The organism is Streptomyces netropsis, assembly GCF_014203545.1.
Lineage (GTDB): Bacteria > Actinomycetota > Actinomycetes > Streptomycetales > Streptomycetaceae > Streptomyces > Streptomyces netropsis.
In genome coordinates this window covers 1-114,275 of the sequence record NZ_JACHJG010000004.1, presented here as the reverse complement: position 1 = coordinate 114,275, position 114,275 = coordinate 1, and the positions used below count along the sequence as shown (strand labels likewise).

Genomic DNA, 114,275 nt, shown 5'->3' with positions numbered 1-114,275 from the left:
CAACGGGAGCAGCCGGGGCAGGCCGGTCTTCTGGTTCCACGGCGGCCTCGGCGGCGTCGAGGCGTACGGCGCTGTCGCCGACAGTGTCGAGCGCCCCTTCTACGGCATCCAGGCCCGGGGCTGGATGACCGACAGCGAACCGTTGACGGGCATCCGCGCGATGGCGGCCCACTACGCCGCCATCATCCGGACCGTCCAGCCGGAGGGCCCGTACGACCTGGGCGGGTACTCGCTCGGCGGCATGCTGGCCTACGAGGTCGCGCGGCAGTTGCAGGAAGCGGATTGCGACGTCGAGACGATCACCATGCTGGACACGATGTACGGCGACGAGGTCAAGGCCAGGACCATGTCGCGCAAGGACATGGTCCTGCAGCAGGTGAACGCGCTGCTGCAGGCCGGGGCCAGGCCCGCGGACGCGGACGCGCCCGCGCCGTTCATCGCGGGCTACGAGGTGGACCTGAGCCGCGACGCCGACGACCTGCTGGACGAGCTGCTCCCGCTCGCCCGGCAGCGGGGGCTGATCGGGCCGGCGGAGGCGGTGCGCGAACGCATCGAGCAGAACATCCGCGTCCTGGAGGCGTACCAGGTGCTGGACTACGAGGTGCAGCCGCTGCCCCGCCCCGAGTCGGTGACATGCTTCTACTTCCGCAACAGCAGTGGTCTCTTCTACGGTGAGCTCGAGCCGGTGCTGTCGACCCAGGACGACGGCAAGGCGTTGGACCACGTCGACTACTGGGGGGAATGGGAGAGGCGGATCCCCGAGTTCCACCGGACCGATGTCGACTCGTCCAACCACTTCCTGATGCTCAGCGACGAGCCTTCGCTGTCAGCCATCCGCGCCTTCTGCAAGGTGTTCTACTCCAGCGGCCGGGAGAAGAACCGGATCACGAACGCCAAGAAGTGGGTGGGTCGTCGCCGCGCCAAGCGGCCGAACCCGACCCGGTGAAACACGCACACACACCGCGATGGTGGCAAGAACAGAGAGGGCTTGTCGTGAAGACGTATGTATTCCCCGGTCAGGGGTCACAGAAGAAGACGATGGGAGGCAGCCTGTTCGACGAGTTCGAGTCGCTCACCCGGGCGGCCGACTCGATCCTGGGCTACTCCGTCAAGGAACTGTGCCTCGAGGACCCGGACAACCGGCTGAACCGGACCGAGTTCACCCAGCCCGCCCTCTATGTCGTCAACGCGCTGTCCTACTACAAGAAGTTGCAGGAATCGGAGCGGGCGCCGGACTTCCTCGCCGGGCACAGCCTCGGCGAGTTCAACGCCCTGCTGGCGGCCGAGTGCTTCAGCTTCGAGACCGGGCTGCGGCTGGTGCGCAAGCGCGGCGAGCTGATGGCCCAGGCGCCCGAGGGCGCGATGGCGGCCGTGCTCAACGCGTCGGCGCAGGAGATCCGGACCATCCTCGACGACAACGGCCTCACGTCGATCGACCTGGCGAACTTCAACTCCGCGTCACAGATCGTGATATCGGGACCGCCCGACGACATCAAGGCGGCCCGGCCGCTCTTCCAGACCGGCAAGCACCTGTTCGCCCCGCTGAACACGAGCGGAGCCTTCCATTCCCGTTATATGGAGCCGGCGCGCCAGGAGTTCACACGGTTCCTGGAGACCGTGACGTTCTCCCCGCAGAAGGTCCCGGTCATCTCGAACGTGACCGCCCGCCCCTACGAGGACCACCGGGTCAAGGAGCTCCTGGCCGAACAACTGACCAGCGCGGTGCGCTGGTCGGAAAGTGTGGAGCACCTGCTCGGCCTCGGCGAGATGGAGTTCGAGGAGTTGGGGCACGGCAACGTCCTGACCAAGCTGGTCAACAAGATCCGCCGGGAGTCGCCGCAACCGCCGCGGCAGCAGCCCGTCGTGGCGCAGCCGCGGCTGTCCGCGCAGGAGTTGGTGCGGCAGTGGAACGAGCGTCATCCGGTCGGTACCCGGGTCCGGTCGAAGATCGGCGAGTACCAGGACCTGGAGACCGCCACACCGGCTACGGTGCTGTTCGGACACCGTGCGGCGGTGTACATGATCGGCTATCGCGGCTACTTTGACCTTACTGAGATCGAGTCCGTCAACTAGGGTGGCGTGCCGAAAGGGTTGCCGGGCGGCTTCTGTGCCGACGGCAGCAGGGGGAGGAATCTCATGATGCCCGTGGGCATTGAGGCGATGAACGTCTTCGCAGGTACGAGCTACGTGGACGTCAGTAAGCTGGCGGTCCACCGCGGACTCGAAACCGCCCGGTTCGAGAACCTCCTGATGAAGGAGAAGACGGTCGCGCTGCCGGATGAGGATCCGGTGACCTTCGGGGTCAACGCCGCGAAGCCGATCATCGACGCGCTCAGCGAGGAGGAGCGCGACCGCATCGAGATGGTGATCACTGCCACGGAGTCGGCCTTCGACTTCGGCAAGTCGATGAGCACGTACTTCCACAGCCTGCTCGGGCTGGGGCGCAACTGCCGCCTCTTCGAGATCAAGGTCGCGTGCTATTCGGGCGTGGCCGCCCTGCAGACAGCGGCGAACTTCGTGCTGTCGCAGACATCACCGGGCGCCAAGGCGCTGGTGATCGCCACGGACCTCACACGGTTCATGGTGGCCGAAGGCGGCGACGCCCTGTCCGAGGACTGGTCCTTCGCCGAGCCCAGCGGCGGGGCGGGCGCGGTCGCCATGCTCGTCAGTGACAACCCGAAGGTCTTCCAGATCGACGTCGGCGCGAGCGGCTACTACGGCCATGAGGTGATGGACACGTGCAGGCCGCTGCCCGACAGTGAGGCGGGCAACGCCGAGCTGTCGCTGCTGTCCTACCTCGACTGCTGCGAGAACGCCTTCCTGGAGTACCAACGGCGCGTAGGCGACGTGGACTTCGTCGACACCTTCGGCTACCTGGCGTTCCACACGCCCTTCGGCGGCATGGTCAAGGGCGCGCACCGCAACTTGATGCGCAAGATGGCGAAGGCACGCCCGGCGGCCATCGAGGAGGACTTCCAGCGTCGCATGGGGCCCGGTCTGACGTACTGCCGGCGGGTCGGCAACGTCATGGGGGCCACCACCATGCTGTCGCTGGCCAGCACCATCGACAACGCGGATCTGTCCGGCGGTGCCCAGCGCGTGGGGTGTTTCTCCTACGGTTCCGGGTGCTGCTCGGAGTTCTTCAGCGGGGTCGTGCAGCCGGAGAGCCAGACGCACCTGCGCCGGATGGGCATAGCGGCGTCGCTGGACGACCGGTACGAGCTGGACATGGCGCAGTACGACCTGCTGCTCAAGTCCAACGACGCGGTCAGGTTCGGCACGCGCAACCTCGAACTCGCCGGCACCACCGTCCCCGAGGCCAGGGCCTCGCTCGGCCGTGAGCGGCTGTTCCTGAAGCGCATAGACGAGTTCCACCGGGAGTACGAGTGGATCTCCTGACCGGCGTCGCATTCGAGACCGTCGAGGTCCGTTTCGACAACGAGATCTGTTTCCTGCGGATCCACCGGCCCGACGCCGAGAACCGGATCAGCAGCCGTCTGGTCGAGGAGTGCGCGAGGGTCGTCGAGTTCTGCGAGGAGCACGCGAAGGTGCTCGTGCTCGAAGGCCTGCCCGAGGTCTTCTGCACGGGTGCCGACTTCCAGGAGATCAGCTCCGCGACGGAAGGCGACGGCTATCAGCGGTCGCACGCCGAGGCGCTGTACGACCTCTGGCTGTCGATCGCCCTGGGCTCGTTCGTCTCCGTCGCGCACGTGCGCGGCAGGGTCAACGCCGGGGGAGTGGGCTTCGTGGCCGCGTGCGACGTCGTCCTGTGCGAGGAGAAGACGGTCTTCAGCCTGTCGGAGCTGCTGTTCGGCCTGATGCCCGCGTGCGTGATGCCCTTCCTCATCAGGAAGGTCGGCGTCGCGAAGGCCAACTACCTGACCCTGATGACCCAACCGGTCACCGCCCGGCAGGCACTGGACTGGCACCTGGTGGACGCCTGCGAGGACAACAGCGCCAACCTGCTCCGCAAACACCTCCTGCGGCTGCGCTACCTGCCGAAGACCGGCATCGCGCGCTACAAGAAGTACCTCGGAGCGCTCGACGACACACTGGTCGCGTCCCGCGAGAAGGCGATCGAGGCGAACCGGGAGGTGTTCTCCGACCAGGAGAACCTGGCCAAGATCTCGCGTTACGTGCGGACGGGGCAGTTCCCCTGGGAGGAGGAGTAGCGCATGCAGGACGATCCGGTGGGCTACAGCAACATCCGGGACTGCGTGGTCCAGATCACCATGCAGGACAGGGAACACAAGAACACGTTCTCCGGCCGGCTCATCACCGGCCTGAGCGAGGCGTTCGAGCGGGTGCGGGCCGACGAGCGGTGCAAGGCCGTCGTCCTCACCGGCTACGACAGCTACTTCGCCAGCGGCGGCACCAAGGAGAGCCTGCTCCAGATCCAGGACCGCAAGATCAGCTTCACCGACTCCAACATCTACGGGCTGGCCCTGGACTGCCCCGTCCCGGTCATCTCCGCGATGCAGGGACACGGCATCGGCGGCGGGTTCGCCATGGGGCTGTTCTCCGACTTCGTCGTCCTCAGCCAGGAGAGCGTCTACACGACGAACTTCATGCAGTACGGGTTCACCCCCGGCATGGGGGCGACGCTGGTCCTGCCCAAGAAGCTCGGCTTCAGCCTGGGGCAGGAGATGCTGATGTCGGCGAAGACCTACTACGGGCGCGACCTGAAGGACCGGGGGGTCCCGTTCCCCGTCCTGCGGCGCGCCGAGGTCCTGCCCTACGCGGTGGAGCTGGCGGAGAACCTCGCCGAGAAGCCCCGGATCTCCCTCATCACCCTCAAGGACCACCTCGTGTCGGACCTACGGGCCGAACTCCCCTCGTACATCGAGCGCGAGGTGGCGATGCACGACAAGACCTTCCATCAGCCCGAGGTCCGAGACCTCATCCAATCCCGGTACGCAGGCGGTTGACGAAATGCCCATTCAAGAAGTGTTCGACCTGGTCGTGAAGCACACGTGCGAGGTCATGCCCGAACTCGACGGCCACACCTTCGTGGCCACCGACTCGCTGCGGGACCTGGGGGCCAACTCCATGGACCGGGCGGAGATCATCATGATGACGCTGGAGTCGTTGTCGGTGACGATCCCGCTGGTCGAGCTGGCCGGCGCGAACAACATAGGCGAACTGGCGAAGCTCATCCATGACAAGTCGACTTCCTGACCAGCCCGATGTCGTGATCACCGGCCTCGGGGTCACCACCGCGGTGGGCCAGGGCAAGGACGCCTTCACCGCCGCGCTCTTCGAAGGCCGCCACGCCTTCGCCCCGTTGCGCAGGCCCGGCCGGTCGATGCCGGCCGACGGGTCCGCGACGGCTTTCCTGGGGGCCGAGATCGCGGAGTTGGCCGTACCCGAGGCGTTCCCCGCCCGGGTGCTGCGCACGGCGTCCTTGTCGGCCCGCACCGCCCTGGTGACCATCGCCGAGGCGTGGCACGAGGCGGGGCTGGACGACGTCGACCCGACCCGCATCGGCCTGGTCGTCGGCGGGTCCAACGTCCAGCAGCGGGAGTTGACGCAAGCGCACGCCCGGCACGCCGACCACCCCGAGTTCGTGCGCCCCACGTACGGACTGACCTTCATGGACACCGACCTGTGCGGGCTGTGCACCGAGCTGTTCCCCATCCGCGGCTTCGCCCACACGCTGGGCGGTGCCTCGGCCAGCGGCCTGCTCGCCGTCCAGCAGGCCGTGTGGGCCGTGCGGTCGGGCCAGGTCGACGTGTGCATCGCCCTGGGGGCGCTGATGGACCTCTCGTACTGGGAGTTCCTGGCGTTCCGGGCCATGGGTGCCATGGGGTCGCACCGCTTCGCCGACGACCCGGGCTCGGCGTGCAGGCCGTTCGACCGGCAGCGGGACGGGTTCCTCTTCGGTGAGGCCTGCGGCGCGGTCGTCGTGGAGCGGGAGGGCGTCCGTCGGCACCCCGAGCCGTACGCCCGGGTGCTCGGTATGGCCACCGCGGTGGACGGCAACCGGAACCCCGATCCCTCGCTGGCGGGGGAGATCAGCGTCATCGAGGGAGCGCTGGCGGAGGCGGGGCTGTCGGCGAGCGACATCGAGTACGTCAACCCGCACGGGACCGGCTCGCTGATCGGTGACGACACCGAACTCCGCGCCCTCGCCGAGTGCGGTCTGCGCGACGCGCGGATCAACGCCACCAAGTCGATCACCGGGCACGGTCTGAGCGCGGCGGGCGCGGTAGAGGTCGTGGCGACGCTGCTGCAGATGCGGGAGCAACGGCTGCACCCCACCCGCAACCTGGTGGACCCGGTGGACGACTCGTTCGGGTGGGTGCGGCAGGAGTCGGTGCCGTTCGCGTTCGACACCGCCGTCAGCCTCAGCATGGGGTTCGGCGGCCTGAGTTCGGCGATCTGCCTGCGGAAGTGGCAATGACCAAACCTGTTGTCTTCATGTACTCGGGCCAGGGGTCCCAGTACTTCCACATGACGCGTGAGCTGTACGAGCACAACGCGCGCTACCGACTCTGGCTGGAGCACTGCGACGAGATCGCCTCGCCCGTCATCGGGAAGTCCCTGCTGGACACGATCTTCGATCCCCGGCGGGACAAGAGCGCCCCGTTCGACTCCCTGCCGGATTCCAGCGCGGCGCTGGTGTGCGTCGAATACAGCCTGACGCGAGTCGTCCAGGAACTCGGCCACCAGTGCGACTTCCTCCTCGGCTACAGCCTGGGGGAGATCACCGCGGCCGTGGTCGCGGAGGCACTGCCCCTGGAGGACGGCATCTCCTTCGCGGTGGAGTTCGCGCGTCTGCTCGAGCAACGGACCCCGCGCGCCGGCATGCTGGCGGTCGTCGGCTCCTCGGAACTCCTGCGGACGCACGAGTCCCTGTTCGCGGGCTGCTGGGTGACGGGGCGCAACTTCGAAGGCAACTTCGTCGTGAGCGGGCGCGTCGCCGACATCGACGCACTCGAGCGCGCACTGGAGTCGAAGGGCGTCCTCTGCCAGCGGCTGCCCGTCGACTACGGCGTGCACACCGAGCTGATCGATCCCGTCGAGGAGCAGGCCCGACGCCTCATGGACTCCCTGAGCCTCGCACCGCCGCAGATCCCGATCCTCTCGTCCGCCACGGCGGACAGGGTCGACGCGGTGTCCGCCGACGGCATCTGGGCGGCCGTGCGACAGCCCGTGGAGTTCTCCCGCACCATCGAGAAGGTGACCGCCGCAGGTGGCGCGACGTTCGTCGACCTCGGCCCCAGCGCCACGCTTGCCACCTTCGTGAAGTACATCGCCGGACCGGGCGACGGCTCCTCCTCCCAGGTGAGCGCCGTCAACCGGTTCGGCAACGACGTGAAGTCGATGAACGACTTCCAAGAGTTCATGGCGGCGCTATGACGCCCCACACCACCGATTCGGCATGGTTTTCCGATGTCGACAGAGGATGATCGAGGAGTTGTGCCGATGAGTGAGGGAAGCCCGATGCCGAGTGAGGCCGAGCAAGAGGCGTTCGAGCAGAACCCACACCTGCTGTACAGCGCCCTGCGGGCGGAGGCCCCGGTCAGCAAGGTGACCGCGCCGGGGGGCCTGGGCGTGTGGATGGTGACCCGCTACGAGGACGCCCGTCCCGCCTTGAGCAGCGCCAAGCTGTCCAAGAACGTCGAGATCGGGCAGAAGGTGATCGAGCAGAACACCGACAACGAGGAAATGCGGCTGATGTTCGCCACCGAGCTGTCGGCGCACATGCTCAACTCCGACCCGCCGGTCCACACCCGCCTGCGCAAGCTGGTCAACAAGGTGTTCACCCCCCGGGCCGTGGAACGGCTCCGTCCGAGGATCGAGGAGGTCACGACGGAGCTGCTCGACGCGATGGAGCGGGCCGGCCGGGTGGACCTGATGAGCGCCTTCGCCGCCCCGCTGCCGATCGCGGTGATCTGCGAGCTCCTCGGTGTCCCGCTGATCGACCAGGACCGGTTCCGCGGCTGGGTCGACGCGCAGCTGTCCGGCGACCCGGAGCGGCTCGCCGAAGCCGCACCCGCCCTGCTGGGGTACCTCGACGAGCTGGTCGCGAGCAAGCGCGCCAACCCCTCCGAGGACCTGCTCACCGACCTGGTGCACGCCAGCGACGGGGACGACAAGCTCAGCGCCCAGGAACTGGTCTCGATGGCGTTCCTGCTGCTGGTCGCGGGCCACGAGACGACGGTGAACCTCATCGGCAACGGCGTGCTCGCTCTGCTGCGCCACCCGGACCAGCTCGCCGCGCTGCGCGCCGACCGCTCGCTGCTGCCCGGCGCCATCGAGGAGTTCCTGCGCTACGAGGGCCCGGTCAACACCGCGTCGCTGCGGTTCACCACCGAACCGGTCGAGCTGGGCGGGGTCGTCATACCGGCGAACCAGCTCGTGGTGGTCGCCGTCGCCTCGGCCAACCGCGACGAGTCCCAGTTCCCCGACGGCGACAAGCTGGACATCACCAGGGAGACCGGCGGTCACCTGGCGTTCGGGCACGGCATCCACTACTGCGTCGGCGCCCCGCTGGCCCGGTTGGAGGCCGAGATCGCGTTCGGCCGCCTGCTCGACCGGTTCCCCGACATCCGGCTGGACGTCGACGATGCGGACGTGCGCTGGAAGCCCGGAACGGTGCTGCGGGCGCTGAAGACCCTGCCGGTGCGCGTCAGCGCGGAGTAGCCCGACACGGTGCCGCCGGGTCCGCGCTCCAGCGCGGACCCGGCGGCACCGGATCGATCAGCCGGCGCGGTGCTTGGCCACGACCTCTTCCAGCTGCGGAACCAGCTCGTTGAGCGAGGGGGCGGCCAGGATCTCGTCGCGCAGGGCGGTCGCGCGCTCGGCGAACCGGGGTTCGGTCAGCAGGCGGTTGACGCTCTCCTTGATGTTCTGCCCGGTGGCCTGCGTGGTGTGGATCTCCAGCCCGGCACCCTGCTCGGCCAGCTTGCGGGCCAGGATCGGCTGGTCGAAGTGGAAGTGCAGGGACAGCTGCGGCACCGGGTGGCGCGCGGTGGTCGCGAGGGTCGCGGCACCCGCGTGGTGGATGACCGCGTCGCACGTGGGAACGATGGCGTGCCACGGCACGAAGGGGACGAGGCGGACGTTGTCCGGGACCTTCCCCAGCTTCTGCTGCTCGCTCTCGGCGATGGTCGCGACCAGTTCGATGTCCAACTCCGACACCGATTCGAGGATCTCGGTGACCGGGATGTTGTAGCCGTTGAAGACCTCTGTGGCGGTCAGCCCCAGGGTCATCCCGACCCGCGGACGCTCCGGAGCCGTCTTCAGCCAGTCGGGTACGACGGCCGGGCCGCCGTACCCGATGAACTGCGTCTGCAGGACATCCAGGCTGGTGTCGAGTTGCAGGCTGCGCGGGAACTGATCGATCGTCACATGGCCGGTCGTCATGTCCTCGCTGAAGTCCCCGCCGAACGCGCGCGCGTGACCGCCCAGCCAGTCGGCCAGCGGGTCCATCTGCTCCGACACGGGCTGCTGCGCCTTCAACCGCAGGTAGATGTCGCGGGTCGCGCCGAACACGTCGGCGCCGAAGACCACTCGCGCGTGCGCCGCACCGCACGCCTTCGCCGTGATCGAGCCGATGTAGCTGAAGGAGTCCCACACCACCAGGTCCGGCTTCCAGTGGCGGGCGAACGCCACCAGGTCGTCGATCACCGCGGCGGCCTCCCCGCCGTGCGCGCCTTCCACCGCGGCCTTGTGGCTCTGCGAGATGTACTCCCAGGTCGTGCCCTCCGGGTCCTCGGCCACGTCCCACGGCGGGGTCAGCCCGGACCGGATCGACTCCATGATTTCCGGGTACTCGCGGCCGAACTGCCACTTGTCGAAGTCGTTTCCGACGGGCACGGCGGTGAGCCCCGCCTGGGTGATCGTGGGGGCGAAGCGCGGTTGGCTGGCGACGAGCACCTCGTGGCCGGCCGTGCGCAGCGCCCACGCCATCGGCACGAGGTACATGAATATGTTTTTTTCGGGGTTGACGGTGAACAGCACGCGCATGAGAGGACTTCCTCGGGTCGGTTCGGCGGAAGCGATGGTTACGCGGCCTGGTGGGACCCGTGTCCGGCGCTCAGGCTCCGGTACCCCGGTGGTGCGACGAGACCGTCCCCCCAGACTCGTGAGCCACACACTACGTGTGATGCCTCCGATCATGGCAAGATCGCGACGGTTCCCGTTCCCCCGGCTAGGGTGTGTTCCGGATCATGAACCACTGCCCAACGGGTAGGCCTGCTGGTAGCGTTCGACTGGTTTCGACAGGTAGAGCCGTGTCTGCTGAGGAGTTCAGATGAGCACTGGTATATCGCTTCCCAAGCCCGAGGAAGTCGGTGCGTTCTACGATGCGGCCAACGGTCTGATCGCTCAATTCCAGGGCGGCAGCATGCATTACGGCTACTGGAACGGCCCCGAGGACGACAGCACGTTCGAGCAGGCATCGGACCGGCTGTCCGACATCCTGATCGACAAGCTGGCGCCGGGCCCCGGTGACCGGGTGCTCGATGTCGGGTGCGGTGTCGGCACGCCGGGCGTGCGACTGGCCACCAGGACCGGTGCGGAACTGGTCGGGATCTCGATCAGCGCGCGGGATGTGGAACTGGCCAACGCCCGTGCGGAGCGCGAGGGATGCGCCGACCGGGCGCGCTTCGAGCACGCCAACGCGTTGGAGATGCCCTTCGAGGACAACTCCTTCGACCACGTCCTCGCGCTCGAGTCCATCGTGCACATGCCGGACCGCGTCCAGGCGCTCAAGCAGATCGCGCGAGTGCTGCGGCCGGGGGGTTCGTTGGCGCTCACCGACTTCGTCGAGCGGCCCCCCGCCTCCGCCGACCTGCCCAAGCCCTCGCTGCTGAAGAGGATCCAGAACAGCGTGGTCGACAAGGTGCAGCAGGCGGCGCTTGCCAAGCTCATCGAGTCGTGGCACACGGCCCCGCTGGTCCGGGCGGCCGACTACGCGTCGTTCGCCTCCGCCGCCGGCCTGGACGTCGTCGAGGTCACCGACATCAGCCAGCACACCAAGTACACCGCGCACCGGTTCTACGGGGCGGTCTACGAGTACGCCAAGCACAACGAAGTTCCGCCGGAGATCAAGAGGATCCTGCAGGCGGGCCCCGGGGAGAAGCGGTTGCACTGGCTGATCGAGGACGACCCGGCGGTCGGTGTGATCGTCGCTGTGCTGCGCCGCCCCTCCCAGGGCTGACGCCGGGCTACCGGCCGTCGGGTCGGTGCGCCGGGCGGGCAGGCTCCCGCGACGTGCTCAGTTGGTACTTCCAGGTGTCGGCGAGCCCTTCGGCGAGGCCGATCTCCGGCCGCCAGCCGAGCACGTCCGCCGCGCGCCGGATGTCCAACCACACGTCCCTGCGGTCGAACGGGCGAGCCGGTTCGCGTTCCACCGGAACCGGCCGCCCGACCGTGGCCTCCAGATGCCGGTGCAGGTCGTCCAGCGAAGTCGGGGACCCGGCGCCGATGTTCAACACGGTCGGCCGGTCCGCCGCACGCAGGGCGGGAGCCCTCCCCAGCACCGCGAGCATCGCGTTCGCCACATCGTCGACGTGGACGTAATCCCTGCTCGACCCGCCGTGGCCGAGTATGCGGAGCTGCTCGCCCGCCAGCAGTGCCTGCATCCAGTGCCCGATCACCCCGTAGCCCGCGGCGGTGCGCTGTCCCGGGCCGTACACGTTGGACAGCCGCAGCACCACAGGAGCGAGCCAGTCGGACGCGCCTGCCAGCGCTTCCTCCTGCTCGAGTTTGGCCTTGCCGTAGACGTTGCTCGGACGGGCGGGTGACTGCTCGTCATACGGCGGCTCGCACCGCGGGTCGTACACGGTGCCACCCGACGCCGCGAGCGTCACGACCGGTCGTCGCGGGTTCTCCCGCAGTGCGTCGAGGAACGCCCGGAAGTCGGTGATCTCCTGGGCGGCGCGCTCCGGTTCCCGTTCGGCGATCGCCGGACTGATCCGGCTCGCCAGGTAGAAGACCACATCACAGTGGCGGAGCGCGGGGTCCTGCCACGTGCCGTGCACGGCCGGTTCCGCGCTGGTGAACCCGCGTGCCTCGACTCCGGCCCCGGACAGGGCGCGCATGACGCTTCTGCCGAGGAATCCGTTGGCGCCGACGACGGCCACGACGGGCTCGGGTCGACGAGGACCGCCATTTGGGACGAGTGCTGCGGGCATCCCTTTTTCCCCCATGTGAAAAGAACCGGCGACCTGTCGCCGGTCAGGAACCTGGAACCAGGCCGCCCGCGCGCTCGGACTCCTCCGGATCGGGAGACCGAACGGATGGCGCTGGAATGGACAACTCCGGTCACGGGCGATGCTGTTCGGGATGAGCGGTCGCGCGTCGTACGGTTCAGCGACCCGCTCTTCGTCGAGGCGGCACAGTGGGGCATGAGGTCCTTGCCCGCCGGTGGCCGTGATCACCGTCAACGCACCGTACCAGCCAGCGGGTTTCCCTACTACACCGGCACAATCAGCCGTCACAGCAGGGGCGGTGTCGGCGTGGAGGAACTCCCGACTTGTCGATCACTGTGTAAATTCGGTCAAGATCGTGCTGAGTTGCACCGCGAACGATTAGCATCGCGCGCATGACCACGAGAAGCGATGCGGTCGCCGAACGCCGACCGGCCTACCTGTCAGACCTCGCTGCCGGAACCGACCGGTTCTTCGACGAGCGCAGGGAATCCTGCCCGTGGTGTGATTCCAAGCGGATCGGCCTCCTCCTGCGGACGACGGACGTGATGCAGCACAAGCCGGGCGTCTTCGTCCTGGATTCCTGCAAGGACTGCGGGCACGTCTTCCAGAACCCCCGGCTGAACGACGAGGGACTCGAGTTCTACTACCGGGACTTCTACGACGGTCTCGGCGAAGAGAACATGAACAAGATCTTCGGGACCAAGCGCGCCGGGCACGACGGGCGGACCCACATGGTCGCCGCGCAGGGCAGGCCCAAGCAGTGGCTCGACGTCGGCACGGGGCACGGGCACTTCCTGGCCGACGCGAAGAGGGTGCTGCCGGACACCGAGTTCGACGGACTCGACCGGACCGACGGAGTGGTGATCGCCCAGCAGAAGGGGCGGATCCGCAAGGCCTACCAGGGCAGCTTCATCGACCTCGCCCCCGAGTTCGCCGGTCAGTACGACGTGATCAGCATGTATCACTATCTGGAACACACCGCGGACCCCAAGGCGGAGATGGCCGCCGCGGCGGCGGCCCTGCCGGTGGGCGGGCACCTGGCCATCGAACTGCCCGACCCGGAGTGCGCCTGGGCCCGGCTCCTCGGCAAGTGGTGGATCTCCTGGCTGCAGCCCCAGCACCTGCACATGATTCCGATCGCGAACCTGCGCGCCGAGCTGAGCGCCCTGGGACTGACCGTCGTCTCCGAGCAGCGGGCCGAACCGCACAACGGGCAGGACGCCGTCAGCGCGGCGGTCCTGGCGATCAACGCGGCGCTGATCGGCGGGGAGGATCTGGCGTGGCGACCGGCCCCGCCGTCACGTGCCCGCGCGCTGCTGCGCAAGATCGCTTTCAACGCGAGCGTCCCGGCGCTCGTGCTGGCCTACCTGGTGGACCGGGTCTCCGCGTCGATCGGTGGCGGTCGCGGCCTGTCCAACACGTACCGGGTGCTCGCGCGCCGGACGTCCTGACCGGTACGAGGCAGCCGGGCGTCCGGTGCCCGCCCGGTCTCCCACGCACGCACCCACGGTGCCCGGTACGGTCACCCACCGTCCTTGGCGCGCCCCCGGGCAGAGCCCGTGACCAGCGGATTTCCCGATTCACCGGTCACGGGCTTGACCTTGACACGGTGATAACGTTTCCACTTGGGCGCAGGAGGTGGTCCCGATCAACACGACCAACGTAACCCCGCAGAACACCCGCGTGGCCAACGCCCTGGGAGCCGAGGACTCGTCCGTCCGGCTCAAGGCGGCCCTGGCGGTCGGCTCGAACCCCGACCCCGAGTTCCTGGAGGCGCTCGTCGAGCGGTGCGCGGTCGAGCCGGACTTCTTCGTACGGGACATGCTGTCCTGGGCGCTGACCCGCCTCTCGCCGGAGGTCACCCTGCCCCGGATCCGCCAGGAGCTCGACTCCGAGCGCACCCAGGCCCGCAGCCAGGCGCTGCACACGCTCTCCAAGATCGGCGACAAGAGCACGTGGGCCTGGATCACCCGCGACATGCTGCGCGACGCCGACGACGAGCTCGCGCGGACCGCGTGGCGCGTCGCGGTCTCCCTCGTGCCCGAGGACGAGGAGAAGGACCTGGTCGACGAACTGGTTCTGCAGCTCGGCCGCGGCGACCGCAACGTGCAGCTGAGCCTGAGCCGGGCCTTCGTCGACCTCGGCGACGTGATCAAGCCCGCCCTGGAGAAGGCCGCGGAGCACCCCGACCCGGCGGTGGCCGCGCACGCCCGTGCCACCGAGCTGCTCCGGCAGGACCCGGAGACCGGTTTCGACGCGGCCATCGAAGAGGCGAAGCGCGTGGTCACACTCGGCCCGGAAGCGGCTGCTGCCGTCGCCGCGGCGGCGTCGGCAGGCACCGGGACCCCGGAGACCGCCGAGACCGCCGAGACCTCGGAGACGACCGGGTCGACGGAGACCGCGCATTGCTGATCGGTGATGTGGCCCGCCGTTCCGGGGTGAGCAGCCGGATGCTCCGGCACTACGACGCCCTGGGGTTGGTGCGGCCGACGGGCCGCACCGTCGGCGGCTACCGCGAGTACTCCGCCGAGGACGTCCGCAGGATCTTCCACGTGGAGAGCCTGCGGTCCCTCGGGCTCTCGCTCAAGCAGATCGGGCGCGCGCTGGAGGACCCGGCCTTCACGCCGTCCGCCTTGGTCAGCGACCTCATCCGGTGGACGGAGGACCGCCTGGCGCGGGAACAGGAGCTGCTCGAGCGACTCCGTGCGATCGACGCGTCGGCGCCCACCGGTTGGCAGGGCGTCCTGCGCATCGTCGAACTCATGCGGGAACTCAACTCGACCAGCGCCGCGCGCAGGCAGCAGGCCGTCCTGGCCCGGCCGGAGGGTGTGTCGGTTCCCGCCGAGCTGCTGGCCGGAGCGGTCCTGACCGAATCCGACCCCCACGTCGCAGGCGCCCTGCGCTGGGCGCTCGCCCGATCGGGCGGCGACGGCGTGGCGGCGCTGGACGCCGGCGCGCACTCGGAGGACGTCGACATCCGGCGGCGCGCGGTGCAGGCGATCGCCGAGATGCCCGAGGCCCCGGGTGCGATCGCGGTGCTCGCGGACGCCCTCGGGGACCCGGACCCGACGGTGCGCAGACACGCCGCTCTGGCCCTGGGCAGGCACGGCGTGGCCGCGGCCGTGCCCACACTCGTCCGCATGGTGGTCGAGGGCTCCCATGACGTGGACGCGGCGGAGGTTCTGGGAACGCTGTCCCAGGACCCCGGGTGCGCGGACCGGATCACGACCGCCCTGGTCGACGAACTCGCCGCGCCCACCGCGGACTCCGCGACGCGGATCCGCCTCACCCAGGCACTGGTCGAGCTCGCGGGAACCACCGCGCAGGAGGTCCTGCGCCAACTGGCCCACGACGACGACCACGCCGTCGCCCTCGTCGCCTCGGCCCTCGCCGGAGTCCTCGAAGAGCGGTCCCCGGAAGACCGGGCCGACCAGGATTCCTGACAGCGCACCACCGAGGCGCGGCGGCACCCGGCGCCGGCGACGAGTGGATCGACGCGGTCGACGCCGCGCAGTCGCGCTCGCGCGCGTGCTCTGCGGTCAGCCAGAAGAACCCCAGCTTCTTCGGGAGTAGCTCACCAGCAGGTTCTTCGTCTCCTGGTGGTACAGCAGTTGCACGGCGGCGACCACTGCGAAGCCGAGTGTGTAGCCGATGAAGGCGCTGCTCCTCGTACAGCAGGGTCGCTCTGGAGCGCGTGGGTGCGGACCCCACAGCCAAGCTACGGAGTGCGCTCGGCGAACTGCTCCAGACGCTGGGTGATGATGTGAATCGAGGGTCTGGCCGCAACTGTTCCGACAGCAATCCACCGCCCTGACGCCCGACGGGGTGGACGCCGTCCGGGCGGCTGGCCTGCATGTTCGGATCGTCGTCTTCGTCGACACCGTGGCGGACGTTCCCCCGTACGGGCGGCTCGACGGGCGCCCGCCGCCGGACGGCCGGAGGATCAGTGCGGGAACACGCGATGGGAGCCGATCAAGGATGCCGAACACCGCCGGTCGCCCGAAGCGGGCGCGCATCGTCCTGTCAGGTGTGCTGGTCCTCGCCGGGGTCGTCGTGACCGGGTGCGGCGAGGCCCGCGACGCCGGGCAGGCGCTCGGAGCAGGGCCTCGCCCCCAGGCGGCGCGCTCCGGCAGGGTCACCGTCGTCTACGAGGCCCGAACGGTCAAACCGGAGGACCGGCAGGCCGTGGCGCTGATCCGGAGGTCCCGTGTGCTGGAGCGGTCGGCCGAATGGGTGAACAGAGCTCTGACCCTCCCGCACGATATGGTCGTGAAGGTCACCGCCGACGTGCCGCCCGGCGTCACCGACGCCGTCACCCAACCCGACGGCAGGACGATCTTCATCCCGCCGTCGTTCCTGACGACCATCGAGAAGGCCTTCGCCGATGTCGTGAAGACCGTCGAACGGCCTGCCCCGTTCCCCGCGTCCGAGTACAACACCGACGATCTGACCGTGCTGTCGACCGAGTTCATCTTCGGCCACGAGATGGGCCACGCCCTGCAACGCCAGCTCCTCCTGGCCAACCTCGGCCTCGAAGAGGACGCGGCTGACGGCTTCGCGTCCTTCTACACCGTCAACGAGGTCGGGCCGGGCCCGTCGCTGGCCGCCGCGGTCCTCTTCGACGAGCTCGCCCGCAAGGAAGGCCAGCCGACCCTGGAAGGCCTGGCGAGCGACCATCCCGTCACCCAGCAACGGGCCTTCAACTTCCTGTGCTACCTGGAGGGAAGCGACCCGAAAAAGTACCAGAAGTCCCTGGTCGACAGCGGCTATCTCCCCAAAACCCGCGCCCCCCTCTGCCCACAGGCGTGGGCGATGCTGGACTACGGCTGGTGGACCCAGCTCCAACCCCACTTCAGCGTGGCGTTCAGGGCCCAGGGCGATGAGGAGCAGAAGAAGGCGCATGCGCGGCTGATCGCGGAGACGGAGGCCCTGGCGCGGCGCATCGACGAGATCCGCAACAGTCAATGAGCCTGTGCGTGAAGGCGCCTGACGGGCGAAAACCCAGGGCAGGCGCCTTTTTTCGTGCCTTTAGAAGAAGCCGAGACGCTTCGGCGAGTACGGCACGAGGAGATTCTTCGTCTCCTTGTGGTACAGGAAGCGTGACCTGTTTGACCTGGGGAAACGACCGTTGTGGGGCTCTTGGTTGGCATCGTGGTCCGGGAATGGTCCGGATCTTGGTCGACCTGCACACCAGGCATAGGCGAGGGGAGCGGCGCTCAACGACGTTGCGCCACCGGTAGGCGGTCTTGTAGAAGCCGCAGGGGCGTTCACGGGCCCTGCAGGCGAGCTGGTCAGCGCGCCCAGGGATGGTGGCCTTGATGGCGCGTCTACGGAGGTAGGAGCGGAAGGTACGGGTGGAGGAGCCCTCGTCGGCCACAACATGATGGGGCTGTATCCGTGGCCGGCCCGGTCCGCTGCCGGGCACGTGGATACGGGTGATGACAGCTTCGGCCTGGGGGCAGTCGTTGCGGCTCGAGGCAGGGTGGTCGCCTGCCTGGCAGGAGGTGCGTGTTGTCGTACCTTCCTGCCCGCGCCCGGAGGGGTGAACGGCCCCAGCGGTCTGTTTGGCGTCGTACCGCACCACTGGGGCCGTCCGGGTCAGTCCACGACGATGCCCGGATAGCAGTGCTGGTGATGCCAGCCCGGGGCCACCGGGTACCCGCAGTGGCAGAATTCGGGCCGGGCTGACTCGCCCCTGGCGCGCCGGGTCAGGGCGACGATCAGGGGCTGGCGGTCCAGCCAGGACGCCGCGTCGTCGCGGTCGGTCAGGCCGAGGGCCTCCGGCGTCACGTCGAGCCCGTCGGCGAGCAACTCGATGAGCTGGTCCGTCTGTTTACGGATGAAGTGCAGGACGTTGCCGCAGTAGGAAGGGGGCATCTCGTCCAGCCGGTGGCGGCGGTCCTGAACGTCCTGCCAGACCTCGTCCTGGTTCAGGAGGTTCACCCAGTGCTCCTCCGAGGTCCAGCGTGCCGTCGGCGCGATGGGTCCGCTGCTGCCCGCGAGCCGCAACAACTCCTGGGTCTCCAGGGCCTCTTCCAGGGCCCGGCGGTACTCCGCGTGGTCCTCGGCCGCCAAGCGCCGGTAGATCGCTACGGACATGTCGGCGTCCCGGCGCGCGGCGGCGAGGTTACCCTCGGCGCCGCGCCGGGCCTGGGCCGACTGGTGCAGGACCTTCGCGTGGTCGCTCTCGTACCGGACCGGGTCGGCCGCTGCGAGCCGTGCAGTGATCCCAGCCGCCTCGTCGGCCAGGGTGAGGGCCTCCCGCCACCGTTGCAGCCTCCCCAGATAGGTGACGAGCCGCGACGCGACGTCGGCCAGGACGGGCTCCTGCACGGCGGGTGCGACCGAGGCCAGTCGTCGGGTGGTCGCGACCGCCTCCTCCAGCGCGGTGACTGCCTCCTCCCTGCGCCGCGACGCCCACAGCAGGACGGACAGGTTGCCCAGGCACTGCGCCAGCTCGGACTCGTCGAGTACGAACGCGCGGGCGAGTAGCGACCCGGCGGGCGGGCCGGCCGCCAGGCCGCGCCGGGCGAACTCGATGGCCCGCGCCTGCGCGGCCACGGCGTCCGAGAGGCGGCGCAGCTGCCAGGAGAAGATGCCGAGGTTGTTCAGGGCGAGCGCGAGGCCGCTCTCGTACTGGTCCGGTTGGGTCGCCGTCAGACGCCAGAAGATCCCGACCGCTTGCTCCGTGGGGGGGGCCATGGCCCGGTCCGGGTATCCGGCCGCAGCCAGCCCCCGGCCCACCTGTGCGAGGGCCAGGGCAAGGCCGGGCTCGTGGGCTGCTGGGTCCGCCACGGCCAGGTCCTGGAAGAGCGTGACCGCCTCCTCGGCCGCGTGCAGGGCGCGATCGGGGGCGTCGGCGTCGAAGGCGTGCTGGGTCAGGTGCAGCAGCGCGGTCGCCAGGGTCGCGGTCGGGGACATGTACGGCGATGTGGACGAGAATGCGGCAATGGAAGAGGACGGAGACTGAGAACCAGCCGGGTGTGTGCCCACAGTAGCCGCCTTCCGGAAGCAGCGCACTGCCTCCTCGTCCGCGGCCAGCGCCTCCTGTGCCCGCCCCGCCCGGCCGAGCCGGAAGCCGAGGCCCTGGTGCAGGCGGCCGCGCTCGGCAGGGTCGGCGGTGTGGGGGAGGCGTTCGGCGACCAGTCGGGCAGTGAACGTCGCGATGCCCGCGTCCAGGTCGAGCTGCCCGAACTCCGGGAAGCAGGTCTCCACGGAGGCGAGTACGGAGGCTGGAAGGGTGGTCTCGGCGAGCGCCGTGAGGGCCGCGCTGCCCGCGGCGACGGCCACCGACGGGTCCTGCCGCAGGATCTGCTCCAGGTGCCCGGCGATGTGCGGCCAGCGCCCCGGTGCCGCCGCGGCGGCCAGGAACGTCAGGCCGCGCGTGACCGACGGCGGAACCGCACCGTCCGGGTCGCGGGCACTGAGCGTGCGCGCTGTCGGTGCGGCCCAGGGGGCGGCTGGATAGCCGGTCACGCGGTGCCCGTCGAGGCTGAGGGCGAGGAAGTCCTCGGCGAGCCGGTCCGGGTAGAGCGGCTCGAGGACGGCGCCCGGCTCCGCCGCCGGGTAGCAAGTGCCGTGGTCGGTGAGCAACTGCAGGGGCCGCTCCAGGCCGATCGCCGCGAGCAGGGAGCCGCCCTCCCCCGGTGACACGGCCCCGGTGAGAGCGGCCGTGAACACGACGCGGTTCATGTCGCTCGGCGCGGTGCTGAAGTCCAGTCCCTCCAGGCGGTTCTCCCACAGCCGGGTCCAGTGTCGTCGCTCCCGGTTCAGGAGGTACGCGGAGAGGCCGGCCAGGTCGTTCGGGGCCTGTTCGCCGCGGACGTGGGCGTCGACGGCAACCAGGGCGGCCATGTGCACCGCGAGGACGAGCCCGAACTCCGGGCGCCCCAGATCCTGCGGTTGTGCGATCACGGCCGGGTCGGGCACACCGTACCGGGCGGCGAAGCAGTCCCTGGCCGCGGCGAACATGGCCGACCGGGCCCGCGGGTCGCTGCCGGGGGCGCCCAGCGGGCTCAGCTCCTGGTCCTGCGTGCCGGCCATGATGTCTTCCAGGGCGGAGCGCACGGCGGGCCAGGCAGTGGCCGAGCGGGCGAGCAACAGCAGCCGGGTCGGCAGGGGGCTGGTGAGCAGCCGGTTGCTGAACAGCCAGGTGAGGTGCGAGACAGGCCAGCGGTCGGCGTAGTCGACCACGAGGAGCATGCCGCGAGCCCCGTCGGGCCGCAGGTCTGCGCTGTTCCCCTGGCCCGCGTCCAGAATGGCGCCCGGGCCGTGCGTGGCCGTGACGACCTTCCAGCCTGCAGCGGCGCTCTCGGCGGCGAACTCGTCGGCGAGGCGGCTCTTTCCGTGCCCGCCGGGGCCGTGCAGCCAGGTCGCCGAGAGCCGCGGCCCGGGGTCGTCCCGCCATGCGGTGAGCTCGGCGCGCTCCCGCTTCCGGCCGGTGAAGTCGACCAGCCGGTAGCGGGCGTTGAGCATCCGGCTGGGCTGGTCAAGCAGCCAGGTGTCGTCCGGCGCGGGGGCCGCACTCTGGTGCTCGCCGAGCAGGTACACGGGCCCACGATCCGGGAAGACGTGCAGGTCGGCGCCCACAACGCCGTACCCGAAGCCGCTCTCCACACGGATCGACTGCTGGACGGTCGCCTCTGTGGCGGGGCCGGACGGCGGTGCGCCACCGCCGCCAGTGGCGACCCGACGGCTCTGCCGGGTGCCCTCGTCAGCCCCTGTCACCGAGCGGTCCCGGGGGCCCCTTCGGCGGTGCGACCGGGCGCTGACTCGGTGCTGTAGTGGTGGTTGACGATGCTTCCGCCCTGCACCAGGAACGCCTTCGCGTTGTCCCGTACGACGACGTCCTGCACCCACTTCGGCTCGCTGTTCCCGGCGGGCCGGACCTCCTCGATCAGGGCCCGCAACTCCTCGGCCGCCGCCGGGTCGCGCTGCAGCAGCGAGCGCAGCTCGAGCTGCCACAGTGGAAGGAGCGTCTGCCGCACCCGGTCGCTGTCGTCGGCCTCCGCCACGAGTTGTGCGTTGCTGTCGAGTTGGCCCTCGATCGCTTGCTGCCGTTCCTCGCCGCCACGGCGCCGGAACAGCTCCGCCACGCGGGCGCGGGCCAGCATCCAGGAGTCGGTGGCCATGGCTCCGACCACTGCCGTACCGCCGGCCACCACGAGTTCGTCGAGCACAATTCCTCCCTCAGCGGGCCCCTATGACGTCGCGCACTCCGTGCGCCGCTGCCCCGCACCGACGACCGTAGAATATCCAGCCGGAATGCGGGGGGTTGTGCTGGCCGTTCTCACGACGTGTGAGCGATCACTCGCTCCACGGTGGCCCCTGTGTCAGAGTTGGTTCATGCGCACGGCTGATGGGGGAAAGCAGGATGGAGCGGCCGCGTCGGGGGAATCCGTACCGGACCTGGTCCGCAGGCGGTGGAGGGCCCGTCTGACCGACCCGCTGCCGGCCCGATTTGAGGAGCCGGGCTGGAGCTACGAGGAAAGGGTCCCGCGCCGCTGCCCCGCCTGCGGCGGCGAACTGCACTCACTGCGCAGGCCGTACGAGTCCCAGGGGCGCGTCTACCGCTACGTCGCCGTCGTCTGCCCGCGTTGCCCCGCTGCCTACGCCCTCGCGGATCTCGGCGTGAAGACGTACGACAAACTCATGGGCCACAGCGGCTGGGCAAAGGCGCCCACGCCCGCTCCCGCCGCGAAGCCAAATCCCGGCCCCGATGCCGACGATGCCTGGGACATGCTGCTCGGCCCGTGCCCCACGGGTGATGAGCCGGGCGGCCTGACTATCAGACCGATCTATGCCTCCCCCGGCGCGGCACTCCGGCCTACGCCCGGCCCCGCACGCATCATTGCCTCCAACCTGACGTCACCCGGACCCAGTTGGCCCGCCGACCTGCCGCTGCCGGCCGACCCTGAACTGCGGCTCCTGTACTGGTGCAAGGTGACCGACCCGCATTGGCGGCCATCCTTCGAGGCTATCGATGCGGCCGAGGACATCCGCGTCATCATGCCGGACGGTCCGGAATTCGACGCCCTGCGCGTGTACCTGACCGACGAGGACATTCCGTACCGCTGTGCACGGCACTGGCAGGAGTCAGAAGTCGTCGGCACCGTCAGCGACCTGGGGCAACGAACCGACCTCGTCGCTTGGCCCGTCCGCTCCGGCCCGCTGCCAGCGGCCCCGGTCGCGGGTCCCGGCGCCCATGCCGCCCGTGACGCGTTCGCGCTGCAGTGGGACGCCCTGGAGGAACTGCCCGAGGACGCCGACGACGCCTACGTCCCGGTGGCCGACCTGGTACCGCCGAGCTGGTCGCGGTTCCTGAAGTACCCGACGTTCAATCCGGCGCAGGCCGACGCTGTCCCGGCGATCCTCGAGAACGACGGGAACGTCCTGGTTGTCGCCCCGACCGGCGCGGGCAAGACCCCAATCGGCATGGTCGCCGCCCTCAAGGCCAACGTACAGGGCCGCAAGGCTGCCTGGCTCGTGCCGCAGCGCTCCCTGACCGACGAACTTGACCACGAACTCGACCTGTGGCGCAGCAACGGACTGAGCGTGGTGCGCCTCACCGGCGAGTACGCCGTCGACGCCGAGCTGATCCGAAAGGCCGATATATGGGTCGCGACCACCGAGAAGTTCGAGGCCATCTGTCGCACTGGCTCACTGCGCGACGCCCTCGCCGACGTCGGCTGCCTCGTCGTCGACGAGATCCACCTGCTCGGCGACCCTGGCCGTGGCCCCATCCTGGAGGCCCTGCTTGCTCGAGTCGGCGAGGACACCGGGCAGGTGCGTGTCGTCGGCCTGTCCGCGACGGTCGCCAATGCCGACGAGGTCGCCGACTGGCTCGGCGCCCGCCTTGTGAGCACCACGTGGCGGCCCACCCGGCTGATCTGGCAGATACCCGTCCCCGCCGCGTCCACCAACAGCGACCGGGGCGCCCGCGCTGCGGCCCGCACCCGCGCCGCCGTGCAACAGGTCCGTACCATCGCCGAGGAGGGCGGCAGCGCCCTGGTGTTCTGCGGCAGCAAGCGCGGCGTGCGCATGACCGCGCTCGCCCTCGCCGAGGAGCGCGGGGCCTGTACCAAGGGCGTCGACAAGGACGACCCGGAGGCCGTCGAGCGGCTCTGCTCGCTGACGGGCGTGCGCATCCACTACCGGGATTGGCCCTACAAACGCGAGGCCGAACAGGCGTTCCGGAACCGCGAGGCAAACGCCCTGGTGGCGACGTCCACTGTGGCGGCCGGGGTCAACCTGCCCGCCCGCGCCGTCGTCGTACGTGACACCGAGATCGGCCTGGACCGAGTCGAAGTCTCCATGGTCCAGCAGATGTTCGGGCGCGCCGGGCGCGTCGGCGCCGGGGAGCGCGAGGGCTGGGCCTTCCTCCTCACCGACGGCACCGACCGGCCCGAGTGGCAGGCCCGTCTGGCCGCCGGCTACACCGTGCGCTCCCGCATCCGCGAACGCCTGCCCGACCACCTGCTGGCCGAGGCGGTGCAGGGCCGCGTGCGCACGCTCCGGGAGGCCGAGAACTGGTGGACCCGCACCCTCTCCTACCACCAGGGCAACGAGAGCTTCGACCCGCTGTACGACGCCGTCGAGTTCCTCACCGAGGCCTGCTACCTGCGCCGTAGCCCCGGCCTCGAGCACGACGACACCCTCGTGGCCACCGAGCTCGGCGCCCTCACCAGCCGTTTCATGCTCGCCACCGACCTCGCCGATGAGATGTCCGACGCGCTGCGCGCCGCCCCCGTGCCCCAGGACCCGGACGGGGCCGAGCAGTTGCTCACCGCACTGCTCGCCACGCACCTGCCGAACCTGGAACAGGCCCATTTCACCGACCGGGCCCGCGCCGTGCTGCTGCGGGTGCTGCGCAACGGCGGCCACCTGGACCTCCCGGACCCGGAGGCGGGCGGCGCGCTGGCGCGGCCGGTGGACGAACCGGTGGTCGCTGGGGACCTGGCGCGGGCAGCACTGCTCCTGGTCGCGCACAGCCCCAAGGTGTTCCGCACCCGTTCCCCGTACGTCCTCGGCATTCCCTCCGAGAGCCTCACCGGCATCTACGAGGAGTCCCAGCGCTACCTGGCCTGGCTCGGCGCGCAGGGCCCGCTCGGCACCGTGCACCCCTGGGCCGCCGTCGTCGCCGCCGACCTGGCCGCCCGGATCCGCTGGCGGGAACTCGGCCCGCGCCGCGGCGCCGGTCGCCTGTTGTGGATCTGCGAGCAGATGGCCACCGCGCCGCTCGCCAACCGGCTCGTGCCGCAGATGTGGCGTGCCGCCCGCAAACGAGGCATAGGCGCCCCCGACTGGCCGGGCACCACGTCACCCAACGGTTGCGTCCTGCCCTCCCAGCGCTACCGGCAACTCCTCGCAGAGCGTACGACGGGCGCGCTCGTCACCCCGGGTCCGGACGGTGTCCTGGTCCGGGACTGCCCGCGTGGCGCGACCGTATGGCTGTGGGACGGCACGTCGGTGGAGTTTCACCCGGTCGAGCGCGCCCCGGTCGAACTCCCCTACCCGCGCCCGGCACCGGACGACCCGGTGGGCGGCCACCGTGGCGCGGCCGTCTTCACTCGGAACGACCACTTGGCCACGGGCTGGTTGGCTGCGTACAGCGGCTTGGTCTGAGAGCCGTCCCGGTGGGGGTAGCCCTTCGCGATTGGTTGGTTGGTGAGGTCAGGTGCTGGCGAGGTGGAGAGCGTCGAGCGTCACCGGCAGCGCCGTGTGGAGTCCGACCACTTCGCGTAGCATGGGATGGACGACGGATGTCCAATCCCCCTGCAGGTGCGTCCAGGTGACGAGGGTGACCTCCAACCTGGCCAGGCTGAGACGGATAGGGGGGGGCGGAGCTGGCCCAGTCGCTTCGCGTCGTGGATACGCCTGGGGCCGCCGATGCGGCGTAGCGCTCCAATTGGTCCGTGGCTGGTCCGGGAGCCGCGCAGATTTGTGGAGAATGCCGCAGGAGTGCCTGAGTGATCGCGGATTGTGACTGCGAGTGTCTGGGTTGCCTGGGGGGTGAAGCCCCCTCCAGGCAACCGACTTGAAGCTCTAGAAGAACCCCAGCTTCTTCGGCGAGTAGCTCACCAGCAGGTTCTTCGTCTGCTGATAGTGATCCAGCATCATCCGGTGGGTCTCCCGCCCGATGCCCGACTGCTTGTAGCCGCCGAAGGCGGCGTGGGCCGGGTAGGCGTGGTAGCAGTTGGTCCAGACGCGGCCCGCCTGGATGGCTCGGCCCGCGCGGTAGGCCGTGGTGCCGTTGCGGGTCCAGACGCCGGCGCCCAGGCCGTAGAGGGTGTCGTTGGCCGTGTGGATCGCGTCGTCGAAGTCGGTGAAGGGGGCCACCGCCACGACCGGGCCGAAGATCTCTTCCTGGAAGACCCGCATGCGGTTGTCGCCCTCGAAGATGGTGGGCTGGACGTAGTAGCCGCCCGCGAGTTCGCCGCCGAGGTCGGCGCGGGCGCCGCCGGTGCGGACGCGGGCGCCTTCCTGCCTGCCGATGTCGAGGTAGGAGAGGATCTTCTCCAACTGGTCGTTGGAGGCCTGGGCGCCGATCATCGTGTCGGTGTCCAGCGGGTGGCCCGGGAGGATCTGTTCCGTGCGGGCGGTGGCCGCTTCCAGGAAGGCGGCGTAGTGGCCTCGCTGGATCAGGGCGCGGGAGGGGCAGGTGCAGACCTCGCCCTGGTTGAGGGCGAACATCGTGAAGCCCTCGAGGGCCTTGTCGAGGAAGTCGTCGTCGGCGGCCGAGACGTCGTCGAAGAAGATGTTCGGGCTCTTGCCGCCCAGTTCGAGGGTCACCGGGATGATGTTCTCCGACGCGTACTGCATGATCAGGCGGCCCGTCGTGGTCTCGCCGGTGAAGGAGATCTTCGCGACGCGGGGGCTGGAGGCGAGCGGCTTGCCGGCCTCGACGCCGAAGCCGTTGACGATGTTCACCACGCCCGGCGGCAGCAGGTCGGCCACCAGGTCCAGCCAGACGTGGATCGACGCCGGGGTCTGCTCCGCGGGCTTCAGGACGACGGCGTTGCCCGTGGCCAGGGCCGGGGCCAGCTTCCACGCGGCCATCAGGACGGGGAAGTTCCAGGGGATGATCTGGGCGACCACGCCGAGCGGCTCGTGGAAGTGGTAGGCGACCGTGTCCTCGTCGATCTCGGAGAGGCCGCCCTCCTGGGCGCGGATCGCGCCCGCGAAGTAGCGGAAGTGGTCGATGGCGAGCGGGATGTCGGCGGCGAGGGTCTCGCGGACCGGCTTGCCGTTCTCCCAGGATTCCGCGACCGCGAGGAGTTCGAGGTTGCTCTCCATGCGGTCGGCTATGCGGTTCAGCACGAGGGCGCGTTCGGCGGGGGAGGTGCGGCCCCAGGCGGGGGCGGCCGCGTGGGCCGCGTCCAGTGCCCGTTCGACGTCCTCCGCCGTGCCGCGCGCGATCTCGGTGAACGGCTGTCCGTTCACCGGGGTCGGGTTCTCGAAGTACCGGCCCTGCTTGGGCGGTACGTACTCGCCGCCGATCCAGTGGTCGTACCGGGGGCGGTAGGAGACGATCGCCTCGGGGGATCCGGGGTTGGCGTAGCGGGTCATGGGGGCGGCCTTCCGGTTCGCTGCCGCCCGCTCCCGACGCGGGCGGCGATCGGCAGGAAGCTAGTGGCGGGGAGGTTGCCCGAACGTTGCCCCGGCGCCGGGGGCGTACGCCTCGCGCAGGCGGCGTGCCCGCGTCGCCACCGCACCCCGCTGCGGCGCGCTCATCGGCAGTGCGGCCAACAGCCGCTCCCACACTTCCAGATCCTCCTCGCCCCACGCGCTGTCGGCCCACAGCTGGAGCGCGGCCGCGTCCCCGCCGCCCAGGACCGCGCGCCGCAGCCGGTCCTCCAACAGTCGTCGCATCCGGCGGATCCCCGGCGCCTCCGACGCCGGCAGCAGGGGACCGTCGTACGCGCGCACGGCCGCGCGGAGGTCACCCGCCGTCAGCTCCCGCTCCACCTGTGCGGCATCCGTCTCCACCCGCCCGTACAGGCGGTACGGGCGGGAAGCGAGCAGCGGGCCCACCAGCCGCCGCAGCCGCGACAGCTCCGCCCGCAGGGTCACCGCCGGTACCGGGCGCTCGCCGTACAGCGCGACCGACAGCTGGTCGCCCGTCAGGCCGTCGGGGTGGCCGGCCAGCAGGACCAGGATCTCGCTGTGCCGCCGGCCCAGCCGTGATCGGCGGCCGTCCGCCACCAGCAGCGCCTCGTCCCGGCCCAGTGCCGACAGGGCGAGCCCGGGGGCGGGGGCCGGCGTCGTCAGCTGCGCCTCGGCGGCCCGTGCCGTCGCCTGGACCAGCGCCAGGCTGTGCGGGGCCGCCAGGTGGTCGCCGCCGGTGATGTCGATCGCCCCGAGCAGCCGGCCGGTGCGCGGGTCGTGCACGGGGGCGGCGGCGCAGGTCCACGGCTGGACGAGACGGTTGTAGTGCTCGGTGGCGAAGATCTGCACCGCGTGGTCCAGGGCGAGGGCCGTGCCCGGCGCGTTCGTGCCCGCGTGCCGCTCGTCCCAGCGGGCGCCGGGGACGAAGTTCATGGCCTCGGCCCGGTCCCGGACGCCCCGGTGACCCTCCACCCACAGCATCCGGCCCGACGCGTCGCAGACCGCGAGCAGGTGCCGCCCGTCGTCGGCGATCGAGCCGAGCAGCTCGCGGACGAGCGGCATGGCGAGCGCCAGCGGATGCGCCCCGCGGTAGCCCGCCAGCTCGGCGTCCGCCATCTCGACCGGCGCGACGAACTCCGGCCCGGGCAGCGCCGCGGCGGAGCGCCGCCAGGAGTCGGCGACCACCCGGCGGACCCGGTCGTTCAGCGTGCCCCCGGCCGTGAAGTCCTCGTGAGCGCTCCTGACCTGGGCGCACCGCTCGGCGGGATCCGCACCCGACGCCAACGCCAGCCATGGGTTGACCACGTGGACCCTCCTGCCCCGGCTTCCCACCCGGAGGTCGGCGCCGACCATACCGCCGCAAGACGCCTTTCCCGGTTTCCCGGCGGCCCGGAACGGCGAGAACAAGCCCAGGAGGTGTTTCACACCTCACCCCCCGAAGAACCCCGGACACCGAAGAACCCCGGACACCGAAGAACTTCCGGACCCCCGGGGCCTCCGGACTCTCCGGACCCCTCCAGAACCCCCACCAGAAGCGGGAGCACGCCCATGCGCAAATTAATCGCCGACATCGCCGAACGCACCCTCGCCGCCTACGTGACCACCTTCCTCGGCCTCCTCCTGGCCGACGGGTTCGACCTCACGGACATATCGGCGCTCAAGGCCGCCGCCATCGCCTCGATACCCGCCGCCCTCTCCGTGATCAAGGGGGCCATCGGGGTCCGCCTCGGTGACAAGTCCAGCGCCGCCTGGCTGCCGGCCGGCGGCGGGGCACCTCGCAGACGCTGACGCCCGGCAGCCGAGCGGAACGCGGCCGTTCACACGGGGTGTGCGTGACGCACCCACGCCCACCCCCTCACACACGCTCCCGCGCCCGGCCCGCACACGGTTGACTCATCGATGCGAGTCCCAATGGAGCGACGGGACGGGGCTGCCGGTCATTCCCCCCGAGCCGGCGGCCCACCGCCCCGTACCGCCGGGCGGACGGTACGGGGCGGAGCCATGCGCCCGAGCGGGCGGCTCTCCGGGGCGTCATGACGCCCCCCGCCGTCGCGCCGCGCGCGACGGGTGCAACGATGTGCACGTCATGAGAGCAGGGCAGTCCGGTCAGGTACCGCGGACGCTGCGAGCCGCCGTGTTCGCAGCGGTCTGTGTGCTGCTCGCTGCCCTGGGGCACGCGGTCATGTCCGGGACGAACGTCCCCTGGTGGGCCGTGGCCGTCGCGCTGTGCGGTACGGGCAGCGGGGCGTGGTTCCTGGCGGGGCGCGAGCGGGGGCCGGTGCTGATCACCCTCGCCACCGTGGGCGCGCAGACGGGTCTGCACTCGTTCTTCACGCTCGCCCAGGACGTCGCACGGAACGTCGCCCTCGAGGCGGCGGCCCGCGCGGGCGACGGCATGAGCGGGATGACCGGCATGTCGGGGCCCGGCGCGTCGATGTCCCTGGGCGGTCATGCGATGCCCATGCCCGGGGGCCACTCCATGGGCGGTCCCATGGACGGGATGTCGATGGACGGGATGGCCATGCACGCCGGCCACGGCGCCCTCGGCATGTGGTCCGCGCACGTCCTCGTCGCCCTCATCTGCGGCATCTGGCTGTCCGGCGGTGAGCAGGCCGCCTTCCGGCTCGGCCGCACCCTCGGCGCCCGGCTCTTCGCGCCGCTCCTCGTCCTCTTCCGTGACGTACCGCCGTGCTCCCGGCCGCCGCGCATCCGCGCCGACCGTACGCGCGCCGCGCAGCGCCTGCGGCAGCTGCTGTACGCCCATGTCCTGGCCACACGTGGTCCACCGGCCGGTGTCGCCGTCAGCTGACGGCGACACCCCAGGCCGAACCCACGTCACCGGGCCCGCCGACGCGTAGCCGTCGGGTGCCCGGATTCCCAGGAAGGACCCAGGGCGATGACCCCTGCCCGCACACGGGACGTGCCACGGCACATCCCTCCCGCGTTTTCCCCGGCGCACGCCGTTTCCTCAGCCGAGGTCGAAAGCCGCCGTCAGCAGCTTGAGCCGGCGCGCCCGCTCGTCCCAGTGGCAGCACTCGGCACACCCCCGCAGATGCGAGTCGAGCGTGGCGTCGGAGATGCCCGGAGGCAGCTCCTCGCCGTCCACCCGGGCGGATACAGCGGTACGAAACTCGACGCAATGCACCCCGCCATCGTCCCCGCCGCCGCCGGAGCCCGGCGCACCACCCCCCGTACGGGGGGCCGCTGTGCGTGACGACGAGACGGTGACCGCGTGGGCGCTGGCCGCGCGCGGTGGTGACGCGGACGCCGTGGAGCGCTTCATCCGCGCCACCCAGAGCGACGTCCGGCGGTACGTCGCCCGGCTGAGCAACGACCCGCAGGGCGCGGACGACCTCGTCCAGGAGACGTATCTGCGCGCCCTGCGCGGGCTGCCGCGCTTCGAGGGCCGCTCGTCGGCCCGCACCTGGCTGCTGTCCATCGCCCGCCGCACGGTCGTGGACCGGCTCCGCTTCAACGCGGCCCGCCCCCGGCTGTCGGACACCGACGACTGGCAGAGCGCCGCCGAGCGCACCCAGTCCGCGGAGCTGCCCGGCTTCGACGAGGGGGTGGCGCTCTCGCAGCTCCTCGACCGGCTGCCGTACGAGCGTCGTGAGGCGTTCGTCCTGACCCAGCTGCTGGGGCTGCCGTACGCCGAGGCCGCGGCCGTGGCCGGCTGCCCGGTCGGTACGGTGCGCTCCCGCGTGGCGCGGGCCCGCGAGGCGCTGATCGGCCAGTTGGAGACGGCCGAGCGGGACGCGGCGCGCATACCGATGGCGCGCGTCCCGGCACTGGCCGGGTAGCGGCACCCGGCGGCCACCGCGCCGCACCACCGACACCGCGCGGGCCGCGGGCCGCCCGGGCATTGCCCCAGCGACCCACGGCCCGCGCGGTCCGTCCGGCTCAGTTCCCCGTCCCCGGGCGGACGACCACGGCCTCCGTCCGCACGGTGCCGCTCTCGCGGAACCGCAGGACGAACGGGACGCGGTCGCCGACGCGCAACCCCAGTGGCGGGGCGCTCACCATGACGTCCAGGTCGTGCGGGGACATCTCCAGCGTGCCCCGCGCGGGCACGGTCGCGAACTCGACCATCCCCATCGAGCCCGCGCCGCTCCTGACCACGGTCCGGCTCAGCATCGCGCGACCGCTCGCCGTCGGGGCCTCCACGCCGATCAGCTGGTCGTCCTTGTCACCGTCGTTGCGCACCCGGAAGAACGCCGCGGTGTCGTCCGTGCCGAAGGGGAGCAGCATGCGCCCTTCCGCGACGGTCACGCCCGCCGGCCGCCCCGCCTCGCCCGACGCGGTCCACGCGACCAGCCCCCCGAGGGTCACCGCGCAGGCGACCACGGGCACGAGCGCGGTGAACGCGGTCTCGACGAGGCGGGGGAGGAGGGGGGAAGGAGCCTTCATCACATGTCACCTCGTGAGCTCGTAGCGGTGGCGGATCCGTCCGTACGGTCCGAGCCGTCGGACGGCAGGTCCGCGCCCGTACGGCGGGCGTCGTCGGCGGTGGTGGCACGGCTCGCGCCGTCCGGGTGGGCGACGCCGGTGTCATGACGGCCACCGTCCTCCGCGCGACCCGGGCCGCCCGAAGCGTTCCCGCCGCCGCTGTCGTCCGCCTCGCCGGTCGGGCGTCCCGCACCGTCCGGCCCGACGCGTCGCTGCGCCGGCGCACCCGCCCGTCCCCCCGGTCGTCCGCCCGCCCGTGCCGGTCCTCGCCCCCGGCCCGCCGACGTCCGGGTGGGCGTCGGCTGCCAGCCGCGCAGCCGCAGGCTGTTGCCCACGACCAGGAGCGAACTGACGGACATCGCCGCCGCCGCGACCATGGGGCTCAACAGCCCGACGACGGCGAGCGGCACGGTGACGAGGTTGTAGCCGAAGGCCCAGACGAGATTGGCCCGCACGGTCACCGAGGTACGCCGGGCCAGCCGGACCGCGTCCGCCAGCGCGCCCATGTCCTCCCGCACCAGCGTCACATCGGCCGCGCCGATGGCCGCGTCCGTGCCACTGCCCATCGCGATGCCCAGGTCCGCGCCGGCCAGCGCGGCGGTGTCGTTGACACCGTCCCCGATGACCGCGACGCGGTGACCCCGGGCGCGCAGCGTCCGGACGAGCTCGGCCTTGTCCTCGGGGGTGGCCCGGGCGTGGACCTCGGTGATGCCGAGCTCGCCCGCGACGGCGTGCGCGGCGGCCGCGCTGTCGCCCGTGGCCAGCACGGGCCGAAGCCCCAGCCGCTTGAGGTGGTCGACCGCGCGATAGCTGCCGGGCCGCACGGTATCGCCGAGGGCGATCACCGCTTCGGCCGTGCCGTCCACCCGCACCAGCACCACGGTCCGGCCGTCCTTCTCCGCGGCGCGCACGGCCGAGCCGAGAGCGGCCGGCAAGCCGGCTTCCGACGGACGCGCGGACCGCTTCGCCGCACCCCGCTTCCTCGGCTTCGCCGCACCTTCACTCGGCTGCGCCGCACCCTCTCCCGGCTTCGCTGCACCTTCTCTCGGCTTCGCTGCACCTTCTCCCGGCTTCGCCGAGTCCGGCCGGACCACCTCCACCCGGTGACCCTCGACGCGACCCGCCACGCCCACCCCCGTCGTGGCGCTGAACTCCTCCACCGGCGGCAGCGGCACGGCCCGCTCCCCGGCCGGAGTCCGCAGCGCGTACGCGTGGATCGCGCGGCCCACCGGATGCTCCGAGCCGCTCTCGGCCGCCGCCGCGAGCCGGACGGCCGCCTCGGCACCGAGGCCCCCGGCGCGGGCCGTCACCTCGGTCACCGCCATCGAACCCGTCGTGAGCGTGCCCGTCTTGTCCAGGACGACCGTGTCCACGCGGCGCAACCCCTCCAGCGCCTGCGGTCCGCTGACGAGAATGCCCAGGCCGGCGCCCCGGCCCGTGGCGGCGAGGAGGGCGGTCGGGGTCGCGAGACCCAGCGCGCAGGGGCAGGCCACCACGAGCACCGCCACCGCGGACGTGATCGCCGCCTGCGGGTCCGCGCCCGCGCCGAGCCAGAAGCCGAGGACGGTGACGGCGACGGCCAGCACCGCCGGGACGAACACGCCCGCGACCGCGTCGGCGAGCCGCTGCACCCGTGCCTTGCCCGCCTGGGCGTCCTCCACCAGCCGGGCGATCCGGGCGAGCTGGGTGTCCGCGCCGACAGCAGTGGCCCGCACCTCCAGCAGACCGCCGGAGTTGACGGCACCGCCCACCACGGCAGCGCCGGGACCCGCCTCGACCGGCGCGCTCTCGCCCGTGACCAGCGACAGATCGAGCGCGGAGCTGCCCGCCACGACGACGCCGTCGGTCGCGACACGCTCACCGGGCCGGACGACGAAGCGGTCGCCGACCCGCAACTCCGCGATCGGCACCCGCCGCTCGGCGCCGTCGGTCCCCCGGACGACGACGTCCTTCGCCGCGAGCGACGCGAGCGCCCGCAACGCGGACCCCGTCCCGCGCCGCGCCCGTGCCTCCAGCATGCGGCCGGCCAGGACGAACAGCGGTACGGCTACCACCGCCTCCAGATACACGTCCGCCGTACCGCCCATCCCCGAGCCCGAGGGCAGCAGGGTGAACGGCATCCGCATCCCCGGCTCCCCGGCACCGCCGAAGAACAGGGCGTACGTCGACCAGGAGTACGAGGCGAGCACGCCGAGGGAGACCAGCGTGTCCATCGTGGCGGCGGCGTGCCGCAACCCGCGCAGCGCCTTGTCGTGGAACGGCCACGCGCCCCACACCGCGACCGGGGTGGCCAGGGCGAAACACAGCCACTGCCAGTTGCGGAACTGCAACGCCGGTGCCATGGACAGCACCAGCACCGGCACGGACAGCAGCGCCGTGACCAGCAGCCGGGTCCGGGCGGACGCCTCCGCCCGATCCGAGGCATCCGCCTCCGGGGCCGCTCCCTCCGAGGCGTCCTCCCGCGGCGCGGGCGGCTGCGGCAACCGGGCGGTGAAGCCCAGCCCTTCCACCACCGCCACGAGTTCCGCGGGTGTCACCGCCGCCGGGTGGCTGACCCGGGCCTTGCCCGTGGCGAGGTTGACGCTCGCGCTCACCCCGTCCAGCCGGCCGAGTTTCTTCTCCACCCGGCCCACGCACGCCGCGCAGGTCATCCCGCCGACGATCAACTCGGTGCTCTCGCAGGCGACCGGGGCGGGCTCGAGCGGCTCCGTGGCGGCCCCGGCCTCCCGGGCCCCGCTCATCGGGTCACCCGCACGGCCGGAGCGCCCATGTCGTGCATGCCGCCCATGCCGCCGGAGTGGCCCGAGCCGCCGCCCGAACCACCTCCGGAGCCACCGGAATCGCCGGAGCCGCCCGGATCGCCGCCGGTTCGGTGCATGCCGGGGGCCACGGGCCCGGCGGCCGCCCCGGTCGCGTACGCGACACCGAAGAGGGCGGCCAGCAGCAGGACGAAGCCGATCAGGGTTCCGTACGGACTGAGGAGGTGACGTGCTGTCATCGCGGCATCGTGACACGTCGCGCGCCGCGTTCGACCCCGCGCGGGCCGCCCCCGGCGCGTGAGGATTATCCCTTTCGCACCCGGGAACCAGCGGCCCCCGGCAACCGACTACCCAAGGATCGCGCGCCCTTCTCCCACCCGACGGGGAACCTGTTCCCGCACCGGTGCGAAGACGCGGGAACTCACCCCCTCCGCCGTACGACTTCTCAGGGGTCCACGACTTCGCGAGGAGACTCCCCGTGCCGCTGCCCGACCCGTTCCCCCTCTACGGACCCGCGTACAAGCGTGATCCCTACCCGCTCTACGAGCGGATGCGGGCCGCCGGGCCCATCCACCGGGTGCTCTTCCCGAGCGGGGTCACCGCCTGGCTCGTCACCGGCCACGCCGCCGCGCAGCGGACCCTCGCCGACCCCCGGCTCGGCAAGAACCACGCCCTCGGCAACGATCGCTGGCGCGAACACGCCTCGATCATGCCCGAGCCGCAGCACTCCGAACTCCAGGTCCACCTGCTGCACCAGGACCCGCCGAAGCACACCGCCATGCGCCGCTACGTGACCGACGCCTTCGCGCCGCGCCGCGTCGAGGAACTGCGCCCCCGCTTCCAGGAAATGGCGGACGCGCTCGTCGACGCGATGCCCGCCGACACCGACACCGTCGACCTCGTCCGCTGCTTCGCCGCCCGGTTCCCCTTCCAGGTCCTCGCCGAGGTCATCGGGCTGCCCCCGCACCTCGCCGCCCGTTTCCGGCGCGAATGGGGCAAGGTCGTGGCACCCGTCGGGCCCCAGGACCCCGGCCGCCCCGCGTACGAGGCGCTGCTGCGCGGCCTGCAGGGCTACATCGCCGAGGTCGTCGCCCACCATCGCGCCGAGCCCGGGGACGACCTCCTCAGCCGGCTGGTCGCCGCCCGCGACGAGGGCGAGCTGACGGGTGAGGAGCTGGACTCCATGGTCTTCCAACTGCTGGTCGCCGGACAGGAGCCGGTCACCAACCAGATCACCACCGCCCTGGTGGCCCTGACCCGCCGTCCCGAAGCGCTGGAGCGGCTGCGCGCCGAGCCGGAGCTGATGCCGAACGCCGTCGAGGAACTGCTGCGCCTCGACAGCGCCTTCGAGCTGACCACCTGGCGGTTCCTGGCCGAGGACGCCGATCTGCACGGCACCCGGGTCCCCGCGGGCGACTCCGTGATCGTCTCCCTCTGCGCCGCCAATCGCGATCCCGAGCGGTTCCCCGACCCCGACACCCTCGACCTCGACCGCGCCCAGGGCCCGCACCTGGCCTTCGGCCACGGCATCCACTTCTGCCCCGGCGCGGCCCTCGCCCGCATCGAACTCCAGGTCGCCCTCGCCACCCTGACAGCCCGGCTGCCGGGCCTGCGCCTCGCCGTCCCCGACGAGGACCTCGCCTGGATCCCCGCCGTCCTCGGCCGGGGCGTGGGAGAACTGCCCGTCGCCTTCGACCGGCCCGTGTGCCCGCGCTCCCGGGGATGACGCGCCACATGCCGAACAGCACCCTCACCCGGACCCCGGTCGAGACCCGCATCCTCGATCTCCTCCTGCCGTACCACCGCACGACGGAGCCGGGCCCCCCGGACCCGGCCGCCCACCCCGAACAGCTCGACCAGATACGCCGGTTCACCGAGGCGGACGAGCCGGTCCTCTTCACCCTTCCCGGCTTCCCCTGCAAGTCCCCGAACCCCGCCAAGGTCCTCGGCCACCTCCCCGACGAGGGCGAACGGCTCTCGCTCGGCTTCCTGGACCGGCTGTGCGCCCGGATCGGCGAGATATACGAGCCGGGCGCCCGCATGCTCATCTGCTCCGACGGCCACATCTTCGGCGACCTCATCAACGTCCCCGACGCACACATCGACGCCTACGGGGACGAGCTGCGCGCCCTCATCCGCCGGGAGCGGCTGAGCCACCTCGACACCTTCGACCTGCGCCATGTGCACGGGGAGCTGGACTACGACACCAAGCGCGCCCTCGTCACCGACGCCTACGCGCCCGATCTGGAGACGCTGCGCGCCCAGACCCGTACCGACGAGGAGACCGCCCGGCTCTACCGCGGCATCACCCGCTTCCTCGTCGAGGACACCGCGGGCTTCACCGGCACCCGTTCCGCGCTGCAACGCGAGTGCCGGGCCCGCGCGTACGGCGTCATCGCCCGCAGCCGCGCCTGGGGCGACCTCATCGCGGACTGCCACCCCAGCTCCGTCCGGCTGTCCATCCACCCGCAGCGGCCGGGCGCCGCGAAGTTCGGGATCCGGCTGCTCGACGCCGCCGACGCGTGGGCCACGCCGTGGCACACCACCGTGCTGCGGGAGACCGGGGGAACGGCGCGGCTGCTGCACCGCGCGGATGCCGAAAGGCTGGGCCGCCTCGTTCTGCGCGACGGGCGGCCCAGCCATTATGCAGCGGTCGCCTGAGGACGTTCCGGGGCTCCGCCCCGGACCCCGGTCCTCAATCGCCGGACGGGCTTGATGTGGCTGAGCTCAGCCACATCAAGCCCGTCCGGCGATTCGCGCCCGCAGGGCGCTCGCCGCCGCAGGCGGCAGGGCGGCAGACCACCGGTCCCCAGGTGTTCACACGCCGGCAGGCGCCCGGTGATCGAAGGCGATCAGCGGGTCGCCGGTCAGCGGGTGCTCCACCACGGCCGCCCGGACGCCGAACACCTCCGCCAGCAGCTCCGGCGTCAGCACCTCGCGCGGCGTGCCCGAGGCCACCACGGACCCGTCGTGCAGGACGTGCAGCCGGTCGCACACCGACGCCGCCGCGTTCAGATCGTGCAGCGCCAGCAGCGTCGTACGGCGCTGGGCGCGCAACAGGGTCAGCAGCTCCACCTGGTGGCGCACGTCCAGATGGTTCGTCGGCTCGTCCAGGACCAGCACCTTCGGGTCCTGCGCGAGCGCCCGCGCCAGCAGCACCCGCTGGCGCTCGCCGCCGGACAGCGCGGAGAACCGCCGCCGCCCGGCCCCGGCCATGCCGACCTGCGCCAGCGCCGCCGTCACCCTCTCGGTGTCGGTGCGGTCCTCGCCCGCGAACGCCCGCTTGTAGGGCGTGCGGCCCATCGCGACGATCTCCCGGACCGACAGCTCGAAGTCGCTGCCCCGCTCCTGCGGCAGCGCCGCCACCTGCCGGGCCGACTGCACGGCCGTCAGCGACCGGATGTCGGCCCCGCCCAGCAGCACCCGCCCGGCGTGCGGCCGAAGATGCCGGTAGACGGTGCGCAGCACGGTCGACTTGCCGCTGCCGTTCGGCCCGACGAGCCCCGCGATCTCACCGTCCTCGGCGACGAGCCCCACCCCGGAGACCACGGTCCGCCCGGACAGGGCCACGTCCAGATCCTCGATGGCGATCCTCATGGTTTCCCGTCCCCTCATGCCTTCTCGAGGCGCTGGTCCAGCAGATACAGCAGGGTGGGCGCCCCGATCAGCGCGGTGACCACACCCACCGGCAGCTCCTGGTCGGGCAGGGCGGTACGGGCCACCAGGTCGACGACGACCAGGAGTACGGCACCGAACAGCGCGGCCACCGGCAGCAGCCGGCGGTGGTCGCCGCCCACCACCATCCGGCACGCGTGCGGCACCATCAACCCGACGAAGCCGATCGCCCCGGACACCGACACCAGCACACCCGTGAGCACGCTCGTGACCACGAACAGCTCACGCCGCAGCCGGGTCACCTCCACCCCCAGGCTGGCGGCGGTCTCGTCACCCATCAGCAGCGCGTTGAGCGCCCGGGCCCGCGCCAGCAGCGCCGCCAGACCGAGCAGCACCGCCGCCGCGGGCAGCGCGAGCCCGCTCCACTGCGCGCCGCCCAGGGAGCCCATCAGCCAGAACAGCACACCGTGCGTCTGCTGATCGTCCCCGGCCTGCAACACCAGATAGTGGGTGAAGCCGGACAGGAACTGCCCGATCCCCACCCCGGCCAGCACCAGCCGCAGCGGCGAGAACCCGCCCCCGCGCCGGGCCATCGCCCACACCAGTGCGAACGACGCGAGCGCCCCGGCGAACGCCGCCGAGGACAGCCCCAGCCCGAGCAGCCCGCCCGCGCCGGCCCCCAGCACGATCGCCGCGACCGCGCCCAGCGAGGCCCCGCTGGAGATGCCCAGCAGATACGGGTCCGCGAGCGGATTGCGGACGAGGGCCTGGACGGCCGTGCCGACCAGGCCCAGGCCCGCGCCCACCACCGCGGCCAGCAGGGCGCGCGGCACCCGCAGCTGCCACACGATCAGGTCCTGGGTGCCCGGCACCGGGTCCCCGCCGCTCACCCCACGGGCCACCGCGGACCACACCTCGCCGAGCGGCACCTGCGACGAGCCCAGGCACACGGACGCGGTCAGGGCGAGCAGCAGGGCGGGGGCCAGCACCGCGCAGGCCCACCGGGCCGCCGCCGCGCCGTGCTCCCGCTCCCGTACGGGCCCCTCCGACTCCTGTCCGACCGCGGCGGTCGCCGTCATCTACTTCACCCGGTCCGGGTGGACCGTGTGCGCGATCTCCCGCACGGTGTCCGCGCTGCGCACCCCGGCGATCGTGGTCCGCTCGGAACCGATGCGCAGGAAGTGCCCCTCCTTTACGGCCTTCAGGTCCTTGGTCGCCGGGAAGGTGCGCAGGAAGTCCGCGGCCTCGTCGAAGGCCTTGCGGTTCGCCTCCTCGCTGCCGCGGTTGCGGACGCCGAGCTGGATCCAGTCGGGGTTCTTGGCGACGACGCTCTCCCAGTCCACCGGCTTGAAGTCACCGGCGCAGTCCGCGAAGACGTTCCGCGCCCCGGCCTGGGTGATCACCGCGTTGGCGACCTGCCGGTTGCACACCGCCATCGGCTGCTTGGTGCCGGCGTCGTAGTCGAAGAAGAAGTACGACGGCCGCTTCGCGTCGGGCACGTCCTTCAGCGCGTCACGCACCGCGTCCGTCTTCTTCCGCATGCCGGCGACCAGCTCGGTGGCGCGCGCCGAGGTGCCGGTCACCTTGCCCAGCTCCTCGATGTCGGCCTCCACCCCCGACAGGTCCGTCCGCGCGGCCTTGCTCATCGACGCGCACGCCGTCGACTTCAGATAGACGTGGCTGATCCCGGCGGCCTTGAACTCCTCGGCGGTCGGGGCCATGCCCATCCCACCCATGTTCTTCATCGAGGAGAAGGAGTCGACGTACAGATCGGCGCCCGACCCCAGCAGCTTCTCCTTCGGGATCACCTTCTTGCCCAGTACCGGCACCTTCGCCGCCTGGTCGGCGAACTGCTGCGGCACCGTGCCCTTGCCGGGCGGGAAGCCCGTCCCGGCCACCTTGTCGCCCGCGCCCAGCCACATCAGGAGCTCCAGGGCGGCGGCGTTGCTGGTGACGATCCGCTTGGGGGCCGCGTCGAAGGTCGTCTTCGCCCCGGCGCAGTCGGAGACGCTCACGGGGAAGCCGGCCTTGGCGGCACCCGCGGCACCCGCGTCGTCGGACTTCTTCGACTCACCGCCACCGCAAGCTGTCGCCGACAGGGCCACCACGGCCAGCACACCGCACCACGCACGAGGGCGCATCAGGAAACTCCAGGAACTCGACGTACAGACATACACGCGAACGCTCGCGCGGGGCCACGCCGGTGCGGGCCCGGTTCAGGTAGTCGGCCCACATGCCCGCCCGGTTCCCGCGTGTCGCGAAGAAGCCCGTCGCGCGCCGCGCGCCCGTCATACGCTGCGCGGGAAACCACCGCGGACCGCGGCGCGCGACGCGGTCCCGGGAGCCGCCGCAGCACGCCGACTTCAGGAGACCGGGATGACGAACCAATTCGCCGAGATGCCCACCGACTGGCGCCGCGCCCTCGCCATCGTCGCCCACCCCGACGACCTCGAATACGGGGCCTCCGCCGCCGTCGCCACCTGGATCGACGGCGGCCGCGCTTGCGTCTATCTGCTGGCCAGCGTCGGCGAGGCGGGCATCGACACCATGCCGCCCGCCGAGGCCGGGCCGCTGCGCGAGCGCGAGCAGTGGGCCAGCGCCGCGGCCGTCGGCGTGACGACGGTGGAGTTCCTCGGCCACCGCGACGGCGTCATCGAATACGGGACCGGGCTGCGCCGCGACTTCGCCGCAGCCATCCGCCGCCACCGCCCCGAACTCGTCCTCACCCTGAACCACCACGACACCTGGGCCGGCGGCGCCTTCTGGAACACCCCCGACCACCGGGCCGTCGGCCGGGCCGCCCTCGACGCCGTCGCCGACGCCGGCAACCGCTGGATCTTCCCCGAACTCGTCGAGGACGGCCTGCTGCCCTGGGACGGCGTGCGCTACGTCGCGGTCGCCGGCTCCCCGCACGCCACCCACGCCGTCGACGCGAGCGACGGCCTCGACCGGGCCGTGAAGTCGTTGCTCGCCCACCGCACGTACATCGAGGCGCTGACCAAGGAGGATCCGGAGGCCTACTGCCGCAATTTCCTCGAGGGCAACATGGCGGCCGTCGCCGAGCGGTTCGGGGGACGCCCGGGGGTGTCGTTCGAACTCTTCAGGCGGTGAGCCCCGGGGTCAGAGCTTGCGGTACGTGCGGGCGTCGTCCGTCGCCGCGAGGACCGCGGCCATGTCGCCGCCCGCCGACGCCGTCACCAGGGCGGTCACCGCGCCCTCGACGAAGGGCGCGTCCGCGATCCGCACATCGGCCCCGGCGGGGAAGCCGCCCTCCCGGTCGCCGAGGAGTGCCTTGACGGTGAGGACCGCGCTGCCCATGTCGCACAGCACCACCACCCCACTGCCCCGGTCCACGTCCTTCACCGCCCGGCGGACCAGCTCCGCACTGGTGCCCACGCCCCCGTCGGGCAGCCCGCCGGCGGCCGCGACCGGCGCCGGGTCGCCCGTACCCACCAGGGCCTCGGCGAGCGCCGCCGTGGCGGCGGCCACCTCGCGGCTGTGCGAGACCAGCACCACGCCGACACGGCCCGCCGGCTGCGGCTCCGCCTCCGGTGCGGTGTCCTCTCCGGTCTCCCCCTCCGGCGCCACCTCGCACAAAGCGGGGTCCGTCGCCTCGTACAGCGCGGTGATCAGCATCGCGGAGGACGTGGCGCCCGGGTCCTGGTGCCCGACGCTGCGCTCGCCCAGATAGCTGGCGCGCCCCCGCCGGGCCCGCATCGGCACGGTCGCCGCCGCCCCCTCCCGGGCGGCCCGCGCCGCCGCGTCCAGGGCGGCCACCACGTCACCGCCGCCCGCCAGGGCCTCGGCGTAGGCGTCGGCGGCCGGTTGCAGGGCGTCGACCATGGTCTTGTCGCCCGGGGCGGAGTCACCGAGCCGTCGTACGCTCGCGACGGCCGCGGCCAGCGCCCGCCCCAGCGTCTCCGGCTCGACCACCGGTCCGTCCCCCAGCAGCTTGCCCATGCGCCGCAGCACCGTGCCGAACAACGGCCCGGACGCGCCGCCGACGGTGTTGGTCAGATGCACGCCCACGGCGGTGAGCAGCGCCCCGGGCGTGGCCGGCGCCTCGGCGGCCGTGACCTCGGCGGCCGAGGTGAAGCCGCGCTTGAGGTTGGCACCGTGGTCGGCGTCGCCGATGGCGGCGTCGAGGTCGGTCAGATACGCCGCCCGCGCCACGACGACCCGTGTGGTGCGGTCCAGGAAGCGGCGGAAGAAGTCCGTGTCGAGCGTGACGGTCATGGGCGGGCGGCTCCTCGTCGCTATGCCCGGCGGCGCGCTTGGCGGCTCGCGCCCACCGGTACGGTCTCGGCCCGGCTCAGCCTAGTCAGGGCGGTGCGGGGGCGCCTGACGGGGTGTCGTCCGAGTGCCGTGACATGTGGGTGTCCGCGTCACAGTGCTTTGCCGGTCCTGTAACGGACAGCTTCGTCATCCCTGCCATCGCGTTGAGCCGCCAACAGCCTTCAGGCGTCACATCAGGGAGAGCAGATGACAGATCAGCTCACATCAGACCAGCCGAAGCGAAGCTGGTTCGCCCGACACAAGATCCTCACCGCGCTCGGTGCTCTCGTGGTGTTCCTCATCGCCGTCAGCGCCGCGTCGGGGGGCGAGGGAAGCGATGGCACCCGCTCCGGAGCAGTCACCGCACCTGAGTCGGGTCGGCCGAAGAAGGGTGCCTCCAAGCCGTCTGCGGACAGTGGGCCGGCAGATGACACCGCTGCTCGGGCAGCCGGGAAAGAGGTCAGCAACGGCAGCTATATCGTCGGCGAGGACATGCCGCCGGGTGTGTATGTCAGCAAGGGGGCCAGCGACGACGTGCTGGGGCTGTGCAGTGTGACCACGGAGCCGAAGTCCGGCAAGCTGCCGCAGATCAAAGCTGCCAAGAAGGGTGAGCAGGTCATCGTCACTCTTGACGAAGGCGACGGCACGGTGACACTCCAGGGGTGTGAGCCGTTCAGGAAGCGCCGATAACCGTGGCAGTCCCCTCCCGTCCTGGCGCCGACCGCCGGTAGGTCAGGGGCAGCACCGGGCCCGGATCGCCGACTCGCTGGGCGAGGAGGCGATCCGGGCCCGGCGCCTTGACGCCGACCGGACCGGCTACTTGATGGCCTTGATCAGCTCACCGTTGGACGTGTCGCCGCTCAGCTCCCAGAAGAACGTGCCGCCGAGGCCCTGCTGTTGCTTGTAGCCCATCTTCCCGGCGATCGTCGAGGGAGTGTCGTAGCTCCACCATTCGTTGCCGCACTTGGCGTAGGCCGTGCCGGCGACCGTGCCGTTCGCGGGGCACTTGGACTTGAGGACCTTGTAGTCGTCGATGCCCTGCTCGTACGTCCCGGCGGCCGGTCCGGTGGCGGTGCCGCCCGGGGCGGACTGGGTGACGCCGGTCCAGCCGCGGCCGTAGAAGCCGATGCCCAGCAGGAGCTTCGAGGACGGGACGCCGAGGCTCTTGAGCTTCCGGATCGCGGCGTCGGTGTGGAACCCGGCCTTGGGGATGCCGTTGTACGAGGTCAGCGGCGAGTGCGGGGCGGTCGGGCCCTTGGCGTCCCAGGCGCCGAAGAAGTCGTACGTCATCGGGTTGTACCAGTCGACGTATTGCGCCGCGCCCGCGTAGTTCGCGGCGTCCATCTTGCCGCCGTCGGTGCCGTCGGCCGTGATGGCGGCGGTGAGCAGGTTCTTCTGGCCGAATTTCGCGCGCAGCGCGGCCATCAGGTTCCGGAAGGCGTCCCGGCCGCTGGTGTCGCAGGTCAGGCCGCAGGCGTTCGGGTACTCCCAGTCGATGTCGATGCCGTCGAAGACATCGGCCCAGCGCGGGTCCTCCACGAGCTGGTAACAGGACTCGGCGAACGCGGCGGGGTTCTTCGCGGCCTCGCCGAAGCCGCCCGACCAGGTCCAACCGCCGAAGGACCAGATGACCTTGAGGTTCGGGTGCAGCTTCTTGAGCTTCCGCAGCTGGTTGAAGTTGCCGCGCAGGGCGCCGTTGTCCCAGGTGTCGGCCTTGCCGTCGACGCTGCCGGCCGCGTCGTAGGCCTTGTCGTAGTCGGCGTAGGCGTCGCCGATGGTGCACTTGCCGCCGGTGACGTTGCCGAAGGCGTAGTTGATGTGGGTGAGCTTGGCGGCGGAGCCGGAGGTCTCGATGTTCTTGACGTGGTAATTGCGGCCGTAGACGCCCCAGTTGGTGAAGTATCCGACGACCTTGGAGCCGGCCGTGGTGTCGTCGTCGGCGGGTCCGGCGGCGGTCTTCGCCGGCGGTGCCGCGGTGGCTGTGCCCGCTGTGCCGGCCGTGGCGGTGCCCGCGAAGAGGGTCGTGGCGAGCATCGCGGTGCCCGCGGCGAAGGCCGCGAGGAGCGTGCGGGGCCGGCGGAGGGGGTGATGTCCGTGTGGTCTGGGCATGGTTCTCCTCGGTGGGGTGGGGAGAGCGGGGGGTGCGTGACCTGCGGCCATGTTTGACATGGACGCGTTGAACAGTGGGGAAACGGTAGAAGGACTAGACCAGTGCGGTCAATGGTTCGGACCAATCCGGGTCGCAGTCCTCATGATCAGCAGACCCGTGACGGGAGGCAGCCGATCGGGCATACTCCAAACCGCCACAGCCGCAGGTCATCCCGTACCGAGACCCGGCAGGGGACCATCGACTGAGGCGTCCCCGGCGGCGGCGCCACACCCTTGCGCGCTCGCCGCCGCAGCGCCCGACAGGGAGGAGAGCCGCGCCATGACCGACCACGGCCCGCAGCCGGTGGATCGTCAGCTGCCCACCGAGGAGGCCCGCGACCTGATCTCGCTTGTACGCGAGATGGTCCAGCGGGAGATCGAGCCGAACGCGTCGAGCGAGGAGGACGCCGGGCACTTCCCCCGCGAGGTCTTCGCTCTGCTCTCCGCCTCCGGACTGCTCGCCCTGCCCTACGCCGAGGAGTTCGGCGGCGGCGACCAGCCGTACGAGGTCTACCTCCAGGTCCTGGAGGAACTCGCCGCGGCCCGCCTGACGGTGGGGCTCGGCGTCAGCGTCCACACCCTCGCCTGCCACGCGCTCGCCGGCTACGGAACCAAGGAGCAGCGGGCCGAGCACCTGCCCGCCATGCTCGGCGGCGGCCTGCTCGGCGCGTACTGCCTCTCCGAGCCCGCCTCGGGCTCCGACGCGGCTTCCCTGCGCACCCGCGCCACGCGCCAGGGCGACACCTGGACCCTCGAGGGCACCAAGGCGTGGATCACCCACGGCGGCGTCGCGGACTTCTACACCGTCCTGGCGCGGACCGGCGGCGAGGGCGCCCACGGGATCACGGCCTTCCTCGTCCCCGGCGACGCCCCCGGCCTCTCCGCGGCCGCCCCCGAGCGCAAGATGGGGATGAAGGGCTCGCCGACCGCCCAGATCCACTTCGACGGGGTCCAGGTCCCCGACGCCCGCCGCATCGGCGAGGAGGGCCAGGGCTTCGCCATCGCCCTCTCCGCCCTCGACTCCGGCCGCCTCGGCATCGCGGCCTGCGCGATCGGCGTCGCCCAGGCCGCGCTCGACGAGTCCCTGTCCTACGTCGCCGAGCGGCGCCAGTTCGGCCGCCCGCTCGCCGACTTCCAGGGGCTGCGCTTCATGCTCGCGGACATGGCCACCCAGATCGAGGCGGGCCGCGCCCTCTACCTCACCGCGGCCCGGCTGCGGGACGCCGGTCTGCCGTTCTCCAAGCAGGCCGCCATGGCCAAGCTCTTCTGCACCGACGCCGCGATGAAGGTCACCACCGACGCCGTGCAGCTGCTCGGCGGCTACGGCTACACCGTGGACTTCCCCGTCGAGCGCTACATGCGCGAGGCGAAGGTCCTGCAGATCGTCGAGGGCACCAACCAGATCCAGCGCATGGTCGTCGCCCGTCACCTCGCGGGCCCCGAGTCCCGCTGAGCGTCGCGCCCGGAGGGGTCAGAGCGTCAGCTGTGACAGCTCCGGGACCGTCGTCGGCGACGGGCGGCGGATGCCGGCGGTGGCCTTCAGGCCCGTCGCGGTGCCGACCGCGATCACCAGCCCGCCGTGCTCACGGACCAGGCGGCGGGCGGCGGCGACGCCCACCGCCGAGGACGGCTCCAGGAACAGCCCCTGGGCACCCAACGCCCGGTGCTCGGCCATGAACACCTCGGTCGGTACGGCGACCGCCGAGCCGTCCGACCGGCGGAGCGCGTCGAGCCCCTGCCAGGTCGGGCGCTCCTCGCCGAGGGAGAAGGCGGGGGAGGGGCGGTAGACCACTGACGTACGCTCCTGCTCCGCCGGCGCGCTACGGGCCAGCGCCGCGGTGAAGGGTGCCGCCGCTTCGGGCTCGGCCGCCACCAGGCGGGGGACACGGGCCAGCAGCCCGGCGGTGCGCAGCTCACGGAAGCCGCGCTCGATGCCGGACAGCAGATCCGCCCGGCTGGTGGGGACCACCACCGTCGCGACCCGGTCCCCGAAGTCCCGGGCGATCTCGTACGCGACGGATTTGTAGCCCTCGTTGGCATAGGCGTTGCCGCCGGGGGAGGGTGACGCGAAGCTTGTCAGCGGATACCAGCCGAACCGCTCCACGGCCTCCCCCATTGCCGCGTTCCGCGCGGAGCTGTCCTCGCGCACCACCCGGAACGCGCCCAGCGCGTCGATCTGCGCCCGCAGCGGTTCGGGCACCCCGCCCGTGGTGAAGACCACGCACCGCAGCCCGGCGCGCCCCGCGTACGCCGCGGCGGCCGCGCCCGCGTTGCCGGAGGAGGCCGCGACCACGGTGTCCGCACCGGCGGCGACGGCGGCCGCGACGCCCACGGCCATCGCCCGGTCCTTGTGCGAGCCGGTCGGATTGGCGCCCTCGTACTTCACCCACAGCTCGCCGTCGGCCGGATCGCGGAAGTGGATCCGCACATTGGGCGTGCCGCCCTCGCCGAGCGTCACCGGCGGTCCGGTCACCGGCAGGGCGGAGGGCCACCCCCACGGTCCGCCCCGGTAGCTCCGGAGCGACAGGCCGGACAGATCGGCGAGCGGCGGCACCGGGTTGGCGCCGATGCCCTCCGCGCGGCACGCGCCGCACCCCGAGAAGTCCTTGGCCCCGGTTCCGCAGCGGGGGCAGAGCAGGGGTGTCGAAGGCATGCGAACTCCTCACGAGGGGAGGGCGGATGACCCTTCGACGGTAACAGTCCCGGCACCTCCGGGACCCGTACAGCTCCGCTTTCCGTCGCTGCCCGGGACGCTGCCGATCAGCGGTGCCGACGCATCTCCGGGATCCGCACCGGGCGGGAGCCGGGGCCGCCGATGTGGGAGAACGGCTGGCGCCGCCAGTCCAGGCTCTCCGGCAGATTGAGCAGCAGGGCCGCGTCGCACTCCTGGGTTTCCAGCGACTCGTCCGCCGGCACGGCCTCCTCGACGCCGCGGCCGGTGCCCGGGCAGACCGTGAGCCCGAAGGGGTTCCACGGCGACGGGCACAGCGCGTGCTCGGGGAGCACGTCCTCGTCGGCGAGCAGCGCGATCGGCCGCGCGCAGTCCGGGCACGTCACCCGGAACATCTCGTAGATCTCGTACAGGCTGCCGTCGCCGTCATTGAGGCGTTCCAGGCTGGGCATAGTGCTTCTCCCCCTCGGATGGGCCGGCCAGGCACCTCGGCCTCGGCCACAGCAAGCACTTCCCTGGTGGAGGGTCAGATAACCGCCCGTTCCGGCACAGGACACGGGCGCATGGGTGTGTCGTTCATCACATGCCTTGTATGGCTATGGGCCCGTTCGGCTGTCCCGGGCGGCCCGGGACCCAGTAGGTTGACCCGTTGTGGAGGAGTTGGACAGAGAAATCGTGGAACTGCTCGTCAAGGACGGGCGGATGAGCTACACCGACCTGGGGAAGGCCACGGGCCTGTCCACCTCGGCGGTGCACCAGCGCGTGCGCCGGCTCGAACAGCGCGGCGTCATCCGGGGCTACGCGGCGGTGGTCGACCCGGAGGCCGTCGGGCTGCCGCTCACCGCGTTCATCTCGGTGAAGCCCTTCGACCCGAGCGCCCCCGACGACATCGCCGACCGGCTCGCCGAGATCCCCGAGATCGAGGCCTGCCACAGCGTCGCCGGCGACGAGAACTACATCCTCAAGGTCCGTGTCGCCACGCCCTTGGAGCTGGAGCACCTGCTGGCCCGGATCCGCTCGTTGGCGGGGGTCTCGACGCGCACGACGATCGTGCTGTCGACCCCGTACGAGGCCAGACCACCACGGGTGGGGTAGGAAACCGGCCCGTCCAGCCTGTCCGGTGCCCCCGGACCGGGGTCCGGGGCGGAGCCCCGGTTACGGGAAGGGGCGGGGCTGGGGGAAGATTCCCTGCATGAGCGACCGCCCCACCCCTCAGGACGAGCCCCGTACCGTGCTGCTGCGCGGCGGCGAGGTGCACAGCCCCGCCGACCCCTTCGCCACGGCCATGGTGGTCGAGCGCGGCCACGTCGCCTGGGTCGGCTCCGAAGGCGCGGCGGACTCCTTCGCCGACGGCGTGGACGAGGTCGTCGACCTCGAAGGCGCGCTCGTCACCCCCGCGTTCACCGACGCCCACGTGCACACCACCTCCACCGGCCTCGCGCTCACCGGCCTCGACCTCACCGACGCCCGCACCCTCACCGAGGCCCTCGACCGGGTCCGCGCCCACGCCGTCGCGCGGCCCGCCGACCGGGTGCTGCTCGGCCACGGCTGGGACGCCAGCCGCTGGCCCGAGCGGCGGCCCCCGTCCCGCCGGGAACTCGACGAGGCCACCGGCGGCCGCCCCCTCTACCTCACCCGGGCCGACGTCCACTCCGCGGTCGTCACCACGGCCCTGCTCGACCTCGTCCCGCACGCCGCCGGGCTGCCCGGCGGCAGCCCGGACGCGCCGCTGACCGGCGACGCCCACCACGCCGTGCGCGCCGCCGCGTACGGGAGCATCGCCCCCGCCCAGCGCGCCGACGCGCAGGCCGCGGCGCTGGAGCGGGCCGCCTCGCTCGGCATCGGCTCCCTCCACGAGTGCGCCGGGCCGCGGATCTCCAGCGCCGACGACCTCACCGGCCTGCTGAGCCTGGCCGCCGAGCGCCCCGGCCCACGCGTCGTCGGCTACTGGGCCGAGGCGCTCACCACCGCCGCCGACGCGAGCCGCGTCGTCGAACTCGGCGCGCTCGGCGCGGCCGGCGACCTCTTCGTCGACGGCTCCCTCGGCTCGCACACCGCGTGCCTCCACGAGCCCTACGCCGACGGCCCGCACACGGGCCACACCGGTGCCGCGCACATGGACGCCGCCGCCATCGCCGCCCACGTCACCGCCTGCACCGAGGCGGGCATCCAGGCCGGTTTCCACGCCATCGGCGACGCCGCGCTCACCGCCGTCGTGGAGGGCGTGCGCGCCGCCGCCGACAGGCTCGGCCTCGCCCGCGTCCGCGCCGCCCGGCACCGCGTCGAGCACGCCGAGATGCTCACCCCCGACCACATCGCCGCCTTCGCCGAACTCGCCCTCACCGCCTCCGTCCAGCCGGCCTTCGACGCCGCCTGGGGCGGCGACGAGGCCATGTACGCCGAACGGCTGGGCGTGGAACGGGCCCGCACCCTGAACCCGTACGCGGCCCTGCTGCGGGCCGGTGTCCCGCTCGCCCTCGGTTCGGACAGCCCCGTCACCCCCCTCGACCCGTGGGGCACCGTCCGCGCCGCCGCCTTCCACCGCACCCCCGCGCACCGCGTCTCCGTCCGGGCCGCCTTCACCGCGCACACCCGGGGCGGCTGGCGGGCCGTCGGCCGCGACGACGCCGGTGTGCTGGTGCCGGGCGCGCCCGCCGACTACGCCGTCTGGAGGACGGGTGAACTCGTCGTGCAGGTGCCCGACGACCGGGTCGCCAGCTGGTCCACCGACCCCCGCTCGGGCACGCCCGGCCTGCCCGATCTCACCCCCGGCGCCCCCCTCCCGGTCTGTCTGCGCACGGTGGTCGGCGGGCACACCGTCTTCACGCGTCCGAACGAGTGACGCGTGAGCCCGTCCGTACCGCCGAACGACGTGCCGTGAGCCGGCCCCTCCGGCGCTCCACTCGCCGTACTGACCTGCTGATTTGAGGCAGCCACGCAGGTCATGAGGGTGTTGACAGGGTGCGGGCGGCGGCGGGTAGGTTCGGCGGAGTCCACCACAGGACGTCCGACCGGTGAATCTCCACACAGTCGTCGAGCGCCGCTGGGCCATGGGCGGTGAGCCGGAGCGCTCATCGCCACTGGGAGCCAGGTCCAGCGCACGGGGGCGAGGGACGGTTCCGCCGGGCCGGCAGGTGCGACCCGGGTGGGGCCCGGACGTTCAGTAGACAACGGCATTCGGTCGACTCGCAGCCAGCGGATCCCAGGCCGGCCCGAAGGACGCCGGGCCCCCATTCGCCCAGGGCGGCAGGCCCCGCTGCCCGCACCCGGGAACCGGTGGACCCCCTGGGCGTTGTACGGTCGGGCTTCACCACCGCACAGCAGCAGGAAGGCGCGACCGTGCCCCCGGGTCCCGAAACCACCGCCGACGCCGCCGACGGCGACACCGTCGGCCGGCCGGGCGGGCCGACTTCCCGCTCCCCGCGCCCGCCGGCGCGGTCCGACGCCGCCGAGGCGTCCGTGCCCGCCGACGGCACGGACCACGCGGGCGCCGCCGAGAACGCCGCCGACCGGCCGGAGCCCGACGCCGCCGACGCGGCGAAGGCGCCCGTACCGCCCCCGGCGGCCGCCCCCGACGGCGAGGCGGACCCGGACGCGGTCACCGCCGCCGGTGACCCGGCGCCCCGGCCCGGCGGCCCCACCCGGCTCACCCGCCTCGTCCGGCTGGCCCGCCGTGAGGCGCGGCGCAGCGCCCTCGCCGCCGTCGCCGGACTGGCCCTCACCGCGTCCTTCCCGCCGTACGACCTGTGGCCGCTGTCCTTCGTGGCCGTCGCCGCCCTGGCGCTGCTGACCCGGGGCCGCACCGCCCGGCAGGGCGCGTGGACGGGCTTCGCCTTCGCGCTGCCGTTCTTCTTCTTCCTGCTCCGCTGGCTGCACGTGGTCGGCTACGACGCCGTGTTCGGCCTCTCCGTCATCGAGGCGCTCTTCATCGCCCTGCTCGGCGCGGGCCTGGCCGTGACCTCCCGGCTGCCCGCCTGGCCGCTGTGGGGCGCCTGTCTGTGGGTCGCGCAGGAGTGGGCCCGGGACCGGGCGCCGTTCGGCGGTTTCCCGTGGGGGCGGCTCGCGTTCGCCAACACCGGCTCCCCGTTCACGCCGCTCGCCGCGCTCGGCGGCGCCCCGCTGGTCACCTTCGCCGTGGCGCTCACCGGCGGGCTGCTGGCCTACGCGCTGCTCGCCGCCTGGCGCCTGCGGGCCGCCGCGGGTGACCGCGTACGGGCCGTGCGCGCCGCCCTGCCCGCCGTCGAGGCCGCCGCGCTGGCCGCCGCCGTCGTCCTCGCCGGGTACGCCGTGCCGGTGCCCACCAAGGCGGTCGACACGGTCGACATCGCCATCGTCCAGGGCAACGTCCAGAACCCGGGGATGAACTTCCTCGGCCGCCCGATGATGATCCTCAACAACCACGTCGACGCCACCCTCGCCCTGGCGAAGGACATCAAGGCCGGCCGCGTGAAGAAGCCCGACCTGGTCATCTGGCCGGAGAACTCCTCCGACCTCGACCCCTTCCAGTACGCGGAGGCCTACGACCGGATCGAGGAGGCCGTGCGGGCGGTCGGCGTCCCCGTCCTCGTCGGCGCCCTCGTCGACCACCCGGGCAAGCCCGGCTACGTCGACAACCAGGGCATCGTCTGGGACCCCGTGAAGGGCCCCGGCGCCTCGTACACCAAGCAGCACCCGGTGCCGTTCGGCGAGTACGTGCCCTTCCGGCAGCAGCTGAGCAAGGTCATCACCCGCCTCCAGCGCGTGCCCCGCGACTTCTACCCCGGCGACCACACCGGGGTGCTCCAGATCGGCCCGGCGCGGCTCGGCGACGTCATCTGCTTCGAGGTGGCCTACGACGAGATCGTCCACGACACCGTCATGGCCGGCGCCCGCGCCCTGGTCGTACAGACCAACAACGCCACCTACGGCCGCACCGGGCAGCCCGAGCAGCAGCTGGCCATGTCCCGGCTGCGGGCGGTCGAGCACGGCCGGGCCGTGGTGACCGCCGCGACGAGCGGCATCAGCGCGGTCGTCGCCCCCGACGGCAAGGTGCTCCACCGCAGCGCGGAGTTCACCCGTGACGTCATCAGCACCTCCATCCCGCTGCGGGACGAGATCACCGTGGCCGACCGCGCCGGTGCAGCGCCCGAATGGGCGCTCGCTATGGTGGGCCTTCTGTCCTGCGCGGCCGCGATCATGATCGGCCGTCGAGGACGTCCGGACGAGAAGGGGCAGCAGTGAACGACGGTGGTCAGCGGAGATACGGTCCGCTCGGCACGACCTTGGTGATCATCCCGACCTACAACGAGGCGGAGAACATCAAGCTCATCGTCGGCCGGGTGCGGTCGGCCGTGCCGGAGGCGCACGTCCTCGTCGCCGACGACAACAGCCCCGACGGCACCGGCAAGCTCGCCGACGAGCTGGCGGCCGACGACGACCACGTCCACGTGCTGCACCGCAAGGGCAAGGAGGGCCTGGGCGCCGCCTATCTGGCCGGCTTCCACTGGGGCCTGGACAACGGCTACGGCGTCCTGGTGGAGATGGACGCCGACGGCTCCCACCAGCCCGAGGAACTGCCCCGGCTGCTCACCGCCCTCAAGGGCGCCGACCTGGTGCTCGGCTCCCGCTGGGTCCCCGGCGGCCGGGTCGTGAACTGGCCGAAGTCCCGCGAGATCCTCTCCCGCGGCGGCTCCACCTACTCCCGCCTCCTCCTCGACGTCCCGATCCGCGACGTCACCGGCGGTTTCCGGGCCTTCCGCCGGGAGACCCTGGAGGGGCTGGGCATGGACGAGGTCGCCTCGCAGGGCTACTGCTTCCAGGTCGACCTGGCCTGGCGGGCCGTCAAGGCCGGCTTCCACGTCGTCGAGGTCCCCATCACCTTCGTCGAGCGCGAGCTGGGCGACAGCAAGATGAGCCGCGACATCGTCGCGGAGGCCCTGTGGCGGGTCACGTCCTGGGGCGTCGGCTCCCGGGTCGGCAAGGCCCTGGGCCGGGGCGAGAAGAGCTGACCCGGACCCCGCCGGACGCCCCCACCCGGGGCGTTCCGTACGGGCGCGGCCCAGGCACACTTGAGGCATGACGTTCGGAGCACAGCAGACGATGGACGGCCGGCCGCCGAAACGAGGCCGCGCCCGCAGGCTCATCCCCCTGGCCGTGGCCCTCTGGGCGGTGCTGGAGATCTGGCTGCTGATGATGGTGGCCGACGCGGCGGGCGGGCTCACCGTCCTCGCCCTGCTGGTCGGGGGAGTGCTGCTGGGCGGCTTCGTGATCAAGCGGGCCGGGCGCCGCGCCTGGCAGCGGCTGACGGAGTCCCTCCAGCCGCCCAAGGCCCCGGAGGCCGGGCAGGCCCCGGGCGCCACCGGGGGCGCGGGCGGCAACGGTCTGACGATGCTGGGCGGGCTGCTGCTCATGGTGCCGGGCCTGATCTCCGACGCGGCCGGGCTGCTGTGCCTCTTCCCGCCGACCCGCGCGCTGCTGCGCAAGGGCCTGGAGCGCGGCGTGGACCGCCGGGCGGCGGCCTTCGGCCCGGGCACCCTGGGGGACGCCTTCCAGCAGGCCCGGATGCACCAGCCCGACGGCAAGGTCGTCCAGGGCGAGGTCATCCGCGACGACGAGCCGCCCGCGCCGCACCGGGACGGCCCGCAGCTGCCGCGCTGAGCAGGCCGCCGGACCCGCCCGCCGAGTCGGCCCGGGGCCGCTGCGGACGCTTTACGGGCATCGGGTGACCGATGCCCGTATCCGTGTCCGTATGCGTACCTCGAAGGCCCTCACGGGCGGCTGGGAGCACGGGGGGCATCCCCATGAGAAACCCCGCATGACGCGGACAAGGGCCCGGGCCACTGCTCAGCGCAGTGGCCCGGGCCCTTGACGGATCCGATGGATCAATCCCTATGCCGCCCAGAAACTCAGGCGGACTTGCGGTTGTCCCGCGGATGCACAGCGATGTTCATGGCACCGGAGCGCAGGACGGCCAGCCTCTCGGCCAGCACCTCCTCGAGCTCCTCGCGGGTCCGCCGCTCCATGAGCATGTCCCAGTGCGTACGCGCGGGCTTGCCCTTCTTCTCCTCAGGACCATCGCCGTCTACCAGGAGTGCCACGGCGCCGCACGCCTTGCACTCCCACTCCGGCGGAATCTCCGCCTCTACCGAGAACGGCATCTCAAATCGATGTCCGTTCGGGCATGCGTACTCCACCGCCTGGCGCGGGGCCAGATCGATGCCGCGGTCGGTCTCGTAGCTGGTAACCACAAGTCGCGTGCCGCGGAGAGCTCGCTCACTCATGAATCGTGCCTCCCGGGCTTTGTCGCCCACAGGACAGGTGTCGCTGTCGTCGTCATCCGGTCAACGTCCGGTCGGCGGTGAAGATTCCCCGTTGAGGGACATGCGTCGCCCGTCGTGCCGCCCCTTGTTGTACCCACCAGCGCCCGGTTTGTCACATCTGACAACAGATGTCACCCTGTGTTTCTGCCTATTCAGCGCGCAGTAACGGTCCGTCCGGTGGGTCAAAGGCGTACACTACCGGCCCGCCGGTCCGTGGCCTAAACCAGGTCCGGAACTTCGCGTGCCGTGACCGTCGAGGGGGCCACCGGAACGGCCGTATCGCGCGGCTCACCGGGGCTTTCCGGGCCCTGGGCGCGGCCCCGCTCCGGGCGCTCCGGCAGGGCGAAGGCGCGCAGGAAGAACTGCGACAGCGGCCCGATGCCCACCGCGTACAGCACCGTCCCCGCGCCCACCGAGCCGCCGAGCGCGAACCCGGTCGCCAGCACGACCACCTCGATGCAGGTGCGCACCAGTCGCACCGAGCGCCCGGTCCTGCGGTGCAGCCCGGTCATCAGCCCGTCGCGCGGACCCGGTCCGAAGCGTGGGGTGATGTAGAGCCCGGTCGCCACCGCGCACAGCGCGACCGCGAAGACCAGCAGCGGAATCCGCACCCACAGCGACCCGGGGGCCGGGACCACGGTCAGCGTCGCGTCCAGCGCCAGGCCGATCACCAGCACGTTGGAGACCGTGCCCAGACCGGGCCGCTGGCGCAGCGGCACCCACAGGAGCAGCACGAGCACCCCGATCAGGATGGACGCCGTCCCGATCGACAGGCCCGTACGCCCCGCGACACCCTGGTTCAGGACGTCCCACGGCGCCAGTCCGAGCCCCGCACGCAGCTGCAGCCCCGCACTCACCCCGTACAGCACCAGCCCGCCGTACAGCTGGACCAGACGGCGGGCGAGAGACGACCCCCCTGACGCGGACAATGGTTCCTCCTGAAGGTCGTACTGGGTCGTTCCGGCGCGTACCGGGCCGGGCGGGCCGTGGTGAATCGATTCGGCCGAAGTGGGCCGGAGCCCGGCCGGATCCGGTGTCGAAAGCGTGTTTTCGGCAGCCGCCGGTGGTGCGGGTGGCCTGCCGCGTGCCAGTCTGTGGACTGGTACAGGATGTACTCCATGGCCAATTTCCGAAAGGTGGACCGCACGAGATGAGTCAGTGGACCTCTTCGGTGGGGGCGCCGCAGCTGGCGCGTCTCCTCGGTTCGCAGCACGCGCGCGACACCGTGACCCCGATCGGTGGCCGTCGCTCACCCGCCTACCGCTCCCTCGCGGACGGCATCCGGCTGCTCGTCCTCGAAGGCCGCGTCCCGGTCGCCGCCCGGCTGCCCGCCGAGCGGGAACTCGCCGCGGCGCTCTCCGTCAGCCGCACCACCGTCGCCGCCGCCTACGAGGCCCTGCGCGGCGAGGGGTTCCTCGAATCCCGGCGCGGCGCCGGCAGCTGGACCGCCGTGCCCGCCGGCAACCCGCTGCCCACCCGAGGGCTCGACCCCCTCCCGCCGGAGGCCGTCGGCTCCGTGATCGACCTGGGCTGCGCCGCCCTCACCGCGCCGGAGCCGTGGCTCACCCGCGCCTTCCAGGGCGCCCTCGAGGAGCTGCCGCCCTACGCGCACACCCACGGCGACTACCCCGCGGGGCTGCCCGCCCTGCGCCAGGCCCTCGCCGACCGCTACACCGCCCGCGGCATCCCCACCATGCCCGAACAGATCATGGTGACCACCGGCGCCATGGGCGCCGTCGCCGCCATCTGCCGGCTGTTCGCCGGGCGCGGCGAGCGGGTCGCCGTCGAGTCCCCCTCGTACGCCAACGTCCTTCAGCTCATGCGCGAGGCCGGCACCCGGCTCGTGCCCGTCGCGATGGCCGACCGTCTCGCCGGCTGGGACCTGCCCGCCTGGCGCCAGGTGCTGCGCGACGCCGCGCCCCGCCTCGCCTACGTCATCGCCGACTTCCACAACCCGACCGGCGCGCTGGCCCCCGAGGAGCAGCGCCGGGAGCTCGTCGAGGCCGCCCGGGCCGCCGGCACCCTCCTCATCGCCGACGAGACCATGTCCGACCTGTGTCTCGAACCGGACGTCGAACTGCCCCGGCCCGTCTGCGCCTTCGACCCGGCGGGCAGCGCGGTGATCACCGTCGGCTCGGCCAGCAAGACCTTCTGGGCCGGGCTGCGGATCGGCTGGGTGCGCGCGGCCCCCGACGTCATCCGCAGCCTCGTCGCCGCCCGCGCCTACGCCGACCTCGGCACGCCCGTGCTCGAACAGCTCGCCGTCACCTGGCTGCTCGACACCGAGGGCTGGGACGCCTCCATCGACATACGGCGCACCCAGACGCGGGAGAACCGCGACGCGCTCGTCGACGCCCTCGGCCGTCACCTGCCCGACTGGGAGTTCACCGTCCCGAAGGGCGGGCTCACCCTGTGGGTGCGCACCGGCGGTCTCTCCGGATCGCGCATCGCCGAGGCGGGGGAGCGGCTCGGGGTGCGGGTGCCCTCCGGTCCGCGCTTCGGTGTCGACGGGGCCTTCGAGGGCTTCGTGCGGCTCCCGTTCACCGTCACCGGGGCGGTCGCCGAGGAGGCCGCGACCCGGCTCGCGGAGGCCGCCCGCCTGGTGGCGAGCGGCGCGACGGCAGCGGTCGAGGCACCGCGGACCTACGTGGCCTGAAGCGGCTTCGGGTCCGTGCCGGGGGCGCGGGGATCGGTACGGTCACCGGTGTCCGGTCCGGCCGGTCCGTGCCCCGGCCGGCTCTCGCCGGCCTCCGCCAGTTCGGCACCGGCCCACGCCAACGCGGGCCCGGCCTGCGTCGATTCCACGCTGAGCCACATCGGGTCGGTGCCCGCCCAGGTGGGTTCCGCACCGCCGGTCACCGGGACCGCGGTCGCCCAGGCCGCGCCCACGCCGCCCTCCGTCGAATCGGGGTCGGTGTCCGGGGCGGCGGCATAGGCGGAGGCGGAGACGGCGGTGGAGGCGGCGACCGGGGCAGGGGCCGGGGCGGGAGCGGCCGGATACGACCACGCGTCCTCCTCGCCGCCCGGCGCGGGAGCGGTCTCGGGCAGCAGGGCCAGCACCGCATCGCGCTGTGCGTCGGTCGTCTCCTCGTCGTACGGGTTCGGGGTGTGCGGCACCTGGACCCGGTGCACCGGGCCCGAGCCCAGCCGGGCGTAGCCGCGGCCCGGCGGGACGTCCCGCGCCGGTGTGGTGTGCGGCGGCGCACCGAGCGCGGTGCACACCTGCTCGGGGGTCACGGCGCCGAGGACCAGCCGGGCGCGGGTGTGGGTCCGGACCGGCTCGGTCAGCTGCTCGTAGCCGTCGAGCTGCTCGGCCACCGCGACGGTGACGTTGCCGACCCGGCCGTGCCGCAGGGGCACTTGGAGCAGCTCCTGTGGATCGCGGCGCCCCTCGCCCCGGGCGAGATGGCTCAGCACCGTGGGCCGGTCGACGACGACCCACAGGGGGCGGCGGATGTCCTCGGGCGTCGGACGCCCCTGTTGGCGGGCGTGGTTGGCGGTCAGCAGCCGGCGCTCGGTCTCGTGGGCGGCCCACTCCAGCGTCGCGAGGGCCCCCGGGAGGGAGGACTCGACGGCCAGCACCCCGTCCCGGCCGCGCAGGAAGCCGTACTCGCCCGCGCCGCTGCCGTCGACCACCACGACGTCGCCGTGGTGGAGGGCCTGCAGGGCGATCGACCGCAGCAGCGTCGAGGTGCCGCTCGAGGGCTGGCCGAGGGCCAGCAGGTGCGGTTCGGTGGACCGCTGGCCCGTGCGCCACACGACGGGCGGTGTGTCACGGGTCTCGTCGCCCGCGGCCACCGGCAGGGTCCGCTGGACGTCCGAGGCGTCGGTGAAGCCGAGCACGGCCTCGCCGGGCGCGGTGACGAACCGCTGGGCGAAGACGTCGGTCTCGAGCGCGGGCAGCGCGTGCAGGGCGAGGCGGTTGCCCGCCTCGTCCCAGTCGAAGCGGTACTCGCGGCCCCGGCCGGCCTTGAGGTGCAGCAACTGCTCGATCCTGGCCCGGGATTCGGCGTCGCCGTCGGTGAAGTAGGCGGGGTAGCGCAGCCGGAGGGCGGTCAGCCGTCCCTGGTCGTCGAAGGCGTGCCCCTCGAACGCCGCGCTCCAGCTGCCCCCGTGCGCGTACAGCGGCGCCGGGTCCCCCGGGGCCGCGAAGTACGGCACCAGGGCCTCGTACAGCGCCTGGAGCCGTCCGGTGTCCGCCTCGCCCACCTCCGCCGCCGGCCGGGGCGCGTTCCGCCGCCCCGCCCAGGCGGCCGCCGCCATCAGCCCGATCACGGCGAGCACCGGCCCGTACGGCACGAGCGCCACGATGAACACGCACGAGCCCACCAGGACCACCGTGGGCCCCCGCCGTTCCTTCGGGGTCTGCGCCCACGTGCGCCGCCCGGAGGCGGCCAGGGAGCGCAGACCACGCGAGACGACGATCAGCGGGTGGAGCACATCCGCGGCGTGGTCGGCGACGGTGCGCGAGAACTCCCGAACGCGGGTGATCGTCGGGTTCTCGGACAGAAAGCGGGGGAGCGTACGCCGGCCCACGTCGGTCTCCTGTTGTCGGTGCGTGCGGGGGTGCGGGAGGTGTCAGAACTTGAGCCCGCCCAGGAGGCTCGCGAGGCTCGCCCCGCCCGCCTTGATGCTGGGCGCGATCGCCGTGCCCGCGAGGTAGAAGCCGAAGAGGCAGCAGACGAGCGCGTGCGATGCCTTCAGGCCGTCCTTCCTGAAGAACAGGAACACGACGACACCGAGGAGCACGACGCCGGAGATGGTCAGAATCATGGGGTTCTCCTGTTGGTGGGGGACGGTCACCATGAGTCCCTCCAGCCTCACAGAAAGTGTTAATACGGCAAAAGCGGCAAAAGGGTTATTGATCGTTCGATTCACTCGATCGGGAGGGCGGGTGATCGCCTCGGGTGGGGAGGCGAACCCCGCAATCACGGCCCGAAACCGGCTCCCCGGCGATCATCGGCACCCGCGCCGCGTCGCTGCCGCCCGCCGTCGGAGATCGGCGGCGATTCACCCGGACGGACGCACCCGAACCCCGTCGGGGGTCCGTCGACGAGCCCGCCGGGGGCCGGTTGGCCGAAGCGACGCGCGCCGCACGGCACTGCCGGTTCCCCCGCGCGCGGCCGTACGTAGGGTAGAGCGGCACCCACGTCGGGGTGCCGCTCTAGGCGCCGAACCCGGAGGACCGCAGACCATGACCGAGCCGACCCCCGAGACCGAGCCCGCACACGACCCCGAGATGCTCCAGCTCGCGTCCAAGGTCTTCGACCTGGCGCGACACGGGGACACCGACACCCTCGCCGCCTACGTGGACGCGGGTGTCCCGGCCAACCTCACCAACGACAGGGGTGACTCCCTCATCATGCTGGCCGCCTACCACGGCCACCTCGACGCGGTGAACGCCCTGCTCCAGCGCGGCGCCGACCCGAACCGCCCCAACGACCGCGGCCAGACGCCCCTGGGCGGCGCCGTCTTCAAGGGGGAGGACGAGGTCGTCCGCGTCCTCCTCGCCCACGGCGCGGACCCGGAGGCGGGCTCGCCGTCGGCGATCGAGGCGGCGGGCGTATTCGGGCGCCAGGACCTGGTGGAGCTGTTCCGGGGGGAGTGAGCGGGGTGGTGGGGGCGGGGGCCGGTGATGCCGGGTGCCCGCCCCTGACTTCGCGCGGCCGAACCTCTTACGGGCTTCGACGAGCCAAACAGGTGCCCTGACGCGGCCGTCTTCCGTGAGGTCCAGCTCTTTCGCGTCGAGGGGCGGCAGATCGCCGGCGGCGATCGACCCTTTCATGGGCGGGCCGGTCGTGGGCGGATACCCGCGCCGCACACGCGTCCAAGGCGGCTGCTGCCCCGGCGCACCCCATGGGGCCGATGGCCCTGCGGGGTCTATTTCGTCTGTTGCTGCCCTCTTGGCGACTCTTGGCGCGTCTTGGCAAGCGAAATTCCACCGGTCGGCGCCGATGGAGTCGGGCGGGAGGATCCGGTCGGGTCCGCCGCGTCGGATGCGACGGACTCCTCTGCGACGTGATCCCGGACGGGGCCACGAGTGGGGCGGACCCTCGGGGCCGAGCGCTTCCCGGCCCCACCCGGGAAGCGCTCGGCCCGCAACCTGATGCCGTACGACTCAGACCAGTTCGGGTTGCGGTTCCGGTGCCGGTTGCCGCACTGGTACGGCCTTCGGTTCCCACCGTTTGGTGGTCCGCACGTAGCCGTAGACCACGGAGGCCATCGCCAGAATGAGAAGCGGTCCGAACACCCACGGGTATTCGGCCATCTCCATCGACAGATAGCGATACGACAGCAGGAGCGCGGCAAAGACCGTCGTGCCATAAGCGACCAGCTGGATTCCCGACCGGTCCCAGCCACGTGCGAGTGAGCGCAGCGCTGCCTCGATGGTGAACGTAAACACCACGCCGGCAATGATATCCGCGCCGTAGTGGTAGCCGAATCCCAGCGTTGCGCCGAGCGTGGTAATCAGCCAGAACACGCCAAAGAATCGCAGAATCCTTGGGCCCTTGCGGGAATGAATGAAGATCGCGGTAGCCCACGCCGTGTGCAGGCTGGGCATGCAGTTGCGAGGGGTGATCTCGTCGAACGGCATCGAGACCGGGGCGCTGATCGGCGGCGGCGTGTTCGGCCACAGGTCGGCCACCGCCCAGTGCCCGCCGTCGGCGCCGTAGGCGAAGATCGGTCCGACGACCGGGTAGATCATGTAGATGCCCGGCCCGAGCAGGCCGATCACCAGAAAGGTGCGCACCAGGTGATGGGCCGGGAATCGGCGCTCGGTCGCCACGTTGCGCAGCTGGTACAGGGCGACGCCGACCGCGGCCACCGCAAGCTGAATGTAGACCCAGTCGAGAAGATGGTTACCGATCGGGCCGGTGGCCTCGACCATCCGGCCTACCAGCCACGACGGGTTGCCCAGCGCGTGATCCGCGGTTGCCACATACTGGTCGAGCACCGCCGGGCGGGTCTTCGACGTGATGAGCAGCCAGGTGTCGCCGGTCTTGCGGCCGGCCACCAGCAGCAGGCCCAGCCCGACGCCCTTCAGCAGCAGGACACGTTCCCGGCCGGTGCGGCGTGTGACAGCAATGACAGCAACGCCCAGAATCACCCACAACGCGCCGTTGCCGAACATCATCTTGGCGTCGACCGCCCACCGCACGAGCCAGAAGGCGATATCGATGCCGACGGCGACACCCACTGCGATGAACCGTTGCCGCCAGGTGAGCACCACCATCATCAACGCCATGCTGGCGTACAACAGCGGACCCGATTTAGGGGCGAGTACGACTTCTTTCGCCTGGTTGGTCATCGGCCCCGGCAGGCCGTAGTGACGTGCGGCGATCTCCAGCACGATGAGGAATCCGAGGGTCACCACACTCGCCGCGGCCCACAGCATCACCCGTGGCCGACGCCACGCGGCGAACGCCATTCTGAAGTTTATTCGCGAAAACGCCCGCGATGCTTTAGGTATCAATTGTTTGGCCGATTTGTTAGATTTTCGCTAAATAGGTCACCCTTCGTGCCGGATAGCATGATTTTCCGGTGAAGGACGGGCGATGAGGCTGATGCCCGGAGCTCGAACATGCTATCGGAGCGGTACGGGTGGGTTTCGCTGGTTGCGAGTAGTGCGAAGGTCAGTGTGTTGTGTGGGGGCCGGCGCGGTGTGGTCGTTGCGGTAAGCCGTGAGTATGGGGTATCCGCAAGGTGATGGGCTGACTGCTGAGCGGAGTCATTTGTCGGGGAAGAGTCCGACCTCCGCCCTGGAGGGGCAGGGGCGTCGGTGGTTCCCCCTGGGGGCCCTCGTGGGGAGCGCGACAGCGGAGACCGGCCGAGGTTTTCCTCCGCACGCGCGGGAGTGATCCGGAGTACGTGCTCGCGCTCTTCCGACGGCGTCGGCGGCCTACGGCTCGCGGAAGCTTGATGTACCCAGCCTCAACGTGGAGAGGGCACCGGCTGAAGCCGCTCCGGCCGGCCGCGAGGCGGGGCGGGTGCCGTCCCGGCGGTCGCCGGATGGAGGGCGGGAGGTGCTGAACTCCGTGTTTGACGAGCGGGCCGTTTCGGCGGGGCAAGCTTGCCCTGGTGGTTCATCCGTCGCCGGACGGCCCCACTCGGCGCGTCCTGCGTGTCGGCGGTTCGCGTGGCCGCCTGGGCCTCATCGAGGTGCTGGCCTCGACATCCGCGTCGTCGCACTCCTCTCGGAGCCCATCGCGAAGCCATAGGTGTCACGGCGCATACTTCGGTATGCTAGTCGCATGTCCTCCACGACTCGTATCACTGTCACGCTACCCAGCGAACAAGTGGCGGAGCTCCGCAAGCTCACGGACAACGTTTCCGGATATGTGGCAGAGGCGGTGGCCCGCCAGATCAGACACCAGCTTCTGGGCGATGATCTACGGCGCTATGAAGGGGAGCACGGCAACTTCACCGACGAGGAACTCGCAGAAGCCCGAGCGAAGATCTTCGGCACTGCCGGCACCGGCCAGCGCACGGACGCTGCGTGAGTGAGCGCTTCGAGACCGTCGTCCTGGACTCGGAAGGGCTCTCGGCCTGGCTCGTGCAGGACCGCAAGCTGCTCGCCATGTTGAAGGTGTTCCACGACACCGGGGCCGACCTTGTCGTCGGGGCAAACACCATCGTGGAGGTCAGCCACACACGCATGAACCTTTCTCGCCTCAATTGGGCGCTGTCGCGGGTGAAGGTGGAACCGGTCACGGAACAAGCCGCGAAGGCCGCAGCCGAACTCCTCAAGGAAGCCGGTCTGCACGGCCACAAGTACGCCATCGACGCCACCGTGGCGGAAGTGGCACTGCGCCAGCCAAGGCCAGTCGCGCTTCTGACATCCGACACCGACGACATGGTCAAACTCTGCGGCGACCACGTCCGCGTCATCAGCCTCTGATCCCTCGACGCTGCGCTGCCTGACCTCTTGTGCCGGAACGGGCCAGACCGACTGGGCAACCACGGGCAACAGCGGGCCAAGGCCTTACGTCCGGGCGGGCCTTCAGCTTTCATCGAGCCTGGTCAGCGGGCCGGATGCCCGTAGACCACCCGTGATTCCCAAACTCAGAGCGCGAGTTTGATTCTCGTCACCCCGCTCCATCAGGAAGCCTCAGGCCAATGGCCCGGGGCTTTTTGTCGTGCGGCACTTCGTGTGTGGCAATCACCGTGCCGCCCCGCCTCCTTGCGGGATAATCGAGGCATGGCCGCCATGCCCAGCGTCTCCGAGCTCCGTCGAGCCAAGTTCGCCCGACGGCTTCCTGGCGAGCTGTCGGAGCTCGACGGACCCGCCCACGGCACCGTCAGTCTGCCGCTGCATCTCGCGTGGTCCGGGTTGTCCCAGTTCGATCTGGGCCAGCCTCGGTTGCGGATGAGCTGCTACCGGATCGTCCTCGCCGAGGGACAGCACGATGACCTGGTCCGGTACCTCAACCGTGAAGTGCTCATCGACCTGTGGCCGGTCCTGCGCACCCTGATCAGCCAGGACATCCGCGATGTCTGGGAGAACGCCTTCGCCGAGCTGGCTGCCGACGCCCAGGCCGCCGCGTGAACCTCACGGACCTGCATCGCCGCCTCCTGGCGGACGTATTCGCCGTCGGCGACGCCTACCCGCTTGTACTCACGGGCGGCTACGCCGTACAGGCACACGGGCTGGTCAACCGACTCAGCCAGGATCTCGATGTCGCCACCGAGAACCCAGAGCCGATGGAGAAGATCGCCGAGACAGTCCGTGCCGGGGAGGAGGGCGGCTCCCCGATGGGGCGCGGGGAGTCAGACGGGGAGCCACCTCCAGTGACACCGGGCGGGCAGGCACGGAAGCGGAGGCCCGCGACAGGCAGTCGACATGCTCCACCCCACCCCCAACCGCCCCGTCTTAGAACCCTCTTAATCCCGTTCGTTATTAACTCCTCATGCACTTCATCACCTCCCGTCGCACCGTCCGCGCCGCCGCCGTGGCCCTCGCGGCCACCCTGCCGTGTGTCACCCTCGCCGATGCCGCCCAGGCGACCGCGCCGCAGGCCGCGCCCCAGGTCAAGGACCAGGCCGCGCCCAGCGCCCCGCAGTCGGCTCGCGTTCACGACGGGCACCTCGTCGACCTCCCCGTCCGCGGTGGCACCGCCACCGTCGACGCGGCCACGCTCCGCGTGACGGCGCGTACGCCGAAGGGGGACGTCGAGCTCTCCGCACCCGCCGCCACCGCACCCGGCAAGCCCGGGAAGGTGACCGCCACCGCCGACGGCGCCCGCTGGACCTACCCCGGCACCGGGCTGACCGTCACCGCCCGCTCCGAACAGGGGCGGCTCGTCGTCTCCGTCACGTCCACCGCCACCGCCGACCGCACGCTGACCTGGCCCGTCACCGGTACCGACCGGGCCGTCTCCGCCGTGCAGCTCCCGCGCGGGGAAGGGCTGTCCATACCGGTCGCCGACACGTTCTGGAACTCCGACCGGGCGCAGCTCGTCAACAGCGACCTCGACATGTCCTCGGCGCTGACCATGCCGATGTGGGGTCACACCCTCGGCGGCCGGGGCGTCAGCTACATCGTGCCCACCGACATCGGCACCTCCCTGCGCTCGACGTCCGACCACGGCCGGCTGCGCACCACCGCCACCCACCGGTTCTCCCGCGCCGAGGGCACCACCGACTACACCGTCACCTTCGCCCTCACCGACGGTTCCCCCGTCGCGCCCGCCGTCGACTACCGTGCCTGGCTCAAGCAGCACGGACAGCTCGGCAGTCTGCGGGCCAAGATCGACGCGGTGCCGGCCACCAAGAAGCTGCTCGGCGCCTTCCACGCCTACACGTGGGGCGACGCCCGGACCGCCGAGGGCGTGAAGAAGCTGCGGGCGCTCGGCGTGGACCGCATGTGGCTCGGCTACGACGCCGACGACACGCCCATGGACGCCGCCGCCGTCGCCGCCGCCAAGAAGGCCGGGTACCTCGTCGGGCCGTACGACTCCTTCGCCAACGGCCAGGACCCCAAGACCTCGGACGCCCCCACCTCGGTCTGGCCCGACAAGGTCTACCCCGACTTCTGCGTCCAGGGCGCCGACGGCAAGCCCGTCCCCGGTTTCCACGACCGCGGCTGCTACCTCAGCTCCGAGGCGTTCGAGAAGGCCGAGCCCACCCGGCACCTCCTCGCCGACCGCACCAAGAAGATGACCGCCAACGGTGCCGACAGCTACTTCCTCGACGTCGACGCCGCCGGTGAGCTGTTCCGCGACCACAGCGACGCGCACCCCATGGACCAGGCGCGCGACCGGGCCAACCGGCTCGCCCGGATGCAGCGGCTGTCCGGCAAGGACCGTCTCGTGCTCGGCTCCGAGTCCGCGGGCGCCTGGTCCAACCAGGTGCTGGCCTTCGACCACGGATCCGGCACACCGGTGGTCGACGGGCTGTGGAAGGCGCAGAAGGACAAGGAGAAGTGGGGCGGCTACACCCCCGCCAAGGCCCCCGGTGTCTTCTTCAAGCCCGCCGAGCTCCCCGCCGACGTCGCGAAGGCCATGTACGACCCCGCCTACCGCGTTCCGCTGTTCGAGACCGCGCTGCACGACTCCCTCGTCAACACCGAGCGCTGGGAGCTGTCCTACGACAAGCTCCCGCAGCAGAAGACCACCCGCGCCCTGCTGGCGATGCTCTACAACACCCCGCTCAACTTCGTCCTCGACGGCCCGTCCATCAAGGAACGCGGCAGCGAACTCGCCGCGCTGCAGAAGTACTTCAAGCCCCTGCACGAGGCGGCCGGCACCCAGGCCATGACCGACTTCCGCACCCTGAACGCCGACCGCACCGTCCAGCGCACCGTCTTCGGCGACGGCACCCTCACCGTCACCGCGAACTTCGGCACCAAGGCCCACGACGGGCTGCCCGGCGGCTGCGTCGACGCGAAGCTGCGCGGCGACAAGAAGCCGCGGCGCCTGTGCCCCGCCGACATCAACCAGTGACCTCAACCGGCTGACGGGGGCAGGCCGGCCAGCACGCTCTCCACCGTGTCCGCCTCCGCCGCCGTCTTGTCCTCCCGGTACCGCAGCACCCGCGCGAACCGCAGGGTCACCCCCTCCGGGTACCGGGAGGACCGCTGGACGCCGTCGAAGGCGATCTCCACCACCAGCTCCGGCCGCACGGTCACCACGAAGCCGTCGTCGGAGACCGCCAGTTCCCCGAGCCGCTCGGTCTGCCAGGCCAGCAGCGCGTCCGTCAGCCCCTTGAACGTCTTGCCGAGCATGGCGAACGAACCGTCCGCCCGCCGCGCCCCCAGATGCAGATTCGACAGCTTGCCGGTCCGCCGCCCGTGCCCCCACTCGGCGGCCAGCACCACCAGGTCCAGGGTGTGCACCGGCTTCACCTTCAGCCAGGAAGCACCGCGCCGGCCCGCGCTGTACGGCGCGTCCAGCGCCTTGGCCACCACCCCCTCGTGGCCGCGCCGCAACACCTCGGCCGAGAACTCCCGCGCCGCCGCGCGGGCCCCGGCGTCCGCCGGGTCGGCGACCACCAGCCGGCGTACGCGCAACGGCTCGGGCACCACCCGCGCCAGCTCCGCGTGCCGCTCCGCCGTCGACAGCTCCAGCAGATCCCGGCCGTCCACCGCCAGCAGGTCGAAGAAGACCGGTGAGAGCGGCACCGTGACCGCCGCCCCCACCACGTCCGTACGGGAGCCGACCCGGCCGGAGGTCTCCTGGAACGGGCGCGGGCGGCCCGTCGCGTCCAGGGCGATGAGCTCACCGTCCAGCACCGCCCGGGACACCGGCAGCTCCCGTGCCACCCGCGCCAGTTCGGGCAGCCGCTCGGTGATGTCGTCCAGGGTGCGGGTGTAGACCCGTACCTCTTCGCCGTCCCGGTGCACCTGCACCCGGATGCCGTCCAGCTTCTCCTCCACCGCGCACGGCCCGAGCCGGTCCAGTGCCTCGTCCACGTCCTTGGCGCTGTGCGCGAGCATCGGCTGCACCGGCCGCCCCACCTCCAGCCGGAAGTCCGCCAGCGCCCCCGGCCCCCCGGCCAGCAGCGCCCGGGCGACCGTGCCGAGGGAGCCGCCCAGCATCACCGCCCGCCGCACGTCCGCCGGGGCGGCGCCCGTCGCGGCCGCGAGCCCCTCCACGGCCAGCGCGTCCAGGGCGCCCTGCCGCAGCTCACCGCCGATCAGCCCCAGCAGGAAGCGCTGCTCCTCGGCCGTGGCCGCGCCCATCAGCGCGTTCACCAGCCGCTTGCGTTCGGCCTGCGCGCCCTTGCCCGTCACGCCCGCGATCCGGGTGAGGGCCGCGTCCACCTCCCGCACGGTCAGGGTCGGGGCGTCCGCCGGGGCAGCGGCGTCGCGCAGGGTGCTCCAGCCGACGCCGATCCGGCGCTGCGGCAGCCGGCCGGCCAGGTACGGAATGGCGATCGGCGCCTCCTCGGGCGCGGCGTCCCGGAACAGCCCCGCCAACAGGGCGATCTTGGCCGACCGCGCGCTCGTCGCCGCGACCTGTGCTGACACCCGGGCGATTTCGGCAAGAAGCATGCGTTCATCGTGCGGTGTGCGCCTCCCGGACGCCTCCCGGACGCCTGCCGGGCCCTTCCCGGATCCCGGTGGCCTCAAGCGGCCCCGGCCGCCTCCCGGTCGCGCCCGGCGCCGTCGCTGATTCTGATCAGCAGGGCCACCATCAGCCAGTTCGCGACCAGGGACGAGCCGCCCTTGGCGAGGAACGGCAGCGCCTTGCCCGTCAGTGGGATGAGGCCCATGACACCGCCCGCCACCACGAAGACCTGGAGTGCCAGCGCCGCCGCGAGCCCCACCGCCAGCAGCTTGCCGAACCGGTCGTGCGAGCGCAGCGCCACGCTCAGCCCGCGCTGGACGAGCAGCCCGTAGAGCAGGAGCACCGCCATCGTCCCGGCGAGCCCGAGCTCCTCCCCGACCGTGGTGAGGATGAAGTCGCTGCGGCCCGCGAAGCCGATGAGTTCGGGGTGGCCCCGGCCCAGGCCGGTGCCCGTGACGCCGCCGCTGCCGAAACCGAAGAGGGCCTGGGCGAGCTGGTCGGATCCCGTCCCCGCGGGCTGCCGGTCCTTCGGCAGGAACACCGCGAACGGGTGCTGCCAGGCGACGATGCGTCCCTTGACGTGGGGTTCGGTCGAGCCCACCACGCCGGCCCCGACGACGGCCATCGACAGTCCGACCAGTACCCAGCTGAGGCGTTCGGTGGCGACGTAGAGCATCACCACGAACAGCCCGAAGAAGATCAGCGAGGTACCGAGGTCCCGCTCGAAGACCAGCACCAGCAGGCTCAGCGCCCAGACGGCCAGGATCGGTCCGAGCTGCCGTCCCGGTGGCAGCCGCACCCCGAACACCCGGCGGCCGGTGAGCGCCAGGGCGTCCCGGTGGGTGACCAGATAGCCCGCGAAGAACACCGCGATCATGGTCTTGACGAATTCGCCGGGCTGCAGCGACAGCGGCCCCAGCAGGATCCACCGCTTGGCGCCGTAGGTGTCGCCGGGGAAGAACGCCGGTGCCATCAGGAGCACCAGCGCCACGGCCATCAGGACGTAGATGCAGCGCTGCAACCGGCGGTGGTCCCGCAGTACCAGCAGCACGCCGAGACAGACGGCGACCCCGATGACGGACCACATGAGCTGGCCCGGGGAGGTCGGGTCGGACTCGTACGCCGCCCGGTACGCGGGATCCAGCCGGTACAGCAGCACCAGCCCGAAGCCGGAGAGCAGCGTCGCCAGGGGCAGGATCAGCGGATCGGCGTACGGGGCGTAGCGGCGCACCGCCAGATGCGGCACCAGCGCCAGGGCGGCCATGCTGACGGCGAATCCGGCGACCCCCTCCGGGACTTCCCCCTCGAGGGACAGCCCCGTGTAGACGTAGCCGAAGCAGCTGATGAGGACGGCGAAGGCCAGCAGCAGTGCCTCGCTGCGGCGCCGCCGCCGTGGTGCCGCGGACGGCATCTCGGGGGCCCGGCTGTCGTCGCTGTCCTCGACGCGTACGGAATCCACGGTCACACTCATGAATCATGGACGGCACGTCCTGAAGGAAACCTGAGGGTTCTGAAGGTTCCTTCAGGAACCTCGGCATTGTCCGGATCGTGTGCACGCGAAGCCGCGCGGCGGCCGGATCACAGGGCTCCCGGCCGTGTCCCCGGCTTCCCCGGCTGTCCGTCCGGCAGCGGGAAGCGGGCCACCAGCCGTGCCCCGCCGCCTCCCGGGGCCACCACCAGACTCCCGCCGTGGGCGTGCGCGATCTCCCGGGCGATGGCCAGCCCGAGCCCGCTGCCGCCGCTCTCCCGGTCACGCGCGGCGTCCAGCCGGACGAAGCGTTCGAAGACCCGCTCGCGCTGGTCCGCGGCGATCCCCGGCCCGTCGTCCGCGACCTCCAGCACCGCCTGCCCCGCCGTCTCGTCGAGGAACGCGCTGACCTCCACCCGGGAGGCCGCGTGGCGCAGCGCGTTGTCCACGAGGTTGGCCACCAGCCGCTCCAACTGCCCGCTCCGGCCGCGCATCGGCACCGGCGCGACGGCGGTCACCGTCAGCGGTACGCGGGTCGACGGCCGCCGGGCGGCCTCCTCGGCGGCCAACAGCGCCAGATCCACCGGCTCGCCGGTCCCGGTCGGCACCCGGGCGTCGAGCCGGGCGAGGAGCAGCAGGTCCGCGGCGACGTGCTGCAGCCGCACGGTGTCGGCCAGCGCGGCCCGCACGGCACCGCTCGTCGGGCAGTCCGTCCGGCAGTCCGTCGGGCAGCCCGTCCGGCAGGCAGTCCCGTGGCCTGTCCGGTGGTCGGGCCGTGCCGCCGCGGCCAGCGCGACCTCCAGCTGCGAGCGCACCGCGGCGACCGGGTTGCGCAGCTCGTGGGAGGCGTCGGCGACGAACTGCCGCTGCCGGGCGACCGCCTGCTCCAGCCGGTCCAGGGTGGCGTTGACCGTACGGGCCAGCGCCGCCACCTCGTCCCCGCCCGCCGGGTCCGGCACCCGCCGGTCCAGCTCGCTGGCGGTGACGGCGGCCAGCTCGGTGCGGATCGCGGTGACCGGCCGCAGCGCCAGCCCGGTCACCGCCCAGGCGATGGCGGCGGCGAGGGCGATGAGCGGCGGGGCGCCGCCGAGCAGGCCGAGCGCGATGGCGTGCGTGGCGTCGTCCACGTCGTTGAGCACGGTCAGCGCGTAGACGTAGCGTTCCTCGCCGGGTGCCGGGGTCGCCCGGACCACGACGACGTCGCCGCGCTCCCCGTTCATGGCCCGGGAGCAGCACAGGACCTTGGAAGCGGCGTCCTGCCCCGGTTGCGGGCGCAGGGCCGCGAACTCGCGGGCGAGGGGCCCGGCCGAGGGCCGGCTGGTGGCGACCACCGTGCCGCGCGGGTCGAGGACGAGGACCACGTCGACGCCCGACCGGGGCGCGGGCAGCAGGGAGGGCAGCGGGCCGGCGTCCGCCCGGGCCGCCACCTCGCGGGCGGCGAGTTCCGTGCGGCCGTTGGCGTTGTCCAGCAGGTTGGCGCGCAGGATCACGTACAGCCAGCCGCCGCCGGCCGCGAGGACCAGCGCCATGGCCAGCGCCGCCGCCGCGGCGGACCGGCCCCGGACCGTACGGGGGAGGAGCCGCGAGCGTCCCCGCCGGGACGTGGCGAGGCCCATGGGTCAGCCGCCGTCGGGCGCGAGCCGGTAGCCCGTGCCGTGGACGGTCACGATCGCGTGGCGGCCGAAGGGGGCGTCGATCTTCTTGCGCAGCGAGGAGACGTAGACCTCCACGATGTTCGGGTCGGTCTCGGCGGGCGAGTCCCACACCTCGTCGAGGATGTCCCGCTTGGCCACCGCCTGCCCCGCGCTCGCCATCAGGTACCGCAGCACCGACAGCTCGCGGGCGGTCAGCTCGATCTCCTGATCGCCTCGGCGGCAGAGCCGCCCGGCGATGTCCAGGACGAGGTCCCCGGCCTGGAGCGTGGTGGTCCCGGCGCCCCGGCGGCGGCCCAGGGCCCGCAGCCGGGCCAGCAGCACGACGAACGAGAACGGTTTGGACAGATAGTCGTCCGCCCCCGCGTCGAGCCCCTCGGCCTCGTCGTACTCGCCGTCCTTCGCGGTGAGCATCAGCACCGGTGTCCACTGGCCGAGCCTGCGCAGCCGCGCGCAGATCTCGTAGCCGCTCAGGCCGGGCAGCATCACGTCGAGCACGATGACGTCGTACGCCCCGGACAGCGCGGACTCCAGCCCGCGGTGTCCGTCGTGGACGACGTCCACCCAGTGCCCCTCGGCGCCCAGCCCCCGCCGCAGCGAGTCGGCGAGCCCCACCTCGTCCTCGACCATCAATATGCGCACGCCCCCCAGCGTCACATATCCGGTATGCCAGGAAACCTGGGGCCCGAGATGTTACCGTGTGTCACTTTTCGCACACCTGGTGGAATTACCGTAACCGGGCGGCGCCGGGCCGAGTTGACGCCTTCAGACAGCAGGAGCCGCCAGCAGGACGGGAGCAGTGGATCAGCCATGAGCAAACGCCAGAAGGGCCGTAGACACCGCAAGGTCAACCGCACCCCCCGCCCGGTCGGCTCGTCCCGCCCGGGACCGCCCCGCGCCGAGCCCCGGGCCGAGCCGCGTGCCGAGCCGCGTGCCGAGCCCCGCGCGGTGGTCTCCGCCGCGACACCGGATCTCGGCCGTCACGAGGCCCGCACCTGGGAGGGGCTGCGGGCGTCCGGCGCCGACGGGGCGTCCGTCGACGAACTGTGCGCGACCGTGGGCTACCAGGCACGCACCGTCCTCAAGCACGTCAACGGTCTCGCCGCGTACGGCATGGCCGAGCGGCGCGGCGACCGCTGGTACGCGAAGGGGACGGCGGAGACCGGGACGGCGCGACCGGCCGCGGAAGCGCTCGTCGGCTCCTAGCGGACGAGGAGCGGGGTGCCGGGGCGGGTGAAGCGGAGGGACCGCCGCTTCACCCGCCCCGGCGCGCCCCGGCCTCCGGCCGGACCCGCACCAGGGCAGATGGCCCGCATCCCGTCAGCCGCCGAAGGCGGGAAGGCGCGTCCCGGCGGGCCGATGCCCGAGCCCCACCGGCCCGCCGCGGGCGAAACGGCGCGGTCATCCGATGTGCGTCGCACCCCCGGTCTCCCGCCGGCGCGTGGCGAGCGCGGTGAGCACCGCCTCGTGGGCGAAGAGGGCGTCGGCCGCCCGGTCCAGCGAGCGTGCCGCCGACTCGGCGCGGGCCGCGTGCCCGAGGATCCGCCGCCGCAGTGCGGCACCCTCGGCGCCGGGCAGCGACACCGCCGCGGCGCCCTCCCGGAGCCGGGCGGCCTGCTCCCGCAGCCGGCCCGCCTGGGCGTGCACGGGCTGCGACCAGGGCGCGATCCCGGCGAAGCAGATGCCGTCGGCGGCCCCGCCGGGGCCGCCGGAGCCGTTCGCCGTGGCGGCTCCGCCCTGTTCCTCGCGGTGGTCCCGGCTCACCGGTTCACCCCCCGGGGCTTCGGCCGCAGCGCGGTCCAGGGCGCGAAGGCGTTCCGTGCCCCCTCCAGCGCCGGGGCGAGCTCCGGGTGGTGGCGCAGCAGGACGTCGCACATCCCGGTGCGGTCGATCCACTCCAGGCCCTCGGCGGTGTAGACCTCCGGCCGGTAGTCGGAGGTGAAGAAGCGGTCGCTCTTCAACCGCCGGGACGCCATCAGCACGAAGATCCGGAACGCGGTGTCGCTGAACGCGAAACCCCGGGGCTTGGGTTCGGCGTACATGCCGACCATCGTGTCGACGCGGTCCAGCCGTCCGTCGTAGACCTCCCGCAGCTCGGCCGCCAGCCCGGCGTTCCCGCCGGTGAGGTCCTCGAAGGAGGTCACCGGCGGGCGGTGCAGCGCCGTGCGGAAGGCGGCGTAGCGCGGGACGCCCCGCTCGCGGTCGCGCAGGACGTCCACCGTGCCGACGTCGACGTGCTCCCCGGAGATCCGGGCGAGGTCCCGCAGACAGTCGGGGTGGTTGTGCAAGGCGATGGCGCCGGGGTTCATGGTGCCGAAGGAGTACAGCAGGTCGGACCAGCCCCAGCAGTCCACCGCCTTCCGGGTGGCCAGCGCCTGGAGCGGTTCGAAACCCGTCCGCTCGATGAGCTCGCCCGTGCGGTGGGAGCGGATCTCGTACTCGTCGCGGATCAGCGGGTGCAGTCGGTAGGAGCTGACGAACTCCTCGGTCATCGAGAACGGGGCGGTGTGGTGGTCGGTCGCGCCGCCGAGGATGCCGAAGAGCGCCTCGCCCTTGCCGAACCGCCGTACGTTGCGGCGCAGCCGGGCGGGCAGCACCCCGTACCAATTGATGTGCATCGCCGCGCGGGTCACCCGCTGGTCGATCACCGCCGGGGTCCACTCCACCGTGTGGATCTTCGCCATGACGGCGGCGTTGACGAGTCTCGCCGTCTGGAACAGCCGCTCGTCGCCCCAGGTCGGGTGGGCGGCGGCGACGCGGTCGCAGATCGCGTTGTGCTCCTTGGCGAAGAGCGTGTGCAGCAGGGACAGCCCGACCCAGTAGTTGTCGTTGAAGCCGGTGGCGTCGATGCCGGAGAGACCCTCCCTGGTCTCGTCGGGCAACCGGCCGTTCTCGACGAGCAGTTTGCCGCGCTCGCCGGTGCGCAGGGCCCGGCACTGCTCCTCGCTCGACCCGTAGATCTGCGAGCCGTCCCACCAGTGCGTGACGGTGTTCTCGTACGTCGGCGGCCGGTCGCCGCCGGTGTGGGCGACCGGGTCGGGGCGCGAGCGGCGCACCGCCATCGGGCAGCGCGGCCAGTCGTCGTCCGCGGCGAGCGGGACCTCCAGCGGCTCGTCGGTCTTGTTGTCGCCGTGGCTGAACCACCCGTGGTTCTGGAACTGGATCCAGGCCGCGGCCAGCATGTTGAGCGTGGGCGCCGGGCGGAAGCCCGCGCGGCGCGCCAGCAGCCGCCTGCTGACCTCACGCGGGCTGGGGGCGAACAGACCGTCGTCCTCGGGGTCCGGGAAGGTCTCCGGCAGCGGGCAGTTGCGGTCGAAGCGGGTGCCCACCTTGCCCATGTCGACGTCGTCCGGGTCGTAGCCCGAGCCGTCGTAGCTGCGGTACGGCAGCAGCTCGGGCGTCGGCGTGCGCGGGCGCTCGCCGCCGGCGCCGAAGGTGTCGTGCAGATTGCGCGCGCGCAGCAGCTCCCGCTGCTTCCTGATCTCCAGCAGCGCCAGCGGGAAGGGCAGCGAGTGCCACTCGCGACGGGGCCGCGGTACCGGGGGCATCAAACATCTCTCCAGGGCTCGGGATGCCGGCGTACGTGAGGGGTGCCGGACGGGTGCGGGCGGGGGTCAGCGGTCGTGGAGGCGGAGGACGACGGTCTCCTCGACGGTCCCCCGGTACGGGGCGAGCAGGGCGTCCACCCGGTCGCGCGCCTCGGGGACGACCTCGTCGAGACTCTGCGCGTAGACGCCCACGTTGTGGCACTGCGGGAAGTCGTGCGCCGGGTCCACCCAGGTGATCTCCAGCCAGTCCGCGGGCACCGGGAACACCGACACCGGACTGCGGCCCTCCAGATTGGGCACCACATCGTGCTCGTTGACGAGGCTGACGACCCGGGTCGCGGGGTCGAGGGGGCGTTTGAAGTCGATGGGCGAGCCGACGGCGACGACGTGCGTCAGCCGCCACTTCTCGTTGACCTCGGGGATCTCCGTCAGGTTCATGGCCGCGATGCCGCCCTGGCTGTGCCCGATCAACGCGATCGACGCCCCCTCGGGCACGATCTGGGCGAGGGCCTTGCGGACGGCCCGGGTGTACGGCGAGTCGTTGCGGCCCACCGCGGTGACCGCGCCCACCAGGTCCTGCGGGGTGGCGTTGCGGGGCAGACCGAAGGCCATGCCGGCCAGCAGCCCCAGATAGCGGGTGACGCCGTCCGGGCCCGTGACCCGCTGGATGATCATCCGGCCGTCGTTGCCGATCGCGGTCAGGTTCCGCAGGTGCGCGCTGATGCCGCCGCCGTCGTCCAGGGCGGCGAGCAGCTCCGGGTCCGGCGGCTCGACCACGGCCCGGCCCGCGCCCCGGTCCCAGCGGGCCCAGGCGCCGATGCCCGTGCCCAGCAGCGGATCACCCTCGGCCCGCGAGCCGGTGACGATGCACCAGGCGGCCGCGTCGTTGAACGGGTTCTCGTCCACCAGCGCGTTCCACGCCATGACCTCGGTGAGCGACGGGGCGAGCGCGGCCAGCGCCCGCTCGGCGCCGTCCGCGCGCGCCGTCCGGTGGAAGATCCGCAGCGCCTGGGTCTGCCGGTCGGCCTCGATGGCCCCCAGCAGCCGCCGTACCGGGCCGTCCTCGACGAACTCCGGATGGCGCACCGCGCACAGCCGGATCCGCAGCTTGAGCGAGGTGACCGCCACCGCGACCGCGAGATTCTCCCGGCTGGTGAGCACCCCGCCCAGCCAGGCGGCCCGGCCCACCCGCCCGCCGTCCGGGGCGTAGCCCAGACCGGCCGGTTCGGTGAGGGTGCGGGCCAGGGCCCGCACCGCCCGCACCCCGGTGCGCGGCGAGCGGCCGAGCGAGGCCGCCAACTGCGGGTCGGTGGCGATCGCGGTGACCGTACGGCCCGCCTCACGGATCACCCCGGCCACCTCGCCCAGCATGCGGGCGACGGCCGCGAGCGAGGCGGTGTCCATACCCTCGGGGCAGCCCTCGGAAGGGGCCCCGTCGTCCGGGGCGCCCCGCGTCCCGGCGTGCGCTTCGCTGTCGGTCGTCATACGCCCTCCGCCGGCCGACGGGAACGGACCCCGAGGCGCAGCCGGGCCGCGTCGAAGGTGTGCGGCAGCGGCCGGTCCGGGCGCAGCCGCGGGCCGGCCACGGCCAGCTCCCCGGCGCGCAGGAACTCGGCGACGAACCCGGTGGCCAGCTGGAGGCCCAGCTCCATGCCGCTGCACTGGGCCTCGCCCCGGCTGAAGGGGCTGACGGCCCAGTCCCGCTCCGCCGTGCCGTCCAGCCACTTCTCCGGCGCGAACCGGTGCGCGTAGTCGATCCGCTCGCCGTCCCGCGCGTGGAACCCGGCGGGCACCAGCACATTGACGCCCCCCGGCGCCACCGCGTCGCGCCAGCGGGTCTCGGCCGTGGTGCGCCGCATCAGACTGGACACCGGCGGCCACAGCCGCGCCGCGTCCTGGACACAGGCGCGCACGTACGGCATGGCCTGGAACCCCGCCGCCGTGCGCGGCCCGTGCGCCCGGTCGGCCGACTCCGTCTCCGCGAGCGCCCGTTCGTACTGGACGGGGTGCGAGGCGAGCAGGGACAGGGCCTGGAGGGCCGCCGCGTGCACCACGCCCAGCGCCATGAACCAGTGGGCGACCTGCCCCTCGGGAGCGGTCTCCGGCCCCCGGGGCGCGCTGCCGAACAGCCCGACGAGGCTGTGCGGGTCGGCGTCGCCCAGATAGCGGGCCTGACGCTGCATCAGTCGCCGTCGGATCCGGCGGGTGCGGCCGGTGCGCCAGCGCCGCGCGCCCATCCAGTTGGCCTCGGCCAGCAGCAGGTCGAGCAGCCGGGAGAACTCCACGTCGTCGGCGGCCGCCTCGCCCAGGAAGCAGCGCCGCCCCGCGCGTTCGAAGCGCTCGCGGATGACGTCCGGCCGCAGGCCCTCCATCGCCTGGGGCCCCAGCAGGGCCGCCGCCTCCTCGCCCACGACCCGCAGGAAGCGGTCGGCGAGCCGGTGCACGGGACAGCCCGCGTCCAGCACCGCGTCGTTGAACGCCCGCCGCGCCGCGCGCTGCCCGCCGTGCGAGGCGACCAGTGCCTCGGGCTGCACGGCCGCGAAGCCGCTCACTTTCTCCCAGGTGTCCACCGCGTACACCTCGACGGGTCCGGCCAGCACCTGTTTGGCGTCCTCGGCGTCCAGGACGAGCAGGGTGGGCCCGGAGGTGCCGCGCACCAGGACCGGGCCGCGGCCGTGCCGGCGGCGCATCCGGCGCATCAGCTCCAGGCCGCGCCGGGCGGGGTCGGTCCGGGCGACGAGCGCGGCGATGCGGGGGCGGGAACGGAAGACACCCTTGACGTAATTGGGAAGGAAATAGACGAAGGCGAGCCGGAGGTTCTCGCTGCGGGACGCGGTCGGCAGCACGGCGCGCCGGTCACCGAGCCCCGGGGCGTCGATCGTGTCGCTCATGCCAGCACCTTCCCCGGGTTGAGCAGCCCCTCGGGGTCGAGCAGCCGTTTGACGTCCCGCTGCAACCGCAGGTTGCGGGGCGGCAGTTCACGGGCCAGCCAGTCGCGCTTGAGGACGCCGACGCCGTGCTCGCCGGTGATGGTGCCGCCCAGCTCCAGCCCGGCGGCCATGATGGCGTCGTACGCCTCCTTCGCGCGCCGGACCGCGTCCGGGTCGGAGCGGTCGAAGATGACGGTCGGGTGCAGATTGCCGTCCCCCGCGTGCCCGACGGTGGAGATGTAGAGGTCGTACTCGTCCGCGATCAGCTCGATCCGGTCGATGAGCGTGGCCAGCGCGGCACGCGGCACCGCGACGTCCTCGATGAACGCCGTCACGTCACCCGAGAGCGCCGCGGCCCGGGCGCCGAGCGCCGGCAGCACCATCCGGCGCGCCTCCAGCACCTCCTTGGACTCCCGCTCGTCGGCGGCGGCGCTGACGGACAGCGCCTTCGCCGACCGGCAGAGCGCGGCCATCGCCCGCACCTGCTCGGCGGCGTCGGGCGCGTCGCTCGCCACGATCAGCGTGGCCGCGGCGTGTCCGGCCAGCAGCGGATGGCCGAGCGCGGCGACCGCCTCGGTGGTGGTGCGGTCCATCAGCTCCAGCGCGGAGGGGATGTGCCCCTCCCGGATGATCGCGGCCACCGCGTCGCCCGCGTCCGAGGCGGACGGGAACTGGGCCAGGAGCGCCACGGCGGGCGGCTGCGGCGGGCGCAGCGCCAGCGTCGCCTCGACGATGACGCCCAGGGTGCCCTCGGAGCCGACGAACAGCCGGGTGAGGTCGTATCCGGCGACGCCCTTGACGGTGCGCCGGCCGACGCGCAGCACCTCGCCGTCGGCGAGCACGACGGTCAGCCCGAGGACGTAGTCGGCGGTGACCCCGTACTTCACACAGCACAGGCCGCCGGCCCCGGTGGCGATGTTCCCGCCGATCGTGCAGGTCTCCCAGGACGCCGGGTCCGGCGGGTAGCACAGGCCCCGCTCGGCGACGGCCGCGGCGAGGTCGGCGGTGACCACCCCGGGCTCGCAGCGCACCAGCCGGTTCGCGGTGTCGATCTCCAGGACGCGGTTCATCCGGACCATGGACAGCACCACACAGCCGTCGACGGCGTTGGCGGCCCCGGCGAGGCCCGTACGGGCGCCCTGCGGCACGACGGGCACCCCGTAGGCCCGGGCCGTGCGGATCACGTGCTGGACCTGCTCGACGGTGTCGGGGCACACCACGGCGGCGGGTCTGCCCGCCTCGCTGAACGGCGCGGAATCCCTGGTGTGCAGGTCGAGTTCGGCCTCGCCGGTCAGTACGGATCCGGGGGGCAGGGTTTCGCTCAGGGCGGTGAGGAGGGGATTCTCGACGGTCACGGTCATCGGCAACTCCATGCGGTGGGGGGCCGCTTACGAGGCGGTGTGAAGAAGACGAGGTGGAGCGCGGTCACAGCGTGGGGGGAACGGTGGTGATGGGGGCCACGATGAGCACCGGTCCGTCCGGGGAGGTGGTGGCGGCCGCGACCAGCTCGGCGAGGTGCGCCGCGTCCGTGGCGCGGTGCGCGGGGACCCCGTAGCCCCGGGCCAGGGCGCACAGGTCGATGCCGGGGATGTCCAGGCCGGGCACGCCGGGGGTGTTCTCGAAGCGGCCGAACCACTTGAGGATCGCGTACTCCCGGTTCGCCGGGATCACGAAGGTGACCGGGACGCGGTAGGCGGCCGCCGTCCACAGCGCGGTGATCGCGTACTGGGCGGAACCGTCGCCGACGAGCGCCACCACCGGCCGGTCCGGCCGGCCGAGCCGGGCGCCCACCGCGGCCGCGAGACCGAAGCCCAGGCCGCCGCCGGTGGTCATCAGGAAGGACCCCGGCCGGTCGATGCGCACATGGTCGCGGAAGGCCTGGATGTTGGAGGGCGATTCGTTGACCCACACGGTCTCGGGCGGGGCGGCGCTCGCGACGGCCGCGAGCGCGTCCACCGCGGACATCGGCTCGGTGGCCGCGTCGGCGGCGGGCGCACCCTCCGCCGTGGGTGCGGTCTCCGCCGCCGCGGACGCCGTCGTCGCTCCCGCGGCCGGGCCGTCGGTGCCGCCCTTCTTCTCCAGCACCTCCGTCAGCAGTTCCAGGGTGGGCCGCAGCCCCGCGACGAGGGCGTCGCCGACGGGTGCGCGCGCCGCCTCGTCGGGGTCGCTGGTGAGCAGCACCAGCTCGGCCCCGTCCGGCAGCACCGGACCGGGCACGTAGGGGTAGTAGCGGAAGACGGGCGCCCCCACCACCAGCACTAGATCGTGTCCGGCCAGGGTCTGCGCCAGCGGCGCGAGGGCCGGCGGCAGGACGCCCTGATAGAGGGGATGGTCCTCGGGGAAGCCGACCCGGCCCTCGATGGGCGAGGCCCACACGGGCAGCTGCCGGTGCTCGGCGAGCGCGACGGCCGCCTCCCAGGCGCCTTCGGCGTCCACCGCGCCACCGGTCACCAGCACGGGGTTGGCTGCCTCCGCCAGCCGTCGGGCGAGGGCTTCCACGGCGGGCGCGGCGGCCGCGGTGCCGTCGTGGACCCGGCGGCGTGCCGCGGCCGTCGCCGCCGCGTACTCCGCCTCGTCCAGCTCGACGTCGAAGTCGTCCATCGGCAGCGACAGGAACACCGGCCCGCGCGGGGCGGTCTCGGCCAGGTGGAAGGCCCGGGCCAGGGCCGCGGGCACGTCCTGCGCGCGCGGTGGTTCGTACGCCCACTTCACGGCCGGGCGGGGCAGGACGGTGGCGTCCACGTTGGTCAGCAGCGCCTCCATGGTCATCATGGCGCGGACCTGCTGTCCGGCGGTCACCACCATGGGGGTGTGGTTGGCGGCGGCGGTGATGATGGCGCCCATGGCGTTGCCGACGCCGGGGGCCGTGTGCAGATTGACCAGGGCGGTCCCGCCGGTGGCCTGCGCGTACCCGTCGGCCATTCCGACGACGACGGCTTCCTGGAGGCCGAGCACGTACCGGAAGTCGTCGGGGAAGTCCTGGAGGAAGGGGAGTTCCGTGGAGCCCGGGTTGCCGAACACCGTCGTCACTCCACGGGACCGCAACAGCTCAAGTGTGGCTGCGCGTACGGTCGTCATGCCTCGCACCTCTTGGGGTCGGTGGGCCGGTTGGGAGAGGGGAGCATTGCCACTTCCCGCCCGGCAAAGCCACGACAGCCGAAGATCAGCTCAGTATTCATCCGCAGGAGTGAAAACCTGCTTTTCCGTCCGGTCCGACCGGTCTGCGGGTCCTACGGTCGCCGGTATGCCCGACTTGGACGAAGTCATCCAGCGGATCCGTCACGACATGGACAGACGCCTTCGCGAGCGCCTGCGCGGGATGCCGCCGGAGCGGCCGGCCGACTGGCCCGTCGACACCCTCGCCGACCGTCCCCTCGACGCGGTCGAACCCGGCCAGGCGGCCGGGACCGGCTGAGGCGCGTCCCGCGCCCGGTCGCGGACGCGGCGGCGGGAGGCGGGCCGTCTTGGCGGCCGCCTCCCGCCGTCAGGCCGGTGCGGTGTGGGTGGGTTCGGTGTGTCCTCCGGTGGTCAGCGCCTGGATCTGCTCATTCCCAGCCCCGCGAGGGCGAGGGAGCACAGGACGGCCACGCCGCCGACGATGACGTTGCTGACGATGGCCCGGGTGGTGTCGGCGCTGCCCGCCACGACCCAGGGCGCGACGATCGTCCACGCGGCTATGCACAGCGCGGCCCAGCTCATTGCGTGCGTACGTTCGTACGCCGACCCGAAGCCGCCGAGCAGACAAGCGAAGGCGGCACCGGCGATCAGATTGGTGATGGCCAGGGTCGTTGAGCCATTGAATCCGACAATCCATGGTGAGGCGGCCAGATAGACGCCACACATAAAGGCGAGGGCTTCGACGCCCTGTGCGGTGGGTGTCGCGGTGGTTTCCTCCGAGTGGGCGCGGAGCGCCAGGAGGTCCGGGTGCTGGTCGATACGGGGCGACGTAGGAGCGCTCACGTCGGCCACCTTCCTTCTCTACTCAAGTGCGACCTGGCTGTATTTTAACCTCAATTGCCCCAATTTCCACCCTGATGGCGTAGACAACACCACCCCCTGACGCCTGTTTGGGAGCGAGGGAACGGGGGAGCCGCAAGAAGAGGCCGTCGGGAGACCGGCGGATCCCAGGGGGATGAAGAGGGGGAAATCGCCCATGGAGCGTCGCGAGGGACAGCAGGAGCAGAGCGCGGGCCGGCCTCGGACCAGCCGCCCGGACCGGACGCCGGGACCGTTACCCGGCCGGACGGAGCTGACGGAAGCCCCGGGCAACGCCGTCCGCGACGAGGACGACAGCGAGCCGCACATCGTCCGCGGCTCGGACTGAACCCGGCTGAACGGCCCGCGCGGCCAACGCTCACGGGACGTTCCCCGGGCGGAAAGATCCACGTGGTCCGCGCGGCGCGCGGGGTGCCGACAACTCCCCTATGCGCATCGTCATTGTCACCGAGTCCTTCCCGCCCGACGTCAACGGCGTCGCCCACTGCGCCGAGCAGACCGCCCGGCACCTGGTCCGGCGCGGCCACGAACCGCTCGTCGTCACCCCGTCCGGCCCCTACGATCCGGGCGGCGGCGAGGACGACGCCGGGCGGTACCCCGTCGTGCGGGTGCCCTCGATGCCGCTGCCCGGCTATCCGCAGATCCGCGTCGCGCTGCCGAGCCGACGGCTGACCGGGGTGCTGGCCGCGCACCGGCCCGACGTCGTCCATCTCGCGAGCCCTTTCGTGCTCGGCGCGCGCGGCATGAGCGCCGCCGCGCGCCTCGGCGTGCCCGCCGTCGCCGTCTACCAGACCGACCTCGGCGGCTACGCCCGCACCTATCTGGGCACCGGCACGAACCTCGCCTGGCGGCGGATACGGGCGGTGCACTCCGCCGCCGACCGCACCCTCGCGCCGTCCGCCGCGGCCGCCCGTGACCTGGTCGCGCACGGCGTCCCCCGGGTGCGGCTGTGGCCGCGCGGCGTCGACTCCACCCGCTTCCACCCCGCGCTGCGCGATCCGGAGCTGCGCCGCGCGCTCGCCCCCGGCGGTGAGCTGATCGTCGGCTACGTGGGCCGGCTCGCCCCGGAGAAACGCGTCGAGCTGCTCGCCCCCGTCTGCGCGCTGCCGGGTGTGCGCCTCGTCGTCGTCGGCGACGGCCCCAGCGCCGCCGGGCTGCGCGCCGCCCTGCCCGGGGCACGCTTCCTCGGCAGCCGCACCGGGCAGGGCCTCGCCCGGATCTTCGCCTCGCTGGACGTCTTCGTCCACACCGGCCCGCAGGAGACCTTCTGCCAGACCGTGCAGGAGGCGCAGGCCAGCGGCGTACCGGTGATCGCACCGGCGGTCGGCGGCCCCCTCGACCTCATCGACCACGGCCGCACCGGTCTGCTCGTGCGGCCCTACGACGCCGAGGCGGTCCGCGACGCCGTACTCGCCCTCGAACCCTGCCGCGGCCGGCGCGCCGCATACGGGCGGGCCGGCCGCGAGTCCGTCCTGGGCCGCACCTGGACGGTGATCGGCGACCGCCTCCTGGGCCACTACGACGACGTGCTCGCCCGCCGGTGCGCCCGGCCCCGGCCGGCCGTGGAGGGGAGCGCGGCCTGAACGCGCGCCGCCGTGCCCGCCGCTACGCCCGCACGGGAACGAACCGCAGCGGCGTGCCCGGCACCGCCTGGGCCGCGGCGGCCAGGGACGGTTCGGGGACCACGCCGACGACGGGGTAGCCGCCGGTCGTGGGGTGATCCGCGAGGAAGACCACGGGGCGGCCGTCGGGCGGGACCTGGACGGCGCCGAGGACCATGCCCTCACTGGGGAGTTCGCCCTCCCGCGCCCGCTCCAGGGACGGCCCCTCGGTGCGCAGCCCGATGCGGTTGCTCGCCGCCGACACCCGGAAGTCACCACCCGCCAGCGCCCGCCGCGCCTCGGGGACGAACCAGTCGTCCCGCGGGCCGAGGACGACGGGCAGCACCAGCCCGGCCGTGGGCGGACCGGGCCAGGGCACGGTGTCGGCCGCAAGGGGCGGCCCGCAAGGGGCGCCGAGAGGCAGGGACATGCCGTCGGCGAGCGGTTCGGGCCCCAGGCCGGAGAGCAGGTCGCGGGAGCGGCTGCCGAGCACCCGGGGCACGGCCACGCCGCCCCCGAAGGCCACGTGGCAGCGCAGCCCCGCGCGGGCGCTGCCCACGTCGAGCACGGCGCCCGCCGGGACGCGCACCGGCGCGCCCCACGCCACCGGGCGGCCGTCGACCCGTACCGGACAGGGCGCCCCCGTCACGGCGGCCGTCACGGCCGCATCCACGCGCACGGCACATCCGTTGACCGTGGTCTCCAGGGTGGCGAACGCGGCGGGGTTGCCCACCAGCCGGTTGGCGAGCCGGTGCGCGGGCTGGTCGAGCGCGCCGGAGCGGGGCACCCCGAGATGCGCGTGGCCGGGCCGGCCCAGGTCCTGCACGGTCGTCAGCGCCCCGGCCCGCACCACCGTCAGGGCGGTCACCCGAACACCTCGAAGCGCACGCGGGTGCCCGGGGCGAGCAGCGCCGCCGGCTCCCGCCCGGGGTCCCACAGGGCCGCGTCGGTGCGGCCGATGAGCTGCCAGCCGCCGGGGGAGGAGCGCGGATAGACCCCGGTGTAGGGGCCGGCCAGACCCACCGACCCGGCGGGCACGGCCGTGCGCGGAGTGGACCGGCGCGGCACCCGCAACCGCTCGGGCAGACCGGTGAGATAGCCGAAACCGGGCGCGAAACCGCAGAAGGCGACGCGGAATTCGAGGCCGGAGTGGATCCGCGGGACCTCGTCCTCGGCCACCCCCCACAGGGCGGCGACCTCGGCGAGGTCGGCCCCGTCGTAGCGGACCGGCAGGACGACGGCCGCGGCGTCGGCGGCGGTCAGCGGGGGTATGGACCAGCTCGCGAAGTCCGCGGCGAGGGCGTGCGGGTCGTCGAGGCCGTCCAGCAGGACCGTACGGGCGGCGGGCACGATCTCCGCCACGGGCGGCAGCGCCCCGGTGGCGCGGCGGCGCAGCAGCTCGGCGTGCAGGGCCTGGGCCTGTTCGGCGGTGGCGACCTCGACGAGCAGGGCGCGGCGCCCGACCGGAAGGGCGCGGGCCCCCGTGAGTCCCTCCGGGGGCGCGCTCACGCGAACGCCTCGATCCGGACCCCGGCGGCCTCCAGCCCGTCCCGCACCCGGCGGGCGAGCAGCGCGGCCCCGGGGGTGTCGCCGTGCAGGCACAGCGAGCGGGCGTCGACGGCGACCTCCTCGCCGGTGAGGGCGAGGACGGCGGACGCGCGGGCGATGCGGACGGACCGGGTGACGACGGCGTCCGGGTCGTCGATCACGGAGCCCGGCTCCCGGCGGGAGACGAGCGTGCCCGCGGCGGTGTACGCGCGGTCCGCGAACGCCTCACGGACCACCGGCAGTCCGGCTCGCTCGGCGGCCTCGTGCAGCCGAGACCCGGGCAGTCCGAGGACGGGCAGCGGCCCGCCCGCCCCCGATATGCCCGCCACCACGGCGGCCGCCTGGGCGGCGTCGGCGACCGTGCGGTTGTAGAGCGCGCCGTGCGGCTTCACATACGCGACGTCCGAGCCGGCCGCCTGCGCGAAGACGCGCAACGCGCCGATCTGGTAGGTGATCTCGTCGGCGAGCTCGTCCGGCGGTACGTCCATCGCGCGGCGTCCGAACCCGGCCAGGTCGCGGTAGGAGACCTGGGCGCCGATGCGCACGCCGAGTTCGACGGCGCGCTCGCACACCCGGCGCATCGTGGAGGGGTCCCCCGCGTGGAAGCCGCAGGCGATGTTCGCGCTGGTGACGACCGACAGCAGCGCGTCGTCGTCGGTGAGCCGCCAGCGTCCGAATCCCTCGCCCAGATCGGCGTTGAGGTCGAGCGTAGACCGGGGCGCCGTGCCCGGTCCGTCGGCAGGTCCGGTCATCGGCTGGTCTCCCGCATCACGTCGAGTATGAGCGTTCGGGCATCGTCCAGATAGGTGGTCAGCTCGGCTTCGGCGCGGTCGTACGCGCCGTCGTCGAGGAGGGCGGCGAGCGTGCGGTTGCGCGCCAGGAACGGCTCGTGGAAGCGGCGCGGCGAGGGCATCGCGTGGAAGGCCAGGCGCAGTTCGGCCAGCAGCCGGTCCATGGCGGTGTCGATGCGCGCGCTGCCGGCCAGCGCCGCGAGCGCCCGGTGGAAGCGGAGGTCCGCCGAGCCCACCTCCCGCCAGTCCTCCCCGGCCGCGGCGCGCTCGCCCTCGGCCACCGCCCGGGCGACGGCGTCGCGCAACGGCCGGGCCGCGTCGGCGGCGGCCCGTACCCCCGCGGTCTCCAGGGCGGCGCGCACCCGGTAGATGTCCGTGACGTCGGCGGGCTCCAGGACCCGGACGAACACCCCCCGGTTCAGCACGTGGACGACCAGGCTCTCGTGGATGAGCAGCCGGAAGGCCTCGCGCAGCGTATTGCGCGAGACCCCGAGGTCCCGGCCGAGGGCCTCCTCGGACAGCTGGGTGCCGGGCGGCAGTCCGCCGCCCTCGATGCGGGTCCGCAGCGTGTCGGCCACGCGCTGCGCGGTGGATCGGGCCATGCGTCCTCCACGGTGCGGCAGTCAGGAGCGATCAAGGGCGATACGGATGCGGAAGTCAAGCGATTCGTGGGTCAAGCGATTCGTCAGTCAAGGCTCTTGAGGATTGTTGAACAATATCTTAGCCTCCTCGCCAGTCACCTCACCCGATCGAGTGAGGTCCGGGAACGCGGAAGGCAAGGCCCCATGCTCGTTCTCCTGGGCGTCCTCGTGGTCGTGATCGGCTTCGCCACGAGGCGCAACCCCCTGCTGGTCGTCGGTGTCGCGGGCATCGCCACCGGCCTGCTCGGCGGGCTCTCGCCGCAGAAGGTGCTGGCCGCCTTCGGCACCGGCTTCGCCTCCAGCCGGGCGGTGACGATCTTCGTGATCACCCTCCCCGTCATCGGCCTGCTGGAGCGCTACGGCCTCCAGGAGCAGGCCCGCCGGCTGATCACCCGCTTCGCCGGGCTCACCACCGGCCGCTTCCTGGCCCTCTACCTCCTGCTCCGTCAGATCACCGCGGCACTCGGACTCGTCAGCGTCTTCGGACACGCCCAGACCGTGCGCCCGCTCGCCGCCCCCATGGCCGAGGGCGCGGCCGAGCGGCGCCACGGCCCGCTGCCCGACGCGACCCGGGAGAAGGTGCGCTCCTTCGCCGCCAGCGCCGACAACGTCGGGCTCTTCTTCGGCGAGGACGTCTTCCTGGCCGTCGGCTCGATCCTGCTCATCACCGGATTCGTCAACACCACCTACCACACCCACCTCGAGCCGCTGCAGCTCGCGCTGTGGGCCATACCCACCGCCCTGTGCGCCCTCGCCATCCACGGCTGGCGGCTGCTGCGCCTGGACCGGGCACTGGCCGGCGGGGACGCCGGAGCCGGTGCGCGCGAGGTCCTCGACCGGAAGGCCACCAAGTGATCAAGGCAGAGTGGTTCTACTGGCTCGTCGGCGGCATCTTCCTGGTGATGGCCGCCCAGATGCTCACCGACCGCAGCAACCCCAAGCGGCTGGGCACCGCCGCCTTCTGGGGCCTGCTCGGCCTCGGTTTCGTCTACAGCACCTGGGTCGTCGACAAGTCGGCCCCGCCCGAGCCGCTCGGCGCCGCCGTCCTCGTCATGGTCTGCCTCGCCGGCTTCGGGTTCACCGGGCGCGGCAAGGCCCGCACGACGACCCCCGAGCAGCGGGTGGCGAGCGCGCGGCGGTTCGGCGGCAAACTGTTCGTGCCCGCCCTCACCATCCCCGCCGTCGCCCTGATCTGCGCGGTCGGCGTCAAGAAGCTCTCCCTGGGAGGCGAGCCCGTCCTGCAGAAGGGCAGCGAGACCATCCTCGGGCTGGGGATCGGCTCCCTCGTCGCCCTCGCCGTCGGGATGGTGATGCTGCGCGAGAGGCGGATCACCGTGCCCGTGCACGCCGGGCGCTCGATGCTGGAAGCGATGGGCTGGGCGATGCTGCTGCCGCAGCTGCTGGCCACCCTCGGCTCGATCTTCTCCGTCGCGGGCGTCGGCGACCAGGTCCGCCGGATCACCACCGCGGTCCTGCCGGAGGGCTCGGTGCTCATCGCGGTCGTCGTCTACTGCGTCGGCATGTTCCTCTTCACCGTCGTCATGGGCAACGGCTTCGCCGCGTTCCCCGTGATGACCGCGGCCGTCGGCTGGCCGGTGCTGGTGGAGCAGGCGCACGGCAACGCCTCCGCCGTCCTCGCCGTCGGCATGCTCGCGGGCTTCTGCGGCACGTTGGTGACGCCCATGGCCGCGAACTACAACGTCGTCCCCGCCGCGCTGCTGGAGCTCAAGGACCAGTACGGACCCATCAAGGCGCAACTGCCCACCGCGGTCGCCCTGCTCGGCTGCAACATCGTCATCATGGCCGCCTTCGCCTTTTGACCCTTTACGACGATATCTGATGCCATATGGCACCTTCTGGCGCTACTTGTCTTGTTAGGGAGCACCCCGCGATGACCCGGGTACTGCTGACCGGATTCGAACCCTTCGGCGGCGAGAGCCTCAACCCCTCCTGGCAGGCCGTGCGCGCCGTCGCCGTCGACCCGCCCCAGGGCATCGACGTGCACGCCGCCCAACTGCCCTGTGTCTTCGGCGACGCCATCGACGCCCTGTACGACGCCGTCCGCGAGACCGAGCCCGACCTCGTCGTCTGCGTCGGCCAGGCCGGCGGCCGCCCCGACCTGACCGTCGAGCGCGTCGCCGTCAACATCGACGACGCCGTCATACCCGACAATCTGGGCGCCCGGCCCGTCGACGAACCGGTCGTCCCCGGCGGCCCGGCCGCCTATTTCGCCACCCTCCCCGTCAAGCGCTGCGTCGCCGCCGTCCGTGACGCGGGCCTGCCCGCCTCCGTCTCACAGACCGCGGGCACCTTCGTCTGCAACCACGTCTTCTACGCGCTGATGCACCTCGCCGCGACCGAACGCCCGGGCCTGCGGGGCGGTTTCGTCCACGTTCCGTACGCGCCGGAACAGGTCACCGACCGGGCCCTGCCGTCACTCCCCGTGGCCGCCGTTGCCGAGGGGCTGCGTATGATCGTGATCACCGCCGCACACCGCACCGAGGACATACGGGCTGTGGGCGGCGCCACACACTGACGACGCGGGCTCCGGCGCCGGGCACTTCCGCCCGTGCCGTTTCGTCCGTTGTCGGGGTGACCGCCTACTCTGTGCGACGTGACTTCTCCAGCCCCGGCGGCCGTTCCGCCCCAGCTCAACGGGCCCACGCGCCCAGCCCCGGGCCCGGCCGCCGACGAGGGCCTGGCCCGTCGGCTGCGGGCGCTCGCCTGCACCGCGCCGCTGCACGACCTGGACGCGCGCAAAGCCAACCTCGCGGGCGAGTACGGCGGCTACGCGATGGCGGAGGTGGCCCTGGCCGCCATCGACCTGGTCACGCTCAACATGGACTTCGACACCGGCGCCGACCACGAGCAGATAGTGGCCAGGCTGCTGCCGCGCGTCGCCGCCCAGGAACCGCGGCGGCCCGCCGCCGAGCACGAGCGCGTCGCCCGCTGGGTGCTGGAGAACCTCATCAACGTCGGCAGTGTCGACCGCGGCTTCCGAGCCGTCTACGGCACCTTCGGCACCGACGGCGCGTACGTCCGGCGCGACTACGACTTCAAGCTGATCGAGGAAGTGCCCGGCCACGGCGGCACCGTCTTCCTGCGCACCACCGACGAGGCCGTCAACGTCCTCGTCGGCGCCCTCGACACCGACGTCACCAGCGCGCAGATCGCCGCCGAGGTGAAGCTGGAGGTCCTCATCAGCCGGGGCCGGCTCGCCGACGCCCAGCTCGCCGCGGAGCAGGCCCGCTACCGCACCGTGCAGTACGCGGAGACCCTCCGCAAGACCCTCGACGCCACCCGCCGCAACGTCCGGGCCGTGGACTGGCTGCGCACCGTCCCCGACATGATCGCCGAGGCGCTCGACCACGTCGCCGACCGCTACCGCCACGAGAACGCGATCCTCACCAACATCCGCAAGGCGCGCGACGAGGCCGAGGAGCCCGAGAACAAGCGGCGCGCCGCCGAGCTGGTCGACATCGTCAAGGACTGCATCCGCCGCCACACCCAGCTGCAGTCCCGGCTGCTGGAAGCCGGCCCCCTCTTCCGCGCCGAGCAGGACCGGCAGGCCTTCGCGCCCCCGGCCGCCCGCGCCGGCCTCGACCTGTACGGGCAGCTCCTCGCCCCCGTCCTGCCGCTCCCGCTCGAGCAGGCCGGCCGCGTCACCGACGCCTTCTTCACCCACGGCACCGGCCTGCGCACCCCGGTGTCCGTGCGCGTCGGCGACCTCGTCGAGATGCTGCTGACCCCGCCCGCCGAGCGCGAGCACCTCGGCGCGGAGATGCCCGAGCCGGACCTCATCGCCACCCCGGACGACAGCCGCTTCAGCGAGGAGCAGCTCGCGAGCGCGATGGAGCTGCTCGACCTGCCGGCCGACGCGCCCCGCCGCCTCTCCGGCCTCCTGGCCGACGCCCGCCGCCGCGACCCGGAACTCCCCTACCTCGTCGCCCTGCTCGCCGTCCACGCCGCGAGCCCCTCGGTCGGCACGGCCTACCGCCAGGGCGAGCAGACCCTGCTGTTCGCCGTCGACGACGGCACGGAGCTCGACGACGCCGAGTTCGGCGGCGCGGACCTCATCGTCGGCAAGGCCCTGCTGGACGCGGCGGGCATGGCGGCGGACCGCGCGGAGGCGACGTGATCGCCGTGCGGCAGGCTCCGGGAAACGGCCGGTTCGGCACGCCGTGCCTTCGGCGTCGTCGCACGCGGGATTCCTACCCCCCGTCCCGTCCCTGGGGCAGCCCCCGCCCCACGGGGTCCGGGGCGGAGCCCCGGATTCGGGAAGGGGCGGGACCGGGGCTCTCCTCCCCGCCGCCACGGCGCGCCACCACGACGGCGCGGTCCGGCAGCGCCGAATCCACCGCAACCCATGCCATCCCCAGCAGGAGCACCAACCGTGACTGAGTACGACGCCGAAGACCCGGCGCAGCCGGATGCGGCCGAGCCGAGCCCCTCCCCGAGCGGCAGCGGCAACGGCAGCGGCAACGTCACCCCCGCCGACGCGGCCGACGCCGCGCGGCTCATCGCCTTCGGGCTCCAGCCCAAGCTGCTGCCCGCCCGCGACGCCGAGTACGCCGAGCTGCTGCGCCGCCACCGTGACGAGCCCGCCTTCGCGCGCCTCGCGGACGCCGTCGCCGCCGGGCTCGGGCTCATCGTGCTGGAGGTGTCCGCCCGGGCCGGCATGGCCGTCACCGCCGCCGAGGACTCCGTCTTCGCCGTCCGGATGGGCGACTACGCCCGCCGGGCCACCGCCGACTCCGCCGACCGGTTCCTGCACGGCCTCGCCCACCTCGCCGTCGCCGCCATGTCCTTCCCCCGCCCCGAGGACCTCGCCGACGACGGCTACATCGGCCGCGTCACCGTCAACGGCATCGACGCGTTCGTCCGCCAGGCCTGCCGCCGGCTGGAGGAGAAGGCCGCCGAGCAGGGCGAGAACACCGACCCCACCACCGACGCCCCCGGCCTCGAAGCCGCCTGGCGGGTGTACGCCCGGCGCAGCGCGACCGGCGCCACCAAGGACGCCCGCCGCCTCGCGGGCTCCACCACCGGCATCATCGCCAAGGCCGTCGCCTTCCTCGTCGACTCCGGCTTCCTCCAGCGCACCGGCGACGACGCCGGCGGCGCCTACCGCACCACGCCCCGCTACCAGCTCCAGGTCCGCGACATGGCGGGCAGCGCCGCCATGGCCGAGCTGCTGGAGCTGGGCGTCGTGCCCGTCGGCGACGGCAGCGCCACCCTGCTGCCGCCGGACGACGCCGACGCCCTCGACCTCGTCGCGGACGCCGGACTGCCGTTCTTCGAGAACGGCTTCGACCACAGCAACGCTTCCTGACCACCGCCCGACACGACAACGAGAGTCCGCCATGTACGAGCTGTCCCGGGTCCGCCTCTACTCCATCGGGCCCGCCGGTGCGCGTTACGCCGACACCGTGCTGGACCTGCGGAGCGTCGGCGCGCCGGTGCCCAACCCCGCGCCCGCGCAGGCGGAGTTCTTCGAGGACGAGCCCGTCGGCCCGCCGCGCCGCCCCGCGCCCGCGGGCGTGCTCTTCCTGGAGAACGGCGGCGGCAAGTCCGTCCTCCTCAAGCTGATCTTCTCGGTCATGCTGCCGGGCCACCGCAACACCCTGGGCGGAGCCAGCTCCGGTGTGCTCCGCAAGTTCCTCCTCGCCGACGACTGCGGTCACGTCGCCCTGGAGTGGAGCCACGTCCTCACCGGCGAGTCCGTCGTCGTCGGCAAGGTCAGCGAGTGGCGGGGCCGCCAGGTCTCGGGCGACCCCCGGAAGTTCGCCGAGGCCTGGTACTCCTTCCGGCCCGGCCCCGGCCTGAGCCTCGACTCGCTGCCCGTCGCCGAGTCCACCGCCATGCGCGGCGGCGCCGACGGCAGCTCCGGCGCCCGGGGACGGCGGCGCACCATGAAGGGGTTCCGCGACTCCCTCACCGAAGCCGGCAAGGCCTACCCGCACCTCGACGTGGTGTGGGAGGAGATCCACGAGCGCTGGAACGAGCACCTCGGCGAGCTGGGCCTGGACCCCGAACTCTTCCGCTACCAGCGCGAGATGAACGCCGACGAGGGCGAGGCCGCCGGCCTCTTCGCCGTCAAGAACGACTCGGACTTCACCGACCTGCTGCTGCGCGCCGTCACCGACACCCGGGACACCGACGGCCTCGCCGACCTCGTGCACGGCTTCGCCCACAAGCTGGGCCGCCGCGCCGAGCTGACCGCCGAGCGGGACTTCACGGCCGGCTCGCTGGACCTGCTGACCCGCATCGCCGACTCCGCCGCCCTGCGCGAGCAGGCGCGCGGCGTGCACACCGGGGCCGAGCGCCGCACCCGCGTCCTCGCCCGCCGGCTCTCCGCGCGCGGCGCCGAGGAGCGCGGCCGCACCGCCGAGCTGGCCGAGCAGGTCGCCGCCGCCGCGCACGGCGTCACCGACGCCGAGACCGAGCGGGGCCGCCGCTCCCTGGTCGCCGCCGAGATCGCCTACCGGCACGCCTCGCTGGCGCTCGCCGCCGCCGAGAAGGCCGCCGCCGCCCAGCGCCGCGAACTCCTCGACGCCCGTACCCTGCACTCCGCCTGGCAGGCCGCCGAGACCGTCCTGCGCCACCGGGCCGCCGCCGACCGCTCCGCGCGCGTCGCCGCCGCCATCCAGGAGGCCGAGCGGGACGCGGCCCCCGCGCTGGCCGCCCGCGCCCAGGCCGCCACCGAGCTCGTCCGGGCCCTCAACACCGCCGCCGATGCAGGCGAGCGCGTCGCCAACGAGGAGGAGGAGCGCTCGGCCGTCCTCCAGGAGACGAGCGAGGCCGCCCACCGCGACGCCACCTCCGCCGCCACCGAGGCCCAGCGCGCCCGCAGCGAGTCCGGCCATCTGCGCCAGCGCCTCGTCGAGGTCGAGCAGGAGACCGCCGAGGCGGTCCGCGCCGGCTGGCTCGACGACACCGCCCCCGACGCCGACCCGGCCCGGGCCGCGCTCGCCGCCAGCGACGCCGAGAAGCCCGCGGCCGCCGCCTACGAGAGCGCCCGCGAAGCCGCCCGCCAGGCGGCCGAGCGCGCGAAGGAGGCCGCCGCCGCCCAGGCCCGCACCGAGCTGTCCGCCGCCCGCGCCGCCGACGCCGCCACCGCGGCGGAGTCCGCCTACGACGCCGAGCGCCGCGCCGCCGAGTCCCTCGGCGCCGACCAGCGCATCGTCGAACTCCTCGGCCTGCCCCAGCCGACGGCCGCCGGACAGGTGCCCGGACCGCGTTCGGGCGCCGCCCGCACCCCCGCCGACGCCACCGCGGTGCCCGCCGCCCGCCGCACGGTGGAAGGCCCCCTGACGGCCGAGGAGCTGGACCGCAACGCCGACGCGCTGCGGGAGATGCTCGACGCGAGCGTCGCCGCCTCCGAGCGGCAGATGTTCGACCTGCGCACGGCCGCCGCCGACGACTCCCGCATCCTCGGCGCGCTCGGTGACGGCGGGCTGCTCCCGCCGAGCCCCGACGTCCTCGCCACCGTCGAATACCTGGGAGAGCACGGCATCCCCGCGCTGCCCGGATGGCGCTACCTCGCCCAGGCCGTCGACCCGGCCGAGCACGCCACCGTCCTGGCGGCGCGGCCCGAGCTCGTCGACGGCGTCGTCATCACCGACCCGGACGCCCACACCCGGGCCCGTGAGGTGCTCGGCCAGGCCTCGCTGCTGCCCCGCTCCGCCGTGGCCGTCGGCACGACCGCCGCCCTGCTCGCCCCGGCGCCCGAGCCGGAGACGGGCGACGGCTCCGCCTCCGGCGTCTTCCTCGTACCGCCGAACCCCGCCATGCACGACGAGCGCGCCGCCGACGACGAGCGGCACGCCCTGCGCGCCCGGGCCACCGCCCGGGACGAGGAGATCCGCGCCATAGCGGCACGGCTGGCCGGCGACCGCACGCTCGCCGCCCGCCTCGCGTCCTGGCGCGCCGGCTGCCCGGTCGGGCGGCTCGCCGAGCTGGCGGCCGAGGCCGAGCGGGCCCGCACCGCCGCCGACGACGCCCGGGAAGAGCTGGCCGAGCTCCGCGTGGCCCGCGCCGAGGCCGACGAGAGCGCCGCCGAAGCCGCCCGGGTGCGCGACGAACGGCAGGAGACCGCCCAGCGCGCCCGCCGCGTCGCCGACGCACTCGCCGGCCTCGCCTACCGGCTGCGCGAGCGCGCCGCCTGGCAGTCCCGGCTGCGCGAACTCGCCGAGGAGGCCGCCGAGGCCGAGGAGCAGGCGGCGGTCTGCGTGGACCGCGCCCGCGCCGCCGACGAGGACCGCCGCGCCGCCCAGCGCGCCGCCGACGACGCCCGCCGCACGGCCCGCGCGCTGCGCGCCGAGCGGGCCGAGATCGCGGGCGCCCCCGACGAGGTCGCGGCCGACGCCCCGGCCCCCACCGCCTCGCTGCCCGCCCTGCGGGAGGCCCACCGCGCCGCCTCGCAGCTCTACGAGAAGGTCGGCGTCGGCGCCGACCTGCGCGCCGAGCAGGCCCGCGCCGAGAGCGACGAGAGCGCCGCCCGCGCCGAACTCGACCGCCTCACCAACAAGGTCCGCACCCGCGCCGCCCAGCTCCTCGAAGGCACCGACGGCGCCGACGGCCCGTCCCGCCAGGCCGCGGCGGCCCGCGCCGAGGCCCTCGTGCAGATGCTGGAGACCCGCGCCTCCACCGCCAGCGAACACCTCGGCCGGCTGCGCGGCGAGGCCGAGCGGCTCGCCCCCGCCGACGGCGACGCGCACACCGAGCTGCCCGCCGAGCTGGTGCCCGCCGACGCCGACCGGGCCAAGGAGCTGCTGCGCACCGCCACGGCCGAACTCGCCGCCGGCACCGACGCCCTGGAGCGCGCCCGCACCGCCCACGGCGACCTGCTGCGCGCCCACCGGGCCGCCGAGGACGCCGCCGGCGGCTTCGACGACACCGCCGCCCTCCTGCGCGACCTGCTGCGCGACAACACCCCGGAGGACGAGGGCGAGCAGCCCGACCCGTACACCGGGACCCTGGAGGAGGCCCGGCAGGCCGCCGCCGAGGCCCGGCGCTCCCTGCGCGGATGCGCGGGCGAGCTGTCCGCCGCCGATTCCGCCGTCCGCGAGGCGAGCGACGTCCTCGTACGGCACGCCAACTCCACCCGCTACGAGCAGGTGCGCACCCCGGCCCGCCAGCAGATCCGCGAACTGCCCGCCGCCGCCCTGCCGGAGCACGCCCTCGCCTGGGCGGAGGCCTTCGCGCCCCGGCTGCGGGTGCTGACCGACGAGCTGGAGCAGCTGGAGCGCAACCGCGACAGCATCGTCGACCGGCTGCGCGGCCTGGTCGAGTCCTCGCTCACCACGCTGCGCTCCGCGCAGCGCCTCTCCCGGCTCCCCGAGGGCCTGGGGGAGTGGTCGGGCCAGGAGTTCCTGCGCATCCGCTTCGAGGACCCGGACCAGTCCACCCTCACCGAGCGGCTCGGCGAGGTCATCGACGAGGCGACCAGCTCCGCCGTCAAGAAGAACTCCGACCTGCGCCGTGACGGCATGTCCCTGCTGCTGCGGGGCGTCCAGGCGGCGCTGCTGCCGCGCGGCGTGGCCGTGGAGATCCTCAAGCCGGACGCGGTGCTGCGCGCCGAGCGGGTGCCGGTCCGGCAGATGGGCGACGTGTTCTCCGGCGGCCAGCTGCTGACCGCGGCCATCGCGCTGTACTGCACCATGGCGGCGCTGCGCAGCAACGACCGGGGCCGCGACAAGCAGCGGCACGCGGGCACGCTGTTCCTCGACAACCCCATCGGCCGCGCCAACGCCACCTATCTGCTGGAGCTCCAGCGGGCGGTCGCCGACGCGCTCGGCGTGCAGCTGCTGTACACCACCGGCCTCTTCGACACCACGGCCCTGGCGGAGTTCCCGCTGGTCATCCGGTTGCGCAACGACGCGGACCTGCGGGCCGGCCTGAAGTACATCAGCGTCGAGGAGCACCTGCGGCCCGGCCTGCCCCAGCAGGACCCGGACGCCGAGCCGGTGCACGGGGAGATCACGGCGACGCGCATGTACCGCCGCCCGGTGGAGGAGCCCGCGTAAGGCCTGGCCGGCCGGACGGTCGTGGTCGGCGGCTGCCCCGCCGTTTCGTCCTCAAGCGCCGGACGGGCTGCTGTGCTCTGTCCTCAAGCGCCGGACGGGCTTTCGACTGAGCTCAGCCGAAAACAGCCCGTCCGGCGCTTGAGGACACCGCCGCGCAGCGGAGGTGCACCCCGCCACGGCCCGCAGGGGCCGGCGCTCACCTGCCGGGACCCGGCCGGCCAGGACCCAGCCGGGCGGCGACGCCCGGCTGCCGGCCGTAGCGCCCGCGCAGCAGCCGCTCCACGTCGTCGCGCAGCCGGCACAGCCCGTCGAGCTGCCCGCCCGGCCGGCGCATCGCCTCGTCGATCGCCAGCAGCTCCTCCGCGGGCACCTGGCTGACGTACGTCCGCAGCTCGGCGAGGTCGAGCCGGCGGTTGAAGTCGTGCACCGCGTCACGCCAGCGGTGCAGCAGCGCGATCAGCGCGTCGTGCCCCGGTTCGGAGAACGCCCCGGACACCAGCGCCGCGTCCGTCGCGGACTGCACGAGCCGGGGATAGACCCGCGCCTTCGGGGCCAGCGGGTCCTGGGGCAGAAAGCTCTCCCCGGCCAGCAGCTCGCTGTTCTTCACCAGCTCGTCGGTGAGCGCGTACAGCGCCTGGGCGCGCCGCTCCCGCGCGGCCGCCCGCCGCTCCGCGTACACCCCGGTGATGGCGGCGACGAGCGCGAGGCCGGAGGCCACGGGCTCGAAGCGGCTGTCCGAGCCCTCGGCGACGGTCACCCACCACACGCACGTACCGAGCGCGATCAGCAGACAGGAGATCGTGGCCGCGGCGAAGAACTGCCGGCTGAACCGGCTGACGAGTCCCATCGGACGTCCCCCCGGGCGTCTCATCGCGGCCCGTCAGTCGCGGAACGGATTGGGCCCGGGGGCACGGGGCTCCGGCGGAGGCGGTACGTCGGCGGACTGGAGCATCAGCAACGCCAGCCCGAACGCGGGCCGGTCGAAGGCGGCGTGCCCGACGTCGTGGGTCTCGCCCACCTTCGTCACCCGCGCGTCCACCAGCATCTTCTCCAGACCGGCCAGGGTGTACTTGCGGCTGAGGAGCAGCCGGATGGTGTCCTGGTCGGGGAACGGCACCGTGCTGCGGTCGGGCAGCGTCAGCTCCAGCGGACCGCCCGTGCGGTTGCGGTAGATCACCTTGATCTTCAGCGCCCGGTCGTCCTCGACCAGCCCCTCGCAGGTGAGGCTGTTCATGTCGATCTGGAGGTCGGTGTACTGCATCAGGGCGCTGGTGACGAACTCCCGGAAGCGCGGGCTGTTCTCGTACTCGTGGGCCGCCGCGCGCGCCGCCGCCTCGTCCTGCCCGGCCGTGCTGGCCACCTCCAGCAGGAAGCGGTCCTGCGGGCGCAGCAGCTTCTCGGCGAGGAGGGCCAGCAACTGGGTGTCGTTGTCGAAGTTGGCGAGCGTATTGCCCAGCAGCGAGTACACGACCGGTTCGTCGCCCACCGCGTGCCGGATCAGGGTGCACAGCCGGTCGAGGTTGGCGGGCATCGAGAAGTCCAGCTGCACCGGCAGCACGTCGGCGGGCGGCACGTGCAGGTGCTCCAGCGCCTCGCGCTGCGCCAGCCGCAGCATCTCGGCGCTCACGTCGACCGGGATGTAGCAGCCCGAGCGGCCCCGGCTGTCGAGGTATCTCAGCAGCGCCTGGTCCTTCTGGCCGGTGCCGGGCCCCAGGCTCACATAGTGCAGCGGCCCGTCGGGCAGCGTCTGTGTCATCGCGCGCCAGCGGCGGCTGAAGGAGCCGATGCTCTCGCGCATCACCGGGTAGTACAGGTCGTTGCACGCGTGGGCCCACGCCACCGTCGACTCCAGGCCCCAGTAGGAGAAGCCGGAGGTGATGCGCTTGCCCGAGCCGCTCGGATCCGGCCCGTGCCGCAGCCCCGCGGTCACCTGCGCGAGCTTGCCCGACTGCTCCTCGCCGACCAGGCACACCGTCCAGCCCGGGTCCCCGAGGATCGACGGAATCCGACGCACTGCCTGTTCCCGATCCGACATCCGTGACGCCCCCTCCGGCCGACCGCCGCGCACGGCCGACACACCGTCAACTCCCGAACCTACCCGCCTGTTGACGATCAGGGGAAGCGTGGTCGGCGTGCTCTGCGCATCTCGCGCGCCGAACTGCTGGGCACCGACACCACGCCGTGGCGCTGGCGCCACACCTGCCGGGTCACCCACACGTCCAGCACCGCCCACGTCGCCGCCACGACGCTCGCCACCGTGCACAGCAACGCGGGCAGCGCGAGCCAGGAACCGACGAGGGTGAACAGCGCCGCGACCATGGCCTGCACCAGCGTCACCGCGATGACGAGCACCGCGCGCACCGCGGAGTCACGGACCGGATCGGGCATCCTCGGCCGCTTGGCCGGCTCCTCCACCCACAACGGCCTGCGCGCGTACGGGCGGATGTCGCGATCCTGGTCCATGACGGCTCACCTCCCCCATTGGCTGCCCCGTTCGGGCCGCTTCCAAAAGGATTCCAAAACGATCCAAAAGCATTCCAAAGGTGGGGGCATCGGCTGGGACACCGTCGTCGTCCCGTCCGGCTCGCCCCTTCAAAGAGCGATCGACCAGGCCCGATGGTTCCCGTGGGGAGGGTAATTCCAGCCAGTTCGGCCGGTTGGGTGACCTGCCGCGGGCGGGCCCCGGGCCGCCGCTGCGCGGGGGGAAAGTCGGGGAATCACCGGACAACTGGTGACGCCCGTCCCGCCGCAACCGGTTCGACGGCCGCACTGGCCTTCGATCAGAGCGCAACGCAGTAGTAGGCTCACGCCGCGTTATCCGTCGGAACACCACCCCCGCGCGCCGGGGTTCACGTAGGGGAGGCCATGCGCTTTCGCGGGAAGTCGATCCGCCGGAAGATCGTGGCGTTGCTGCTGGTGCCACTGGTGTCCCTGACCGGCCTGTGGGCCTTCGCCACCGTGATCACCGGCAGCGAGGCGTTGCAGCTGCTCGGTGTCGCCGACGCGATGCGCAAAATCGGTTACCCCGCCGACGACCTGGTGCGTTCCCTGCAACAGGAGCGCCGCCAGACCCTCGTCCACCTCGCCGACCCCCGCCGGTCCGATGCCCAGGCCGCCCTGCGCCAGCGGCAGCGCACCACCGACAGGATGGTCGCCACCTTCCGCTCCGGCGCGGCCGACGGCGTCCGCGACGAGGTGGACGACACCGCCCGGGCCCGCTTCACCGCCATCGAGAAGAGCCTCGAGACCATCGAGGACATCCGCCGCAAGGTCGACGACAACACCGTCTCCCGCTACGGCGCCTTCCAGGCGTACAACGACCTCATCGAGCCGTACTACGCCTTCCTCGGCAGCCTGAGCGCCGTCCAGGACGACGACCTGGACCGAGAGGGCCGTGCCCTGGTCGGGATCACCCGGGCCCGCGAGGCCGTCTCCCGCGAGGACGCCCTGCTCGCCTCCGCGTTCGCCGCGGGCAGCATGAGCCGCCAGGACCTGCGCGCCTTCTCCGACCACGTCGCCGAGCGCCGGGTCCTCTACAACAACAACCTGCCCGTCCTGCCCGTCGCCGACCAGAAGATCTACGAGGACTACTGGCGCGGCACCAACGCCCAGGCGCTGCGCACCGCCGAGGACGCCGTGATCCTCGCCGGCGCCGGCCGGGCCACCCACGCGGTCGACCCCCAGCGCTGGCAGCACACCATCGGCCCGGTCCTCGACGACCTCGGCCGGATGGGCATCGACGCCGGCAACCGCTACGCGGACCGCGTCGAGCCCGTCGCCGTCGGCGTCCTCGCCAAGGCCGCCGCCGCGGGCGTCCTCGGCCTCGCCGCCCTCGTCTGTTCCCTCGTCGTCTCCTTCAAGATCGGCCGCGGCCTGGTACGGGACCTCAGCCGACTGCGCAAGGAGGCCCACGAGGTCTCCGGCATCCGGCTGCCCAGCGTGATGCGCCGCCTCGCCGCCGGCGAGACGGTCGACATCGAGACCGAGGCCCCCCGCCTCGAATACGGCGCCGACGAACTCGGCCAGGTCGGCCAGGCCCTCAACACCCTCCAGCGCGCCGCCGTCGAGGCCGCCGTGAAACAGGCCGACATGCGCCGCGGCGTCTCCGACGTCTTCGTCAACCTCGCCCGCCGCAGCCAGGTCCTGCTGCACCGCCAGCTGACGCTCCTCGACACCATGGAACGCCGTACCGAGGACACCGACGAACTCGCCGACCTCTTCCGCCTCGACCACCTCACCACCCGCATGCGCCGCCACGCCGAGGGCCTCGTCATCCTCTCCGGCGCCGCACCCTCCCGGCAGTGGCGCAAACCCATCCAGCTGATGGACGTCGTCCGGGCCGCGGTCGGCGAGGTCGAGGACTACCGGCGCGTCGAGGTGCGCCGCCTGCCCAGGCTGGCCGTCCACGGGCCCGCCGTCGCCGACCTCACCCACCTCCTCGCCGAACTGCTGGAGAACGCGACCGTCTTCTCCCCACCGCACACCGCGGTCCAGGTCGTCGGCGAGCGGGTCGCCAACGGCTTCACGCTCGAGATCCACGACCGTGGCCTCGGCATGGCCCCCGACGCCATGCTCGAAGCCAACCTCCGGCTCGCCGAGACCCCGGAGTTCGAGCTGTCCGACACCGACCGCCTCGGCCTGTTCGTGGTCAGCCGGCTCGCCCAGCGCCAAGGCGTACGGGTCTCCCTCCAGCCCTCCCCCTACGGCGGCACCACCGCCGTCGTCTTCATCCCCACGACGCTGCTCACCGAGACGGTGGTGGGTGCCGGAGGGGGCACCAAGACGGGCAAGGGCCGGGGCCGTGACGAGGACGACACCGGCGCGCAGACCACGTCGCCCGGGACGCCCGCCGAGCGGGGCGGGACGCTCCCGCTCACCCGCCGCCCACCGCTGGCCCCCGTGCCCCCGGCCGGCCCGGACCGGACCGACCGGCCCGTCCGGAGCTGGGTCGCTCAGAAGAGCCTGCCGGTCGAACTCGAACCGCCGCTCTCCCTGTTCGACGACGAGGCGGACGAGAGCTGGCACGACGGCGAGAACGGCTGGCCCATCCCGCGCCGTGCCACCGCGGCCCCCCTGGCCCCTCCAGCTGGGGACCCCGGTGCCGAGCAGCACCACCAGGCCAGCGACGCGCTCGCCCCGCTGCCGCGCCGCAGATCCCCCGTCCTGGTCTCCGACCACGGGCGGCGGATCGACGACGCCGAGGCGGGCGGGGAGGCGGGCGAGGCGCGCGAGCCCGCCAAGGACACCGCCGGGGAGCCGGACGAGGAGCGGACGCCGACCGGAGGGCTGCCCCGGCGCGTACGCCAGGCCAGCCTCGCCCCGCAGCTGAAGGACGACCCGGCGGCCCGGTCCGGACCGCCCCCGGCCCCCGCCGACCCCTGCCCCCTCCGCGACGCCGACGAGGTACGGGCCAAGATGGCGGCCCTCCAGCGTGGTTGGCAGCGCGGCCGGGAGGAGAATGAGGCGGACCCACCGGGAACAGCAGCACCAGGAACAACATCTGAGGGGGACGGTCGATGACCGCACCGAAGGCCGCGATACGCACTGCCCCAACCGGGCAGAGCAAAGAACAGCAGACCGGCACGGGGGAGCTGAGCTGGCTCCTCGACGACCTGGTCGAGCGCGTCGGCAGCATCAGCAAGGCCCTCGTCCTCTCCGGCGACGGCCTGCCCACCGGCGCCTCGAAGGGCCTCACCCGTGAGGACGGCGAACATCTGGCCGCCGTCGCCTCCGGCTTCCACAGCCTCGCCAAGGGCGTGGGCCGGCACTTCGAGGCCGGCGACGTCCGCCAGACCATGGTCGAGCTGGACGAGGCCTTTCTGTTCGTCACCGCCGCCGGCGACGGCAGCTGCCTGGCCGTGCTCGCGGACGCGGAGTCCGACATCGGGCTGGTCGCCTACGAGATGACGCTGCTCGTCAAGCGTGTGGGCGCACACCTGGGCACCGCTCCGCGGACCGGCGTGGCCGCCGACGAGTGACGGCCGGCATGACCGGAGACGGCACCGGGTCCGCCCGGGGGGCACCGACACCCCCCGGGCCCCCGGCCACCGCGCCCTCGCGGGCAGCGGCCCACTCCCACCGCGGGGCGCCCGGGACGGGGGAGCCCGCCGCCCGCTGGTACGACGACGCGGCGGGCCCCGTCGTACGCCCGTACGCGATGACCCGGGGACGCACCCGCAGCGCCGCCGAGGCCAAGCTCGACCTGATCGCGGTCGTCGTCGCCGACGAGAGCCTGGCCGACCACCCCGGCGGCGCGCACGCCATCGCCGACCAGACGCTGTCACCGGAACACCTCGACATCGTCGACCTCAGCCGCGACGCACCGCAGTCCATCGCCGAGCTGGCCGCCGGGCTCGATCTGCCGGTCGGTGTGGTCCGGGTCCTCGTCGGAGACCTGATCGACGCCGAGCTGGTACGGGTCTCCCGGCCGGTTCCCCCGGCGGAACTGCCCGACGAGAGCGTGCTGCGCGAGGTGATCGACGGCCTGCGGGCGCTGTGACCCCGCGCCCGCGGGCCCGGCGCCCGAGGAGTCCCAACTGCCGCCCGTGGGGACTTGTCGGGGCCGTGGTCCGTGCGGAACGATCACATCCACGGGGGAGCGCGATACCGCACTGAACCTGAAGAGGAGGAAGAAACCATGGTGTTCAGGCGCTTCGACCGCGGCCGCATACGCTCCGCCACCGACCCGGTGACCCTCAAGCTCCTGGTCGCGGGCGGTTTCGGGGTCGGGAAGACCACGCTCGTGGGCGCGGTGAGCGAGATCAGACCCTTGCGCACCGAGGAGGTGCTGACCGAGGCGGGCCGCCCCGTCGACGACACCCACGGCGTCGAAGGCAAACGCACCACCACGGTCGCCATGGACTTCGGCCGCATCACCCTCCGCGACGACCTCGTCCTCTACCTCTTCGGCACCCCCGGCCAGGACCGCTTCTGGTTCCTCTGGGACGAGCTGGCGCAGGGCGCGCTCGGCGCGGTCGTCCTCGCGGACACCCGGCGGCTCGCTGACTGCTTCGCCGCCGTCGACTACTTCGAGCGGCGCGACATCCCCTTCACCCTCGCCGTCAACGTCTTCGACGGCGCCGCCCGCTACCCCGAGGAGACCGTGCGCGAGGCCCTCGACCTCGACCCCGAGGTCCCCGTCGTCATGTGCGACGCCCGCGAGCGCGACTCCGCCAAGCAGGTCCTGATATCCGTCGTCGAGCACGCCATGGCGACCGGCGCCGCCCGCCGCCGGGCGGCTGCCGTATGAACGCGGAATCAAGCCCGTCCGGCGTTTGAGGACGCGCCCGTAGGGCGCCCGCCGCCGCGGGCGGCGGAGACGGCCGTAGTCAAAGATCCACCGGGTGGACCGGGTGGACCTTAAGCCCCGGCCGCAGGCTCCTCGTGCCAGCCGAAGCTGCGCTCCACGGCCTTGCGCCAGTTGCGGTACTCGCCCTCCCGCGCCGCCGCCCCCAGCCGCGGCGTCCACTCCGCGTCGCGCCGCCAATGCGACCGCAGCTCCTCAGGGTTCCGCCAGACGCCCGTGGCGAGCCCCGCCGCGTACGCCGCGCCCAGGCACGTCGTCTCCGAGATCACCGGCCGGATCACCGGCACACCCAGCACATCGGCCTGATGCTGCATCAGCAGACCGTTGACCGTCATCCCGCCGTCCACCTTGAGCGAGGTGATCCGCACCCCCGAGTCCTGGTACATCGCGTCCACGACCTCACGCGTCTGCCAGCTCGTCGCCTCCAGCACGGCCCGCGCCAGATGCGCCTTCGTGACGTATCCCGTCAGCCCGGTGATCACCCCACGGGCGTCGGAGCGCCAGTACGGCGCGTACAGACCCGAGAACGCGGGGACGATGTACGCGCCGCCGTTGTCCGGCACGCTCGCCGCCAAGGGCTCGATCTCGTCGGCCGAGCGGATCAGCCCCAGTTGGTCGCGGAACCACTGCACCAGCGAGCCGGTCACGGCGATCGACCCCTCCAGGCAGTAGACCGGCGGCTCGCCACCGAGCCGGTACCCCACGGTCGTCAGCAGCCCGTTCTTCGACGCGACGGGCCGCTCGCCGGTGTTCAGCAGCAGGAAACTGCCCGTGCCGTACGTGTTCTTGGCCTCGCCCACCCCGAAACAGGTCTGCCCGAAGACCGCCGCCTGCTGATCGCCGAGCGCCGACGCCACCGGCACCCCGGCGAGCCGCCCGACGGCCCGCCCGTACACCTCCGAGGAGGACCGGATCTCCGGCAGCACCGCCTCCGGGATGTTCATCGCGCCCAGGATCGCGGGGTCCCACTGGAGGGTCGCGAGGTTCATCAGCATCGTGCGGGAGGCGTTGGTGACGTCCGTGACGTGCGTCCCGCCGTCCGTGCCGCCCGTCAGGTTCCAGATCAGCCACGAGTCCACGGTGCCGAACGCGATCTCACCGTTCTCCGCGCGCCGCCGCAGCCCCGGCACGTGGTCCAGCAGCCAGGCGACCTTGGGCCCCGAGAAATAGCTGGCCAACGGCAGCCCGGTGGCCTGCCGGAACCGGTCCTGGCCGCACTGCGCCGTCGATGCCAGCTCGTGGCAGAGCGCGGAGGTGCGGGTGTCCTGCCAGACGATGGCGTTGTGCACCGGTTTGCCCGTGGTGCGGTCCCACAGGACCGTCGTCTCGCGCTGATTGGTGATGCCCAGCGCGCTCAGCTCGTCGGCCCGCAGCCCCGCCCGGGCCAGCGCCCCCGCCACCACCGCCTGCACCTTCGTCCAGATCTCCGCCGCGTCGTGCTCCACCCAGCCCGGCCGGGGGAAGATCTGCCGGTGCTCACGCTGCTCGACGGCGACGATCGCACCGGCCCGGTCGAAGACGATGCAACGACTGGAGGTGGTGCCCTGATCGATCGCGGCGACGTACGAGTCCGTCATGGCATCTCCTGACTCGGTGGTCCGAACGGGCAGTGTTCACCTGCCGTGACGGAGCGTCAAGGCGCCGGACGCCGCGAGACGGGGAAGTCGAAATACGTGTCGGGGAACGGCTCCGCGCGGTACGTGTAGTGCCACCACTCCTCGGCCAGGTTGGCGAAACCGGCCTTCTCCATCACGGACTTGAGCAGCATCCGGTTCGCCCGCGGAGCACCCTGGACGCGCGGGTCCGCGGTGTGCGACAGCGTGTCGAAGCAGTCGTACCCCGTGCCCATGTCGACGGAGTTGTCGGGGAACCGCTCCTCCTTCGGCGCGTAGCAGGACACCAGAGACTCCCCGGGGATGTACGGGCGGGTCGGCACGGCCGGCAGCTTCACGATCGTCAGATCCATGGTGCTGCCCCTGCTGTGCCCGGACTTCTCGGCGATATAACCGTCCAGGAACAGCCGTGACTTCGCCACGCGCGGATAGAACTCCGCCCTCATCCTCTGATCGTCGAGGTCCTTCGCCCACGCCACGAAGTCGTCGACCGCGCGCTGCGGGCGGTAGCAGTCGTAGACCTTGAGTCCGTAACCCCGGCGCAGCAGCGCGCGCTGAGCCTCGTGCAGGGCGTCGGCGGCGGGGCGGGTGAGCAGACACAGGGGGCGGCGGTAGCCGTCGACGCGGTGGCCGGTGAAGTTGTGCGGGGTGAAGTAGCGCATCTCCTGCAGGATCGTCGGATCGACGTCGGAGAGCGCCACGAACTCCTTCGGCGGTCTCGGTTCCGGCCGCGCCTGCGCCAAGGGCGCGGACGCGACGGCGACGACCGCGGCGACGGGCAGGACGAGAGCACGCAACACGGCGGAGAGTCTGGACATGCCTTCCAGATACCAGGAGAACGCAACGAGAAGGAAGAGCCAGGGAACACCCCCCACACGCGAGGGCCCGGGACGCGCAGGTGGGTGACGAGGCGCAAAGCGAAGCACCCCGCAACCCACCTGCGCGGCACGGGCCCGCCCGTAGCCGTGCGGCGGACCGTGCCGTGCGGCGAACCGCGCAGCGGAACCCGCACTGCTACCGCGCAGCGGACCCCGCAGCGGACCCGCGGACGCGGACCGGGTACGCGACCTCCTCCGCACCCTCCTGCTCCACCGTCACCACCCCACCCCGCGACCGCGTCGTGAAGCGCACCACCTCCGGCTGCTCCCAGCCGTCACCCGCGTCCGTGATCAGCACACCGCCGCCCGTACGGCCCGGAGCCGGTGCCCACACCTCCAGCTCCACCCGCCCGTCCGCGCCCGCGACCGGCACCACCGAACCCGCCCGCGCCAGCACCGGGATCCGGGACAGCGGCGCGTCCAACAGCACCTGCCCCGGCCCCTCGTGCGCCAGGCCCGTGGCCGTGTCGTACCAGCGCCCCCGCGGCAGCCGCACCGCCCGCCGGTCCGCCCCCTGCTCCAGCACCGGCGCCACCAGCAGCGAATCGCCCAGCAGGAACGCGTCCTCGCAGTCCCGCAGCGCCCGGTCCTCCGGCGAACGCCACCACACGGGCCGCACATAAGGGGCCCCGGTGCGCCGCGCCAGATGCGCCAGCGTCATGAAATACGGCAGCAGCCGCACCCGCTCCCGCAGCGCCGCCGTCGCGTGATCGAGGGTCTGCGCACCGAACTCCCACGGCTCCCGCCGACCCGCCCCGATCGCCGCGTGCGTACGGAACAGCGGCAGATACGAGCCCAGCTGGAACCAGCGCAGATAAAGCTCCGGCGACGGCGAACCCGTGAACCCCCCGATGTCCGGCCCCGAATACGGCACCCCGCACAGCCCCAGCCCCAGCACCAGCGCCAGCGACGCCCGCAGCCCCGGCCACCCCGTCGCCACATCGCCCGACCACGTGCCGCCGTAGCGCTGCATCCCCGCCCAGCCCGAGCGGGAGAAGAGGAACGGCCGCTCCCGCGTGCGCAGTTCGCACAGCCCCTCGTACCCGGCCCGTGCCATCGCGAGCCCGTACACGTTGTGCGCCTCGCGGTGATCACCGCCCCGGCCCTCCAGCACGTGCCGGGCCGAGCGCGGCAGCGTCGGATCGCCGAACGCCGCGAACGACACCGGCTCGTTCATGTCGTGCCACACCCCGGAGAACCCCTGCGCCAACCGCTCCGCGTACAGCCCGCCCCACCACGCGCGCACCTTCGGATCCGTGAAGTCCGGGAAGACCGACTCGCCCGGCCACACCTCGCCCCGCACCTCCCGCCCCCGCCCGTCCCGCACGAAGGCCCCCGCCGCCACCCCGCTGTCGTACTCCGCGAGACCCGGCTCGGCCTTCACCGCCGGATCCACGATCGACACCAGCCGGACCCCCTGCTCCCGCAGCTCGGCCGCCAGCCCCGGCAGATCCGGAAACCGCTCCCGGTCCACGGTGAAGACGCGATGGCCCCGGTAGTGATCGATGTCCAGGTGCAGCGCCGACAGCGGCAGCCCCCGCTCCCGGTAGCCGGTCACCACCCGCCGCACCTCGCGCTCACTGCCGAACCCCCAACGCGCGTGGTGGTGGCCCAGCGCCCACGCGGGCGGCAGCGCCGGCGCGCCGGTGAGCGCCGCCCATGCGTGCAGCACGCGCGCGGGCGTGCCCGCCATCACCCAGTAACGCACCGGGCCGCCGTCCATCCGCAGCTCACAACGGCCCGGCCGGTCGTGCCCGGACCCCGCACCCTCCTCGCCCTCCCACAAGGTGACCCGACCGTCCCACGAATTGTCGTGAAACATCAGATGTGTCCCCGCGTCCGCCACCACCAACTGCACCGGCATCGTCACGTACAACGGGTCGTCGCCCGGCTCGAACGAACCCCCGGGATCGGTATTCCACAGCCGGTACGAACCGGTCCGCAGCCGCGGCCCCGCCGCCCTGCCCCCGAGGCCGAAGAAACGGGCGTCCGCCGTCACCTCGGACCGCTGCACCCACCGGGAGCCCGCGGCGCCGGGACCACGGCCGGGAGCATCCGCGGGCGAGCCGTCGGAGAGCGGGCCGGCAGGGCACGCCGGGCCCCGCAGAGCGGCCGGCACCGGCTCCCACCAGCGCGGCGGCAGATCACGCCGCAGCATCACCCCGCCCGGGGTCCGCACCTCCACCGCCCCGAGCCTCGACACCACCACCAGCACCCGCTCGGACACCACCCGCCAGCCGCCGTCGGTGTCCGGCTCCAGCACCGCCCGCTCGTCCACCTCCGGACACGCCCCCGCCAGCGCGTACGACGGTTCCGGTGCCGCCCCGTCCCAGCCGCAGAACACCGCGCCGCCCGCCGCGACCCGCACCCGCAACGACGACCGCGCGAACCGCACCACCCCGCCCCCCGGCTGCGGCTCGGCCCCCACCGCCTCGCCGGGCACCCGGGCCCGCCCGGCCCCCGGCGGGGGCAGCTCCACCGAATCCGCGCGCCACCGCCGCCACGCCGACCGCACGGACCGCAGCCCCCGCGCCGACCCGACCGTCCGCACCGCCGCCACCGACTTCACCGACCGCACCAGCTCACGCGCATCCATGCTGATCACCCTGCCACCGCCGCCACCGGGCGCGCGGTCCGTTCAACTCCCGTTCACCCGCACCGATCACCCGCCGGAAAGCCGTGACGACGCCGACGCGGCCGTGAGATGGGCCGCCGACCCTGGTGCCGGAGTCGATCACGTGGCATCGTCCTGGTCAGCCGCGTCACGCGCATACCCCGCCTGTGTGCGCGGCGACGCCCACGACGCGTACAGCCCGGGAGCCGACCATGACCACCGCACCGCCGCCCGCCACCCAGCCGGAGCCCCTGTGGCGCCCCGGCGAGGACCGTGTCGCCCGCGCCCAGGTCACCCGGTTCCAGACCTGGGCCGCGGAGCGGCACGGCGCGCCCGACACCGTCCCCGGCGACCCCGCCGCGAGCTACGCCGCCCTGCACCGCTGGTCGGTGGACGAGCTGGAGCGCTTCTGGCAAGCCGTCGCGCAATGGTGCGACGTCCGCTTCGCGAGCCCCTACGAGCGGGTGCTCGCCGACCGGGGCATGCCGGGCGCGACCTGGTTCCCCGGCGCCACCCTCAACTACGCCGAACACGCCCTGCGCGCCGCCGAGGACCCCGACCGCGCCCACCAGCCGGCCCTCCTGCACGTCGACGAGACCCACGAGCCGACGCCCGTCAGCTGGGCCGAACTCCGCCGCCAGGTCGGCTCCCTCGCGGCCGAGCTGCGCCGCCTCGGTGTCCGCCCCGGCGACCGGGTCAGCGGCTACCTGCCCAACATCCCGCACGCCGTCGTCGCCCTGCTCGCCACCGCCGCCGTCGGCGGCGTGTGGACCTCCTGCGCCCCCGACTTCGGCGCCCGCAGCGTCCTGGACCGCTTCCAGCAGGTCGAGCCCGTCGTCCTGTTCACCGTCGACGGCTACCACTACGGCGGCAAGCGGCACGCGCGCGCCGACGTGGTCGCCGAGCTGCGCGCCGAGCTCCCCACCGTGCGCGCGGTCGTCCACATCCCGCTGCTCGGCACGGCCGCCCCCGAGGGCGCCCTCGACTGGGACACCCTCGTCTCGGCGGACGTGGAGCCCGTCTTCGAACACGTCCCCTTCGACCACCCGCTGTGGGTCCTCTACTCCTCCGGCACCACCGGCCTGCCCAAGGCCATCGTCCAGTCCCAGGGCGGCATCCTCCTCGAACACCTCAAGCAGCTCGCCCTGCACTGCGACCTCGGCCCGCAGGACCGCTTCTTCTGGTACACCTCCACCGGCTGGATGATGTGGAACTTCCTCGTCTCCGGCCTCCTGGTGGGCTCCACCGTCGTCCTCTACGACGGCAGCCCCGGCCACCCCGACACCGGCGCCCAGTGGCGCATCGCCGAGCGCACCGGCGCCACGCTCTTCGGCACCTCCGCCGCCTACGTGATGGCCTGCCGCAAAGCCGGGGTCCACCCCGGCCGCGACTTCGACCTCTCCCGCGTCAAGTGCGTCGCCACCACGGGCTCGCCCCTGCCGCCCGACGGCTTCCGCTGGATCCACGACGAGGTCGCCGACGACATGTGGATCGCCTCCGTCAGCGGCGGCACCGACGTCTGCAGCTGCTTCGCCGGAGCCGTTCCCACCCTCCCCGTGCACATCGGCGAACTCCAGGCCCCCTGCCTCGGCACGGACCTCCAGGCCTGGGACGCCCACGGCAAGCCCGTCGTCGACGAGGTGGGCGAGCTGATCGTCGCGGCTCCCATGCCGTCCATGCCCATCCGCTTCTGGAACGACCCCGACGGCACGCGCTACCGCGAGAGCTACTTCGAGATGTTCCCCGGCGCCTGGCGGCACGGCGACTGGATCACCCTCACCTCGCGCGGCAGCGTCATCATCCACGGCCGCTCCGACTCCACCCTCAACCGCCAGGGCGTACGGATGGGCTCCGCCGACATCTACGAGGCCGTCGAACGGCTCCCCGAGATCCGCGAATCCCTCGTCATCGGCGCCGAACAGCCCGACGGCGGCTACTGGATGCCGCTCTTCGTCCACCTCGCCCCCGGCGTCACCCTGGACGACGAACTGCTCGCCCGCATCAAGCGGACCATCCGCGAACAGCTCTCCCCGCGCCACGTCCCCGACGAGGTCATCGAGGTCCCGGGCATCCCGCACACCCTCACCGGCAAGCGCATCGAGGTCCCCGTCAAGCGACTCCTCCAGGGCACCCCGCTGGAGAAGGCCGTCAACCCCGGCTCGGTCGACAACATCGACCTCCTGCGCTTCTACGAGGACCTGGCCCGCACCCGCGCCACCGGCTGACGAGCGCCCACGGGCCGCCGGACACCCCGTCCGGCGGCCCGTACACCCACGACGAGATCGATTGTCAGTGCCCCCGCTTACTGTGAGTGAGTATTGATCACGCGCGCTGAGGGGGAGTTCATGGCGCACAGCAACGACGGCAGGAAGCGACCGACCGCGCGAAGGCGACCGGGGGCGCGGCGCCGGCTCCGGTGCGAAGTGCCCAGCACCGTGGCCGTGCTGGCCGACGAGCAGGACTTCGCCGCCATGCGGCGGTACGCATCGTTCACGTTCGACGACCACGCGACATATCTGCGGCAGATGGAGGGGCTGCTGCGGACCCTCGCCGCCGAGGGCACGTACACGAGCGTCGCCCTCTTCGACCCGGTCGACTACGAGGAATTCTGCTCGGACTCCCACCTCGACCCCGACACCGCGGCCAGCCGCACCCGCTACACCGCCGAAGTCGCCGCGGCGGGCAGCAAAGTCACCTATGAGGGACAGCCCATCGGCAGGCTGCTGCCCCAACTCGTCGACGAGGCCGAGCAGCAGGCGACATGGGAGTACGCCACGGCGCTGCTGGCCCGCGGCGGCGACTGCGCGACCTGCGGCGAGGACACCGGGAAGACGGCCTTCGCCAAGGCATCGCAGCTCCTGCGCCGGCTCGTCGAAGCCGTGGGCCCCGGCACCCACCACCTCGTGTGCAGCGTCCCCGCCGAAGGGGACGTCCCGCTCGTTGCCGTGCTCCACACGGAGAGCCACGCCGACGGCATGCTGCGGCTGGGGGAGGCCGCGGCGCTGATCTTCTGCACCGTGCTGGCCGCCGGGATCGCCACCGACCGACCCGGCGGCGTCGTCCTGCGGACCACCACACCCGGCGCCCCCGACACGGTGCGCGGCTGGGGGCTGCGCGACGGCCGGCTGAGGCCCCTCAGCGAGGCCGAGGTCTTCGACGCCTACTGCACCGACGCCGACACCGGCGAACCCGTACCGCCCGAGCCCGGCGTCGAATACCGCGCCGGCCTTCCCCTCGACGACCCCGGGGCATCCGCGGAACCCCAGGAACCCGAGACACCCGAGAAAGGGGCCTGACGCGCAAGGGGTGTCCCGCCGGACCCGGCGGGACACCCCTTGGCTCACTCGTGCGCCGACTGTCGCCGACGGCACCGGCTCACTCGCCGGACAGCACCGCCTGCGCGGCCACGCGGGCCTCCTCGGCGCTGTCGGTGGCACGGGCCGCGGCGGCGGCCCGCTCGCACTGCGCGAGCGTGTGCTTGGCCAGCGTCGCGCGCACGTACGGAATCGACGCGGCGCCCATGGACAGGCTCGTCACGCCCAGACCGGTCAGCACACAGGCGAGCAGCGGGTCGGCCGCGGCCTCGCCGCACACGCCACAGCTCTTGCCCTCGGCCTTGGCGGCCTCCGCCGAGGCGGCGACCAGGTCGAGCAGCGCCGGCTGCCACGGGTCCTGCAGACGCGACACCGCACCGACCTGACGGTCGGCGGCGAACGTGTACTGCGCCAGGTCGTTCGTCCCCAGCGACAGGAACTCGACCTCCTGCAGGATCGAACGCGCCCGCAGCGCGGCGGACGGGATCTCCACCATCGCGCCGAACTTGGCGTTCAGCCCCGCCTCGCGGCACGCGTCGGCGAACGCCTTCGCGTCGGTCCGGTCCGCCACCATCGGGGCCATGACCTCGAGGTAGACCGGCAGCCCCTCGGCGGCCTTGGCCAGCGCGGTGAGCTGCGTGCGCAGCACGTCCGGGTGGTCGAGCAGGGTCCGCAGACCCCGCACGCCCAGCGCCGGGTTCGGCTCGTCGGCAGGCGTCAGGAAGTCCAGCGGCTTGTCCGCGCCCGCGTCCAGCACGCGCACGACCACGCGGCCCTCGGGGAACGCCTCCAGCACCTTGCGGTACGCCTCGACCTGCTTGGCCTCGGACGGCGCCTTCTTGCTGTCGTCCAGGAAGAGGAACTCGGTACGGAACAGGCCGACGCCCTCCGCACCCGCCTCGACCGCGGCCGGCACGTCCGCCGGACCACCGACATTGGCGAGCAGCGGCACCTTGTGACCGTCGGACGTCGCGCCCGGACCGGACGAAGCGGACAGCGCCGCCTTCCGCTCCTCCGCGGCCTTGGTCAGCTCGACGCGCTTCTCCGGGCTGGGGTCGACGAAGATGTCGCCCGTGCTGCCGTCCACGGCCACCACCGTGCCTTCGGCAAGCTCACCCGCACCGGGCAGCGCCACGACCGCGGGCACCCCGAGCGCCCGCGCCAGGATGGCGCTGTGGCTGGTCGGCCCGCCCTCCTCGGTCACGAAGCCGAGCACCAGCGTCGGGTCGAGCAGCGCCGTGTCGGCGGGAGCGAGGTCCCGGGCGATGAGCACGTACGGCTCGTCGCTGTCCGGTACACCCGGCATCGGCACGCCCAGCAGGCGGGCGACGATGCGGTTGCGCACGTCGTCGAGGTCGGCCACCCGGCCGGCCAGGTACTCACCGGCGTTGGCGAGCAGCGCGCGGTAGGCGGCGAACGCGTCGTACACCGCACGCTCGGCGGTGCTGCCGACGGTGATGCGCCGGTCCACGTCCGCCATCAGCTCGGGGTCCTGAGCCATCATGGCCTGGGCCTCGAGCACGTGCTGGGCCTCGCCACCGGCCAGGTTGCCGCGCGCGATGAGGTCGGCGGCGACGGCCTCGACGGCCTGGCGGGCGCGACCCTGTTCACGCGGCGCCTCGTCCGTCGGAATCTGCTTGGCCGGCGGCTCCAGAACCGCCGTGCCCATGTGCCGCACCTCGCCGATCGCCACACCGTGGCTCACGCCGACGCCTCGCAGCGTTGTCTCCATTTCACCCGTCTCCGGTTGATGCGGCGGATCCGCCCGCCGCGGTGAATGTCGTACGTGCCGTCAGAGACGGCGGAGGGTCGCTGCGATCACTGCCAGGAGAACAGAGCGTCGCCGGCCTTGAGGTCGCCGTCCTCGCGGACGTCGCCCAGCGCGTCGGCGGTGGCCTCGAGCGCGACGATCGGGCAGACCGGCGACTTGCCGGCGGCCTCGACCGCGACGGGGTTCCAGCGGATGATGTCCTGGCCGCGCGTCACGGTGTCGCCCTTGTTGACGAGCAGCTCGAAGCCCTCGCCGTTGAGCTGCACGGTGTCGATGCCGAGGTGCGTCAGCACGCCGTGCCCTTCCGCGTCGACGACGACGAACGCGTGGGGGTGCAGCGAGACGATGACACCGTCGACCGGCGAAACCGCCGTCGAGGGCTCACGCGCGGGGTCGATGGCGGTACCGGGACCCACCATCGAGCCGGAGAAGACGGGGTCGGGCACAGCCGCGAGTCCGATGGCGCGTCCGGCGATCGGGGACGTCACGGTGGTCATGGGAAGCCTCCCAGGGGTGGAGATTCATCACGCGCCGCCACTACCTGTCCTGGGCGGCGCGCTGATCAGAAGCGTAAGTCATAGGAACTGAGGATTCCGCACACGTGAGCCCACCTGGCCGAGGTCGCGCGAGGGCACGCGCGCGCGTGCGGAGTAGAGCTGTGAGGCGGCAGAGAGCGAGCTGACGGAGAGCCGGTGAGGAGCCGCTGGGGGAGTCGTCGGGGGTGGGAGAGGGGGAGAGGGGAGGAGGAGAGAAGGGGGCCTCCGAGTCGGTGGTCGACGACGCTCCAGAATCGATTTGCCTCGCCCTGGTGGGACCTGTACTGTCGTACTCCTGCCCACCACCGAGGCCCGCAGTCAAATGCCGGCAAGGCGGGGGCGGCACCTATCGGATTATAATCCTTCCCGGATCCGCTTCTGTGTGTCCGTATGCCTTTATGGCTGCGGAAAACAAGCGGTAAGGGAGCGGAAAAACTCCTGATAGAGTGGTGGAACACGAAGGGAAGCGCCCGGAGGAAAGCCCGAGAGGGTGAGTACAAAGGAAGCGTCCGTTCCTTGAGAACTCAACAGCGTGCCAAAAGTCAACGCCAG

The 114,275-nt window shown here is 72.6% G+C and carries 95 protein-coding genes and 2 pseudogenes (1 of these 97 running past the window's edge); 51 read left to right on the top strand and 46 right to left on the bottom strand.

The genetic code is table 11. The features are described 5' to 3' along the window. From FHS38_RS11925 to FHS38_RS11885, 9 genes are all read left to right on the top strand, one after another. Window positions 1–946, top strand: the end of a protein-coding gene (locus FHS38_RS11925; protein WP_184733512.1) for an SDR family NAD(P)-dependent oxidoreductase. Its footprint begins 8,234 nt before the window's first position; only the last 946 of its 9,180 coding nucleotides appear in the window; its start codon lies beyond the left edge, outside the window; it ends in the stop codon at window positions 944–946. Between the two features lie 47 nt (window positions 947–993). Continuing rightward, window positions 994–2,073 carry an ACP S-malonyltransferase gene (gene fabD / locus FHS38_RS11920; protein ID WP_184733798.1) on the top strand — a complete coding sequence of 360 codons (1,080 nt, stop codon included), beginning with the start codon at window positions 994–996 and terminating at the stop codon, window positions 2,071–2,073. 66 nt (window positions 2,074–2,139) lie between these two features. Then, on the top strand, window positions 2,140–3,399 hold the full coding sequence (locus tag FHS38_RS11915) for a hydroxymethylglutaryl-CoA synthase family protein (RefSeq protein WP_308433519.1): 1,260 nt from the start codon (window positions 2,140–2,142) through the stop codon (window positions 3,397–3,399). Beyond that, window positions 3,387–4,172, top strand: a complete 786-nt coding sequence (locus FHS38_RS11910) for an enoyl-CoA hydratase/isomerase (RefSeq protein WP_184733510.1) — start codon at window positions 3,387–3,389, stop codon at window positions 4,170–4,172. The genes FHS38_RS11915 and FHS38_RS11910 overlap by 13 nt, the downstream gene beginning before the upstream one ends. 3 nt (window positions 4,173–4,175) lie before the next feature. Next, window positions 4,176–4,928, top strand: a complete 753-nt coding sequence (locus FHS38_RS11905) for a polyketide synthase (protein WP_184733509.1) — start codon at window positions 4,176–4,178, stop codon at window positions 4,926–4,928. Window positions 4,929–4,932: 4 nt separating this feature from the next. Next, window positions 4,933–5,178 (top strand): acyl carrier protein, encoded by a 246-nt coding sequence (locus FHS38_RS11900; protein WP_184733508.1) that lies wholly within the window; start codon window positions 4,933–4,935, stop codon window positions 5,176–5,178. Next, the gene (locus FHS38_RS11895) at window positions 5,159–6,403 is read left to right on the top strand and encodes a beta-ketoacyl synthase N-terminal-like domain-containing protein (RefSeq protein WP_184733507.1); all 1,245 of its coding nucleotides are present in this window, start codon (window positions 5,159–5,161) and stop codon (window positions 6,401–6,403) included. Before FHS38_RS11900 ends, FHS38_RS11895 begins: the two co-directional genes overlap by 20 nt. Continuing rightward, complete coding sequence (locus FHS38_RS11890) at window positions 6,400–7,362, top strand: acyltransferase domain-containing protein (protein ID WP_184733506.1); 963 nt, start codon at window positions 6,400–6,402, stop codon at window positions 7,360–7,362. Before FHS38_RS11895 ends, FHS38_RS11890 begins: the two co-directional genes overlap by 4 nt. 66 nt (window positions 7,363–7,428) lie before the next feature. After that, window positions 7,429–8,649, top strand: coding sequence for a cytochrome P450 family protein (locus FHS38_RS11885; RefSeq protein ID WP_221494894.1), 1,221 nt, complete (start codon window positions 7,429–7,431; stop codon window positions 8,647–8,649). A gap of 57 nt (window positions 8,650–8,706) precedes the next feature. Here FHS38_RS11885 and FHS38_RS11880 read toward each other — a convergent pair whose 3' ends face one another. Beyond that, window positions 8,707–9,975 carry an activator-dependent family glycosyltransferase gene (locus tag FHS38_RS11880; protein WP_184733505.1) on the bottom strand — a complete coding sequence of 423 codons (1,269 nt, stop codon included), beginning with the start codon at window positions 9,973–9,975 and terminating at the stop codon, window positions 8,707–8,709. Between the two features lie 286 nt (window positions 9,976–10,261). Between FHS38_RS11880 and FHS38_RS11875 the strand changes: the two genes are divergently transcribed. Then, a complete protein-coding gene (locus FHS38_RS11875; protein ID WP_184733504.1) occupies window positions 10,262–11,170 on the top strand; it encodes an SAM-dependent methyltransferase in 909 nt (302 codons plus the stop codon). 7 nt (window positions 11,171–11,177) lie between these two features. On the opposite strand, the gene FHS38_RS11870 is transcribed toward FHS38_RS11875, so the two are convergent. Continuing rightward, window positions 11,178–12,146: an NAD-dependent epimerase/dehydratase family protein gene (locus tag FHS38_RS11870; protein WP_184733503.1), complete on the bottom strand. Its 969-nt coding sequence runs from the start codon at window positions 12,144–12,146 to the stop codon at window positions 11,178–11,180. A gap of 410 nt (window positions 12,147–12,556) precedes the next feature. On the opposite strand from FHS38_RS11870, the gene FHS38_RS11865 reads away from it, so the two are divergent. The 4 genes from FHS38_RS11865 (at window position 12,557) to FHS38_RS11850 (ending at window position 17,132) form a co-directional block, all read left to right on the top strand. Then, complete coding sequence (locus FHS38_RS11865) at window positions 12,557–13,615, top strand: class I SAM-dependent methyltransferase (RefSeq protein WP_184733502.1); 1,059 nt, start codon at window positions 12,557–12,559, stop codon at window positions 13,613–13,615. Between the two features lie 232 nt (window positions 13,616–13,847). Further along, window positions 13,848–14,576, top strand: coding sequence for a HEAT repeat domain-containing protein (locus FHS38_RS11860; protein ID WP_311775273.1), 729 nt, complete (start codon window positions 13,848–13,850; stop codon window positions 14,574–14,576). Then, on the top strand, window positions 14,570–15,607 hold the full coding sequence (locus FHS38_RS11855) for a MerR family transcriptional regulator (RefSeq protein WP_184733500.1): 1,038 nt from the start codon (window positions 14,570–14,572) through the stop codon (window positions 15,605–15,607). Before FHS38_RS11860 ends, FHS38_RS11855 begins: the two co-directional genes overlap by 7 nt. Window positions 15,608–16,142: 535 nt before the next feature. Beyond that, on the top strand, window positions 16,143–17,132 hold the full coding sequence (locus FHS38_RS11850; RefSeq protein ID WP_184733499.1) for a DUF4344 domain-containing metallopeptidase: 990 nt from the start codon (window positions 16,143–16,145) through the stop codon (window positions 17,130–17,132). A gap of 630 nt (window positions 17,133–17,762) precedes the next feature. Here FHS38_RS11850 and FHS38_RS36045 read toward each other — a convergent pair. Both FHS38_RS36045 and FHS38_RS11840 read right to left on the bottom strand, forming a co-directional pair. Next, window positions 17,763–20,891: a tetratricopeptide repeat protein gene (locus FHS38_RS36045; RefSeq protein WP_184733498.1), complete on the bottom strand. Its 3,129-nt coding sequence runs from the start codon at window positions 20,889–20,891 to the stop codon at window positions 17,763–17,765. Continuing rightward, window positions 20,888–21,343 carry a hypothetical protein gene (locus FHS38_RS11840; RefSeq protein WP_184733497.1) on the bottom strand — a complete coding sequence of 152 codons (456 nt, stop codon included), beginning with the start codon at window positions 21,341–21,343 and terminating at the stop codon, window positions 20,888–20,890. The genes FHS38_RS36045 and FHS38_RS11840 overlap by 4 nt, the downstream gene beginning before the upstream one ends. Before the next feature lie 166 nt (window positions 21,344–21,509). On the opposite strand from FHS38_RS11840, the gene FHS38_RS11835 reads away from it, so the two are divergent. Then, window positions 21,510–24,788, top strand: coding sequence for a DEAD/DEAH box helicase (locus FHS38_RS11835; protein ID WP_184733496.1), 3,279 nt, complete (start codon window positions 21,510–21,512; stop codon window positions 24,786–24,788). Between the two features lie 420 nt (window positions 24,789–25,208). Here FHS38_RS11835 and adh read toward each other — a convergent pair whose 3' ends face one another. Further along, the gene (adh, locus tag FHS38_RS11830) at window positions 25,209–26,732 is read right to left on the bottom strand and encodes an aldehyde dehydrogenase (RefSeq protein ID WP_184733495.1); all 1,524 of its coding nucleotides are present in this window, start codon (window positions 26,730–26,732) and stop codon (window positions 25,209–25,211) included. Window positions 26,733–26,792: 60 nt separating this feature from the next. Next, window positions 26,793–28,076, bottom strand: coding sequence for a GAF domain-containing protein (locus tag FHS38_RS11825; protein ID WP_184733494.1), 1,284 nt, complete (start codon window positions 28,074–28,076; stop codon window positions 26,793–26,795). Between the two features lie 243 nt (window positions 28,077–28,319). Between FHS38_RS11825 and FHS38_RS11820 the strand changes: the two genes are divergently transcribed. After that, window positions 28,320–28,559 (top strand): holin, encoded by a 240-nt coding sequence (locus FHS38_RS11820; protein WP_184733493.1) that lies wholly within the window; start codon window positions 28,320–28,322, stop codon window positions 28,557–28,559. A gap of 298 nt (window positions 28,560–28,857) precedes the next feature. Then, window positions 28,858–29,580, top strand: a complete 723-nt coding sequence (locus tag FHS38_RS11815; RefSeq protein WP_184733492.1) for a hypothetical protein — start codon at window positions 28,858–28,860, stop codon at window positions 29,578–29,580. A gap of 159 nt (window positions 29,581–29,739) precedes the next feature. Here FHS38_RS11815 and FHS38_RS34835 read toward each other — a convergent pair whose 3' ends face one another. Beyond that, window positions 29,740–29,916: a zf-HC2 domain-containing protein gene (locus FHS38_RS34835; RefSeq protein WP_221494975.1), complete on the bottom strand. Its 177-nt coding sequence runs from the start codon at window positions 29,914–29,916 to the stop codon at window positions 29,740–29,742. A 61-nt stretch (window positions 29,917–29,977) separates the two neighbouring features. Between FHS38_RS34835 and FHS38_RS11805 the strand changes: the two genes are divergently transcribed. After that, on the top strand, window positions 29,978–30,571 hold the full coding sequence (locus FHS38_RS11805; RefSeq protein ID WP_184733490.1) for a sigma-70 family RNA polymerase sigma factor: 594 nt from the start codon (window positions 29,978–29,980) through the stop codon (window positions 30,569–30,571). A gap of 100 nt (window positions 30,572–30,671) precedes the next feature. On the opposite strand, the gene FHS38_RS11800 is transcribed toward FHS38_RS11805, so the two are convergent. Genes FHS38_RS11800 through FHS38_RS11790 form a run of 3 tightly spaced genes read right to left on the bottom strand, consistent with a single transcriptional unit; the run spans window position 30,672 to window position 34,215 of the window. After that, window positions 30,672–31,178: a copper chaperone PCu(A)C gene (locus FHS38_RS11800; RefSeq protein ID WP_184733489.1), complete on the bottom strand. Its 507-nt coding sequence runs from the start codon at window positions 31,176–31,178 to the stop codon at window positions 30,672–30,674. Then, a complete protein-coding gene (locus tag FHS38_RS11795) occupies window positions 31,178–33,958 on the bottom strand; it encodes a heavy metal translocating P-type ATPase (RefSeq protein ID WP_260420706.1) in 2,781 nt (926 codons plus the stop codon). The genes FHS38_RS11800 and FHS38_RS11795 overlap by 1 nt, the downstream gene beginning before the upstream one ends. After that, window positions 33,955–34,215, bottom strand: coding sequence for a hypothetical protein (locus FHS38_RS11790; RefSeq protein WP_184733488.1), 261 nt, complete (start codon window positions 34,213–34,215; stop codon window positions 33,955–33,957). Before FHS38_RS11790 ends, FHS38_RS11795 begins: the two co-directional genes overlap by 4 nt. A gap of 239 nt (window positions 34,216–34,454) precedes the next feature. Between FHS38_RS11790 and FHS38_RS11785 the strand changes: the two genes are divergently transcribed. Both FHS38_RS11785 and FHS38_RS11780 read left to right on the top strand, forming a co-directional pair. Further along, window positions 34,455–35,702, top strand: a complete 1,248-nt coding sequence (locus FHS38_RS11785; protein WP_184733487.1) for a cytochrome P450 family protein — start codon at window positions 34,455–34,457, stop codon at window positions 35,700–35,702. Window positions 35,703–35,710: 8 nt separating this feature from the next. Then, a complete protein-coding gene (locus tag FHS38_RS11780; protein ID WP_184733486.1) occupies window positions 35,711–36,637 on the top strand; it encodes an L-tyrosine/L-tryptophan isonitrile synthase family protein in 927 nt (308 codons plus the stop codon). Window positions 36,638–36,793: 156 nt separating this feature from the next. Here FHS38_RS11780 and FHS38_RS11775 read toward each other — a convergent pair whose 3' ends face one another. Genes FHS38_RS11775 through FHS38_RS11765 form a run of 3 tightly spaced genes read right to left on the bottom strand, consistent with a single transcriptional unit; the run spans window position 36,794 to window position 39,732 of the window. Further along, window positions 36,794–37,573 carry an ABC transporter ATP-binding protein gene (locus FHS38_RS11775; RefSeq protein ID WP_184733485.1) on the bottom strand — a complete coding sequence of 260 codons (780 nt, stop codon included), beginning with the start codon at window positions 37,571–37,573 and terminating at the stop codon, window positions 36,794–36,796. A gap of 14 nt (window positions 37,574–37,587) precedes the next feature. Beyond that, the gene (locus tag FHS38_RS11770) at window positions 37,588–38,670 is read right to left on the bottom strand and encodes a FecCD family ABC transporter permease (RefSeq protein WP_184733484.1); all 1,083 of its coding nucleotides are present in this window, start codon (window positions 38,668–38,670) and stop codon (window positions 37,588–37,590) included. Next, a complete protein-coding gene (locus FHS38_RS11765) occupies window positions 38,671–39,732 on the bottom strand; it encodes an ABC transporter substrate-binding protein (RefSeq protein ID WP_184733483.1) in 1,062 nt (353 codons plus the stop codon). A 235-nt stretch (window positions 39,733–39,967) separates the two neighbouring features. Here FHS38_RS11765 and FHS38_RS11760 point away from each other — a divergent pair, with 235 nt between their 5' ends. After that, entirely contained in the window at window positions 39,968–40,702 is a 735-nt protein-coding gene (locus tag FHS38_RS11760; protein WP_184733482.1) for a PIG-L deacetylase family protein, read from the top strand. 9 nt (window positions 40,703–40,711) lie between these two features. Here the strand turns inward: FHS38_RS11760 and FHS38_RS35270 are convergent, their stop codons facing one another. Both FHS38_RS35270 and dhaL read right to left on the bottom strand, forming a co-directional pair. Next, window positions 40,712–41,104, bottom strand: a complete 393-nt coding sequence (locus FHS38_RS35270; RefSeq protein ID WP_373301808.1) for a PTS-dependent dihydroxyacetone kinase phosphotransferase subunit DhaM — start codon at window positions 41,102–41,104, stop codon at window positions 40,712–40,714. An 84-nt stretch (window positions 41,105–41,188) separates the two neighbouring features. Beyond that, window positions 41,189–41,827 (bottom strand): annotated as a pseudogene (dhaL, locus tag FHS38_RS35265) (dihydroxyacetone kinase subunit DhaL); the annotation flags it as partial. A 246-nt stretch (window positions 41,828–42,073) separates the two neighbouring features. Here dhaL and FHS38_RS11750 point away from each other — a divergent pair. After that, a complete protein-coding gene (locus tag FHS38_RS11750; RefSeq protein ID WP_184733480.1) occupies window positions 42,074–42,556 on the top strand; it encodes an Rv1352/Rv1906c domain-containing protein in 483 nt (160 codons plus the stop codon). 126 nt (window positions 42,557–42,682) lie between these two features. On the opposite strand, the gene FHS38_RS11745 is transcribed toward FHS38_RS11750, so the two are convergent. Further along, on the bottom strand, window positions 42,683–43,975 hold the full coding sequence (locus FHS38_RS11745; protein WP_184733479.1) for a glycoside hydrolase family 18 protein: 1,293 nt from the start codon (window positions 43,973–43,975) through the stop codon (window positions 42,683–42,685). Window positions 43,976–44,294: 319 nt separating this feature from the next. On the opposite strand from FHS38_RS11745, the gene FHS38_RS11740 reads away from it, so the two are divergent. After that, window positions 44,295–45,467, top strand: coding sequence for an acyl-CoA dehydrogenase family protein (locus FHS38_RS11740; RefSeq protein ID WP_184733478.1), 1,173 nt, complete (start codon window positions 44,295–44,297; stop codon window positions 45,465–45,467). 18 nt (window positions 45,468–45,485) lie between these two features. Here the strand turns inward: FHS38_RS11740 and FHS38_RS11735 are convergent, their stop codons facing one another. After that, on the bottom strand, window positions 45,486–46,667 hold the full coding sequence (locus FHS38_RS11735) for a threonine synthase (RefSeq protein ID WP_184733477.1): 1,182 nt from the start codon (window positions 46,665–46,667) through the stop codon (window positions 45,486–45,488). A gap of 107 nt (window positions 46,668–46,774) precedes the next feature. Next, window positions 46,775–47,137: a hypothetical protein gene (locus FHS38_RS11730; RefSeq protein WP_184733476.1), complete on the bottom strand. Its 363-nt coding sequence runs from the start codon at window positions 47,135–47,137 to the stop codon at window positions 46,775–46,777. 199 nt (window positions 47,138–47,336) lie between these two features. Between FHS38_RS11730 and FHS38_RS11725 the strand changes: the two genes are divergently transcribed. The 5 genes from FHS38_RS11725 to fxsA all read left to right on the top strand — a co-directional run bounded on the left by FHS38_RS11725 (window position 47,337) and on the right by fxsA (window position 53,321). Continuing rightward, window positions 47,337–47,780: an Lrp/AsnC family transcriptional regulator gene (locus FHS38_RS11725; protein WP_030365423.1), complete on the top strand. Its 444-nt coding sequence runs from the start codon at window positions 47,337–47,339 to the stop codon at window positions 47,778–47,780. A 97-nt stretch (window positions 47,781–47,877) separates the two neighbouring features. Continuing rightward, window positions 47,878–49,527, top strand: coding sequence for an amidohydrolase (locus FHS38_RS11720; protein ID WP_184733475.1), 1,650 nt, complete (start codon window positions 47,878–47,880; stop codon window positions 49,525–49,527). A 434-nt stretch (window positions 49,528–49,961) separates the two neighbouring features. Beyond that, the gene (gene lnt / locus FHS38_RS11715; protein WP_229822386.1) at window positions 49,962–51,905 is read left to right on the top strand and encodes an apolipoprotein N-acyltransferase; all 1,944 of its coding nucleotides are present in this window, start codon (window positions 49,962–49,964) and stop codon (window positions 51,903–51,905) included. Beyond that, window positions 51,902–52,672 (top strand): polyprenol monophosphomannose synthase, encoded by a 771-nt coding sequence (locus FHS38_RS11710; protein WP_184733474.1) that lies wholly within the window; start codon window positions 51,902–51,904, stop codon window positions 52,670–52,672. Before lnt ends, FHS38_RS11710 begins: the two co-directional genes overlap by 4 nt. Before the next feature lie 67 nt (window positions 52,673–52,739). Continuing rightward, on the top strand, window positions 52,740–53,321 hold the full coding sequence (fxsA, locus tag FHS38_RS11705; RefSeq protein ID WP_229822385.1) for an FxsA family membrane protein: 582 nt from the start codon (window positions 52,740–52,742) through the stop codon (window positions 53,319–53,321). Between the two features lie 248 nt (window positions 53,322–53,569). On the opposite strand, the gene FHS38_RS11700 is transcribed toward fxsA, so the two are convergent. Beyond that, a complete protein-coding gene (locus FHS38_RS11700; protein WP_087929069.1) occupies window positions 53,570–53,944 on the bottom strand; it encodes an RNA polymerase-binding protein RbpA in 375 nt (124 codons plus the stop codon). 257 nt (window positions 53,945–54,201) lie between these two features. Continuing rightward, on the bottom strand, window positions 54,202–54,912 hold the full coding sequence (gene yczE / locus FHS38_RS11695) for a membrane protein YczE (RefSeq protein WP_184733473.1): 711 nt from the start codon (window positions 54,910–54,912) through the stop codon (window positions 54,202–54,204). Between the two features lie 221 nt (window positions 54,913–55,133). On the opposite strand from yczE, the gene FHS38_RS11690 reads away from it, so the two are divergent. After that, window positions 55,134–56,639 (top strand): SCO1417 family PLP biosynthesis transcription factor, encoded by a 1,506-nt coding sequence (locus FHS38_RS11690; protein WP_184733472.1) that lies wholly within the window; start codon window positions 55,134–55,136, stop codon window positions 56,637–56,639. Here FHS38_RS11690 and FHS38_RS11685 read toward each other — a convergent pair. Both FHS38_RS11685 and FHS38_RS11680 read right to left on the bottom strand, forming a co-directional pair. Then, window positions 56,627–58,519, bottom strand: coding sequence for a hypothetical protein (locus FHS38_RS11685; RefSeq protein WP_184733471.1), 1,893 nt, complete (start codon window positions 58,517–58,519; stop codon window positions 56,627–56,629). The two genes, FHS38_RS11690 and FHS38_RS11685, sit on opposite strands and share 13 nt — an antisense overlap. 42 nt (window positions 58,520–58,561) lie before the next feature. Continuing rightward, window positions 58,562–58,756 carry a hypothetical protein gene (locus tag FHS38_RS11680; RefSeq protein WP_130877060.1) on the bottom strand — a complete coding sequence of 65 codons (195 nt, stop codon included), beginning with the start codon at window positions 58,754–58,756 and terminating at the stop codon, window positions 58,562–58,564. 421 nt (window positions 58,757–59,177) lie between these two features. Between FHS38_RS11680 and FHS38_RS36040 the strand changes: the two genes are divergently transcribed. Next, window positions 59,178–59,591, top strand: a complete 414-nt coding sequence (locus FHS38_RS36040) for an ankyrin repeat domain-containing protein (RefSeq protein ID WP_184733470.1) — start codon at window positions 59,178–59,180, stop codon at window positions 59,589–59,591. 510 nt (window positions 59,592–60,101) lie between these two features. Here FHS38_RS36040 and FHS38_RS11670 read toward each other — a convergent pair. Next, complete coding sequence (locus tag FHS38_RS11670) at window positions 60,102–61,412, bottom strand: phosphatase PAP2 family protein (protein WP_229822384.1); 1,311 nt, start codon at window positions 61,410–61,412, stop codon at window positions 60,102–60,104. Between the two features lie 823 nt (window positions 61,413–62,235). Between FHS38_RS11670 and FHS38_RS11665 the strand changes: the two genes are divergently transcribed. The 5 genes and pseudogenes from FHS38_RS11665 to FHS38_RS11650 all read left to right on the top strand — a co-directional run bounded on the left by FHS38_RS11665 (window position 62,236) and on the right by FHS38_RS11650 (window position 65,925). Next, on the top strand, window positions 62,236–62,484 hold the full coding sequence (locus tag FHS38_RS11665; RefSeq protein ID WP_184733469.1) for a type II toxin-antitoxin system CcdA family antitoxin: 249 nt from the start codon (window positions 62,236–62,238) through the stop codon (window positions 62,482–62,484). Next, window positions 62,481–62,882, top strand: a complete 402-nt coding sequence (locus tag FHS38_RS11660; RefSeq protein ID WP_184733468.1) for a DNA-binding protein — start codon at window positions 62,481–62,483, stop codon at window positions 62,880–62,882. The genes FHS38_RS11665 and FHS38_RS11660 overlap by 4 nt, the downstream gene beginning before the upstream one ends. A gap of 300 nt (window positions 62,883–63,182) precedes the next feature. Then, window positions 63,183–63,530: a transcriptional regulator gene (locus FHS38_RS11655; RefSeq protein WP_184733467.1), complete on the top strand. Its 348-nt coding sequence runs from the start codon at window positions 63,183–63,185 to the stop codon at window positions 63,528–63,530. Continuing rightward, window positions 63,527–63,817, top strand: a pseudogene (locus FHS38_RS35250) (nucleotidyl transferase AbiEii/AbiGii toxin family protein); the annotation flags it as partial. The gene FHS38_RS11655 and the pseudogene FHS38_RS35250, both read left to right, overlap by 4 nt. A gap of 74 nt (window positions 63,818–63,891) precedes the next feature. Continuing rightward, window positions 63,892–65,925 carry a glycoside hydrolase gene (locus tag FHS38_RS11650; protein ID WP_184733466.1) on the top strand — a complete coding sequence of 678 codons (2,034 nt, stop codon included), beginning with the start codon at window positions 63,892–63,894 and terminating at the stop codon, window positions 65,923–65,925. Between the two features lie 2 nt (window positions 65,926–65,927). On the opposite strand, the gene FHS38_RS11645 is transcribed toward FHS38_RS11650, so the two are convergent. From FHS38_RS11645 to FHS38_RS11630, 4 genes are all read right to left on the bottom strand, one after another. Further along, complete coding sequence (locus FHS38_RS11645) at window positions 65,928–67,475, bottom strand: ATP-dependent DNA ligase (protein WP_184733465.1); 1,548 nt, start codon at window positions 67,473–67,475, stop codon at window positions 65,928–65,930. Window positions 67,476–67,549: 74 nt separating this feature from the next. After that, window positions 67,550–68,902, bottom strand: a complete 1,353-nt coding sequence (locus tag FHS38_RS11640) for an FtsW/RodA/SpoVE family cell cycle protein (RefSeq protein ID WP_184733753.1) — start codon at window positions 68,900–68,902, stop codon at window positions 67,550–67,552. 167 nt (window positions 68,903–69,069) lie between these two features. Further along, window positions 69,070–70,575, bottom strand: coding sequence for a sensor histidine kinase (locus FHS38_RS11635; RefSeq protein WP_184733464.1), 1,506 nt, complete (start codon window positions 70,573–70,575; stop codon window positions 69,070–69,072). Between the two features lie 3 nt (window positions 70,576–70,578). Next, the gene (locus FHS38_RS11630) at window positions 70,579–71,253 is read right to left on the bottom strand and encodes a response regulator transcription factor (RefSeq protein WP_229822383.1); all 675 of its coding nucleotides are present in this window, start codon (window positions 71,251–71,253) and stop codon (window positions 70,579–70,581) included. Between the two features lie 168 nt (window positions 71,254–71,421). Between FHS38_RS11630 and FHS38_RS11625 the strand changes: the two genes are divergently transcribed. Then, entirely contained in the window at window positions 71,422–71,817 is a 396-nt protein-coding gene (locus FHS38_RS11625) for a hypothetical protein (RefSeq protein ID WP_184733463.1), read from the top strand. Between the two features lie 195 nt (window positions 71,818–72,012). Here FHS38_RS11625 and FHS38_RS11620 read toward each other — a convergent pair whose 3' ends face one another. The 6 genes from FHS38_RS11620 to mdlC form a co-directional block, all read right to left on the bottom strand. Further along, entirely contained in the window at window positions 72,013–72,375 is a 363-nt protein-coding gene (locus FHS38_RS11620) for a hypothetical protein (protein ID WP_184733462.1), read from the bottom strand. Beyond that, window positions 72,372–74,159, bottom strand: a complete 1,788-nt coding sequence (locus FHS38_RS11615) for a peroxidase family protein (RefSeq protein ID WP_184733461.1) — start codon at window positions 74,157–74,159, stop codon at window positions 72,372–72,374. The genes FHS38_RS11620 and FHS38_RS11615 overlap by 4 nt, the downstream gene beginning before the upstream one ends. A 66-nt stretch (window positions 74,160–74,225) precedes the next feature. Further along, on the bottom strand, window positions 74,226–75,644 hold the full coding sequence (locus FHS38_RS11610) for an alpha/beta hydrolase family protein (RefSeq protein ID WP_229822382.1): 1,419 nt from the start codon (window positions 75,642–75,644) through the stop codon (window positions 74,226–74,228). Beyond that, a complete protein-coding gene (locus FHS38_RS11605; protein WP_184733460.1) occupies window positions 75,641–77,050 on the bottom strand; it encodes a cytochrome P450 in 1,410 nt (469 codons plus the stop codon). The genes FHS38_RS11610 and FHS38_RS11605 overlap by 4 nt, the downstream gene beginning before the upstream one ends. Then, entirely contained in the window at window positions 77,047–78,450 is a 1,404-nt protein-coding gene (locus tag FHS38_RS11600; RefSeq protein ID WP_229822381.1) for an FAD-binding oxidoreductase, read from the bottom strand. Before FHS38_RS11600 ends, FHS38_RS11605 begins: the two co-directional genes overlap by 4 nt. Window positions 78,451–78,514: 64 nt before the next feature. Beyond that, window positions 78,515–80,167 carry a benzoylformate decarboxylase gene (mdlC, locus tag FHS38_RS11595; RefSeq protein WP_184733458.1) on the bottom strand — a complete coding sequence of 551 codons (1,653 nt, stop codon included), beginning with the start codon at window positions 80,165–80,167 and terminating at the stop codon, window positions 78,515–78,517. Between the two features lie 166 nt (window positions 80,168–80,333). On the opposite strand from mdlC, the gene FHS38_RS11590 reads away from it, so the two are divergent. Continuing rightward, a complete protein-coding gene (locus tag FHS38_RS11590) occupies window positions 80,334–80,504 on the top strand; it encodes a hypothetical protein (protein ID WP_184733457.1) in 171 nt (56 codons plus the stop codon). A gap of 113 nt (window positions 80,505–80,617) precedes the next feature. Here the strand turns inward: FHS38_RS11590 and FHS38_RS11585 are convergent, their stop codons facing one another. Continuing rightward, window positions 80,618–81,049 (bottom strand): SPW repeat protein, encoded by a 432-nt coding sequence (locus FHS38_RS11585; RefSeq protein ID WP_184733456.1) that lies wholly within the window; start codon window positions 81,047–81,049, stop codon window positions 80,618–80,620. Window positions 81,050–81,242: 193 nt separating this feature from the next. Between FHS38_RS11585 and FHS38_RS11580 the strand changes: the two genes are divergently transcribed. Continuing rightward, on the top strand, window positions 81,243–81,413 hold the full coding sequence (locus FHS38_RS11580; RefSeq protein WP_184733455.1) for a hypothetical protein: 171 nt from the start codon (window positions 81,243–81,245) through the stop codon (window positions 81,411–81,413). Between the two features lie 100 nt (window positions 81,414–81,513). Then, entirely contained in the window at window positions 81,514–82,668 is a 1,155-nt protein-coding gene (locus FHS38_RS11575) for a glycosyltransferase family 4 protein (protein WP_184733454.1), read from the top strand. A gap of 22 nt (window positions 82,669–82,690) precedes the next feature. Here FHS38_RS11575 and FHS38_RS11570 read toward each other — a convergent pair whose 3' ends face one another. From FHS38_RS11570 to FHS38_RS11555, 4 genes are read right to left on the bottom strand one after another with little or no spacing between them, the layout of a single operon-like run. Beyond that, window positions 82,691–83,554, bottom strand: a complete 864-nt coding sequence (locus FHS38_RS11570; protein WP_184733453.1) for a 5-oxoprolinase subunit C family protein — start codon at window positions 83,552–83,554, stop codon at window positions 82,691–82,693. Next, window positions 83,551–84,195 carry a 5-oxoprolinase subunit PxpB gene (pxpB, locus tag FHS38_RS11565; RefSeq protein ID WP_229822377.1) on the bottom strand — a complete coding sequence of 215 codons (645 nt, stop codon included), beginning with the start codon at window positions 84,193–84,195 and terminating at the stop codon, window positions 83,551–83,553. The genes FHS38_RS11570 and pxpB overlap by 4 nt, the downstream gene beginning before the upstream one ends. Continuing rightward, entirely contained in the window at window positions 84,192–84,986 is a 795-nt protein-coding gene (locus FHS38_RS11560; RefSeq protein ID WP_184733451.1) for a LamB/YcsF family protein, read from the bottom strand. Before FHS38_RS11560 ends, pxpB begins: the two co-directional genes overlap by 4 nt. Next, complete coding sequence (locus FHS38_RS11555; RefSeq protein ID WP_184733450.1) at window positions 84,983–85,627, bottom strand: GntR family transcriptional regulator; 645 nt, start codon at window positions 85,625–85,627, stop codon at window positions 84,983–84,985. The genes FHS38_RS11560 and FHS38_RS11555 overlap by 4 nt, the downstream gene beginning before the upstream one ends. Window positions 85,628–85,810: 183 nt before the next feature. Here FHS38_RS11555 and FHS38_RS11550 point away from each other — a divergent pair, with 183 nt between their 5' ends. The 6 genes from FHS38_RS11550 to FHS38_RS11525 all read left to right on the top strand — a co-directional run bounded on the left by FHS38_RS11550 (window position 85,811) and on the right by FHS38_RS11525 (window position 95,691). Next, window positions 85,811–86,521 carry a DUF969 domain-containing protein gene (locus tag FHS38_RS11550; protein WP_184733449.1) on the top strand — a complete coding sequence of 237 codons (711 nt, stop codon included), beginning with the start codon at window positions 85,811–85,813 and terminating at the stop codon, window positions 86,519–86,521. Beyond that, a complete protein-coding gene (locus FHS38_RS11545; RefSeq protein ID WP_184733448.1) occupies window positions 86,518–87,486 on the top strand; it encodes a DUF979 domain-containing protein in 969 nt (322 codons plus the stop codon). Before FHS38_RS11550 ends, FHS38_RS11545 begins: the two co-directional genes overlap by 4 nt. A 71-nt stretch (window positions 87,487–87,557) precedes the next feature. After that, a complete protein-coding gene (gene pcp / locus FHS38_RS11540) occupies window positions 87,558–88,202 on the top strand; it encodes a pyroglutamyl-peptidase I (RefSeq protein WP_184733447.1) in 645 nt (214 codons plus the stop codon). 78 nt (window positions 88,203–88,280) lie between these two features. Next, a complete protein-coding gene (locus FHS38_RS11535; RefSeq protein ID WP_184733446.1) occupies window positions 88,281–89,804 on the top strand; it encodes a hypothetical protein in 1,524 nt (507 codons plus the stop codon). Window positions 89,805–90,032: 228 nt separating this feature from the next. Beyond that, entirely contained in the window at window positions 90,033–90,995 is a 963-nt protein-coding gene (locus FHS38_RS11530) for a hypothetical protein (RefSeq protein WP_221494891.1), read from the top strand. 31 nt (window positions 90,996–91,026) lie between these two features. Beyond that, complete coding sequence (locus FHS38_RS11525; protein ID WP_184733444.1) at window positions 91,027–95,691, top strand: hypothetical protein; 4,665 nt, start codon at window positions 91,027–91,029, stop codon at window positions 95,689–95,691. 196 nt (window positions 95,692–95,887) lie between these two features. On the opposite strand, the gene FHS38_RS11520 is transcribed toward FHS38_RS11525, so the two are convergent. From FHS38_RS11520 to FHS38_RS11510, 3 genes are all read right to left on the bottom strand, one after another. Further along, on the bottom strand, window positions 95,888–96,538 hold the full coding sequence (locus FHS38_RS11520; protein ID WP_184733443.1) for a hypothetical protein: 651 nt from the start codon (window positions 96,536–96,538) through the stop codon (window positions 95,888–95,890). 33 nt (window positions 96,539–96,571) lie between these two features. Further along, window positions 96,572–97,705 (bottom strand): L-histidine N(alpha)-methyltransferase, encoded by a 1,134-nt coding sequence (locus tag FHS38_RS11515; RefSeq protein ID WP_184733442.1) that lies wholly within the window; start codon window positions 97,703–97,705, stop codon window positions 96,572–96,574. A gap of 98 nt (window positions 97,706–97,803) precedes the next feature. Further along, window positions 97,804–98,154, bottom strand: coding sequence for a hypothetical protein (locus tag FHS38_RS11510; RefSeq protein ID WP_184733441.1), 351 nt, complete (start codon window positions 98,152–98,154; stop codon window positions 97,804–97,806). 402 nt (window positions 98,155–98,556) lie between these two features. On the opposite strand from FHS38_RS11510, the gene FHS38_RS11505 reads away from it, so the two are divergent. The 4 genes from FHS38_RS11505 to FHS38_RS11490 all read left to right on the top strand — a co-directional run bounded on the left by FHS38_RS11505 (window position 98,557) and on the right by FHS38_RS11490 (window position 102,940). Next, window positions 98,557–101,211, top strand: a complete 2,655-nt coding sequence (locus FHS38_RS11505; RefSeq protein WP_184733440.1) for a sensor histidine kinase — start codon at window positions 98,557–98,559, stop codon at window positions 101,209–101,211. Next, window positions 101,208–101,669 (top strand): roadblock/LC7 domain-containing protein, encoded by a 462-nt coding sequence (locus FHS38_RS11500; RefSeq protein ID WP_184733439.1) that lies wholly within the window; start codon window positions 101,208–101,210, stop codon window positions 101,667–101,669. The genes FHS38_RS11505 and FHS38_RS11500 overlap by 4 nt, the downstream gene beginning before the upstream one ends. 8 nt (window positions 101,670–101,677) lie before the next feature. Beyond that, window positions 101,678–102,190, top strand: a complete 513-nt coding sequence (locus FHS38_RS11495) for a DUF742 domain-containing protein (RefSeq protein WP_184733438.1) — start codon at window positions 101,678–101,680, stop codon at window positions 102,188–102,190. A gap of 138 nt (window positions 102,191–102,328) precedes the next feature. Continuing rightward, complete coding sequence (locus FHS38_RS11490; RefSeq protein WP_184733437.1) at window positions 102,329–102,940, top strand: GTP-binding protein; 612 nt, start codon at window positions 102,329–102,331, stop codon at window positions 102,938–102,940. A gap of 110 nt (window positions 102,941–103,050) precedes the next feature. Here the strand turns inward: FHS38_RS11490 and glpK are convergent, their stop codons facing one another. The 3 genes from glpK to FHS38_RS11475 all read right to left on the bottom strand — a co-directional run bounded on the left by glpK (window position 103,051) and on the right by FHS38_RS11475 (window position 108,084). Continuing rightward, window positions 103,051–104,574: a glycerol kinase GlpK gene (glpK, locus tag FHS38_RS11485; RefSeq protein WP_184733436.1), complete on the bottom strand. Its 1,524-nt coding sequence runs from the start codon at window positions 104,572–104,574 to the stop codon at window positions 103,051–103,053. A 56-nt stretch (window positions 104,575–104,630) separates the two neighbouring features. Then, entirely contained in the window at window positions 104,631–105,428 is a 798-nt protein-coding gene (locus tag FHS38_RS11480) for a M15 family metallopeptidase (protein ID WP_184733435.1), read from the bottom strand. Window positions 105,429–105,624: 196 nt separating this feature from the next. Beyond that, window positions 105,625–108,084, bottom strand: a complete 2,460-nt coding sequence (locus FHS38_RS11475; protein WP_184733434.1) for a glycoside hydrolase family 31 protein — start codon at window positions 108,082–108,084, stop codon at window positions 105,625–105,627. Between the two features lie 230 nt (window positions 108,085–108,314). On the opposite strand from FHS38_RS11475, the gene FHS38_RS11470 reads away from it, so the two are divergent. Both FHS38_RS11470 and FHS38_RS11465 read left to right on the top strand, forming a co-directional pair. Continuing rightward, window positions 108,315–110,327: an acetoacetate--CoA ligase gene (locus tag FHS38_RS11470; protein WP_184733433.1), complete on the top strand. Its 2,013-nt coding sequence runs from the start codon at window positions 108,315–108,317 to the stop codon at window positions 110,325–110,327. A gap of 120 nt (window positions 110,328–110,447) precedes the next feature. Then, window positions 110,448–111,398 (top strand): DUF8829 domain-containing protein, encoded by a 951-nt coding sequence (locus FHS38_RS11465; RefSeq protein WP_184733432.1) that lies wholly within the window; start codon window positions 110,448–110,450, stop codon window positions 111,396–111,398. Window positions 111,399–111,477: 79 nt separating this feature from the next. On the opposite strand, the gene ptsP is transcribed toward FHS38_RS11465, so the two are convergent. After that, entirely contained in the window at window positions 111,478–113,148 is a 1,671-nt protein-coding gene (gene ptsP / locus FHS38_RS11460) for a phosphoenolpyruvate--protein phosphotransferase (RefSeq protein ID WP_184733431.1), read from the bottom strand. 86 nt (window positions 113,149–113,234) lie between these two features. Next, window positions 113,235–113,684 (bottom strand): PTS sugar transporter subunit IIA, encoded by a 450-nt coding sequence (locus tag FHS38_RS11455; protein WP_184733430.1) that lies wholly within the window; start codon window positions 113,682–113,684, stop codon window positions 113,235–113,237. Between the last annotated feature and the right edge of the window lie 591 nt (window positions 113,685–114,275).

What these genes read in the sequence shown, in the direction of transcription:
- FHS38_RS11915 (WP_308433519.1), top strand. Translation starts at nt 2,140, where the DNA reads ATGCCCGTGGGCATTGAGGCGATGAACGTCTTCGCAGGTACGAGCTAC.
- FHS38_RS11905 (WP_184733509.1), top strand. Translation starts at nt 4,176, where the DNA reads ATGCAGGACGATCCGGTGGGCTACAGCAACATCCGGGACTGCGTGGTC.
- FHS38_RS11900 (WP_184733508.1), top strand. Translation starts at nt 4,933, where the DNA reads ATGCCCATTCAAGAAGTGTTCGACCTGGTCGTGAAGCACACGTGCGAG.
- FHS38_RS11895 (WP_184733507.1), top strand. Translation starts at nt 5,159, where the DNA reads ATGACAAGTCGACTTCCTGACCAGCCCGATGTCGTGATCACCGGCCTC.
- FHS38_RS11890 (WP_184733506.1), top strand. Translation starts at nt 6,400, where the DNA reads ATGACCAAACCTGTTGTCTTCATGTACTCGGGCCAGGGGTCCCAGTAC.
- FHS38_RS11885 (WP_221494894.1), top strand. Translation starts at nt 7,429, where the DNA reads ATGAGTGAGGGAAGCCCGATGCCGAGTGAGGCCGAGCAAGAGGCGTTC.
- FHS38_RS11880 (WP_184733505.1), bottom strand. Translation starts at nt 9,975, where the DNA reads ATGCGCGTGCTGTTCACCGTCAACCCCGAAAAAAACATATTCATGTAC.
- FHS38_RS11875 (WP_184733504.1), top strand. Translation starts at nt 10,262, where the DNA reads ATGAGCACTGGTATATCGCTTCCCAAGCCCGAGGAAGTCGGTGCGTTC.
- FHS38_RS11870 (WP_184733503.1), bottom strand. Translation starts at nt 12,146, where the DNA reads ATGCCCGCAGCACTCGTCCCAAATGGCGGTCCTCGTCGACCCGAGCCC.
- FHS38_RS11865 (WP_184733502.1), top strand. Translation starts at nt 12,557, where the DNA reads ATGACCACGAGAAGCGATGCGGTCGCCGAACGCCGACCGGCCTACCTG.
- FHS38_RS11850 (WP_184733499.1), top strand. Translation starts at nt 16,143, where the DNA reads ATGCCGAACACCGCCGGTCGCCCGAAGCGGGCGCGCATCGTCCTGTCA.
- FHS38_RS11835 (WP_184733496.1), top strand. Translation starts at nt 21,510, where the DNA reads ATGCGCACGGCTGATGGGGGAAAGCAGGATGGAGCGGCCGCGTCGGGG.
- adh (WP_184733495.1), bottom strand. Translation starts at nt 26,732, where the DNA reads ATGACCCGCTACGCCAACCCCGGATCCCCCGAGGCGATCGTCTCCTAC.
- FHS38_RS11820 (WP_184733493.1), top strand. Translation starts at nt 28,320, where the DNA reads ATGCGCAAATTAATCGCCGACATCGCCGAACGCACCCTCGCCGCCTAC.
- FHS38_RS11815 (WP_184733492.1), top strand. Translation starts at nt 28,858, where the DNA reads ATGAGAGCAGGGCAGTCCGGTCAGGTACCGCGGACGCTGCGAGCCGCC.
- FHS38_RS11800 (WP_184733489.1), bottom strand. Translation starts at nt 31,178, where the DNA reads ATGAAGGCTCCTTCCCCCCTCCTCCCCCGCCTCGTCGAGACCGCGTTC.
- FHS38_RS11795 (WP_260420706.1), bottom strand. Translation starts at nt 33,958, where the DNA reads ATGAGCGGGGCCCGGGAGGCCGGGGCCGCCACGGAGCCGCTCGAGCCC.
- FHS38_RS11790 (WP_184733488.1), bottom strand. Translation starts at nt 34,215, where the DNA reads ATGACAGCACGTCACCTCCTCAGTCCGTACGGAACCCTGATCGGCTTC.
- FHS38_RS11780 (WP_184733486.1), top strand. Translation starts at nt 35,711, where the DNA reads ATGCCGAACAGCACCCTCACCCGGACCCCGGTCGAGACCCGCATCCTC.
- FHS38_RS11775 (WP_184733485.1), bottom strand. Translation starts at nt 37,573, where the DNA reads ATGAGGATCGCCATCGAGGATCTGGACGTGGCCCTGTCCGGGCGGACC.
- FHS38_RS11770 (WP_184733484.1), bottom strand. Translation starts at nt 38,670, where the DNA reads ATGACGGCGACCGCCGCGGTCGGACAGGAGTCGGAGGGGCCCGTACGG.
- FHS38_RS11765 (WP_184733483.1), bottom strand. Translation starts at nt 39,732, where the DNA reads ATGCGCCCTCGTGCGTGGTGCGGTGTGCTGGCCGTGGTGGCCCTGTCG.
- FHS38_RS11760 (WP_184733482.1), top strand. Translation starts at nt 39,968, where the DNA reads ATGACGAACCAATTCGCCGAGATGCCCACCGACTGGCGCCGCGCCCTC.
- FHS38_RS11750 (WP_184733480.1), top strand. Translation starts at nt 42,074, where the DNA reads ATGACAGATCAGCTCACATCAGACCAGCCGAAGCGAAGCTGGTTCGCC.
- FHS38_RS11745 (WP_184733479.1), bottom strand. Translation starts at nt 43,975, where the DNA reads ATGCCCAGACCACACGGACATCACCCCCTCCGCCGGCCCCGCACGCTC.
- FHS38_RS11740 (WP_184733478.1), top strand. Translation starts at nt 44,295, where the DNA reads ATGACCGACCACGGCCCGCAGCCGGTGGATCGTCAGCTGCCCACCGAG.
- FHS38_RS11735 (WP_184733477.1), bottom strand. Translation starts at nt 46,667, where the DNA reads ATGCCTTCGACACCCCTGCTCTGCCCCCGCTGCGGAACCGGGGCCAAG.
- FHS38_RS11730 (WP_184733476.1), bottom strand. Translation starts at nt 47,137, where the DNA reads ATGCCCAGCCTGGAACGCCTCAATGACGGCGACGGCAGCCTGTACGAG.
- FHS38_RS11720 (WP_184733475.1), top strand. Translation starts at nt 47,878, where the DNA reads ATGAGCGACCGCCCCACCCCTCAGGACGAGCCCCGTACCGTGCTGCTG.
- fxsA (WP_229822385.1), top strand. Translation starts at nt 52,740, where the DNA reads ATGACGTTCGGAGCACAGCAGACGATGGACGGCCGGCCGCCGAAACGA.
- FHS38_RS11700 (WP_087929069.1), bottom strand. Translation starts at nt 53,944, where the DNA reads ATGAGTGAGCGAGCTCTCCGCGGCACGCGACTTGTGGTTACCAGCTAC.
- FHS38_RS11690 (WP_184733472.1), top strand. Translation starts at nt 55,134, where the DNA reads ATGAGTCAGTGGACCTCTTCGGTGGGGGCGCCGCAGCTGGCGCGTCTC.
- FHS38_RS11680 (WP_130877060.1), bottom strand. Translation starts at nt 58,756, where the DNA reads ATGATTCTGACCATCTCCGGCGTCGTGCTCCTCGGTGTCGTCGTGTTC.
- FHS38_RS36040 (WP_184733470.1), top strand. Translation starts at nt 59,178, where the DNA reads ATGACCGAGCCGACCCCCGAGACCGAGCCCGCACACGACCCCGAGATG.
- FHS38_RS11670 (WP_229822384.1), bottom strand. Translation starts at nt 61,412, where the DNA reads ATGGCGTTCGCCGCGTGGCGTCGGCCACGGGTGATGCTGTGGGCCGCG.
- FHS38_RS11665 (WP_184733469.1), top strand. Translation starts at nt 62,236, where the DNA reads ATGTCCTCCACGACTCGTATCACTGTCACGCTACCCAGCGAACAAGTG.
- FHS38_RS11655 (WP_184733467.1), top strand. Translation starts at nt 63,183, where the DNA reads ATGGCCGCCATGCCCAGCGTCTCCGAGCTCCGTCGAGCCAAGTTCGCC.
- FHS38_RS11650 (WP_184733466.1), top strand. Translation starts at nt 63,892, where the DNA reads ATGCACTTCATCACCTCCCGTCGCACCGTCCGCGCCGCCGCCGTGGCC.
- FHS38_RS11645 (WP_184733465.1), bottom strand. Translation starts at nt 67,475, where the DNA reads ATGCTTCTTGCCGAAATCGCCCGGGTGTCAGCACAGGTCGCGGCGACG.
- FHS38_RS11640 (WP_184733753.1), bottom strand. Translation starts at nt 68,902, where the DNA reads ATGCCGTCCGCGGCACCACGGCGGCGGCGCCGCAGCGAGGCACTGCTG.
- FHS38_RS11635 (WP_184733464.1), bottom strand. Translation starts at nt 70,575, where the DNA reads ATGGGCCTCGCCACGTCCCGGCGGGGACGCTCGCGGCTCCTCCCCCGT.
- FHS38_RS11625 (WP_184733463.1), top strand. Translation starts at nt 71,422, where the DNA reads ATGAGCAAACGCCAGAAGGGCCGTAGACACCGCAAGGTCAACCGCACC.
- FHS38_RS11615 (WP_184733461.1), bottom strand. Translation starts at nt 74,159, where the DNA reads ATGCCCCCGGTACCGCGGCCCCGTCGCGAGTGGCACTCGCTGCCCTTC.
- FHS38_RS11610 (WP_229822382.1), bottom strand. Translation starts at nt 75,644, where the DNA reads ATGACGACCGACAGCGAAGCGCACGCCGGGACGCGGGGCGCCCCGGAC.
- FHS38_RS11605 (WP_184733460.1), bottom strand. Translation starts at nt 77,050, where the DNA reads ATGAGCGACACGATCGACGCCCCGGGGCTCGGTGACCGGCGCGCCGTG.
- FHS38_RS11600 (WP_229822381.1), bottom strand. Translation starts at nt 78,450, where the DNA reads ATGACCGTGACCGTCGAGAATCCCCTCCTCACCGCCCTGAGCGAAACC.
- mdlC (WP_184733458.1), bottom strand. Translation starts at nt 80,167, where the DNA reads ATGACGACCGTACGCGCAGCCACACTTGAGCTGTTGCGGTCCCGTGGA.
- FHS38_RS11590 (WP_184733457.1), top strand. Translation starts at nt 80,334, where the DNA reads ATGCCCGACTTGGACGAAGTCATCCAGCGGATCCGTCACGACATGGAC.
- FHS38_RS11580 (WP_184733455.1), top strand. Translation starts at nt 81,243, where the DNA reads ATGGAGCGTCGCGAGGGACAGCAGGAGCAGAGCGCGGGCCGGCCTCGG.
- FHS38_RS11575 (WP_184733454.1), top strand. Translation starts at nt 81,514, where the DNA reads ATGCGCATCGTCATTGTCACCGAGTCCTTCCCGCCCGACGTCAACGGC.
- FHS38_RS11560 (WP_184733451.1), bottom strand. Translation starts at nt 84,986, where the DNA reads ATGACCGGACCTGCCGACGGACCGGGCACGGCGCCCCGGTCTACGCTC.
- FHS38_RS11555 (WP_184733450.1), bottom strand. Translation starts at nt 85,627, where the DNA reads ATGGCCCGATCCACCGCGCAGCGCGTGGCCGACACGCTGCGGACCCGC.
- FHS38_RS11550 (WP_184733449.1), top strand. Translation starts at nt 85,811, where the DNA reads ATGCTCGTTCTCCTGGGCGTCCTCGTGGTCGTGATCGGCTTCGCCACG.
- pcp (WP_184733447.1), top strand. Translation starts at nt 87,558, where the DNA reads ATGACCCGGGTACTGCTGACCGGATTCGAACCCTTCGGCGGCGAGAGC.
- FHS38_RS11530 (WP_221494891.1), top strand. Translation starts at nt 90,033, where the DNA reads ATGCCATCCCCAGCAGGAGCACCAACCGTGACTGAGTACGACGCCGAA.
- FHS38_RS11525 (WP_184733444.1), top strand. Translation starts at nt 91,027, where the DNA reads ATGTACGAGCTGTCCCGGGTCCGCCTCTACTCCATCGGGCCCGCCGGT.
- FHS38_RS11520 (WP_184733443.1), bottom strand. Translation starts at nt 96,538, where the DNA reads ATGGGACTCGTCAGCCGGTTCAGCCGGCAGTTCTTCGCCGCGGCCACG.
- FHS38_RS11510 (WP_184733441.1), bottom strand. Translation starts at nt 98,154, where the DNA reads ATGGACCAGGATCGCGACATCCGCCCGTACGCGCGCAGGCCGTTGTGG.
- FHS38_RS11505 (WP_184733440.1), top strand. Translation starts at nt 98,557, where the DNA reads ATGCGCTTTCGCGGGAAGTCGATCCGCCGGAAGATCGTGGCGTTGCTG.
- FHS38_RS11500 (WP_184733439.1), top strand. Translation starts at nt 101,208, where the DNA reads ATGACCGCACCGAAGGCCGCGATACGCACTGCCCCAACCGGGCAGAGC.
- FHS38_RS11495 (WP_184733438.1), top strand. Translation starts at nt 101,678, where the DNA reads ATGACCGGAGACGGCACCGGGTCCGCCCGGGGGGCACCGACACCCCCC.
- FHS38_RS11490 (WP_184733437.1), top strand. Translation starts at nt 102,329, where the DNA reads ATGGTGTTCAGGCGCTTCGACCGCGGCCGCATACGCTCCGCCACCGAC.
- glpK (WP_184733436.1), bottom strand. Translation starts at nt 104,574, where the DNA reads ATGACGGACTCGTACGTCGCCGCGATCGATCAGGGCACCACCTCCAGT.
- FHS38_RS11480 (WP_184733435.1), bottom strand. Translation starts at nt 105,428, where the DNA reads ATGTCCAGACTCTCCGCCGTGTTGCGTGCTCTCGTCCTGCCCGTCGCC.
- FHS38_RS11475 (WP_184733434.1), bottom strand. Translation starts at nt 108,084, where the DNA reads ATGGATGCGCGTGAGCTGGTGCGGTCGGTGAAGTCGGTGGCGGCGGTG.
- FHS38_RS11470 (WP_184733433.1), top strand. Translation starts at nt 108,315, where the DNA reads ATGACCACCGCACCGCCGCCCGCCACCCAGCCGGAGCCCCTGTGGCGC.
- FHS38_RS11465 (WP_184733432.1), top strand. Translation starts at nt 110,448, where the DNA reads ATGGCGCACAGCAACGACGGCAGGAAGCGACCGACCGCGCGAAGGCGA.
- ptsP (WP_184733431.1), bottom strand. Translation starts at nt 113,148, where the DNA reads ATGGAGACAACGCTGCGAGGCGTCGGCGTGAGCCACGGTGTGGCGATC.
- FHS38_RS11455 (WP_184733430.1), bottom strand. Translation starts at nt 113,684, where the DNA reads ATGACCACCGTGACGTCCCCGATCGCCGGACGCGCCATCGGACTCGCG.